Annotated in this window: 106 protein-coding genes and 3 tRNA genes (1 of these 109 running past the window's edge); 50 read left to right on the top strand and 59 right to left on the bottom strand. The window is 62.5% G+C overall.

From position 1 onward, the window contains the following. The 3 genes from ACFRJ9_RS08905 to ACFRJ9_RS08895 form a co-directional block, all read right to left on the bottom strand. Positions 1–1,388: the 5' portion of an NPCBM/NEW2 domain-containing protein gene (locus tag ACFRJ9_RS08905; RefSeq protein ID WP_377666538.1), read on the bottom strand. Its footprint begins 2,470 nt before the window's first position; only the first 1,388 of its 3,858 coding nucleotides appear in the window; it begins with the start codon at positions 1,386–1,388; its stop codon lies off the left edge, out of view. A gap of 114 nt (positions 1,389–1,502) precedes the next feature. After that, entirely contained in the window at positions 1,503–2,159 is a 657-nt protein-coding gene (locus tag ACFRJ9_RS08900; RefSeq protein WP_377666536.1) for a response regulator, read from the bottom strand. Then, a complete protein-coding gene (locus ACFRJ9_RS08895; protein ID WP_377666534.1) occupies positions 2,156–3,436 on the bottom strand; it encodes a sensor histidine kinase in 1,281 nt (426 codons plus the stop codon). Before ACFRJ9_RS08895 ends, ACFRJ9_RS08900 begins: the two co-directional genes overlap by 4 nt. Positions 3,437–3,630: 194 nt before the next feature. Between ACFRJ9_RS08895 and ACFRJ9_RS08890 the strand changes: the two genes are divergently transcribed. Both ACFRJ9_RS08890 and ACFRJ9_RS08885 read left to right on the top strand, forming a co-directional pair. After that, positions 3,631–4,710 (top strand): ABC transporter permease, encoded by a 1,080-nt coding sequence (locus ACFRJ9_RS08890; RefSeq protein ID WP_377666532.1) that lies wholly within the window; start codon positions 3,631–3,633, stop codon positions 4,708–4,710. Between the two features lie 24 nt (positions 4,711–4,734). Further along, the gene (locus ACFRJ9_RS08885; protein ID WP_377666530.1) at positions 4,735–5,436 is read left to right on the top strand and encodes an ABC transporter ATP-binding protein; all 702 of its coding nucleotides are present in this window, start codon (positions 4,735–4,737) and stop codon (positions 5,434–5,436) included. A gap of 48 nt (positions 5,437–5,484) precedes the next feature. Here the strand turns inward: ACFRJ9_RS08885 and ACFRJ9_RS08880 are convergent, their stop codons facing one another. After that, the gene (locus ACFRJ9_RS08880; RefSeq protein WP_377666528.1) at positions 5,485–5,883 is read right to left on the bottom strand and encodes a winged helix-turn-helix transcriptional regulator; all 399 of its coding nucleotides are present in this window, start codon (positions 5,881–5,883) and stop codon (positions 5,485–5,487) included. 83 nt (positions 5,884–5,966) lie between these two features. Between ACFRJ9_RS08880 and ACFRJ9_RS08875 the strand changes: the two genes are divergently transcribed. After that, a complete protein-coding gene (locus ACFRJ9_RS08875) occupies positions 5,967–6,572 on the top strand; it encodes an NAD(P)-dependent oxidoreductase (RefSeq protein WP_377666526.1) in 606 nt (201 codons plus the stop codon). Positions 6,573–6,578: 6 nt separating this feature from the next. Here the strand turns inward: ACFRJ9_RS08875 and ACFRJ9_RS08870 are convergent, their stop codons facing one another. From ACFRJ9_RS08870 to ACFRJ9_RS08850, 5 genes are all read right to left on the bottom strand, one after another. Beyond that, on the bottom strand, positions 6,579–8,024 hold the full coding sequence (locus ACFRJ9_RS08870) for a phytoene desaturase family protein (protein WP_377666524.1): 1,446 nt from the start codon (positions 8,022–8,024) through the stop codon (positions 6,579–6,581). Continuing rightward, complete coding sequence (locus ACFRJ9_RS08865) at positions 8,017–9,528, bottom strand: glycosyltransferase family 87 protein (protein WP_377666522.1); 1,512 nt, start codon at positions 9,526–9,528, stop codon at positions 8,017–8,019. The genes ACFRJ9_RS08870 and ACFRJ9_RS08865 overlap by 8 nt, the downstream gene beginning before the upstream one ends. A gap of 139 nt (positions 9,529–9,667) precedes the next feature. After that, positions 9,668–9,808 carry a hypothetical protein gene (locus tag ACFRJ9_RS08860; RefSeq protein ID WP_172323635.1) on the bottom strand — a complete coding sequence of 47 codons (141 nt, stop codon included), beginning with the start codon at positions 9,806–9,808 and terminating at the stop codon, positions 9,668–9,670. Positions 9,809–10,416: 608 nt separating this feature from the next. Further along, on the bottom strand, positions 10,417–10,998 hold the full coding sequence (locus ACFRJ9_RS08855) for a histidine phosphatase family protein (RefSeq protein WP_377666520.1): 582 nt from the start codon (positions 10,996–10,998) through the stop codon (positions 10,417–10,419). Continuing rightward, complete coding sequence (locus tag ACFRJ9_RS08850; protein WP_377666519.1) at positions 10,995–12,518, bottom strand: CCA tRNA nucleotidyltransferase; 1,524 nt, start codon at positions 12,516–12,518, stop codon at positions 10,995–10,997. Before ACFRJ9_RS08850 ends, ACFRJ9_RS08855 begins: the two co-directional genes overlap by 4 nt. A 196-nt stretch (positions 12,519–12,714) precedes the next feature. Between ACFRJ9_RS08850 and ACFRJ9_RS08845 the strand changes: the two genes are divergently transcribed. From ACFRJ9_RS08845 to trxA, 5 genes are all read left to right on the top strand, one after another. Beyond that, complete coding sequence (locus ACFRJ9_RS08845) at positions 12,715–13,218, top strand: NUDIX hydrolase (protein ID WP_090822121.1); 504 nt, start codon at positions 12,715–12,717, stop codon at positions 13,216–13,218. Between the two features lie 26 nt (positions 13,219–13,244). Further along, on the top strand, positions 13,245–15,251 hold the full coding sequence (gene murJ, locus ACFRJ9_RS08840) for a murein biosynthesis integral membrane protein MurJ (protein ID WP_377666518.1): 2,007 nt from the start codon (positions 13,245–13,247) through the stop codon (positions 15,249–15,251). A gap of 140 nt (positions 15,252–15,391) precedes the next feature. After that, entirely contained in the window at positions 15,392–16,996 is a 1,605-nt protein-coding gene (locus ACFRJ9_RS08835; protein WP_377666517.1) for an ABC transporter substrate-binding protein, read from the top strand. Positions 16,997–17,300: 304 nt separating this feature from the next. Continuing rightward, a complete protein-coding gene (gene trxB / locus ACFRJ9_RS08830) occupies positions 17,301–18,257 on the top strand; it encodes a thioredoxin-disulfide reductase (RefSeq protein ID WP_377666516.1) in 957 nt (318 codons plus the stop codon). Between the two features lie 34 nt (positions 18,258–18,291). Further along, on the top strand, positions 18,292–18,618 hold the full coding sequence (trxA, locus tag ACFRJ9_RS08825) for a thioredoxin (protein WP_021473158.1): 327 nt from the start codon (positions 18,292–18,294) through the stop codon (positions 18,616–18,618). 6,839 nt (positions 18,619–25,457) lie between these two features. Here the strand turns inward: trxA and ACFRJ9_RS08820 are convergent. The 8 genes from ACFRJ9_RS08820 to rpmH all read right to left on the bottom strand — a co-directional run bounded on the left by ACFRJ9_RS08820 (position 25,458) and on the right by rpmH (position 31,122). Continuing rightward, complete coding sequence (locus ACFRJ9_RS08820; protein ID WP_377666514.1) at positions 25,458–26,693, bottom strand: ParB/RepB/Spo0J family partition protein; 1,236 nt, start codon at positions 26,691–26,693, stop codon at positions 25,458–25,460. A 67-nt stretch (positions 26,694–26,760) separates the two neighbouring features. After that, on the bottom strand, positions 26,761–27,774 hold the full coding sequence (locus ACFRJ9_RS08815; protein ID WP_377666512.1) for a ParA family protein: 1,014 nt from the start codon (positions 27,772–27,774) through the stop codon (positions 26,761–26,763). A 129-nt stretch (positions 27,775–27,903) separates the two neighbouring features. Then, entirely contained in the window at positions 27,904–28,554 is a 651-nt protein-coding gene (rsmG, locus tag ACFRJ9_RS08810) for a 16S rRNA (guanine(527)-N(7))-methyltransferase RsmG (RefSeq protein WP_377666510.1), read from the bottom strand. Between the two features lie 6 nt (positions 28,555–28,560). Continuing rightward, positions 28,561–29,112 carry a protein jag gene (locus ACFRJ9_RS08805; RefSeq protein ID WP_377666508.1) on the bottom strand — a complete coding sequence of 184 codons (552 nt, stop codon included), beginning with the start codon at positions 29,110–29,112 and terminating at the stop codon, positions 28,561–28,563. Then, positions 29,112–30,101, bottom strand: coding sequence for a membrane protein insertase YidC (gene yidC, locus ACFRJ9_RS08800; protein WP_377666507.1), 990 nt, complete (start codon positions 30,099–30,101; stop codon positions 29,112–29,114). Before yidC ends, ACFRJ9_RS08805 begins: the two co-directional genes overlap by 1 nt. A gap of 16 nt (positions 30,102–30,117) precedes the next feature. Then, positions 30,118–30,603: a membrane protein insertion efficiency factor YidD gene (gene yidD / locus ACFRJ9_RS08795; RefSeq protein ID WP_377666505.1), complete on the bottom strand. Its 486-nt coding sequence runs from the start codon at positions 30,601–30,603 to the stop codon at positions 30,118–30,120. Then, entirely contained in the window at positions 30,533–30,943 is a 411-nt protein-coding gene (gene rnpA, locus ACFRJ9_RS08790; RefSeq protein WP_377666503.1) for a ribonuclease P protein component, read from the bottom strand. Before rnpA ends, yidD begins: the two co-directional genes overlap by 71 nt. Positions 30,944–30,984: 41 nt before the next feature. Beyond that, complete coding sequence (rpmH, locus tag ACFRJ9_RS08785) at positions 30,985–31,122, bottom strand: 50S ribosomal protein L34 (RefSeq protein WP_011776797.1); 138 nt, start codon at positions 31,120–31,122, stop codon at positions 30,985–30,987. 467 nt (positions 31,123–31,589) lie between these two features. On the opposite strand from rpmH, the gene dnaA reads away from it, so the two are divergent. The 12 genes from dnaA to ACFRJ9_RS08725 all read left to right on the top strand — a co-directional run bounded on the left by dnaA (position 31,590) and on the right by ACFRJ9_RS08725 (position 44,752). Next, complete coding sequence (dnaA, locus tag ACFRJ9_RS08780) at positions 31,590–33,008, top strand: chromosomal replication initiator protein DnaA (RefSeq protein WP_281449853.1); 1,419 nt, start codon at positions 31,590–31,592, stop codon at positions 33,006–33,008. Positions 33,009–33,572: 564 nt separating this feature from the next. Beyond that, positions 33,573–34,697 (top strand): DNA polymerase III subunit beta, encoded by a 1,125-nt coding sequence (gene dnaN / locus ACFRJ9_RS08775; RefSeq protein WP_377666501.1) that lies wholly within the window; start codon positions 33,573–33,575, stop codon positions 34,695–34,697. 56 nt (positions 34,698–34,753) lie between these two features. Next, positions 34,754–35,638: a phosphogluconate dehydrogenase (NAD(+)-dependent, decarboxylating) gene (gene gnd / locus ACFRJ9_RS08770; RefSeq protein WP_377666499.1), complete on the top strand. Its 885-nt coding sequence runs from the start codon at positions 34,754–34,756 to the stop codon at positions 35,636–35,638. A gap of 23 nt (positions 35,639–35,661) precedes the next feature. Next, on the top strand, positions 35,662–36,855 hold the full coding sequence (recF, locus tag ACFRJ9_RS08765; protein ID WP_377666497.1) for a DNA replication/repair protein RecF: 1,194 nt from the start codon (positions 35,662–35,664) through the stop codon (positions 36,853–36,855). Then, a complete protein-coding gene (locus tag ACFRJ9_RS08760) occupies positions 36,842–37,396 on the top strand; it encodes a DUF721 domain-containing protein (protein ID WP_377666495.1) in 555 nt (184 codons plus the stop codon). The genes recF and ACFRJ9_RS08760 overlap by 14 nt, the downstream gene beginning before the upstream one ends. A gap of 337 nt (positions 37,397–37,733) precedes the next feature. After that, on the top strand, positions 37,734–39,812 hold the full coding sequence (gene gyrB / locus ACFRJ9_RS08755; RefSeq protein ID WP_377666493.1) for a DNA topoisomerase (ATP-hydrolyzing) subunit B: 2,079 nt from the start codon (positions 37,734–37,736) through the stop codon (positions 39,810–39,812). A 63-nt stretch (positions 39,813–39,875) separates the two neighbouring features. Next, complete coding sequence (gene gyrA, locus ACFRJ9_RS08750) at positions 39,876–42,545, top strand: DNA gyrase subunit A (protein ID WP_377666491.1); 2,670 nt, start codon at positions 39,876–39,878, stop codon at positions 42,543–42,545. After that, complete coding sequence (locus ACFRJ9_RS08745; RefSeq protein ID WP_377666489.1) at positions 42,542–43,246, top strand: DUF3566 domain-containing protein; 705 nt, start codon at positions 42,542–42,544, stop codon at positions 43,244–43,246. The genes gyrA and ACFRJ9_RS08745 overlap by 4 nt, the downstream gene beginning before the upstream one ends. Positions 43,247–43,359: 113 nt before the next feature. Next, positions 43,360–43,433 (top strand) — tRNA-Ile (locus tag ACFRJ9_RS08740). A gap of 40 nt (positions 43,434–43,473) precedes the next feature. Next, positions 43,474–43,599, top strand: a complete 126-nt coding sequence (locus ACFRJ9_RS08735; RefSeq protein WP_377666487.1) for a DLW-39 family protein — start codon at positions 43,474–43,476, stop codon at positions 43,597–43,599. A gap of 70 nt (positions 43,600–43,669) precedes the next feature. Beyond that, positions 43,670–43,745 (top strand) — tRNA-Ala (locus ACFRJ9_RS08730). 98 nt (positions 43,746–43,843) lie between these two features. After that, positions 43,844–44,752: a DMT family transporter gene (locus ACFRJ9_RS08725; RefSeq protein WP_377666485.1), complete on the top strand. Its 909-nt coding sequence runs from the start codon at positions 43,844–43,846 to the stop codon at positions 44,750–44,752. A gap of 18 nt (positions 44,753–44,770) precedes the next feature. Here ACFRJ9_RS08725 and ACFRJ9_RS08720 read toward each other — a convergent pair whose 3' ends face one another. Further along, positions 44,771–45,646 (bottom strand): glycosyltransferase, encoded by an 876-nt coding sequence (locus ACFRJ9_RS08720; protein WP_377666483.1) that lies wholly within the window; start codon positions 45,644–45,646, stop codon positions 44,771–44,773. A 153-nt stretch (positions 45,647–45,799) separates the two neighbouring features. Next, entirely contained in the window at positions 45,800–46,732 is a 933-nt protein-coding gene (locus tag ACFRJ9_RS08715) for a hypothetical protein (protein ID WP_377666482.1), read from the bottom strand. A gap of 153 nt (positions 46,733–46,885) precedes the next feature. Between ACFRJ9_RS08715 and ACFRJ9_RS08710 the strand changes: the two genes are divergently transcribed. Next, a complete protein-coding gene (locus tag ACFRJ9_RS08710) occupies positions 46,886–47,428 on the top strand; it encodes a peptidylprolyl isomerase (protein WP_377666480.1) in 543 nt (180 codons plus the stop codon). Between the two features lie 21 nt (positions 47,429–47,449). After that, on the top strand, positions 47,450–48,301 hold the full coding sequence (locus ACFRJ9_RS08705; protein ID WP_377666478.1) for a rhomboid family intramembrane serine protease: 852 nt from the start codon (positions 47,450–47,452) through the stop codon (positions 48,299–48,301). Here the strand turns inward: ACFRJ9_RS08705 and ACFRJ9_RS08700 are convergent. The 7 genes from ACFRJ9_RS08700 to ACFRJ9_RS08670 all read right to left on the bottom strand — a co-directional run bounded on the left by ACFRJ9_RS08700 (position 48,288) and on the right by ACFRJ9_RS08670 (position 53,109). Further along, entirely contained in the window at positions 48,288–48,926 is a 639-nt protein-coding gene (locus ACFRJ9_RS08700; RefSeq protein ID WP_377666476.1) for a GyrI-like domain-containing protein, read from the bottom strand. The genes ACFRJ9_RS08705 and ACFRJ9_RS08700 overlap by 14 nt on opposite strands. A 795-nt stretch (positions 48,927–49,721) precedes the next feature. After that, positions 49,722–50,324 (bottom strand): DNA-3-methyladenine glycosylase I, encoded by a 603-nt coding sequence (locus ACFRJ9_RS08695; protein WP_377666474.1) that lies wholly within the window; start codon positions 50,322–50,324, stop codon positions 49,722–49,724. A gap of 103 nt (positions 50,325–50,427) precedes the next feature. After that, positions 50,428–51,144 carry an alpha-ketoglutarate-dependent dioxygenase AlkB family protein gene (locus tag ACFRJ9_RS08690; RefSeq protein WP_377666472.1) on the bottom strand — a complete coding sequence of 239 codons (717 nt, stop codon included), beginning with the start codon at positions 51,142–51,144 and terminating at the stop codon, positions 50,428–50,430. Then, positions 51,141–51,770, bottom strand: a complete 630-nt coding sequence (locus ACFRJ9_RS08685) for a methylated-DNA--[protein]-cysteine S-methyltransferase (protein ID WP_377666470.1) — start codon at positions 51,768–51,770, stop codon at positions 51,141–51,143. Before ACFRJ9_RS08685 ends, ACFRJ9_RS08690 begins: the two co-directional genes overlap by 4 nt. Next, complete coding sequence (locus ACFRJ9_RS08680) at positions 51,767–52,300, bottom strand: RNA polymerase sigma factor (protein WP_377666468.1); 534 nt, start codon at positions 52,298–52,300, stop codon at positions 51,767–51,769. Before ACFRJ9_RS08680 ends, ACFRJ9_RS08685 begins: the two co-directional genes overlap by 4 nt. Continuing rightward, the gene (locus ACFRJ9_RS08675; RefSeq protein ID WP_377666466.1) at positions 52,300–52,809 is read right to left on the bottom strand and encodes a methylated-DNA--[protein]-cysteine S-methyltransferase; all 510 of its coding nucleotides are present in this window, start codon (positions 52,807–52,809) and stop codon (positions 52,300–52,302) included. Before ACFRJ9_RS08675 ends, ACFRJ9_RS08680 begins: the two co-directional genes overlap by 1 nt. A gap of 45 nt (positions 52,810–52,854) precedes the next feature. Continuing rightward, entirely contained in the window at positions 52,855–53,109 is a 255-nt protein-coding gene (locus ACFRJ9_RS08670) for a cell division protein CrgA (RefSeq protein WP_377666464.1), read from the bottom strand. Between the two features lie 170 nt (positions 53,110–53,279). Here ACFRJ9_RS08670 and ACFRJ9_RS08665 point away from each other — a divergent pair, with 170 nt between their 5' ends. From ACFRJ9_RS08665 to ACFRJ9_RS08655, 3 genes are read left to right on the top strand one after another with little or no spacing between them, the layout of a single operon-like run. After that, on the top strand, positions 53,280–54,092 hold the full coding sequence (locus ACFRJ9_RS08665) for a class E sortase (RefSeq protein ID WP_377666462.1): 813 nt from the start codon (positions 53,280–53,282) through the stop codon (positions 54,090–54,092). Between the two features lie 3 nt (positions 54,093–54,095). Beyond that, positions 54,096–54,266 carry a hypothetical protein gene (locus ACFRJ9_RS08660; protein ID WP_377666460.1) on the top strand — a complete coding sequence of 57 codons (171 nt, stop codon included), beginning with the start codon at positions 54,096–54,098 and terminating at the stop codon, positions 54,264–54,266. Continuing rightward, positions 54,263–54,904, top strand: coding sequence for an aminodeoxychorismate/anthranilate synthase component II (locus ACFRJ9_RS08655; protein ID WP_377666458.1), 642 nt, complete (start codon positions 54,263–54,265; stop codon positions 54,902–54,904). Before ACFRJ9_RS08660 ends, ACFRJ9_RS08655 begins: the two co-directional genes overlap by 4 nt. A gap of 13 nt (positions 54,905–54,917) precedes the next feature. Here ACFRJ9_RS08655 and pknB read toward each other — a convergent pair whose 3' ends face one another. From pknB to ACFRJ9_RS08620, 7 genes are read right to left on the bottom strand one after another with little or no spacing between them, the layout of a single operon-like run. Beyond that, entirely contained in the window at positions 54,918–56,816 is a 1,899-nt protein-coding gene (pknB, locus tag ACFRJ9_RS08650; RefSeq protein ID WP_377666456.1) for a Stk1 family PASTA domain-containing Ser/Thr kinase, read from the bottom strand. A 10-nt stretch (positions 56,817–56,826) separates the two neighbouring features. Next, the gene (locus tag ACFRJ9_RS08645; protein ID WP_377666454.1) at positions 56,827–58,662 is read right to left on the bottom strand and encodes a protein kinase; all 1,836 of its coding nucleotides are present in this window, start codon (positions 58,660–58,662) and stop codon (positions 56,827–56,829) included. Continuing rightward, a complete protein-coding gene (locus ACFRJ9_RS08640; RefSeq protein ID WP_377666452.1) occupies positions 58,659–60,116 on the bottom strand; it encodes a penicillin-binding transpeptidase domain-containing protein in 1,458 nt (485 codons plus the stop codon). The genes ACFRJ9_RS08645 and ACFRJ9_RS08640 overlap by 4 nt, the downstream gene beginning before the upstream one ends. Further along, positions 60,113–61,543 (bottom strand): FtsW/RodA/SpoVE family cell cycle protein, encoded by a 1,431-nt coding sequence (locus tag ACFRJ9_RS08635; RefSeq protein WP_377666450.1) that lies wholly within the window; start codon positions 61,541–61,543, stop codon positions 60,113–60,115. Before ACFRJ9_RS08635 ends, ACFRJ9_RS08640 begins: the two co-directional genes overlap by 4 nt. After that, positions 61,540–63,237 carry a PP2C family protein-serine/threonine phosphatase gene (locus ACFRJ9_RS08630; RefSeq protein WP_377666448.1) on the bottom strand — a complete coding sequence of 566 codons (1,698 nt, stop codon included), beginning with the start codon at positions 63,235–63,237 and terminating at the stop codon, positions 61,540–61,542. The genes ACFRJ9_RS08635 and ACFRJ9_RS08630 overlap by 4 nt, the downstream gene beginning before the upstream one ends. Before the next feature lie 3 nt (positions 63,238–63,240). Beyond that, positions 63,241–63,720 carry an FHA domain-containing protein gene (locus ACFRJ9_RS08625; protein ID WP_377666699.1) on the bottom strand — a complete coding sequence of 160 codons (480 nt, stop codon included), beginning with the start codon at positions 63,718–63,720 and terminating at the stop codon, positions 63,241–63,243. Positions 63,721–63,725: 5 nt separating this feature from the next. Next, positions 63,726–64,475: an FhaA domain-containing protein gene (locus tag ACFRJ9_RS08620; RefSeq protein WP_377666446.1), complete on the bottom strand. Its 750-nt coding sequence runs from the start codon at positions 64,473–64,475 to the stop codon at positions 63,726–63,728. Positions 64,476–64,850: 375 nt separating this feature from the next. Between ACFRJ9_RS08620 and ACFRJ9_RS08615 the strand changes: the two genes are divergently transcribed. Beyond that, a tRNA-Leu gene (locus ACFRJ9_RS08615) sits at positions 64,851–64,933 on the top strand. A gap of 141 nt (positions 64,934–65,074) precedes the next feature. On the opposite strand, the gene ACFRJ9_RS08610 is transcribed toward ACFRJ9_RS08615, so the two are convergent. Further along, positions 65,075–65,773: a FadR/GntR family transcriptional regulator gene (locus tag ACFRJ9_RS08610; protein WP_377666444.1), complete on the bottom strand. Its 699-nt coding sequence runs from the start codon at positions 65,771–65,773 to the stop codon at positions 65,075–65,077. A 10-nt stretch (positions 65,774–65,783) separates the two neighbouring features. Next, on the bottom strand, positions 65,784–66,911 hold the full coding sequence (locus ACFRJ9_RS08605) for a mandelate racemase/muconate lactonizing enzyme family protein (protein ID WP_377666442.1): 1,128 nt from the start codon (positions 66,909–66,911) through the stop codon (positions 65,784–65,786). Positions 66,912–67,163: 252 nt separating this feature from the next. Here ACFRJ9_RS08605 and ACFRJ9_RS08600 point away from each other — a divergent pair, with 252 nt between their 5' ends. Then, the gene (locus ACFRJ9_RS08600; RefSeq protein WP_377666440.1) at positions 67,164–67,673 is read left to right on the top strand and encodes a prevent-host-death protein; all 510 of its coding nucleotides are present in this window, start codon (positions 67,164–67,166) and stop codon (positions 67,671–67,673) included. Between the two features lie 6 nt (positions 67,674–67,679). Continuing rightward, positions 67,680–68,030: a hypothetical protein gene (locus tag ACFRJ9_RS08595; RefSeq protein ID WP_377666438.1), complete on the top strand. Its 351-nt coding sequence runs from the start codon at positions 67,680–67,682 to the stop codon at positions 68,028–68,030. A gap of 27 nt (positions 68,031–68,057) precedes the next feature. Here ACFRJ9_RS08595 and ACFRJ9_RS08590 read toward each other — a convergent pair whose 3' ends face one another. After that, positions 68,058–68,765 (bottom strand): TetR/AcrR family transcriptional regulator, encoded by a 708-nt coding sequence (locus ACFRJ9_RS08590; protein ID WP_377666436.1) that lies wholly within the window; start codon positions 68,763–68,765, stop codon positions 68,058–68,060. A 106-nt stretch (positions 68,766–68,871) separates the two neighbouring features. Here ACFRJ9_RS08590 and ACFRJ9_RS08585 point away from each other — a divergent pair, with 106 nt between their 5' ends. The 3 genes from ACFRJ9_RS08585 to ACFRJ9_RS08575 all read left to right on the top strand — a co-directional run bounded on the left by ACFRJ9_RS08585 (position 68,872) and on the right by ACFRJ9_RS08575 (position 72,747). Continuing rightward, positions 68,872–70,248, top strand: a complete 1,377-nt coding sequence (locus ACFRJ9_RS08585; RefSeq protein WP_377666434.1) for a flavin monoamine oxidase family protein — start codon at positions 68,872–68,874, stop codon at positions 70,246–70,248. Positions 70,249–70,340: 92 nt separating this feature from the next. Continuing rightward, entirely contained in the window at positions 70,341–71,213 is an 873-nt protein-coding gene (locus tag ACFRJ9_RS08580; protein ID WP_377666432.1) for a universal stress protein, read from the top strand. Between the two features lie 22 nt (positions 71,214–71,235). Beyond that, positions 71,236–72,747, top strand: coding sequence for an APC family permease (locus tag ACFRJ9_RS08575; RefSeq protein ID WP_377666430.1), 1,512 nt, complete (start codon positions 71,236–71,238; stop codon positions 72,745–72,747). A gap of 58 nt (positions 72,748–72,805) precedes the next feature. Here the strand turns inward: ACFRJ9_RS08575 and ACFRJ9_RS08570 are convergent, their stop codons facing one another. Next, positions 72,806–73,369, bottom strand: a complete 564-nt coding sequence (locus ACFRJ9_RS08570; RefSeq protein WP_377666428.1) for a hypothetical protein — start codon at positions 73,367–73,369, stop codon at positions 72,806–72,808. A 331-nt stretch (positions 73,370–73,700) separates the two neighbouring features. Between ACFRJ9_RS08570 and ACFRJ9_RS08565 the strand changes: the two genes are divergently transcribed. Further along, complete coding sequence (locus ACFRJ9_RS08565) at positions 73,701–74,081, top strand: VOC family protein (protein ID WP_377666426.1); 381 nt, start codon at positions 73,701–73,703, stop codon at positions 74,079–74,081. A gap of 55 nt (positions 74,082–74,136) precedes the next feature. On the opposite strand, the gene ACFRJ9_RS08560 is transcribed toward ACFRJ9_RS08565, so the two are convergent. Further along, positions 74,137–74,586 (bottom strand): DUF5997 family protein, encoded by a 450-nt coding sequence (locus ACFRJ9_RS08560; RefSeq protein WP_377666424.1) that lies wholly within the window; start codon positions 74,584–74,586, stop codon positions 74,137–74,139. 33 nt (positions 74,587–74,619) lie between these two features. Here ACFRJ9_RS08560 and ACFRJ9_RS08555 point away from each other — a divergent pair, with 33 nt between their 5' ends. Then, a complete protein-coding gene (locus tag ACFRJ9_RS08555; protein ID WP_377666422.1) occupies positions 74,620–75,345 on the top strand; it encodes a LysR family substrate-binding domain-containing protein in 726 nt (241 codons plus the stop codon). On the opposite strand, the gene ACFRJ9_RS08550 is transcribed toward ACFRJ9_RS08555, so the two are convergent. Continuing rightward, positions 75,346–76,041 carry a GntR family transcriptional regulator gene (locus ACFRJ9_RS08550; RefSeq protein WP_377666420.1) on the bottom strand — a complete coding sequence of 232 codons (696 nt, stop codon included), beginning with the start codon at positions 76,039–76,041 and terminating at the stop codon, positions 75,346–75,348. It abuts the gene before it with no gap. A 109-nt stretch (positions 76,042–76,150) separates the two neighbouring features. On the opposite strand from ACFRJ9_RS08550, the gene ACFRJ9_RS08545 reads away from it, so the two are divergent. The 4 genes from ACFRJ9_RS08545 to ACFRJ9_RS08530 are packed head-to-tail and all read left to right on the top strand — an operon-like array spanning position 76,151 to position 81,742. After that, positions 76,151–76,909 (top strand): LamB/YcsF family protein, encoded by a 759-nt coding sequence (locus ACFRJ9_RS08545; RefSeq protein WP_377666418.1) that lies wholly within the window; start codon positions 76,151–76,153, stop codon positions 76,907–76,909. 53 nt (positions 76,910–76,962) lie between these two features. Continuing rightward, entirely contained in the window at positions 76,963–78,312 is a 1,350-nt protein-coding gene (locus ACFRJ9_RS08540) for an MFS transporter (RefSeq protein ID WP_377666416.1), read from the top strand. Positions 78,313–78,318: 6 nt separating this feature from the next. Next, a complete protein-coding gene (locus ACFRJ9_RS08535) occupies positions 78,319–79,971 on the top strand; it encodes a 5-oxoprolinase/urea amidolyase family protein (RefSeq protein ID WP_377666414.1) in 1,653 nt (550 codons plus the stop codon). A 7-nt stretch (positions 79,972–79,978) separates the two neighbouring features. After that, positions 79,979–81,742, top strand: coding sequence for an acetyl/propionyl/methylcrotonyl-CoA carboxylase subunit alpha (locus tag ACFRJ9_RS08530; RefSeq protein ID WP_377666412.1), 1,764 nt, complete (start codon positions 79,979–79,981; stop codon positions 81,740–81,742). A 13-nt stretch (positions 81,743–81,755) separates the two neighbouring features. Here ACFRJ9_RS08530 and ACFRJ9_RS08525 read toward each other — a convergent pair whose 3' ends face one another. Next, positions 81,756–82,010: a hypothetical protein gene (locus tag ACFRJ9_RS08525; RefSeq protein WP_377666410.1), complete on the bottom strand. Its 255-nt coding sequence runs from the start codon at positions 82,008–82,010 to the stop codon at positions 81,756–81,758. Here ACFRJ9_RS08525 and ACFRJ9_RS08520 point away from each other — a divergent pair. Next, positions 82,009–82,467 (top strand): copper homeostasis protein CutC, encoded by a 459-nt coding sequence (locus ACFRJ9_RS08520; RefSeq protein WP_377666408.1) that lies wholly within the window; start codon positions 82,009–82,011, stop codon positions 82,465–82,467. The two genes, ACFRJ9_RS08525 and ACFRJ9_RS08520, sit on opposite strands and share 2 nt — an antisense overlap. Before the next feature lie 61 nt (positions 82,468–82,528). Here ACFRJ9_RS08520 and ACFRJ9_RS08515 read toward each other — a convergent pair whose 3' ends face one another. Next, positions 82,529–83,779: a D-arabinono-1,4-lactone oxidase gene (locus ACFRJ9_RS08515; RefSeq protein WP_377666406.1), complete on the bottom strand. Its 1,251-nt coding sequence runs from the start codon at positions 83,777–83,779 to the stop codon at positions 82,529–82,531. Between the two features lie 127 nt (positions 83,780–83,906). On the opposite strand from ACFRJ9_RS08515, the gene ACFRJ9_RS08510 reads away from it, so the two are divergent. Then, on the top strand, positions 83,907–84,914 hold the full coding sequence (locus ACFRJ9_RS08510; RefSeq protein ID WP_377666404.1) for a LacI family DNA-binding transcriptional regulator: 1,008 nt from the start codon (positions 83,907–83,909) through the stop codon (positions 84,912–84,914). Here ACFRJ9_RS08510 and ACFRJ9_RS08505 read toward each other — a convergent pair. The 3 genes from ACFRJ9_RS08505 to ACFRJ9_RS08495 all read right to left on the bottom strand — a co-directional run bounded on the left by ACFRJ9_RS08505 (position 84,911) and on the right by ACFRJ9_RS08495 (position 88,604). Further along, on the bottom strand, positions 84,911–85,906 hold the full coding sequence (locus tag ACFRJ9_RS08505) for a bile acid:sodium symporter family protein (RefSeq protein ID WP_377666402.1): 996 nt from the start codon (positions 85,904–85,906) through the stop codon (positions 84,911–84,913). The genes ACFRJ9_RS08510 and ACFRJ9_RS08505 overlap by 4 nt on opposite strands. An 88-nt stretch (positions 85,907–85,994) precedes the next feature. Beyond that, complete coding sequence (locus ACFRJ9_RS08500) at positions 85,995–87,491, bottom strand: SulP family inorganic anion transporter (RefSeq protein ID WP_377666400.1); 1,497 nt, start codon at positions 87,489–87,491, stop codon at positions 85,995–85,997. Positions 87,492–87,497: 6 nt separating this feature from the next. After that, positions 87,498–88,604 carry a GTP pyrophosphokinase family protein gene (locus ACFRJ9_RS08495; RefSeq protein WP_377666398.1) on the bottom strand — a complete coding sequence of 369 codons (1,107 nt, stop codon included), beginning with the start codon at positions 88,602–88,604 and terminating at the stop codon, positions 87,498–87,500. A gap of 110 nt (positions 88,605–88,714) precedes the next feature. Between ACFRJ9_RS08495 and ACFRJ9_RS08490 the strand changes: the two genes are divergently transcribed. Together ACFRJ9_RS08490 and ACFRJ9_RS08485 are read left to right on the top strand one after the other, a co-directional pair. Then, positions 88,715–89,536 (top strand): alpha/beta hydrolase, encoded by an 822-nt coding sequence (locus ACFRJ9_RS08490; protein ID WP_377666396.1) that lies wholly within the window; start codon positions 88,715–88,717, stop codon positions 89,534–89,536. A gap of 39 nt (positions 89,537–89,575) precedes the next feature. Beyond that, entirely contained in the window at positions 89,576–90,511 is a 936-nt protein-coding gene (locus ACFRJ9_RS08485) for a carbohydrate kinase (RefSeq protein WP_377666394.1), read from the top strand. A gap of 26 nt (positions 90,512–90,537) precedes the next feature. Here ACFRJ9_RS08485 and ACFRJ9_RS08480 read toward each other — a convergent pair whose 3' ends face one another. Then, the gene (locus ACFRJ9_RS08480) at positions 90,538–91,596 is read right to left on the bottom strand and encodes a glutathione S-transferase family protein (RefSeq protein ID WP_377666392.1); all 1,059 of its coding nucleotides are present in this window, start codon (positions 91,594–91,596) and stop codon (positions 90,538–90,540) included. A gap of 85 nt (positions 91,597–91,681) precedes the next feature. On the opposite strand from ACFRJ9_RS08480, the gene ACFRJ9_RS08475 reads away from it, so the two are divergent. Beyond that, positions 91,682–92,491 (top strand): HAD family hydrolase, encoded by an 810-nt coding sequence (locus ACFRJ9_RS08475; RefSeq protein ID WP_377666390.1) that lies wholly within the window; start codon positions 91,682–91,684, stop codon positions 92,489–92,491. Here ACFRJ9_RS08475 and ACFRJ9_RS08470 read toward each other — a convergent pair. After that, positions 92,488–93,423, bottom strand: a complete 936-nt coding sequence (locus tag ACFRJ9_RS08470; RefSeq protein WP_377666388.1) for a methyltransferase family protein — start codon at positions 93,421–93,423, stop codon at positions 92,488–92,490. The two genes, ACFRJ9_RS08475 and ACFRJ9_RS08470, sit on opposite strands and share 4 nt — an antisense overlap. Beyond that, on the bottom strand, positions 93,420–94,286 hold the full coding sequence (locus ACFRJ9_RS08465) for an NAD-dependent epimerase/dehydratase family protein (protein ID WP_377666386.1): 867 nt from the start codon (positions 94,284–94,286) through the stop codon (positions 93,420–93,422). The genes ACFRJ9_RS08470 and ACFRJ9_RS08465 overlap by 4 nt, the downstream gene beginning before the upstream one ends. 119 nt (positions 94,287–94,405) lie before the next feature. Here ACFRJ9_RS08465 and ACFRJ9_RS08460 point away from each other — a divergent pair, with 119 nt between their 5' ends. Continuing rightward, the gene (locus ACFRJ9_RS08460) at positions 94,406–94,654 is read left to right on the top strand and encodes a hypothetical protein (protein WP_377666384.1); all 249 of its coding nucleotides are present in this window, start codon (positions 94,406–94,408) and stop codon (positions 94,652–94,654) included. Positions 94,655–94,695: 41 nt separating this feature from the next. Then, positions 94,696–95,472: a glycerophosphodiester phosphodiesterase gene (locus ACFRJ9_RS08455; RefSeq protein WP_377666697.1), complete on the top strand. Its 777-nt coding sequence runs from the start codon at positions 94,696–94,698 to the stop codon at positions 95,470–95,472. Between the two features lie 177 nt (positions 95,473–95,649). On the opposite strand, the gene ACFRJ9_RS08450 is transcribed toward ACFRJ9_RS08455, so the two are convergent. Further along, a complete protein-coding gene (locus tag ACFRJ9_RS08450; protein ID WP_377666382.1) occupies positions 95,650–96,495 on the bottom strand; it encodes an AraC family transcriptional regulator in 846 nt (281 codons plus the stop codon). 111 nt (positions 96,496–96,606) lie between these two features. Here ACFRJ9_RS08450 and ACFRJ9_RS08445 point away from each other — a divergent pair, with 111 nt between their 5' ends. Then, positions 96,607–97,458, top strand: coding sequence for a phytanoyl-CoA dioxygenase family protein (locus ACFRJ9_RS08445; protein WP_377666380.1), 852 nt, complete (start codon positions 96,607–96,609; stop codon positions 97,456–97,458). A 91-nt stretch (positions 97,459–97,549) separates the two neighbouring features. On the opposite strand, the gene ACFRJ9_RS08440 is transcribed toward ACFRJ9_RS08445, so the two are convergent. Beyond that, positions 97,550–98,794 carry an RNA polymerase sigma factor gene (locus ACFRJ9_RS08440; RefSeq protein WP_377666378.1) on the bottom strand — a complete coding sequence of 415 codons (1,245 nt, stop codon included), beginning with the start codon at positions 98,792–98,794 and terminating at the stop codon, positions 97,550–97,552. 1 nt (position 98,795) lies between these two features. After that, positions 98,796–99,149, bottom strand: coding sequence for a YciI family protein (locus tag ACFRJ9_RS08435; protein ID WP_377666376.1), 354 nt, complete (start codon positions 99,147–99,149; stop codon positions 98,796–98,798). Between the two features lie 169 nt (positions 99,150–99,318). Here ACFRJ9_RS08435 and ACFRJ9_RS08430 point away from each other — a divergent pair, with 169 nt between their 5' ends. The 3 genes from ACFRJ9_RS08430 (at position 99,319) to ACFRJ9_RS08420 (ending at position 102,945) form a co-directional block, all read left to right on the top strand. Then, a complete protein-coding gene (locus tag ACFRJ9_RS08430) occupies positions 99,319–100,281 on the top strand; it encodes a D-2-hydroxyacid dehydrogenase family protein (RefSeq protein ID WP_377666374.1) in 963 nt (320 codons plus the stop codon). A 161-nt stretch (positions 100,282–100,442) separates the two neighbouring features. Beyond that, a complete protein-coding gene (locus tag ACFRJ9_RS08425) occupies positions 100,443–101,585 on the top strand; it encodes a glycerate kinase (RefSeq protein ID WP_377666372.1) in 1,143 nt (380 codons plus the stop codon). A gap of 61 nt (positions 101,586–101,646) precedes the next feature. After that, the gene (locus ACFRJ9_RS08420; RefSeq protein WP_377666695.1) at positions 101,647–102,945 is read left to right on the top strand and encodes a GNAT family N-acetyltransferase; all 1,299 of its coding nucleotides are present in this window, start codon (positions 101,647–101,649) and stop codon (positions 102,943–102,945) included. A gap of 37 nt (positions 102,946–102,982) precedes the next feature. Here the strand turns inward: ACFRJ9_RS08420 and ACFRJ9_RS08415 are convergent, their stop codons facing one another. Further along, the gene (locus ACFRJ9_RS08415; RefSeq protein WP_377666370.1) at positions 102,983–103,222 is read right to left on the bottom strand and encodes a DUF2630 family protein; all 240 of its coding nucleotides are present in this window, start codon (positions 103,220–103,222) and stop codon (positions 102,983–102,985) included. A gap of 102 nt (positions 103,223–103,324) precedes the next feature. Between ACFRJ9_RS08415 and ACFRJ9_RS08410 the strand changes: the two genes are divergently transcribed. Then, positions 103,325–103,768, top strand: a complete 444-nt coding sequence (locus ACFRJ9_RS08410) for a YdeI/OmpD-associated family protein (RefSeq protein WP_377666368.1) — start codon at positions 103,325–103,327, stop codon at positions 103,766–103,768. Positions 103,769–103,775: 7 nt separating this feature from the next. Here the strand turns inward: ACFRJ9_RS08410 and ACFRJ9_RS08405 are convergent, their stop codons facing one another. The 4 genes from ACFRJ9_RS08405 to ACFRJ9_RS08390 all read right to left on the bottom strand — a co-directional run bounded on the left by ACFRJ9_RS08405 (position 103,776) and on the right by ACFRJ9_RS08390 (position 109,472). Further along, a complete protein-coding gene (locus ACFRJ9_RS08405) occupies positions 103,776–105,329 on the bottom strand; it encodes a PucR family transcriptional regulator (RefSeq protein WP_377666366.1) in 1,554 nt (517 codons plus the stop codon). A 102-nt stretch (positions 105,330–105,431) separates the two neighbouring features. Continuing rightward, positions 105,432–106,574 (bottom strand): DUF917 domain-containing protein, encoded by a 1,143-nt coding sequence (locus ACFRJ9_RS08400; RefSeq protein WP_377666364.1) that lies wholly within the window; start codon positions 106,572–106,574, stop codon positions 105,432–105,434. Between the two features lies 1 nt (position 106,575). Beyond that, positions 106,576–108,123: a hydantoinase/oxoprolinase N-terminal domain-containing protein gene (locus ACFRJ9_RS08395; protein WP_377666693.1), complete on the bottom strand. Its 1,548-nt coding sequence runs from the start codon at positions 108,121–108,123 to the stop codon at positions 106,576–106,578. 5 nt (positions 108,124–108,128) lie between these two features. Further along, positions 108,129–109,472: a purine-cytosine permease family protein gene (locus ACFRJ9_RS08390; protein ID WP_377666362.1), complete on the bottom strand. Its 1,344-nt coding sequence runs from the start codon at positions 109,470–109,472 to the stop codon at positions 108,129–108,131. Between the two features lie 195 nt (positions 109,473–109,667). Here ACFRJ9_RS08390 and ACFRJ9_RS08385 point away from each other — a divergent pair, with 195 nt between their 5' ends. Continuing rightward, positions 109,668–110,444, top strand: coding sequence for an MBL fold metallo-hydrolase (locus ACFRJ9_RS08385; RefSeq protein ID WP_377666360.1), 777 nt, complete (start codon positions 109,668–109,670; stop codon positions 110,442–110,444). A gap of 66 nt (positions 110,445–110,510) precedes the next feature. On the opposite strand, the gene ACFRJ9_RS08380 is transcribed toward ACFRJ9_RS08385, so the two are convergent. The 4 genes from ACFRJ9_RS08380 to ACFRJ9_RS08365 all read right to left on the bottom strand — a co-directional run bounded on the left by ACFRJ9_RS08380 (position 110,511) and on the right by ACFRJ9_RS08365 (position 113,116). Continuing rightward, on the bottom strand, positions 110,511–111,188 hold the full coding sequence (locus ACFRJ9_RS08380; RefSeq protein WP_377666358.1) for a hypothetical protein: 678 nt from the start codon (positions 111,186–111,188) through the stop codon (positions 110,511–110,513). A gap of 163 nt (positions 111,189–111,351) precedes the next feature. Next, complete coding sequence (locus ACFRJ9_RS08375) at positions 111,352–112,191, bottom strand: helix-turn-helix domain-containing protein (protein ID WP_377666691.1); 840 nt, start codon at positions 112,189–112,191, stop codon at positions 111,352–111,354. A 25-nt stretch (positions 112,192–112,216) separates the two neighbouring features. After that, positions 112,217–112,768: a dihydrofolate reductase family protein gene (locus ACFRJ9_RS08370; protein WP_377666356.1), complete on the bottom strand. Its 552-nt coding sequence runs from the start codon at positions 112,766–112,768 to the stop codon at positions 112,217–112,219. A 21-nt stretch (positions 112,769–112,789) separates the two neighbouring features. Then, positions 112,790–113,116, bottom strand: a complete 327-nt coding sequence (locus tag ACFRJ9_RS08365; protein WP_377666354.1) for a hypothetical protein — start codon at positions 113,114–113,116, stop codon at positions 112,790–112,792. Positions 113,117–113,207 lie beyond the last annotated feature (91 nt).

Below are 113,207 nucleotides of genomic sequence, written 5' to 3'. Positions count from 1 at the left end.
ATGCCGCAGCGCTGGGCGCCTGCCCATCCTTCGACCATCAGCGAGGTACCGCGCGCATTCGAGTACTGCTCGATCCCGTCGTGGGCGGCCTGGCACCCAGTGAGCGCCTGGCGGTAGCCCTGGCCCACCCACGCTACGTCGAGCTTGCGGAGCCTGACACCGGCCTCGCCCACTTCATATTCCTGGTTGGTCAGGGAGCGTTGGGTCCACAGGCCAACCTTGAGGTCGGTTTCTTCCTCGATGTTGCTCACGGTTTCCGGAAGTTGCTGGTACTCGCAGCCGTAGCCATCGTTGACCAGCATCCAGCCGGCGGGCATGTCGTTCTCAACGAACTTCCGCGCGGTCTTGATGGCATCGGGGGTTTTCTGCTTGGCGCCGTCGGGATCGCCGTAACCGGAGGAAGAGTAGCCGGGGTTGGAGCGGTTGTAGCAGTCGGCGTCGCCGTATTCCAGTGCGTAGACCGGGGGCATCATCGGCTTGCCGGTCAGAGTGGTGTACGCGCCAAGGGACTGCTTGTAATCACCCACGAAGTAGTACGCATCGAAGCGCTTTTCCTCATGTGTAGTGGTTGGCTGGCCGCCGAAGTTGTAGGAGCCGCGCGCAAATGTGTCGCGGAGGACGCCGTAGCCCTTGGAGGACATGTAATACGGCACGGCGTTGGGGTAGCCGTCGTCGTCCCAGTCGAAGTTCTTGGCGATGTTGATCAGGGCGCCGGTGTGGACGGAGCGACCATTCTGCATGCCGCCCCCGATGAACTGCTCACCGTCCTGCCGGGCCAGATGCTGCGTGGCCGAGTTGGCTCCGAACGTGATCGGGGCTGACTCTTCCAGGACCAAAGAACCGTCAGCCCTCAGCACCCGGAGCTGGGTGGTGGCTTTGTTGATCTGCACTCTGATCTTGGCGGTCTTCAGGACCAGCCAGTCGCCGTCGGTGACGGTTGGCGTGGTGCCGGGGAACTTGTCCTTGCCCACCACGATGTTGGCTGTCCTGGCGGGATCGCCTTGGTCTGTGTTGGCAGGGTCCGTGAACTTGCCGCTGGGGTCGGCTTCCAGGCGGAAGTTGCCGTCGTCCAGGAACGTGACGCGGATGGCGCCTTTTTCTGCCACGAGGTCGACGACGTTGCCGGACTGGGTAAATCCGGTCACCGCGCCGAGGGGTACTCCCGATGCGTCGACAGGTACTTCCGGGGTGACGGTCTTGATGGCGGCGGGGTCGCCGGGGGCGGCGTTGGCGGCTGCCGCGAAGGTCAGGGCGGGGATGGTTCCTGCGAGGAGCAGCGAGGCGAGACCGAGTGACGCGGCCTTCCTGGCTAAAGAATTCTGGCGTTTTCCGGGGCGTCCGGGGCTGTTGGGAGCAGCTCCGGGCAGGCCAAAGGAGGGTGCGGACATGTGGGGCCAACTTTCGACGAGTGACTTTTTGTGATCTAACTCATAACGAAACGTGCACTAATCGTCACTGCTCGCGGGCGAAAGGTCAACCGTTTCACCAAAAATGGCATCCAACTAGTGCCCGCGGATGATCCTGCGTTGCGTTGCGACGGCAATGGCAGCCGTGCGGTTATCCACGCCGAGCTTCGAGTAGATGTGCACCAAGTGCGTCTTCACCGTGGCCTCGGAAATGAAGAGTTGCTTGGCCATGGCCCGGTTGCTCATACCGGTGGCCAGGAGCTCCAGCAGCTGGACCTCTCTGCCGCTCAATGCCGGAGAAGGATTCCGGATCCTGCCCATGAGCCGCGCCGCAACCTCGGGGGCCAACGCGGTTTGACCGGCCGCGGCGGACAGGACAGCCTGCCGAATCTGTTCCGGCGGCGCGTCCTTCAGCATGTAGCCGCTGGCACCGGCCTCCACTGCGGCGAGGATGTCGGCGTCGGTGTCATAGGTCGTCAGAATCAGGACAGGCGGCGGAGGACTCCCTGCCTCACCCGCTTTGATCTTCCCGGTGGCCGTCACACCGTCCATGCCATCGCCCATTTGCAGGTCCATGAGCACAAGATCCACGGGCTCGCCGAGCGTGTGCAACTTGCTCAGCTCCACCAATGCGGCATCACCGTCGGACGCTTCCGCCACCACACTGACGCCGGGGAAGTCGGCCAGCATCGCCCGGAGCCCGGCCCTGACCACTGGATGGTCGTCCACCAACAGGACGCGAATGTCATTCATACTGCACCTTCCCCCGCAGGCAAGGGCACCCGCATCGCCACGACGGTTCCCTCGCCAGGAGCCGACTCGATCTCCAGGCTGCCATCCAGCGCGGCAAGCCGCTCACGCAAACTCATAAGCCCGACGCCGGAGCCGTCGCCGCGCGCTGTACCGGCCGCCGTCGACGACTCGAAACCGATGCCGTCGTCGAAAACGTCCAACGTCACCTCCGCGCCAAGGAAGGACAGCGTCACGACGGCGGCCCGCGCGTGGGCGTGCGCCCACACGTTCGCGAGGGATGCCTGGGCGGCCCGGAGCAGGGTGGTCTGGTACGTGTTGGGCAGCTCCACAGGCGTGCCCACCAGCTCGAAGCGGCAACGCAACGCCGTACCCCTGGCAGCGGCCTCGGTCTCGGTCTTTTCGCAGAGCCTGCGCAGCGTGTCCACCAGCCCGGACTGCTCAAGGTCAGGCGAACGCAGTCCCCGCACGAAACTGCGGGCCTCCGCCAGGTTGGCTGATGCCGTGTCCTGGACGATCCTCAGCCGCTCCTTGGCAGTTTCCGTATCGCCGCTCTCCAGCGCTTTCTCCGCGGACCTTCCCATGAGGACGATGCTGGAGAAGCCCTGGGCCAGGGTGTCGTGGATTTCGCGGGCCAGCCGTTCGCGCTCTGCCAGCGTGCCGGCGTCGTGCTGTGTTCGCGCGAGTTCAGCGCGTGTCCGGCGGAGATCGTCGGCCACTATGCGCTGGTTCTCCGCCTCCAGGAACAGCGCCCGGTACGCGAGTCCGGTGACCACGGCGAAGGCGGCGCCGAACACCGGGCCCAGCACCATTGCCAGCTGCAGGCCGCCGTCGGCCGATCCGCGGCTGTGGAACCACAGGGCACCAACCAGCAGGGCCGTGCTGGCAGCAATCGCGGGTAATGCCAGGCGGCGGGGGAGCAGGTGCAACTGTAGGAAGAACAGCGGGAAGGCGACCCAGGCGAAGTCGCCGCTGACCAGCAGGAGCAGCAACCACAGCAACATCACGGCACCGAGCCACCAGCGAGCGAAAGGCGTGGGATTGAACCGCGAAGTCTCGCCTGCGTGGCGTTTCTCGAGGATGGTTCCGGCGAGGTAGACGAGCGCCAGCAGGGCGGACAATCCCAATCCGGCCACCACCGCCACTGCTGATGGTGCCCCGGCAGTTCCAACACCGGTCAGCAAACGCACAATCGCCACCAGCAGCAATACTGCGAAGCCTACGTGCAGGCACACACGCAGCACACGGAGGATCGTGGCGGCGCCGGTGGGGGACTGCATGCCTCCCAGCGTATCCCCAGCCCCCTCCCGAACCGCCCGGTATCCGCGTCTTGGCGCGTGAATCAACCATTCGGTTGATGGCCGGTTCAACCCCTCGGAGCCCCACAATCCATCCACCTCCCGATGCCCTGGGGAACGTTCGCCGGAAGAGTTGACTATGCCGGGACCAAGCCCGCATCAACCGAAGGAATCCGATGTTTCTCGCTATCCGCGACATCCGTTTCGCCAAGGGCCGCTTTGCGCTCATGGGCAGCGTCGTCGCCCTCATCACCTTGCTGCTGGTCATGCTGTCCGGGCTGACGGCAGGCTTGGGCAACCAGTCGACGTCGGCCATCGCGGCGTTGCCCGCGCAGCAGATCGCCTTTGGCGCACCTGCCGGCGGTGAAGCGAAACTTTCGTATACGGAGTCCGAGGTTTCCACGGCCCAGCTCGAAGCGTGGCGGGAGCAACCGGGTGTCACTTCCGTTCAGGCGCTCGGCCTCAGCCAAACGCGCTTCCAATCGCTGGGTGCTGGCGAGGCTGCGAACGGTACAGCAAACGTGGCCGTCTTCGGCGGGGCTTTGGCACCGCAGTCTGTGGAGGACGGGACCGTTGTGGTGGGTGAATCCTTGGCGAAGGACCTGTCGCTGGCTACCGGCAGCCGCGTCCGAGTGGGCGGGTCGGATTTGACCGTGGCGGCAGTGGTGGAGGACCAGTGGTATTCACACACCGGCGTCGTCTGGACCACCCTGGATACCTGGCGGTCCATTGCGCACGCGGCGCCGGGCACTGCCACGGTCCTCGCCATCACGCACGACGCCGCAACCTCCATGGACCTCGACGCCGCCAACGCGGCGGCTGGAACAGTCAGCACGGATCCCGTGGGTTCCTTCCAGGCTTTGTCCTCCTACAAAAGCGAGAACGGGTCACTCATGCTCATGCAGGCATTTCTCTACGGCATCTCCGCCTTGGTGATCGTGGCATTCCTGACGGTGTGGACGGTGCAGCGCACGCGGGACATCGCCGTGCTCAAGGCCCTGGGGGCATCTTCGGGCTATGTCCTGCGGGATGCATTGGCCCAGGCTGCCTTGGTGTTGCTGGCCGGCGCGGCCGTTGGTGGTGCCATAGGCCTGGCAGGTGGAGTCCTCGCTGCGCAGGCGGCACCTTTCCTGGTCACTCCCCTGACCACGCTGCTGCCGGTAGCGGGGATCATCCTGCTTGGTCTCGGCGGCGCCGTCCTGGCTGTCCGCAAAGTCACCACGGTTGATCCACTGCTTGCCCTCGGTGGCAACTAAAAAATTCCCTGAAAGGCATATATCGTGAACACTGCATTGACCCTTGTCGGCATCTCACTCGAGTACCCAGATGGCGACTCCACTCTCAAGGCCTTGGACTCCGTAGACCTATCGATTCACAGCGGAGAGTTCCTCTCGCTGGTAGGCCCTTCCGGCTCCGGCAAATCATCCCTGCTGGCAGTTGCAGCCACGCTCGTGAGGCCCACAACCGGCCTCGTTGTGATCGACGGTCAGGACGTTTCCGCGCTCAAGGAGTCCGAGCGCACAGCCCTGCGCCGCGACAAGGTGGGCATCATCTTCCAGCAACCGAACCTGCTACCTGCACTGACCGCCGTCGAGCAGTTGCTGATCCGTGAGCATCTGCGGGGTAACCCGCTGAAGGCGGCACGCGGCAAGGCAGAGGAACTGCTTGATGTCGTCGGCCTGGCCGGCGCTGCGTATAAACGGCCACACCAGCTGTCCGGCGGGCAGCGCCAACGGGTGAACATCGCGCGGGCCCTCATGGGCAGCCCTACTGTGCTCTTGGTGGACGAGCCCACTGCCGCACTTGATCACGAACGCAGCGAGTCGATCGTCCGTCTCCTGCGCCGTGTCACCGACGAGTTCCAGACGGCCACCGTGATGGTTACCCACGACACGGAGTTCCTGCCCCTCACGGACGCAGTCGCGACCATGCGGGACGGCCGGATCAGCCGCGCGGCAGTCGCAGCCGCCCAGCCCAACTAGCTAACGGTAAACGTCGCTATGGAGCCTCAGTACTGCAGGAGCTGTCACTTAGTTGGGGGAGCCGAGGAGTGCTTCGTCCTGGGCGTCATCGTAGGCGTCACGGGCTTCCAGGATGGTAGGAACATGGCTCTCGGCCCACTCGCGCAGCATGGATAACGGCTGCAGCAACGACTCACCCACGGCCGTTAGCTCGTAATCCACGCGCGGAGGCACCTGGGCGTAGACGGTACGCGTGATCAGGCCATCCCGTTCCAATGCCCTTAGTGTCTGCGTCAGGACCTTGGGTGTCACCACGCTGACGGTCTTGCGCAGTTCCGAGAAGCGCACAGGACCGTCGCCGAGCACTTGGATCACCAGTGACGCCCACTTGTCCCCGATCCGCTGAAAGATCACGCGCGAAGGACAGTTGGGATCCAGGATGTTGGCGGGGAGATCTTTAGTATCCATGAGGTAACTAGGTTCCTTTGAAGCTATCAGTATCCGCTAGATACCGTTGTCTTATTGCAAGGATACCAACCCCAAGGAGAGCAATGAAAATCGCAGTCTACGGCGCAACGGGCATGGTCGGCAGCCAGATCGTCAATGAATCCATCAACCGCGGCCACGAAGTCACTGCCATCTCCCGCAAGGGTGCAGAAGTTGCCGGCGCCACCGCCCAGGCAGCGGATCTGGCTGACGGCCAGGTGTTCGCTGACGTAGCAAAGGACCACGACGTCGTTGTGCTGGCCACGGGTCCCAGCCGCACCGGCGGCGACCACGCGGAATGGCTCGACGCGATGGCTACCGCCTACAGCAACGCCGAAGGTGCGCGACTCCTGATTGTGGGCGGTGCAGGAACCCTCGAGATTGACGGCGTCCGCCTCCTCGACTCCCCGGACTTCCCGGAGGCCTACAAGGCTGAGGCCACTACCGCAGCCAAGGCCCTCGAAGCCGTTAAGCAGACGCCTGAGTCGATTGACTGGACCGTCCTGGCTCCGGCACCCGTCATTCAGCCCGGTGAGCGCACCGGGGAATACACCGTGGCCAAGGATTCACCGGCCGGAAACAGCATCTCCTCACAGGATTACGCTGTGGCCATGCTGGACGAAATCGAAAGCCCGTCCCACCGACGCGCGCGCTTCACTGCCGCCAACTAGCGGCAACTAGAGCCCCAGGCCCAGCCCGGGTACCTGCGCGCGGAATATGTCCTTGAGGGCATGTTTCGCCGCAAGGTATCCGGGCATTCCTGTTACCCCCGGTCCTGGCGGCGTTGACGAGGAACAGAGGTAGACGCCGTTCATCGGTGTTCGCCACGGCACGTTGGACACCACGGGCCTCTGCAGCAATCCGCGCATGTCCACGAGCCCTGCGCTGAAGTCCCCGCCCACGTAGTTTTCGTTGTACCGGGAAAGTTCTGCCGCCGTCGTGGTTTTCGAAGCCACCACAACATCGCGGAAGCCGGGCGCGTACCGCTCGATCCGGGAAGTCACCGCTTCTGCCATGTCCACGTCCGAGCCAGCGGGCACGTGGCAGTACGTCCACAGGATGTGCCGGCCTTCCGGGGCCCGTGAACCATCCACCAGCGACGGCTGGGACACCAGCACGTACGGTTCCGCCGGGTGCTTGCCCATGGCCACGAGATTCTCTGCTTCGGCGATGGAAGCGCGTGAGCCGCCCACATGTACCGTGCCGGCCTTGCCTAGCCCCGGAGCCAGCCACGGGACGGGTCCGGACAGGATGAAGTCCACTTTGCAGGCAGCATTCCCAAAGCGGAATGTTTCGAGCGCCCTGCGGTATCGGTCGGGTATTTCCGAGCCGCCCAAGCGGGCCAGGGTTGGTGGGGCAACATCCAGCAGTGTGGCTTGTGCCGGACGGACCTGGTTCAAGGAATTCACACTCTCGCCCGTATGGATGGTGCCGCCGTGAGCGGTCAGGTCGTCCGCCATGGCCGCGGCGATGGAGGCGGAACCGCCCACTGGGATCACCCACCCTCCAGCGTGAGCCAACACGCCCAGCAGCAGACCGGCCCCGGTGGCACTCAGCGATGGCAGGGCAGAGACCGCATGCGCCATGACACCGGTCAACAGTGCCGGGGCAGCCTCTTCACGGAAGCGACGTCCCCACAACGGCGTTCCTTGGTCCAAGGTCGCGAGACCAAACCTCACGGCGGCGATGGGATCCCTGGGAACGCGCAGCAGCTGATTGGCCGTAAAGTCCACTACGCCCCCCAAGCGGTCAAGGAGCGGGGCCATGAGCCTCTTGTACGCGTTCCCGTCCGCGCCAAGGCCCATTGCAGTGCGTCCCAAGGATTGGTAGGCCAACGCGGCCCCGCCAATGTCCAAGGGGGTTCCGTGCTGGACTTCAGGGACGCGCAGTTCCACCCGCCGCTCAAGTTCGAAGGCGCGGAAGAACGGCGACGCCAGGGCCATCGGGTGCACGGCGGAACAAACGTCGTGCCGATACCCGGGCTCGATCAATTCAGTGGTGCGTGTACCCCCGCCAATGGTCGCCGCGGCTTCATACAAGTGAACGTCCAGGCCGGCGCGGGCCATCACCACGGCAGCGGCGAGCCCGTTGGGACCAGAGCCGACGACGGCGACGTCAGCCATCGCTGTTGACCTCCGCCTTCCGGGGTTCTTTGGGCGCCCTGGGGGCTGGGTTGGATTGCCACGGCAACACCGACTGCGCCGGCCGCAGAACATCGATCCTCAGCCAATCCGGGGCACGGTCGAACGGTCCGCCGTGCGGATCATCGTCGCCGTTGGAGCGCAGCGGATCCTGGGCCGGATCCCAGATGTCGATGACAACCCGCGCCATCAGATAGGCCGTCACCACCATGTGAAGGACCACAGCCAGAACGTAGTAGGACATGTCGATGTTGTGCTGGACCGAGCCGCCGCTGGTCGCTTGGCCCAGGTACATCCAAATGGCCGCCCAATGCAGTCCTTCAGCGGCTTGCCAGATCAGGAAGTCCCGCCAGCGAGGCCGGGCCAGGGCCAGGAGCGGAATGAGCCAGATGACGAACTGGGGCGAGTAGACCTTGTTGGTGAGGATGAAGGCGGCAACGATCAAGAAGGCCAGTTGGGCAATACGGGGTCGCCGTGGTGCGCACAGGGCCAATGCCCCGATAAGGGCACAGGCAAGGATGAACAGGTACAGCGCCAGCGAGTTGATGGTTGTCGCGTTCATCTGCACCCACTGAAGCCGGTCGGCCACCAGGTTGTACGCGAACCATGGTGAGCTGTATCCGGCGGGGCGGTCTTGCGTGAATTCGAAGAAGTAGCGCCACCCGGAGGGGTTCATCGCGGCGATGGGCAGGTTTACGGCCAGCCAGGCCACCAAAGCGGCACCGGCAGTGACGAAGAAGGTTCTCAGTTTCCCGGTACGCAAGGCCAACACCAGCACGGCGCCGAGTATCAGCACGGGGTAGAGCTTGGTGGCCGTACCGAGACCGATGCAAAGGCCAGCCAGGATCAGCTTGTCCCGGGAGAAGAAGTACATCCCCAGGGCGAGCAACCCCACGGCCCACATATCCCAGTTGATGAATCCGGCCAGGATGATTCCTGGCGCTACTGCCACCATGGCGGCATCCCAGGGGCGGCGCTTGTTCATGCGCGCGGTGAGAAGGACCGTGACGATCCACACGGCAACGATCAGGGCCGCGTTGATGTCGAAGTAGCCCAGGATGCGCTCGTTTCCCACGCCCTGGCCAGGTACCAGAAGCGCAGTGACGCCTGCGATGATCCCCATGAGCACCGGGTATTCGAAGAGGCTGCCCTGCGTGAAGAAGGGGAAGACGCCGTCGCCCAAGCCCCGGTTTCGGAAGAGTTCCGGGAAGTCGGAATAGCACGTGGCGTAGAACTGGCCGGGGGTTTCCCAGCCGTTGACCCGGCAGTAGTCCTTCGCGAGGATGGCCAGCAGCGCCGCGATCACAGTGAGGATGATGAGGACCCGTTCAACCGTGAACGGTCCGGAGGATATCTTCCCAGGAGACGAGTGCCGGCCCATGGGCCCTCCCACGAGCTCCGTGAAGTTGCGAAGCAGGGAGTCGCTGCGGCTGGGGACCACAAAGCGGGCACGTTTTCGTTGCCGGTGCGGCTTCGTCTCCTGCATGGATCGAGCTTACCTTCAGGCTGCGGTGCCAGCACCACGGCCTCTTAAAAGGCAGGAGCCCACGCGTAGCCGCGTGGGCTCCTTGAGGTTCAGCATGGATGTGTTGCACCTGAAACTCCTTCGGAATGGCTGAAGGGAATCAGCGGATGAGTCCCATCTGGTGCAGGACAACATAGACGTCTTCACGGCGCTGGTCGAGCAGTTGGCCGTTGAACAGTGTGCGGTCCTTGGGAGCATCGCTGCTCTTGTAGAAGCGCAGGTCTTCGGGGCGTTTTCGCATGGTTCACCTCCTTTCCTGGTAGAAATTGCCGGAATTTGGGCACAACAAATAGAGCCAATGGAATTCATAGGAATTCAAGGCAAAAGAAGGCATAAATAGCCGACACTAATAAGGGGATTAAGCGGACCGGATCAGAAAACCCGAATCACCGTGCACAATTGCGCGTGCTTCCTGCAGTGGACCCCAACAAGAAGCTGGTTCCGAACTTTGGGGAAACTGCGCACCCGCGGCATGCTGCGTGGGTCCGCGCCTACAACTGATTACTCAGAACGCCACCCTGGAAAGGGTGGGCATGACATCCGCCGGCGGCAGGGCCGGTCCGGTAGGTCAGGAGTGGATCAGCGAGTCCAAAAACGGCGCGAATTATCAGCAGAGGCCGGGGCAGCAGTGACGGTCAACTTCCGTCCGCTAGTCAAAGTAATCATTTTCCCAACCTCCTTTTCTGGCTGACATGCAGCCTGCTGTGGCATTGTCACGGCTGACTGACCGTTGAATGCGCGCCTGGTTCCCGGCGGGTCGCTCTGGGAACAAGATATAAGCTACCCCATCAACATGGAGTTTGACCAGCGAATTCGCCGATTTGCTGAAAAGTTTTCTAAATTAGTTTCTTAGAGACCCCACCGGACAATTGCCGGGGTCCGTTTGTCCCAACCAAGCGTGCAGACTTTGGCTGTTCCCAGAATGAAGTGCCGGCCTTCTTTGGCATCCATTTCCAGCCAACGTGCCGTTAGGATTCGGGAGAAATGCCCGTGCGCAACTACAAGGACGTTGTCCATTCCGGACTCGAGGACGCGGCCAATGATCTTGTCGGCCCTGGCAGCCACCTCGTCCAGGGTTTCGCCATTGGGCACACCGTCGGTCCAGATGAGGTAGTCAGGGTTGTCCTTGCGGATGAGGTCGGAACTGATGCCCTCGTAGTCACCGTAGTTCCACTCAACGGCCAACGGCTCGTGCACGGCTTCCGGGTATCCGGCCAGCTCGGCAGTGCGTCGGGCGCGGCGCAGCGGCGAGGTCAGCACGAGGTCAAAGTCGATGCCTTCCAGGACCTTGCGCGCCTCAACGGCCTGCTGCTCACCTTCAACGGTGAGGGGAAGATCAGTCAGTCCCGTGTACTGGCCGCTCTTTGACCATTCCGTCTCGCCGTGGCGGAGGATCCAAAGTTGCGGACGCGGGGAAGTCGCAGCGGTCATGAGGGCTCCTCGGTTTCTCCGCGCGCCGGGGCGGTCGCGGACGGTGGCTCGGCGGGCGTGGATTCAGTTTCGGTCAGAGGCTCGACGACGGCGGACTCGGGTTGCGTTTCCCACCATGCCAAGAGCCTCCCCTCGGCTTCCTCCGGGGACAGCGGACCGTGTTCCATCCGCTCCTCCAGAAGGAACTTGTAGGCCTTGCCCACCACGGGGCCTGGCTTGAGTCCTAGGAGGGCCATGATCCGGGCACCGTCGAGGTCCGGCCTGACAGCTGCCAGCGATTCCTGTTCCAAGAGCGCCGTGATCCGGTGCTCAAGGTCATCGTAGGCGAAGGACAGGCGGTCGGCCTTGCGCTGGTTACGCGTGGTGACATCTGAACGGGTGAGCCGGTGCAGGCGGTCCAGCAGGGGACCGGCGTCCGTGACATAACGGCGTACCGCCGAATCGGTCCAGCCTGCATCGCCGTAACCGTAGAAGCGCATGTGCAGTTCAACCAGGCGTGAGACCGCCTTGATCGAGTCGTTGTCGAAGCGCAGCGCTTTCATCCTCTTGGCGGTGAGCTTCGCGCCGACAACGTCGTGGTGCCGGAAGCTCACCGCGCCGCCCGGTTCGAAACGGCGCGTAGCCGGCTTGCCGACGTCGTGCATCAACGCAGCGAAACGCAGCACGAAGTCGGGGCCGGGCACGGCACCGTCAGGACCCGTTTCCAGGGCGGCAGCCTGCTCCAGGACCTGGAGGGAGTGCTGGTAGACATCCTTGTGGCGGTGGTGCTCGTCGGCTTCCAGGCGCAGGGCGGAGACTTCGGGGAGGACGAACTCGGCCAGGCCGGTATCCACCAGGAGGTCGATGCCGACGCGCGGGTGGGCGCCGTTGATGAGCTTGACCAGTTCGTCGCGGACACGCTCGGCGGAAATGATCTTGATGCGGTCAGCCATTTGGGACATGGCGAGCCGGACGTCGTCGTGAACCGACACGCCGAGCTGCGACGCGAAACGGGCCGCGCGCATCATGCGCAGCGGATCGTCCGAGAATGATGCCTCGGGTGCACCGGGCGTGGCGAGCTCCGACGCGTGGAGGTCGCGCACGCCGCCGAACGGATCCACCAGCTCCAGGCCGGGCAGGCGCAGTGCCATGGCATTGATGGTGAAGTCGCGGCGGAGCAGGTCGTCGGTCAAAGAGTTACCGAATGCCACCACGGGCTTACGCGAATCGGGGTCGTAGGCCTCGGCGCGGTAGGTGGTGATTTCGATCTGGAAGCCATTCTTCTTCATCCCGATCGTGCCGAAGGCGCGTCCGATTTCCCAGAAGTTGTCGGCCCATTTCTTGATGACGGCGATTGTCTGGTCCGGCGTGGCGTCCGTGGTGAAGTCGAGGTCCGGGGATGTCCTTCCCAGGAAGAGGTCGCGCACGGGTCCACCCACCAAGGACAGCTCGAATCCTGCGTCGACAAAGCGCTGCCCGAGGTCGAGCACCACCGGATCGATGGTGAAGTTAACAGAAGAGCTGTCCAATACGTGCGCCATAGTCCCTTAAGCTTGGCAGATTTTTGCGCAGCGGTGGGCCACTGTTCCATGCGAAATCAGGCATGCGTCCGCGGAGCGTCTCCCGCAGTCCATCTTGTGGCCATGTCCCGGTCATCACTCCGGGGCAAGAGTCGTTAGAGTGGACCTCATGGCCAACCCGATCCCGAGCGCTCCTGGCAGGAGGACGAACGCACCGTTGCCGTCGGCAATCGGCGCACACGTCGCGCCTGCCCCGCAGCACCCGGTCCAGGCCTCGCTTCCCACTGTGGAGGAAGTGTCAGCGGGCGGCGTCGTAGTGGACACGTCCGACGGCGAACTCCGGGTTGCGATTATCGCCCGCCTTAATAGGGGTGGCCGGCTTGAGTGGTGCCTGCCGAAGGGCCATCCGGAAGGCCGCGAAAACAACGAGGAAGCAGCTGTCCGCGAGATCGCCGAGGAAACCGGCATCGAAGGCAGCATCCTGGCCCCGCTGGGCAGCATCGATTACTGGTTCACCGTGAGCGGCCACCGCGTCCACAAAACCGTGCACCACTTCCTGCTCCAGGCAACAGGCGGCGAGCTCACTATCGAGAACGATCCCGACCAGGAAGCCGTCGACGCCGCATGGGTTCCCATCCAGGAACTCGCCCGCAAACTGTCCTTCCCGAACGAACGCCGCATCGCCGATTTGGCACGGGAAGTGCTGCCCGAACACCTCTGACCCGGGTACATGGGACGATAAAGGCGATGTCTGAAGCCAAAACCACCGAGTCCGTTCAATCCGGAGAAGCACGTTCCAGCGCCATCATGGCCGCAGGAACGCTCGTTTCCCGGTTCCTTGGCTTCGCCAAAACGTGGATGCTCGGTGCCGCGCTAGGCCTTGGCTCCACGGTCAATGACACGTTCATTAACGCCAACAACCTGCCAAACCTGATTTTCCTGCTGGTGGCCGGCGGCGTCTTCAATGCCGTCCTTGTCCCGCAGATCATCAAGGCCAGCAAGGCCCCTGACCGCGGCGCTGACTACATCAGCCGGCTGCTGACCCTGGCGGTGATTGTCCTGCTCGCGTTGACCACGCTGGTGACCCTCGCGGCACCGTTGGTCATCGACCTCACCACGCAGGGGTACTCCGAACAACAAAAAGCCTTGGCCGTGACGTTTGCGTTGTGGTGCCTGCCTCAGATCTTCTTCTACGGGCTCTACGCCATGCTCACCCAGGTCCTGAACGCCCACGGCGCATTCGGCCCGGCCATGTGGGCGCCCATCCTGAACAACCTCGTGGCCATTGCAGGCCTGGGTATGTTCATCTGGATCCTCGGTTCAAACGCCACCAACCCGCACACTGTGGACAACTGGGGGCCCACCCAGACTTTCCTGATCGCGGGGTTCTCCACCCTTGGCGTGATCGCCCAAACGGCCATCTTGCTGATACCCGTCTTCCGGCTGCGCCTTGGCCTGCGTCCCCGCTTCGGGTGGCGCGGTGTTGGACTGGGGCGGGCCGCCAAGTTGAGCGTCTGGACTTTGGCGACTGCCGCCGTCGGGCAGTTGGCGTTCTTGTACGTCATGAGGATCGCCACCATTCCCGGTGCCGAGAGGCTCCGCCTGAACAACGCCGGGGACACAGCTGCTGCCGCTGTTCTGCCCGGCAACGCAGTCCTGGAAGTAGCGAGCCAGCTATACCTGTTGCCCCACTCGATCATCGCCTTGTCCCTGGCAACCGTCCTCTTTAACCGCATGACCAGGGCTTCGCAGGACGGCAACAAAGCCGAGCTGCGGGACGCCCTGTCCCACGGCCTTCGGACCATGGCTGTTGCTACGGTTTTCGGCGCCCTTGCACTCTTCGCCCTGGCCGGTCCGCTGGGTATGTTCTTCTCCGGTGGCGAAAAGCAGGACGGCGTCATGCTGGCCCAGACGCTGACCATCCTGGCGCTCAGCACCCCGTTCCTCAGCGCGAACTTCATGATGTCCCGCGTGTTCTACGCCAACGAGGACGCCCGCACTCCCTTGTACGTCCAGTTGCTGCTGGCACTGATCTATGTGGTGGGCGCTTTCTTCATCCAGTTCCTCCCCGCCGGCCAGATCATCTACGCCATCGCAGTCCTCTACACACTGGGCAACATTCTTTCCGTGGTCATCAGCGTCGTGTTCCTGCGCCGGTTGCTGGGCCACCTCGATGGCCCCCGGATCGCCAACTCGTATATCCGCATGGGTTACGCCGGGTTGGGTTCCGCACTCGCTGGCGCCCTCGCCTTGTGGCTTCTGGGAAGCTACCGGGCCGACGGTTTCGCGTGGAGCAGCCGCCCGGCCGCCTTGGTGACTGTCGTCGTCGTCGGGCCTGTGATGCTGCTGGCTTATCTGGTCTTGCTTCGCGTCTTCCACGTGACGGAACTCCGTGACCTCCTCCGCCCGCTGATGAGCCGCTTGGGTCGCGGCGCACCCGCGCCTGTTGACGCCGCAGCAGAGCCCACGACGGCGGCACGCGCCACGGTCTCGGACGATACCGGTTTGATTCCACGCATCTCGGGCGAGTTCGACGCCACCTCGTTCAGGGCCGGTCCGGCAGTCGAACCCCGGAGGGCCGCCCCGACGCCAACCCCCGACGCTCCAAAGTCCTACCTTCCCGAGGAGAACGAGCCCAGCACGGCCCGGGGCGGTAAGTTCCGTCCACAGGTCCCGTTGCCGGGCCGGCGCACCTACCAGGGCGACCCGGGACGCAATCCGCACTTCCCCACACATGGAAACCGCAGGAAGTGATCCGGTGCCGTCAACATGGGCGGCGGGCAGCCATCAGCTAGGCTAGAAACGAATATAGGTAGTTGCAAAAGCGGTTCAACCGGCTCGCCGGGCCACCCGCGTGCAGGACCCGCAGCTCCCGGACAGCCTAGGAGGAACACGTGTCCCACCCGATCGACGTCGGATCAGTGCTTGGCGGCCGCTATAAGGTCACGGCCACCGTATTGACCTCGCATGACCAAGATCAGGTGCTCGACGGCGTGGACCAGGTCCTCAACCGTCCCGTGAGCATCCTTGTTGCCGGTCCCGGAAACGCCGAGCAGGTTGCCCAGAGTGCCCGCGAAGTTGCCACGGGGGAGCGCCCCGGCCATGTCCAGATCCTGGACCTCGGCATCAGCGACAACACCACGTATCTCATCACCAACCACAGCACCGCGCCGGATTTGCTGGACCTGGTGGTCGCCACCAACCCGCCGTATATCGAGCCGTTCTTCACGGAAACGCTCGGCAGCGAGATCTTCGGACAAGCGCGTACCTACGAGCCCGAAACCTATGACGGCCTGTACGAGGACGACGAACATGAGGCCGCTTACATCCAGTACGACGAAAACGGCTACCCCATCCCGTCTGAGTCCGAGGGTGAAGCGGAGCCTGAAACGCCTCCCACCCGGGCCGGGAACGTTCCTCCCATGCCCGCCGCCAGTCCGTCGTCCTCCAAGAGCGGCATTGCCGGAAAATTGGCTGCCGCTGCCGCCGGCGCAAGTGCGGCGGGAGTCGCCGCTCTGAGGAACGCTGGTTCCAAGAACAACGACGCCGATGCTGCCGCGAATTCGCCCGCCGCGTCGGCGCCGCCGCCTACCCAAGCTGTCACGTCCCAGCCCGCCCCTACCCGTGATCCGGCCCCTGCCCCTGAGCCGGCCCAATCCAAGGTTTCCTTGTGGTCCGAGCAGGATTACGACTTTGCCGACGGCGGTGCCTCCTCGGGTGGGGGAGCTGCCGCGGGGGCTGCTGGCAGCGGCGCCGAGGCAGGCTATGACCGGGCCGCGAGCAGCTTCCCGGCATCATCGGCGGTCACCGACGATTACGCCGACGAGGAAGTCTACGAGGATGAAGCCCCCGAGCGTGAACCCCGTTCACTGCGCTGGCTTGTGGGTGGTCTGCTCGCTGCAGTCCTGATCGTGGGACTCGTTCTCGCGGTGACCAACTTGGGCAGCCTCTTTCCCAGTGGCGCACCTGCAGCAACCCAGAGCACGTCCAAGCCGCAAACTTCCGACACCGCCACCGATGAACCGACGCCCACAGAAACTGCCGCCCCCGCGACTCCACCGGCAATTGACAGCATTACGCGTCTGGGGACGTTCGACTTCGCTGCCACGTTCGACAAGGACCTTGTAAAAGCCTTTGACGGCAACGCCGCCAGCTACTGGTCGGACATGGAATTCGCATCGGCCGACTGGGGCGGACTGTCCGAGGAAATGCCTCTTGTGGTCAAGCTGAAGAACCCTGCGGAGGTCAAGTCCGTAGTCCTGAACCAGCTGGGCGGCTCCGGTGGAAGTATCAGCGTGTACACCAACGACCGTCCTGCCATGGACGGAGCCAAGCTGGTAGGCACCAACAGCTTCACCTCACCGGAGCTCACAATGCCCTTGGCAGCACCGACGCAAACCCAGTACGTCATTGTGGTCATCAAGACCCTGCCCAAGCTGGCCGCACCAAAGACCCGTTTCGGATTCGGCCTGCGCCTGGCTGAGGTCACCATTCAGTAGCCGGTCCCAGCTCGGCTTCCGCAGTCCAAGTAGCAGCAGGTGCCCTTTTGGAACCCTTAAAACGGCACCTGCTGCTACTTTCTTTTGCCACACCGTTTGCCCCGCAGCAGCTCGACTTGTGACTACTGATGCACCCGGTCATCCGACGTTGCCGCTTCGGTCCAGTGTCCTCCCAGACGGTACCCTGAATGATGGTGGCTTTTAGGGTCCCCAAAGCCAACGGAATATTTGGGGCGAAACAGGGGTTGAGTCAGGTGGCTGCCCCGAAAGCCGCAGCATCGACTAAGGAAGAGGTTCACGCCACGTGAGCATTGCAGAAAACAGCGCATCGCAGGTGCGTGACGTCATCATCGTAGGTTCAGGCCCTGCCGGCTACACAGCCGCCGTTTACACCGCCCGCGCCAACATGAAACCTCTGCTCATTGCCGGTTCAGTCACTGCTGGTGGCGAACTGATGAACACCACGGACGTTGAAAACTACCCGGGATTCCCCGAGGGAATCATGGGTCCCGACCTCATGGAGAACTTCGAGAAGCAGGCTGCCCGTTTCGGCACTGAGATCCAGTTCGAGGATGTCACCGAGCTGGATCTCGAAGGCGACATCAAGACCGTGACAATCGGCACTGGGGAGACTTTCCAGGCGAAGGCCATCATCCTGTCCACGGGTTCCGCCTACCGCGAGCTCGGCTTGGCGAATGAAAAGCGACTTTCAGGCCACGGTGTTAGCTGGTGTGCAACCTGCGACGGTTTCTTCTTCAAAGACCAGGATATTGCTGTCATCGGTGGCGGCGACTCGGCCATGGAAGAAGCGCTCTTCCTCACCAAGTTCGCCAAGTCCGTAACTGTTGTCCACCGCCGAGATACCCTCAAGGCTTCCAAGATCATGGGCGACCGCGCCCAGGCCAACGAGAAGATCAACTTCGTCTGGAACACGGCCGTTGAAGATGTCCTTGGCGGTGACAAGGTCACCGGCCTCAAGTTGAAGAACCTGGTTGACGGCACAGAATCTGAACTCGCAGTCACCGGCGTTTTCGTGGCCATCGGCAACGATCCGCGCACAGATCTCGTCAAGGGCAAGGTTGATCTGACGCCCGAGGGAACCATCGCGGTGGAGGGTCGGAGCTCCCGAACCAACATCAAGGGCGTGTTCGCTGCAGGCGACGTCATCGATCCCACCTACCGCCAGGCCATCACGGCTTCCGGTTCCGGTTGCGTGGCCGCACTCGACGTCGAACACTACCTCGCGGACCTGACCTCCTAAGCTGCATCCAAGCAACCACACGAAGGGAAAAGTTATGAGCAACGCTAAAGACGTAACAGACGCAAGCTTCAGCACGGACGTCCTGGCTTCCGAGAAGCCGGTCATCGTGGACTTCTGGGCGGAGTGGTGCGGCCCCTGCCGTAAGCTCGGCCCCATCCTCGACGAGATCTCCGTTGAGTACGGCGACAAGGTTGACGTCGTGAAACTCAACGTCGATGACAACCCTGCCATTGCCGCGGAGTACGGCATCACCTCTATCCCGGCTGTGTACTTGTTCAGCGGGGGAGAAGTGAAGAGCACTGTCATCGGAGCCAAGCCGAAGCAGTTCTTCGAAAAGGAATTCGCGGACGTCCTGTCCTAGTTCCTCACAGTTTGCCGAAAACCGGCAGTTGCCGCTCCCAAAACGAGCGGGAGCTGCCGGTTTTTCTTTGTTCTGGATGAGATATACCGATTTTGGTTACCTTTCGTCATATCTTCCACGGAGTGCCCTTCTGCTGGCTCATTTGCTGGAACTTCACTTGTCCCTACCTGGGGTAGGGACAACTTTCGTCCTTCCCGCCTCTCTGGAGCTTCCAAATCGATACTCCGGAAATGCCTTCCTGCCGCGAGGCGTTGTTGTCCCTTGGACCAACTGGTGGGCTATCCGGGCGTCCATGCGACCGGCAGTCGTGAGACACGCAGTCGTGAGACCCGCAGTAGTGAAATGCTCAGTGGTGAAAAGACTAGTCGGGTAATCACGAATGTCAGTGGAGCCCCTGCCTCGAGCAGAGTCTCTGGTAGCCGGGTTCCCGAGCTTTGGGGTAGCTGGGCAAACGGGTCCGGGACTGAAGTAGGTGTAGGTGTAAGGGATCTTAGGGGAGGTGGTGTCTGGACAGCACTGATTCGTCGGTCCCAGCACTCATTCGCCATGATTCCTGTTCGGATGACGCGGCTCTCGGGATTGTGCTCCACGTCGACTCAAGACGCGACGTTCTTGAGCCTCGGTCACTCAGTTCTTCAACGCAGTGATGTTCCAGACCTCCTCGGCCGTGTTTCACGTGAAACACGAGCTTCCCAGTGCGTTGTACCGGATCAGGCATCCGGATAGCAGCTGGATGCGGGCTTTGTGGGTGTTTCGCACGAAAAAGGAATCCGCCCGTGCTTTGATGCCGAGTGAAGTCCGCATAGTTCTTGCCTGCAGACAACACGGATGTTTCACGTGAAACCCGGCAAAGTATTTCGGCCTTTGGAACCGTGTCACCCGCGCATAACGTCCTCGCTAGCCTGATGCCCGCTGCTCGAAGCATGCAGCCCGTAGCCCGTAGCCCCTGGCTCTTAGCCCGTCGCCCGTCGCCTAGGGCGGAAGGACTGGGGTAACAGTGTCAGGAGCCTGAGCGTCCCCCTGGCCAATTGTTAGCTGCTGAATTCGGAGAAGCCACCCACGAAGGAAGTACCCAAGTAACGGAGACCGGATCAACTCCTCGTGAACTTCAATTTCGGCCTTCCCAGTCCAGTGTTCCTACCTATATGGCTTTCAGTCGTCCTGACCGTGCCCACGTCCCCGCCAGCGCGGCTTTCAGTCGTCCCTACTGAGGCTTACAGTTGTTCAAACCGTCCCATCGCAGTCCTTCCCGCCGTGCTCACAGTAGGACCAGAGGAGCCAACGCGAAGCACGCCTCGACGGCGTTTCAAGTATTTAGATCCGCCAAACCTCACTCGGAGGCATGCGAGTGACGGTTCGTTTTCGCAAACGCGGCGTTTCCGAGCGCTGCCAGGATCGCATTTCGTGCGGACTCCTTATGCAAGCCCCACACGGGCTACATCGCCACCAACACAGCACTCAGCACTACATGCGTTGGTGACAGGCGGATTGTTGGGTGACTCTTCCGGATTCGACGTCTAAGTGGGCATATGAGCAACTGGCGAAGGGGTGGTGGCCTCTTGGTGGCGGATACCAAGGCAGTGCGTAGGCAATCGCTTTGAGTTCCCAAGCCTCGTGGTGGCCAACTGAGCCGTCTGATTTCGAAGCACCACAGGGGTTCGGCGGGTACTCCTGTGATGCCATTGCGGCACCTTGTGGCCCATTGACCGACTTACCGTCAACCTCGTCAGCATGCGTCAGACCACGGCTCATCTGGCGGCAAAATACCACTGCCTATCTTGTCCATACTAGTCGATAGCTAGCATCCTCCGCCTGAATCTGCAGAAGTCTTGTGTCGATAGCCTGGTAGAGCCCACTAACGCCGTTGATTCGTCTGCGCTAAGCGTGCCCACGTCTGTGTTTCACGTGAAACAACCCGTTGATCACTTCCTACGTATCGCGCCGGCTGGTGGGCATGCACCAGTGATAGACCGTTCCAGCAGAAACCCGCGGCATCTACCATGGTCCAAATACACTGAATGGGTAGAGAACTAGGTTTCCTTCCCAGGCAGGAGGCACAAAATGGTAGGTCTACCTTCCTTCGAGGTATGGCCGAGGAGTCGACCCCGGGCAGCGAGTGCATACGCCGCCCCGAGTGACCCCGCCGGAAACCAAAGACAGACAGGACCCAGAATCCGACCTAGTGCCGGGGGGCCGACCGCGCTGGCACCAAGACAACTGCTGAATTTCATGCACCACGATGCCATCACCCTACAGGCTGCCGTAACCCACGGTCAGAATTGCAGCAAACCAATGGCCGATACTGGCGACCCGGCAACTTGGCGAAGACGGAGGACACAACGCCCGGAAAGGGAACTATTCAGCATGCACTTAGTCAGTGACGTATCCGCCGTCCCGAGATGGCTGCTCCTACGGCCCGCTGACCGAAGCCTGTCACACGATGAGATGGGACCCATGGACATCCGGCCGGCCCGCTCGTCGGACGGCCATCAGCGGTCCCTCAGGCAGGCCTTCTGGACGTCGGACCCTCCGCTGTCTGAACTGGAATTCGGGACGCGTTCGCGGTGTCACACGAGGACAACTCATCTTACGAGCAAACACAAACAGTCATTGCTCGGCCCGTCAGGTGGACCGTAGCCAGAAGGGAATTGCAGACTGCTTACGGAGGCACGGCAGGCCCTGGAGCCCGATACTCTGGAAGACTCGCCGCTGATCGCCTGAGCGTGCTGCACGACGAGGTGGGGGCACACCCACTAACCCGACTAGCGGGAGAGCGCACGCCCTCGAACCCGCAATCACGACAACGAGTCAGCAATGTTTCACGTGAAACTGAGGCCAACATCCTAGTGGCGATCCCTTTTGCGCACCTGGAGTATTCCGTTGGTGAGACCAGTGCGCCTTCGATCCAAAGCCGGTTCTCCTCCGCGTTGAACGGCTGGGCCAAGACTTTCCCCTTCAGCCGGTGCGATGAAGCGGACCTCCAGGAACAAGGTCAGCAATTGCTGCGCGACCAGCCGTTGCTGCTTGGCAAGAGACGACAGTTGTCAGTCCCGCTTCGCATCCAGTCCAAGGGTTGGCAAAGACCTCAGAGACACTATTGAACGCACCTACCCAAGCTGCCACTTTGATCCCCGAATGCCACACGAGCATCCCCATGCCCCGCAAGGAATCCTGGAGAATATTGACCCAAGCTGTGTAGTCGTCGTTGGAACCACCCGGTCAGTAAGGCGAAAGTGTGATCTAAGACATCCGATCTATTGAACGGCCTAACCCGAAACTATGACTGTCCTGGAGATGCTGGCCCGGGCTCGGACTCAGCCCGCTCCACAATGACCAACGCTTTTCGCCGACCCCAAGACAACAGCTATGCCAGGACCTACGGCATAGCTAAGCGAATAGGCTCCTGTCGGGACTTTGCCGTGCAGAGCATTGGCAAGCCAGGCATGCGACGACCGTAGGTTAGGGACGCTCGACTGGCTGATCCAAGAGGATTGGCCCACAACTTATGCACAGTGTTATCCACAGGCTTATCCACCGGTCATGATCTTACCCACAGCACGGCCCGTTATGTCGATATTCGACCACTCGGACGCTCGCGCTTGCCGGCCCCGCTGTGACGAAGCGTATAGTCGCCCCTGACCTCACCTGCGTCTCACGTAAGGCTTGAAAAGCAATGCAAATACGCGAATTTCCGGGCTACTGTGTGCTTAATCTCGTACGAGGCTTCCGATTGACCAGGACACGAAGAAAGCTAGTTCTCAAGTCAACTATCGGCGAGAAGCGTGCTCGCCCCGAGGTCGTCCAATGACGCGGGAGAGGCGTCCTATCCACAGTGATATCCCCAAAGTTATCCACAGCCTTATCCACTGGTGAATCTGACACCCATGTGGGTTCTCTCGACGCTGAGCAAGGCCCGTGCAGAGCATCCGCACCGGCTCTGTTTCACGTGAAACATTACCGAAGGAGTTCGAGGCCTGGCTCCAAACAAGCCTACCTTTGGTTCGCATCCGGACAGCAACACAGTGACGACAAAACACACTGACGATTACCCGATCCACTGTCCAGGGAGCCGGCCGGAACCTGCATCCACAACATCAGATCATTCTCTTGCGACAAGGCCAGCACGGACCGGTCATTGGTCAGGCGCCGGGCATCTGTTCTGGCTCCAAGTCGGTAACCCTGGCCATCCGCTTCCTAACACGAGAGCCGTACGCCAACGCTTGCTGCCTTCCTCCACGCAATAGGCCATGCGCCCACGGGGGAGTGCTGACATCAGAACCACAGCCTGCCCCAAAGAGTACTCACGACAGTGGCATCGGTCGCCGGTCTGCCAAGGACGATGGACGTGCAGCATCATCACCGCTTCGTGAAGGGTCAACGCGTAGTGGAGACATGCAGCTAGAGGCTTCGCGATTCCTACCAGACCTGCCCTCGTGTTGGGCCGAGCGAACCGACGGGACGTGCCAACCCATCTATCCGACGGGTACTCACTCAGCCAGCTCTAGTCCACAAAGACCAAAGCCTTCACGGCTCTGAAGCTTCGTTGCGCCGAGACCCGCGGCAATCCGACATTGGCGCCAGCAGCTTCGGCGTTCCTCTGTGCATACCCATTACCCACTGCAAGGTGAGGCTGGCTCCGATGCAGCATTCGGCCTTGGAACACCACGAACGCCAAGTACGCAAACATTCAGGAACTTTACGTGTACTGCGCCTTCGTCTTCATTGGGACATCAAGGTCATTCTTCGGATCCCGTTGCCGTCATCGGGGTTGACGCTGCCGTCATCCGGGTTGACGCTGCAACGATGCCTTTCATCGTGAAGCTGAAGCGCGCTCTAGACCACGTTTCAGGAATGACACCGCACTGAGCGGGCTGACATTCAACGGCATTTTCCAGCGGGAAGATCGCCTGCGAGAACGAGGCAGGACTGACTAGTGCCGTCGCGGTCTACGTTTCCCCTTCAATCCTTTGCTGGTGTTCCTCAGCAGCATCGGCGGGCCCAAATCGCTTTCGGCGTCCGCGTAGACGCTGGCCAAATCCCACAACTGCGCCTTCTCACCGAGGAAACGCTCGCCGACACCAGGAAGTGAACGCTGACGTCGTAGACACGTCGATCGCGTTTCCGACGTTCCACTAGCAATTGTCTAGGGAAGAGCAGTACAGCCCGCGATCACGGTCAGCCTGGTTGTTACCCTACCCGGCGGCTTCCCACACTCCATGCTGACTGCAAACCAAGGGTGGCTCTTCTGCTCGCATAGGAGGCTACCGGCTGACAGACTTGCCAGTGGCCTGCCCCCTTCAAGCATGCAGCTCGCTAAGGACACGATCCTGCACGACGAAGGTTCATGCTGTTCGTTGAATCCTCGGCGGAGATAGCAACCGCAGTCGTTTCAATCCAGACTGGAGAAACGACCGTGATTCAATCCAGGCTGCATGGACGACGTTGTTTCACGTGAAACAGGGGACCGATACGTCTTCCGTGGGGATAGGAGGAAACTTGTTCGAGAGAATGATCATATGTCCATAACTCCAAATGGTCCCGCCAGAATCTAGATGCGCCAAGACCCCAGAAGTCACCGTCACCGTCAGCGTCACCGTCACCGTCACCGTCACCGTCACCGTCAGGCGAACTGTACGGCGATGACTGAAGTGTTCGCTGTTTCACGTGAAACAAGGAGCCGTCGTCAGCCGCCACGTTCCTTATGCCTGGCATTGCCATGGACTCAACAACTGCCGGCAGAGACCCATGCGCCCAGCGGTTCGATGTGAAAGTGGAGGCTAGTCCGGGGTTTCCCCAGCATACGGGCCAAATGTACTCTGATGGACTGCCGAAGCGCAGCAGTCGGACTAAGAATAGGACGCAACCGTGCCTACCGTACGCACGGAGCTCCAAAATTCAGTGTATCGCTGACTGGCAGTTGCCTCGGGAAGCTGTGTCGACGCGCTAGCGTCGGCCACAAAGGAACGCGAATGCCAGCAAATGAGTTCAGTCCTAAGTCAGGGACGGGTACCGCGCATGTTTCACGTGAAACAAGGACAAACCGAGCAAGGCAGGTCAATGCAAACAGGCGATAAGTGTCCATCAAACGCTCTATAAGTTCCGTTGGTTCGTGTTGAGCAGTGAATGTGCACTTGCCCCACCGAGATCGACTGTGGCGACCCTTTGCCGCCCATCGGAGCAATCACCTTCGAACAAGACCTATTTTGGCCAGGTTCTCAGAAAGAGTTCGCTCGGCCTTGGGAAGACTTGGGAAGTAGGGATAGGACCTGGCGGCGTCAGATGCCGCAAAGAGTGTGCTTTCTAGGCACAAACACCTCCTAGAAGCCCCAGAACGGCGCCAGACGCTCCCAAATCGTCCTAGATGCATCTCTAGCAGCCATTCGCTGTGAAATCTTGTCGCGCGGCCCCACAGGCCTATTGTTGTCCAAGTCCCATCTGACTCAAAGTTCCCACTAACACCCGAGACAGGCAGCCCCCAGTCTCACCCATCCTCAAGTCACGGACACCCAGACCGACTGCCAGAAATACGAAAAGCGAACGACAAGTAGTGTCTACAGCTACACGCGAGTACCGGCACAAGCGCCGCACCCAGACCTTCGAGCTGCCCACGACCTCAAACCTGACAAGACACCCAGCGCCCACTAAAACAAGCCAACCTACAGCCCCCTCGCACCTCCCCATGGCGCCGCTCACTATGTTTCACGTGAAACCATGTCGCAAAGCTCAAACGGTCCAATGAACGTGCAACCAGGTGAGACTGTCAGGCACAAAGCCAACGACTCTCGAAGACAGAAATGGGGCCTGCTCCAAGAGCAAACCCCATTCAGTTGGTAAAAAATCTAGTCTTCAGACCCCGGACCCAAAACATCCATGATTCGGTTGAGATCCTCTACACTCGCGAATTCAATGCTCACACGGCCTTTTCGTGCCCCAAGGGTAATCTTCACGTTAGTGTCCAAACGATCCGAGAGGGAGGATGCCAGGTAATCGAGGCGTTCATGGCGTGCGTTCGGCTTGGGAATGCTGTTCTTAGCCGGCGTAGTGGGATCTTGGTAGAGAGCCACAGCCTCTTCAGTTGCCCTGACGGACATCCCCTCGGCCACAATCTTCTGCGCGAGGCGTTCCATGGCAGCAGCATCCGGAAGGGCAAGCAAGGCACGTGCATGACCAGCGGACAAAACGCTTGCTGCCACACGACGCTGAACCAGCGGAGGAAGCTTGAGCAAGCGGAGAGTGTTCGACACCTGCGGCCGGGATCGGCCGATGCGGTCGGCCAGCTGCTCATGAGTGGTTCCGAAATCCTCAAGGAGTTGCTGGTAGGCAGCAGCTTCTTCAAGGGGGTTCAGCTGGCTGCGGTGCAGGTTCTCAAGAAGAGCGTCACGGAGAAGGTCGTCGTCAGTTGTGTCCCTGACAATCGCTGGGATCGTTTCGAGTCCTGCGGCCTGGACTGCACGCCAACGACGTTCACCCATGACCAGCTCATACGGTTCTCCACCCTTTTCGGTTGAAGTACGTACAACAATTGGCTGGAGGACGCCGATTTCCTTGACCGAGTGCACCAGCTCAGCCATGTCATCTTCATCGAAGACCGAGCGAGGCTGTTTGCGGTTGGGATGAATGTCCGTTACTGCGATCTCGGCAAACCGGGCTCCGGGAACCTCCACCAGGTCAACCTCCGGAGCGGGAGGTATGGCAGCAGTCCGTGCCTCTGCGTCGCCGATGGTCACATCATCGGAGCCGGAAGCGCGCTTGGTGCCAGCATCGGAAGCCGCATTCTTAGCGGGCGAAGCTTTGGTTGCACGCGGTGGCTTGCTGGCGGCCGGTTTCGAGGGCCCCTTCGCGGGAGCAGCCGTCCTGGCAGGAGCGGAAGACTTAGCCCCTGCTGGCTTCGAGGCAGTCGTTTCAGCAACCGATTCCTCGTTCGGAACTTCAACCGAGGGCTCGGCTGTCTTCCGGGCTTCCGGGAAAAACAGATCCACGGGACGGGACGGCGCAGTGCCATTACCCTGGGCCGCGGCCGAGCTAGGAATGAGAGCCCCAAGACCCCTGCCGAGGCCCCTTCGCTTTTCGCTCATTGATTCATCCCTCCGATGGAATAGCCGAGCACGGACCGGCTCAAGCTGTTGCAGTGTTTCAAGAATTCTAGCGTTCAGCGATTTCGGCAGCGGCTTCCATGTAGGACAGCGCGCCGCTGGAGGAAGGATCGTACGTCATGACCGTCTGCTGGTAGCTCGGTGCCTCGGAGATCCGTACCGAACGCGGAACAACGGCACTCAAAACCTGCTGGGGGAAGTGCTGCCGGACCTCGGAAGCCACCTGCGCCGCAAGGTTCGTCCGGCCGTCATACATAGTCAAGAGGATCGTAGAAACAACCAGGTCTGCATTGAGGTGCTTCTGGATCATCTCGATGTTCTTGAGGAGCTGGCTGAGACCCTCCAGCGCGTAGTATTCGCACTGGATGGGGATGAGGACCTCACTGGCAGCGCAGAAGGCGTTGACGGTCAGCAGGCCCAGGCTCGGCGGGCAGTCGATGAAGATGAAGTCCAGCCGGCCTTCGCCGTTCTTCTCGCGTTCCTTGGCGTAGACATCGATGGCGCGGCGGAGTCGCTGTTCGCGGGCAACCAGTGAAACCAGCTCGATTTCGGCACCAGCCAAGTGAATGGTCGCAGGAGCGCAGATCAGGTTTGGAATGTCCGGGCATGGAGCTACGACTTCCTTCAACGGAAGGTCGTTGATCAGGACATCATAGATGCTGTCTACATCGGCGTGGTGCTCAATGCCCAGGGCGGTGGAAGCGTTGCCTTGGGGGTCGATGTCAATCACCAGCACATTGAGACCCGCGGAAGCCAATGCTGCAGCGATGTTCACTGTGGTGGTGGTCTTGCCGACGCCACCTTTTTGGTTGGAGACAGTGAAGATCCGTGTGCCGTCCGGCTTTGGCAGCTCGCGGCCGATCAGCCGCTCGCGACGACGGGTCTCGTTGGCCAGCTGACGCGCGATGGGGCTGGAATCGTCAATGGAATCCATGAGGTTCGGCACTCCATCTGGGACGGTTTCACGTGAAACGGCAGCATTATCAACCGAATTAGTGCGCACGATCGCTGACTGAAGAGACGCAGAGGGTGTGGCCATGGCCCGCGCGGACCCCAAAGACATAAACGGGGGGATTCGTTGCGTGGAGGTTTCACTACTGCCCACTGGTCACACTCTCACTCTCATTCGGCGCTTGCTGCCGTTCTCTAGCCTAACCGCTCAGCCGCCGACACGCGGGAAACCGAGCGGGACCTAGGCCGTCTTTCCGGGCTTGTTGACGATGATCCTCACCACGGTGGTGGGTTCCTCCAAAAGCTCCTGTCCACAAACCACAACGGACGTTTCCACGCCGCCGAGTTTGCGGATGACCTTCTTGGCTTTCTCAATCTCTTCTTCGGCGCTTCTACCCTTGATGGCCACCACTTCGCCGCGACCGTTCAAAAGGGGAATGGTCAGGCCAGCCAGATTGCTCAGCGCCGACACCGCACGAGCGGTAACAACGTCTGCATCCACCATGCCGACCGCGAGCTCAGCCCGTGTCCTCATGATGGTCACGTTCTCAAGGCCAAGGTCATCGACGACTTCCTGGAGCCAGATGACACGACGTTCCAACGGTTCGATCAGCGTCAATTCGAGATCCGGGCGGGCAATCGCAAGGCAGAGGCCCGGCAGGCCGGCGCCGGATCCGACGTCGGCAACATGGCTGTCCATGGCAATGGCGGACTCGATCACTGCACAGTTCAGTACGTGTCGACTCCATAGCCGCGGAATCTCACGGGGACCAATCAGTCCGCGTTCGGTTCCTGACGTAGCCAGGTGCTCCACATAGCGCTTGGCAAGATCCAAGCGCTCCCCGAAGATCTTCTCTGCTGCTTGCAGTTCCGCTGAGGTTATTTCAACCATGAGCCGTTAGTCAGCCGAAACTACGATGTGACGGCCGGCGCCTTCGCCCTCAGACTCGGAGACGAATCCGAGGTCGGCAACGGCGTCGTGGACAATCTTGCGCTCGTAGGCGCTCATGGGTTCAAGGGCTACGGTTCCACCGGATTCCTTGACCTTGGCTACGGCGTCTTCGGCGATCTGCTGCAGAACACCCGCGCGCTCCTTGCGGTACCCGTTGATATCCAGAACCAGGCGCGAACGGTTTTCCGTAGCGGAAAGAACCGAGAGACGAGCCAATTCCTGCAAGGCTTCGAGGACCTCTCCGTCACGGCCCACGAGGCTGTCCAGTGCAGCGGATTCTTCATCCGCGCCGATGGAAATGTACGTACGGCCGTTACGGACCTCGATGTCGATATCGCCGTCGATATCAGCAATATCAAGAAGTTCCTCGAGGTAATCGGCGGCAATGTCGCCTTCCTCTTCCAGACGGCTGGCCGTCTTGGAGGGCGTCTCTTCCTGGGTCTCTTCCTGGTCTTCAGTCACAGCAGCAATAACTTCTTCAGTGCTCTCAGCAGACATTACTTCTTCTTCCTGTTCTTACGTTGTGGCTGGACGCGCTGGGCCCGGAGCTCGGCAGCAGCAGCGGCCGCCGCTTCGGCTTCGGCGGCTGCGTCCGCAGCGGCGTTCGCGTTCTTCTTGCCTCCCAGCAACGGCGGCAGACCCTTCGCCGCGCGGCGCTCCTCCAGTGCCTTGGCGGCAGGGGAACCCGGGGTGGGCATACGGCGGATGACGAAGAACTGCTGGCCCATGGTCCAGAGGTTGGTGGTGGTCCAGTAGATGAGGACACCGATCGGGAAGTTGATGCCACCGATGCCGAACACGAGCGGCAGGATGTAGAGCATCATCTTCTGCTGGCGCATGAAGGGGCTGGCCATGGCCTCTTCGGACATGTTCTTGGCCATGATCTGCTTCTGCGTGATGAACTGCGAAGCAGTCATGGCGAGGATCATGATGATCGACAGAGTCCAGACGGCCACTTCGGTGCCCGGAACACCACCGTGCAGCAGCGATGCCGACAGGGGTGCGCCAAAGATGCTCGACTGGTCGAACTGCACAACCTGCTCATGGCTCAGGGCACCAATGCCCTCACCGGCGTTCTTCGCTGTCGATATACCGGACAGCACCTGGAACAGCGCAAAGAAGAACGGCATCTGGATCAGCATGGGCAAACAGGCCGAGAACGGATTGGTGCCGTGCTTCTTGTAGAGCGCCATCTGCTCCTGCGCCATGGCCTGGCGGGAGAGCTGGTCAGTCTTGCCCTTGTACTTGGTCTGCAGCTTTTTCAGGTCCGGCTGCAGCAACTGCATTCCGCGCTGGGCCTTGATCTGCTTGACGAAAACGGGAATCAGGGCGGCACGGATCACCAGCACGAGGCCGATGATAGACAACGTCCATGTCCAGCCGTTGGCGGCAGGCAGGCCGATGAAGCTCAGTCCGTCGTGGAAGCCAACCATGATGATTGACACCAACCACTTGAACGGAAACATGATTGTTCCAAAGAAGTCCATACGATATCCCTATTCGTTAGGCCGCAGAGCGGCCTTCTTCATCAGCCTGAGCAGCCAGAAACTGGTCCGGGTTGTTCAGTACAACAATTGTGGGCGTCAGGCCATCAGGCCAGTGACGATGGCCGGCGGGGACGTGATCCACTCCACCGGCATTCCAGGGGTGACATTTGGCGAGCCTTTTGGCTGCGAGCCAGGTCCCCTTCACGGCGCCGTGCACCGTCACTGCTTCCAAGGCATAGGCCGAGCAGGAGGGGAAGAAACGGCAAACCTGGCCGTACAGGGGCGAGACCACCTTGCGGTACGCCTTCAGCAAAAGAATGAGGATATTGCGGGGCAGGTCCCAAAGGAACGTGCCAACCACCGCCGGCAGATTCCTTCGCGGAACCTTGCCGGAGGGGTCGCTTGAGGAAGGAACGACGGCGGTGCTGATGTCATGCACGCGGTGTCCCTTCCGTAGTGGTGCCGTTGTGTTTCGGCGAGGCCATGAGTGGAGCTGAGCCACTCAGTCGCTTCGTCGTCACTGCCAATGCGGCGTTGTAGTCCGACAGCAGTTGCTCCCAGCTGGCAGATGCAGCTGCGGGCAATGCCCGGACTACGACCGCCAGGCCTGTTCCATGCGTGTGCAAGGAAAGTGCGCCTGCTTCTCTCAGTCTCCTCTTAACGAGGTTCCTGGTCACGGCGTTCCCGACGGCTTTGGAGACAATGAAGCCGATTCGACTCGGCTCCCCGGCTCCGATAGGAGCCGTATATAACACTAAGTTCCGGCGTCCATTGCGGACGCCGGAACGTACAGTTGTTGAAAAGTCGGTAGACGTCCGCAGACGGTTAGGGGTGGCTAGCACCGTCGAACCCGCAAAAAGACCCTGACCGACAAGTCAGTTATTTACGCCGACAGTTCGACGCGGCCCTTGCCGCGACGGGCAGCCAGGATGGCGCGGCCGGCACGGGTGCGCATACGAAGGCGGAAGCCGTGCTTCTTGGCCCGACGGCGGTTATTCGGCTGAAAAGTCCGCTTGCTCACGTTAGTTACTCCAGTGGATCAAAGGTGCGCCCACCCGATCAAAAAAGGGGAAGAACTGGCCGACGCTAAGTTTTGTATGTGCCTGCCGCCGTTGCCTTCCGCACGGTGAACGTACGGAGTTACAACTGATCTCAAAAGCGGACACAAAGGACTTCACAACGTTAGGGCAAAAAGGCACCCTCAGTCAAACTGGGAGCTTGCCGCGGGGCTATCCACAGCTGTGCCCAACCAGTGTTCCCAGCCTGTGGATGAAGTGGCTCACAGGCCGCAATCGGGAACAACAACGGTGTAATTATCCACAGGCAACTTCCCAGCTATCTTCTAGCGATTCGATCCCCTAGAGTGGCTCAGTAGCCCATTGTCCACCCGCTGTGTATAACTCTGTGGATTACCGCCCAGAACAGCGCCGCCGGAGAGTGACTCTGGCTGCCAGCAACGCCGGCAAGCAAGTATTTAGGAACTGATTGATGACAGTAGACGAAGCCAACCACGCCAACACTGTCGGAAGTTCCTGGCGCAGGGTGCTGAGCCTTCTGGAGCAGGACGACCGGGTTACACCCCGCCAGCGCGGTTTCGTCATCCTCGCCCAAGCACAGGGCCTCATCGGTTCAACACTGTTGGTAGCTGTTCCCAACGAACTCACCCGCGAAGTCCTGCAGACCCAGGTCAAGGACGCTCTCGACGATGCCCTCCGGAACGTCTTCTCGGATGACATCCGGTGCGCGATCGACGTCGACACCGATCTGGTGCCCGTCCATGCAGAGCCCGAACCCGCCGTCGAACTTTCCGCGGTACCAGACTTTGCCGAGCCGAAGCCGCAGCCCACACCGCCGAGCACATCGCATGAGTTCGGCCGCCTGAACCCGAAGTACATTTTCGACACCTTCGTGATCGGCTCCTCCAACCGCTTCGCTCACGCAGCCGCAGTGGCGGTGGCCGAAGCTCCGGCCAAGGCGTACAACCCGCTGTTCATCTACGGCGACTCAGGGCTGGGCAAGACGCACCTGTTGCACGCGATCGGGCACTACGCCCGCCGGCTCTACAGCGGTATCCGCGTCCGCTACGTCAACTCCGAAGAGTTCACGAACGATTTCATCAACTCGATCCGGGACGATGAAGGCACCAGCTTCAAGACGACGTACCGCAACGTTGATGTCCTGCTGATCGACGACATCCAGTTCCTGGCAGGCAAGGACCGTACGCAGGAAGAGTTCTTCCACACCTTCAACGCCCTGCACAATGCCAACAAGCAGGTTGTCATTACGTCCGACCAGCCGCCCAAGATGCTGGCAGGCTTCGAGGACCGCATGACTTCACGCTTCGAGTGGGGCCTGCTGACGGACATCCAGCCGCCCGAACTTGAAACCCGCATCGCGATCCTCCGCAAGAAGGGCCTTAGCGAAGGGCTCTCCGCCCCGGACGACGCGCTGGAGTACATCGCGTCCAAGATCTCCAGCAACATCCGTGAGCTCGAGGGCGCGCTGATCCGTGTCACGGCGTTCGCAAGCCTCAACCGCCAGCCCGTGGATGTGGCCCTTGCGGAGATGGTCCTGAAGGACCTCATCACTGACGACGGCGCCCAGGAGATCACGGCGAAGCAGATCCTGGACCAGACCGCTGACTACTTCAAGCTCAGCATGGAAGAGCTTTGCAGCAAGTCCCGCACCCGCACGCTGGTGACCGCCCGGCAGATCGCCATGTACCTCTGCCGCGAGCTGACGGACATGTCGCTGCCCAAGATCGGCCAGGAGCTCGGAGGCCGGGACCACACCACGGTCATTCACGCAGACCGAAAGATCCGCGAGCTGATGGCAGAGCGTCGTGTGATTTACAACCAGGTCACTGAGCTGACCAACCGCATCAAGCAGCAGCAACGCGACTCCTGAAATCCACATCCCGCCCGCCACTACATACCTTATTAACAGGTGCATGTGGATAACCCTGTGGATACTTAAGGGGACAAGCGTGGTTAATGGGCTTAAAACCCTTAAGCCGTCTGTGGATCGTTAAAAACGGCCCTGGGAGTTGTCCCCATCCACACCCTGTTTAAAACCCAGTTAACGCACAATCCGTGAACAGGGCTTAACCGCGGAACTCCGCGGCGAGATCGAGTTATCCACAGTTTCCACAGCAGTTATTAACACTACGAATCCCAAAAAATTGAAATCCCTCAAATAACAATCTCTTTCTGCCACCCACCGAGCTGCGGCCAAGGCCTGGCCCGAGGCCAGCCTGCGGCTGTCCACATAGGAGGGGCCGGGCCGCTGGGGATGGGTTAATCGCGGATCTTCCGGCTAAGCTGTCAGCAGCGCTCCCATCCCTGGGTCTGTTTTGTAGTTCGTTGAGTGCGAACCATGCAGGTTCCGATGCTGGATCGTGCAGATTTGGTGGATTCCAAGCTGGAATCCGCAGCTATACATGGCAGCAGCAATGAAAGGCGGCACCCTTCCGTGAAGTTCAGAGTCGACCGCGACGTCCTGGCAGAAGCCGTTACGTGGACCGCGCGGTCGTTGTCTCCGCGGCCGCCCGTACCGGTACTTTCCGGTCTCCTCCTCAAGGCCGAGGCAGGAACCGTCAGCCTCTCGAGCTTTGACTACGAGACCTCGGCACGCTTGGAAATCCCGGCGGATATTGCCACTGAGGGAACCATCCTGGTCTCCGGCCGCCTCCTTGCTGATATTTGCCGCAGCCTTCCCTCGGCTCCTGTGGAGGTGGAGACCGATGGCAGCAAAGTCACACTCACGTGCCGTCGAAGCAGCTTCCACCTGGCAACCATGCCTGAGGGCGAGTACCCGGCACTTCCCGCACTTCCGGCCATCAGTGGAACGTTGCCGGGTGACGCCTTCGCCCAAGCTGTGTCCCAGGTGATCATCGCGGCCAGCAAGGACGACACCTTGCCGATCCTCACCGGTGTCCGCATGGAGATCGAGGATGACCTGATCACCCTCCTGGCCACGGACCGGTACCGCCTCGCCATGCGCGAAGTACCGTGGAAACCGGTCACTCCCGGCATTTCCACCAGCGCACTGGTGAAGTCCAAGACCCTGAACGAAGTTGCCAAGACTCTGGGTGGCAGCGGCGACATCAACCTCGCCCTCGCCGACGATGACAGCCGCCTCATAGGCTTCGAAAGTGGCGGCCGCACCACCACTTCGCTGCTGGTGGACGGCGATTACCCCAAGATCCGATCACTTTTCCCGGATTCCACGCCCATCCATGCAACGGTTCAGACGCAGGAACTTGTGGAAGCCGTGCGCCGTGTCTCCCTCGTCGCAGAACGAAATACACCCGTCCGCCTGGCCTTCACGCAAGGCTTGCTGAACCTGGACGCCGGCACCGGCGAAGACGCCCAGGCATCCGAAGAACTCGAGGCGCAACTCTCGGGTGAAGACATCACTGTGGCCTTCAACCCGCACTATCTCGTTGAAGGCTTGAGTGTTATCGAGACCAAGTACGTTCGGTTCTCCTTCACCACTGCGCCCAAGCCGGCCATGATCACGGCCCAGGCGGAAGCAGACGGCGACGACCAGGACGACTACCGCTACCTCGTGATGCCGGTCCGCCTGCCCAACTAGCCGGCAGCTGCGCCGCCCACAACCTCCATACGCTTTCGCAGAAAAGAGTTCATGCTGTGCACATCGGACTGATCGGCCTTGGGAAAATGGGTTTCAACATGCGGGAACGCATGCGGAACGGAGGCATCCAGGTTACGGGCTTCGATCGCAACCCGGACATCACTGACGTTGCCTCTGTGGACGAGCTGATCGCTGCCCTGCCCACTCCGCGGCTCGTCTGGGTCATGGTTCCGTCGGGCGCCATCACGGACGCTGTGGTGACGGAACTCGGTGAAAAACTCAGTGCCGGAGACCTTGTGATCGACGGTGGAAACTCGCGTTTCACGGAGGACCAGAAGCACGCTGCGGCGTTGACCGAAATGGGCATCCGCTTTGCCGACTGTGGCGTTTCCGGCGGTGTTTGGGGCCTGGAGAACGGCTATGGCCTCATGGCCGGCGGCGCAGACGAAGACATCGAACTGGCCATGCCGGTCTTCGATGCCCTGCGTCCCGAAGGCGATCGCGCCGACAGCTTTGTCCACGTTGGCGGCGTTGGCGCAGGTCACTACGCCAAAATGGTACACAACGGCATCGAGTACGGCCTCATGCAGGCATACGCAGAGGGATACGAGCTCCTGGCTGCCAAGGACATCGTGAAAGATCTTCCTGGCACTTTCCGTGCCTGGCAAAAGGGAACTGTTGTCCGCTCCTGGCTCCTGGACCTCATGGTCAAGGCACTCGACGAAGATCCAGGCCTGGCCTCGATCGACGATTATGTGGAGGATTCCGGTGAGGGCCGCTGGACTGTGGAGGAGGCAATCGCCAATGCCGTGCCGGCACCGGCGATTACTGCTGCCCTCTTTGCCCGGTTTGCCTCACGTGAAGACAACTCGCCCGCCATGAAGATGGTTTCCGCATTGCGTCACCAGTTCGGCGGTCACGCCACCCGTCCGGCCAACTAGGCCGCAGGAGTCCAGCAAACGGCGTGTACCTCGAACATCTCTCCCTGACGGATTTCCGCAGCTATGCCCAGGTGGACCTCAAACTAGGGCCCGGAGTCACGGTCCTGGTGGGTTCCAACGGCATCGGCAAGACCAACCTCATGGAAGCAATCGGGTACCTGGCCACGCTGAGTTCCCATCGGGTCAGCACGGATGCGCCATTGCTGCGGTTCGGCACGGAACGCGCCATGATCCGTGCCAAATTGGTGCGCGGTGAGCAGTCCACCGTCATTGAGTTGGAAATCAACGCGGGACGGGCCAACCGTGGACGCATCAACCGTGGCAATCCGGTCCGCGCCAGGGACATCCTGGGCATTTGCCAGACTGTCCTTTTTGCCCCTGAAGACCTGGCCTTGGTCAAGGGGGATCCTTCAAACCGCCGGCGGTTCCTCGACGAACTCCTGGTGAGCCTGATTCCGCGCCACGCGGCCACCCGAAGCGACTATGACCGCGTCTTGAAGCAGCGCAACGCCTTGCTGAAATCCGCCCGGTCCGGCAAATTCACTTCCGGCCACGAAGCAACCCTTGATGTGTGGGATCAGCACATGGCCCGGGCCGGTGCCGAACTGTTGCATGCACGGCTGGAACTCGTGGACCGCTTGAATCCACACCTCAACAGTGCGTACGCGCAACTCACAGATGGTTCCAAGGATGCGGGCGCTGTTTACCGATCAACCATTCAGGGAGTACTCGACGACGACGGCGGCCCGCAAGATGGCGGAACGGAAGCAACGCCGTCGGTTGAGGACCTCCGTCTGCTGTCCGTGGATGAACTCACCGACCGCTATGTCCAGGCTTTTGCAGCGTCACGGAAAAAGGAGCTGGAACGGGGTATTTCCTTGGTTGGCCCGCACCGCGACGAACTGGAGTTGGTGCTCGGGCAAGCACCCGCGAAAGGCTATGCCTCCCATGGCGAAACGTGGTCCATGTGCTTGTCCCTGCGGTTGGCCTCGTACTACGTCATGCTGGATGATGCCCGCACCGGAGGTACCGCGCCGATCCTGATCCTGGACGACGTTTTCGCTGAACTCGATGTCCAGCGGCGGCGTAAACTGGCTGCAATAGTGGCCGGTGCCGAGCAGGTGCTGGTGACTGCCGCCGTCGTTGCCGACATCCCTGAGGAGCTGGCCGGACGGCGCGTAACCGTTGTTCCGGGAGGCATCGATGGCGAAGGATAGCCGCGAGGGACTTCAACCTGGCCGGGATCCGGACGAAATTGATGCTGCCCAAGCGGCACTGAACCGTATGCGCGAGGCAGCAGCTGCCCGCGGCGAAGTACGACAACGTGCACCCCGCCCCGGAACAGCCCCGAAGCGCAAGGGCCTGCGGGATACCAGGGGCTTCACGCAGTTTCACGGCAGCGGCCGGGACCCTCTTGGCCTCGGCAAAGTTGTTGGACGCCTGGTGGCTGAGCGTGGATGGACCTCGCCTGTGGCGGTTGGATCAGTCATGGCGGAATGGGAAACCTTGGTCGGTCCGGACATTTCTGCCCACTGCACGCCGGAGAGTTTCACTGACACCACGTTGCATGTGCGCTGCGACTCAACAGCGTGGGCCACTCAGTTGAGGTTGTTGAGCACAAGCCTCCTGGAGATGTTCCGCAACGAACTGGGCGAAGGCGTGGTGACCAGCATTCAGGTACTTGGCCCGTCGGCACCGAGCTGGCGCAAAGGTGGCCGCAGCGTGAACGGTCGCGGTCCGAGGGACACGTACGGCTAAACGGCGTGCAGGGCGATTCAACGCCCCTGAGTCGTATGGACCCCCATCGGGACCACCGCAGGGCCATTGCAGATAGGGCCAGCGGCCTCCCACGGGTATATTCAGCTCTCGGCTGCCCCTGTATTTGCAAGGATTCGCGCGTATCCACGATAGAATTGGTGTAGATCACTGAGCGCCGGTGAAACGTCGTCCAGGTCCTGAATCCACTCGCGTGGCATCGGTGGCCCCTTCGTCGGAGTAATCGGCGCAATCAGTCACGTGCCCGTTGGCGGCCGCGGTTCGCCGCGGACAGCACCGGGAACGGCCGACATCGAGTACAGAGGAGTCGAAAGCGCCTGTGGCTAACGACAATGCAGAGACCTTGGCAGTAGAGCCCGCAGAGGAGACTGTTCCCAAGCCTGACACGCCTTCCGAGGCGCCCAGGGAGTACGGTGCCAGCGATATCACCGTGCTGGAGGGCCTCGAAGCCGTGCGCAAACGCCCCGGCATGTACATCGGTTCCACCGGTCCCCGCGGTTTGCACCACCTGGTCTATGAAGTGGTGGACAACTCTGTTGACGAGGCCCTGGCCGGCTACTGCAGTCACATCGAAGTCACGCTGCGTGCCGATGGCGGTGTCCGGGTTGTTGACGATGGCCGTGGCATTCCCGTGGACATCCACCCGACCGAAGGCAAGCCCACGGTCGAAGTGGTCATGACCATCCTGCACGCTGGCGGCAAGTTCGGCGGCGGCGGTTACGCGGTCTCCGGCGGCCTGCACGGTGTGGGTATCTCCGTGGTCAACGCTTTGTCCCGACGCGTGGACACGGAAGTTCGGCGCCAGGGTCACGTTTGGCGTATGACATTCGCCGACGGCGGCAAGCCCCAGGGCGAACTGGTCCAGGGCGAGGCCACTGACGTTACCGGGACGTCCCAGACGTTCTACCCGGACGGAACCATCTTCGAGTCCACCGAATTCGATTTCGAGACGCTCCGCGCGCGATTCCAGCAGATGGCCTTCCTCAACAAGGGCCTGCGGATCACGTTGACCGATGAACGTCCCGCTGCGCGGGACGGCGAGGAAGATCTTGACCTGGATGCCGTGGCCACCGAAGGTGAGGTCGCTGCGGAGCACCGCACGGTCGTCTACCAGTACGACGACGGTTTGCTGGACTACGTCAAGCACTTGAACTCGAGCAAGAAGGTTGAGATCGTCCATGAGGACGTCATCGCTTTCGAAACCGAGGACACCGAGCGGCACATCGCCGTCGAGGTCGCCATGCAGTGGACTACCGCCTATTCGGAAAGCGTTCACACTTACGCGAACACCATCAACACCCACGAGGGCGGAACCCACGAAGAGGGCTTCCGCGCCGCGATGACCTCGCTGATCAACCGCTATGCGCGCGAGAAGACCATCATCAAGGAAAAGGAAGACAACCTCACTGGTGATGACATCCGTGAGGGCTTGACGGCGGTTATTTCCGTCAAGCTTGCCGAGCCGCAGTTTGAAGGCCAGACCAAGACCAAACTGGGCAACTCCGAGGTCAAGGGCTTCGTCCAGCGCGTCGTTACCGATCAGCTCGGAGACTGGCTGGAACGCAACCCCGGCCCCGCCCGCGACGTCATCCGCAAGGCTATTTCAGCTGCCCAGGCGCGTATGGCAGCCCGGAAGGCGCGCGACAATGCCCGCCGGAAGAGCCCGCTCGAGTCCTTCGGCATGCCAGGCAAGCTGTCCGACTGCTCATCCAAGGATCCTTCGCGTTGCGAGGTCTACCTCGTGGAGGGTGACTCGGCAGGCGGTTCGGCCAAGCGCGGCCGCAACCCGGAAACCCAGGCCATCCTGCCTCTGCGAGGCAAGATCCTGAATGTGGAGCGTGCCCGCCTGGATAAGGCCCTCGGCAACACCGAAGTCCAGTCCATGATCACGGCCTTCGGTACTGGCATTGGCGAGGACTTCGACATTTCAAAGCTCCGTTATCACAAGATCGTGCTGATGGCCGATGCCGACGTTGATGGCCAGCACATCACCACCCTGCTGATGACCCTGCTGTTCCGCTACATGCGCCCGCTCATCGAGAACGGCTACGTTTACCTGGCGCAGCCGCCGCTGTACCGGATCAAGTGGTCCAACGCCGCGCACGATTACGTGTACAGCGACCGCGAACGCGATGAAACCATCCGTAAGGGTGCCGCCATGAACAAGCGCCTGCCCAAGGACAACGGCATCCAGCGCTACAAGGGCCTCGGCGAGATGGATTACACCGAGCTGTGGGACACCACCATGGACCCGGACCGCCGCACGCTGTTGCAGGTCACCATGGATGACGCACTGGCCGCCGACCAGACTTTCTCCGTGTTGATGGGAGAAGACGTCGAATCCCGCCGAAACTTCATTCAGCAGAACGCCAAGGACGTCAGGTTCCTCGATATCTAGGGGCCCAACAGGGCAACTGAATATTCTTGAACTGACATATACCTGAAACGGAAATCTTAGATTATGAGTGACGAAACTCCTGAAGTCCCGGCGGAATCGAACGCCGACGACGTCGTCCTTGAGGGCGATGTGCTGACCGACCGCGTGGAGCAAGTAGACCTGCAGACGGAAATGCAGCGGTCCTACTTGGATTACGCCATGGCCGTCATTGTTGGCCGTGCCCTTCCGGATGTCCGTGACGGTCTCAAGCCGGTCCACCGCCGCGTTTTGTACGCAATGTTCGACGGCGGCTACCGCCCCGATCGCTCCTTCAACAAGTGCGCCCGCGTTGTGGGCGACGTCATGGGTACCTATCACCCGCACGGCGACATGGCCATCTACGATGCCCTGGTTCGCCTGATCCAGGACTGGACCATGCGTTACCCGCTGGCACTGGGCCAGGGCAACTTCGGTTCGCCGGGCAACGACGGCGCTGCTGCACCGCGTTACACCGAAACCAAGATGGCGCAGCTGGCCATGGAAATGGTCCGGGACATCGACGAAGAAACCGTCGACTTCCAGGACAACTACGACGGCAAGAACCAGGAACCCACCATCCTGCCGGCGCGTTTCCCCAACCTGCTGGTCAACGGATCCTCGGGTATCGCCGTCGGCATGGCCACCAACATTCCGCCGCACAACCTTCGCGAGGTGGCTGAGGGCGTTCAGTGGGCGCTCGACAACCCCACGGCCACGCGCGAGGAACTGCTTGAGGCATTGCTGCTGCGCATCAAGGGACCCGATTTCCCCACAGGCGCCACCATCCTGGGCCACAAGGGCATCGAAGACGCTTACCGCACGGGCCGTGGTTCCATCACCATGCGGGCCGTGGTCAACGTTGAGGAACTCCAGGGCCGTACCTGCCTGGTGGTCACCGAGCTCCCGTACCAGGCAAACCCGGATAACCTGGCCATCAAGATCGCCGAACTGGTCAAGGACGGCAAGATCCAGGGCATCGCCGACCTCCGCGATGAGACTTCCGGCCGTACTGGCCAGCGCCTGGTCATCGTGCTCAAGCGCGATGCCGTGGCCAAGGTGGTCCTGAACAACCTCTACAAACACACGCAGCTGCAGGACAACTTCTCGGCGAACATGCTGGCAATTGTCGACGGCGTTCCCCGCACCTTGAGCCTGGACGCCTTCATCCGCCACTGGGTGACGCACCAGATGGACGTCATTGCACGCCGGACCCGCTACCGCCTGCGCAAGGCTGAGGAAGAAGCGCACATCCTGCGTGCGCTCCTTAAGGCTTTGGACATGCTGGACGAGGTTATCGCCCTCATCCGTGCGTCCAACACCACCGAAGCTGCCCGCGAAGGCCTCATGGAACTCCTGGAGATCGATGAACTCCAGGCCCGGGCCATCCTGGACATGCAGTTGCGCCGCCTGGCTGCCCTGGAACGCCAGAAGATCCAGGACCGCCATTCCGAGCTCGAGGCCATGATCCAGGAGTTCAACGCGATCCTGGCTTCCGAGGAACGCCAACGCCAGATCATCAGCGAGGAATTGGCCGAGATCGTGGCCAAGCACGGCGATGACCGCCGGACCCACATCCTCATGGGCTTCGACGGCGACATGTCGATGGAAGACCTGATTCCCGAAGAAGAAATGGTGGTCACGATCACCCGCGGCGGATACGTCAAGCGGACCCGGAGTGACAACTACCGCTCGCAGCAGCGCGGCGGCAAGGGCATCAAGGGTGCCCAGCTGCGCGGCGACGACGTTGTGGAGCACTTCTTTGTAACCACCACGCACCACTGGTTGTTGTTCTTCACCAACCTGGGCCGCGTGTACCGTGCCAAGGCCTACGAACTGGCCGAAGCCGGACGCGATGCCAAGGGCCAGCACGTTGCCAACCTCCTGGCATTCCAGCCCGATGAACACATCGCCCAGGTCCTGGACCTGCGGGATTACCAGCAGGCCCCCTACTTGGTATTGGCCACCAAGAACGGTCTGGTCAAGAAGACGCGGTTGGAGGACTACGACACCAACCGCACCGCCGGCGTGATCGCCATCAACCTGCGTGACGAGGATGAGCTTGTCTCGGCCCAGCTGGTGAGCGAAACCGATGATCTCCTTCTGGTTTCACGCAAGGGCCAGTCCATCCGCTTCACGGCCACCGATGATGCCTTGCGTCCCATGGGCCGTGCTACGTCCGGCGTGACCGGTATGAAGTTCCGTGAAGACGACGAACTGCTGGCCGCCGACGTGGTCCAGGACGGCTCGTTCGTCTTCGTGGTGACCGAAGGCGGCTATGCCAAGCGGACCGCGGTGGACGAATACCGCCTGCAAGGACGTGGTGGCCTGGGTATCAAGGTAGCCAAGCTCGCAGAAGACCGCGGGGACCTCGTGGGCGCCTTGATCGTGCAGGAAGAGGACGAAGTCCTGGTAGTCATGGAAGGCGGCAAGGTGGTCCGGTCCGCCGTCGCCGGCGTTCCTGCCAAGGGCCGCGACACCATGGGAGTCATCTTCGCCAAGCCGGACAAGAATGACCGCATTATCGAGGTTGCGCGCAACAGCGAACGCGGTCTGGAAGCCGAAGAATCCGAGGACGGCCTCGACGATGACGTAACGTTGGCTGCAAACGATGGCGCCGTTGAGGCGGCCGTGGCGGCCGAAACGGAAAACGACGCAGACCCGGAAAACGAAACGGGCGCGGAGCTGAACGAAGACAACACCGGAGGTAACGAGTGAGTAATTCCGACTCATATCCCAAGCCGAGCACAGGTGTCCCCGGCGGACTCCGGCAGCCCTCGGGCAGCACGCAGGCAGGCACGCCTGCACGGCCCCAACAGCGTCCTGGAGCCGGTTCCGCCGGTGCCGGTGCGCCAGGAGCCCGTCCGGCGACCGGCACGAATTCCGCGCAGCGACCCGCTGGCGCTCCAGGCCAGCGTCCTGCCCCAGCAGGCCAGCGTCCCGCAGGAGCGCCCGGACAGCGACCGGCGCAGCCCGGCCAGCGTCCCAACGGCGCACCCGCCCAGCGACCCGCCCAGGGCGGCCCCGGCCTGGTGAAGCCGGCACCCAAGGCCAAGGTGCGCCGCGCGCGACTTCTCGTCAGCAAGGTGGACCCGTGGTCGGTGCTGAAGATGGCGTTCCTGCTGTCTGTCGCGCTGGGCATCGTCACGGTGGTTGCGGCGATCGTGCTGTGGACCGTACTGGACCTCACAGGCATCTTCAACCAGGTGGATAGCCTCCTGGGCACCCTGGCGGGATCCGAGGGCGGTGGATTCGAGCTGAAGAAGATTGCTTCGCTTGGCCAGGTCGCCTCCTTCGCCACCATCATCGCCGTGGTGAACGTGGTCCTGCTGACTGCCTTGTCCATGCTCTCTGCCGTCCTTTATAACATTTCCGCAACGTTGGTTGGCGGCATCGGCGTGACATTGACGGACGACTAACAAAAAACCGCGGAAATTCGCCGAAATAGGCGGAAATCCTTGGTGAAAATGCCTCGATTTGAGATCGGGCCGGGATGTGCTGTACAGTCATATCTCGGCCCGATGAGGCATCGGGGCGTATAGCTCAGGCGGTTAGAGCGCTTCGCTGATAACGAAGAGGTCCCAGGTTCAAGTCCTGGTACGCCCACGGAACCTACAAGGTTCAGGTAACACTGAATCAGAATGAGGTGCTTGTGAAGAAGTTGCTTGTAGTTGTAGCAGCGGCAGTCGCAGGTGTCCTGGTCTATAAAAAGGCCCAGGAATCCGAAGCCCGGAAAGCAGTTTGGAGCGAGTCAACCGACAAGGTCGATTAGCTACAAAGCCCGGTGCGAATTGGTAATTACCAGTCCGGACATGGGGTATGATTGACGGGTTGCTTCTTATGGGGGCATGGCGCAATTGGTAGCGCACCTGCTTTGCAAGCAGGGGGTTCGGGGTTCGAGTCCCCGTGCCTCCACCATAAGAAAAGTCCCGGTCAGAAATGACCGGGACTTTTGCTTTTAACGCTTCCGCTCAGCCTGCTTAGCTGGGCCTGGCCCACCACACTAAGGTTGTTCCGTGAACCTTCTCGTTGCCGCCCTTGGTGTCCTGGGCGTTGCCTCTTCCGGCCCGCTGATAGCCGGCACGCTCGGAGCGACGTCGGTGACGGCGCTGGCTATCGCATTCTGGCGCAACGCGATTGGGGCCGTGGTGATGGCCGTCCCCGTTGCCATTCGGGCGCCGAAGCAGTTTGGGAGGATCACGCGGCGCGAATTCGGCTGGTCCGCTGTAGCCGCAGTAGCGCTGGCTTTCCACTTCGCCTGTTTCATCACAGCCCTGCAACTCACGTCCGTGGCTGCTGCCACGGCCTTGGTATGCCTGCAGTCCGGGTGGATAGCGGTATTCCAGTTGTTCAGGGGTACGCGGCACCGCTGGCCGGTTCTGCTGGGCCTGGGAATCGCCTTCGGCGGCGTTGTGGCCATCACCGGGTTCAACATGGGCACTTCCCCCCAATCGCTCCTGGGTGACCTCCTGGCCCTTGCTGGCGGGGCCCTGGCCGGGCTGTACACCCTCGCTGGCGGCAAGGCCCGCCAAACGATGGGAACAGGAACCTACACCACTCTTTGCTACGGCATGTGTGCAGGGATCGTGGCCGTGATGGCTTTGTTCAGTGGCCAGCCCCTGACAGGGTTCGACGCCGGAGGCTGGCTTGGCATCATTGCCATCACCGTTTGCGCGCAACTGGTTGGGCACACGGCCTTCAACCACCTGCTCGCAACGATGAGCCCGTTGCTGGTGTCGATGATTATCTTGTTGGAGATCCCGGGTGCCGCTCTGCTGGCTGCCGTATTCCTGAACGAAACGCTGCCGGCCGGCACTTATGCGGGACTGGCGCTGATTCTGGCCGGGCTGGCAGTTGTGGTTTCCGGGCAACGGAGGGGCCGCACTGAAGCAGACCGGCGCGAAGTGGAGCTGGGCACCGACTGACGTTCCGGCGTCGCGCGGTTAGAGCCCGCCTCGGCGGACGCCCTGGGCCGAATTGGCTGTGTGGATGGCTCGCAGCAGCTTGGCCGGGAAGTAGACCGAGAAGAACACCACCATGGGTGCCTTAAGCGCCATCTTCTTGACGTTGTGCGCCTTGTAGGTCCGGTCAAAGCGCTGGACGTAGTAGCGATAGTCGCGCGGTGAGTCCTCAAGGCGGCGGGCCGACATCCCGGAGACCATCTGGGGCAGGTACTGGACTTTGAGGTCGTGCTCGAAGAGGTGCAGCGAGAGATCGATATCCTCGTGCATCTCGTCCTTCTCGTCCAAGCAGGTTTCATCGCGGATGGCCTCCCAGGCGGTCCGGCGAAGGGCCATGTTGGAGCCGAAGAGGAAGTGGTACTGGTGTTTGGCCAGGCGGAGCATGAGTTGGCGCATCTTGTCGTCCGCTTTGAGCCCAAAGCGCCGCATGGGCATGTCGTAATAAACCACGGGGCCGGTGGCGGCCTCGACGGAGGCATCCATGAACGCCTTTTGGACCTGTTCAACCCAATCCGGTTCCAGGACCGAGTCCGCGTCGATGCGGCCCAGCACGTCTCCGGTGGCGTGGTTAAGCCCGAAGTTACGGGTGGGGATCAGGCCTTGGGCGGCGTCCTGCCGCAAAAGAATGATGGGACTTTCCGGGTATTCCTGCTGCATCTGCCGCACGATTTTGGCCGTGCGATCGGTGGACAGGTTATCCACCACGATGATTTCCTCAGCGGGCACGGACTGGTAAATGGCGGCAATGAGGCACTGGCGAATGACGCTTTCCTCGTTGTACGCCGGGATGACGATGGAAACGCCCGGAGGTTCCGGACCGTCCTTGAGGGCACCCGCAAAGGGTCTATCGGCTGACATCACCTCAAATCTAACACCCGGGGCCTCGCCCCCGACGGAGGCTCTGGTTACAAGCCGGCAAACACTGAAGGGACCCCGGCAATGCCGGGATCCCTTCAGTTGATGCTTGCTTCACCGTGCTGTTGAAGCCCGGTGTCGCGTGAGTCAGTTCTGCTAACCCTTGGAACCGGGCTCCGAACCTTCGGTGTCCTTATGCAGGCTGGCAGCGATGTTCTTGACTGCCGTCTTTGCGTCGGTTGCCACCTTGGTGGTGGATTCCTCAACGTCCTTCAGCGCGTCCTTGGTTGCCTGCTCGGCTTCGGCCACGGCCTCATCGGGAGTGCTGGATTCCGTTGCGGCCGCGGTGGCCGACGATGCAGCGTCCGCGGGAGCGGGAGCCGGCGTGGGTGCCGGGGTAACCGGCGCGGGAGTCTTCCAAGGATCCTCAACGGGCCTGGACGCCTTCCAAGCTGCAACACCCGCAGCAGCGGCGGCGGCGATGACCGTAACGATCAGCCAGCCGCGCTTCTTGGGCTTCGGTTCCTTGCCCAGCTTGGTGGAGACAGCCTTGGTGGCTTCGTCGGCGACTGCCTTGATCTGCTTGCCAGTGGCCTGTGCCTGCTCCTGGACGCTGTGCACCACGCCTGAATCAACAAGCTTCTGGGCTACGGCATCAACCTGGGCCGGGGCGTTTTCAAGGACGTGGTGGACAACTTCGGAAGCCTGGCCCAGTTGGTCGGACAGCTTGGGCAGGTATTCATCCACCACTTTGTCCCGTGCGTGGCCGAGGGCCGGGGTGGCCTTGTTCAGCGCTTCCTGGATCTTGGGGGTTGCGTCCTCTACGGCGTCGTGGATCTTCGGCGCAAGATGCGCCAGACCATCCTGAATCCGCGGCGTAACAACTGCAACGCCGTCGGCGAGGTTGTGCGCAGCCGACTTCAGCCCCTCCTGGATCTTCGGGGAAGCGGTGTCAATGCCGTGCTGGATACGCGGAACAGCCCAATTGACGGCTGCTTCCACACGGGGCGCAGCCCAGTCGCGGGCGTTATCCACACCGACCGCAACGGATTGTTCAAGGTCGCGGGCAATACGGTCTGATTTCTTCACAACTACCTCCCGATACACATGCTCGTTTGTTGCTAGCCTACGTCGCTTAGGGAACACCGGCTATTCATCCGCCGTATTCACCCCGGATTTCACCGAGCGCGGAACCGGCTATACAGCAGCACCGGCGTTGACCCTGCATGAAAGAATGGGCCCATGACCATCGCAACCGCAAAAGCAACGATCCACACGACCCTCGGCGACATCAAGGTTGACCTCTTTGGCAACCATGCGCCCAAGACGGTCGCCAACTTCATTGGCTTGGCCACGGGCGAAAAGTCCTGGAACCACCCGGAAACCGGCGAAGACAAGACTGGGACGCCCCTCTACAACGGCACCATCTTCCACCGGATCATCAAAGATTTCATGATCCAGGGCGGCGATCCCCTGGGCCGTGGCGTTGGCGGACCGGGCTACCAGTTCGACGACGAAATCCACCCGGAACTGACTTTCAACGCTCCTTACAAGCTGGCAATGGCGAACGCCGGCGTCCAGATGGGCAAGGGCACCAACGGGTCACAGTTCTTCATCACCACCGTGAACACGGATTGGCTGTTCGGCAAGCACAGCATCTTCGGTGAAGTCACGGACGAGGAATCCCGCAAGGTTGTTGACGCGATCGAGGCCGTACGAACCGGCATGGGCGACCGTCCGGTTGAGGACGTCGCCATCAAGAGCATCGACATCGAACAGCTCTAGTCACGCGCTGATCCTGATCCCATGAGTTACGGAATTCCGTCGGCCGAGCCGTCCGCTGATATTCCGGTGTGCCCGAGGCACCCGGATAGGCCCTCCTATGTGCGGTGCCAGCGCTGTGGGCGCCCTGCGTGCCCCGAGTGCCAGCGGGCGGCCGCCGTCGGGTTCCAGTGCGTTGACTGCGTCAACGAACAAAAAAGTACGACGCCGGTTTACCGCTCCCCGTATGGCGGTGCCTTGGCAACGGGCCGGCCGGTAGTGACGTTCACGATCATCGGTCTGTGCGTACTGGTTTATGTCCTTGAGTGGGTGCTGCCCCGAGGTGTCGTATTTCAGAATTTCGCATTTGCCACGGCCGCCGTTGACGAGCCGTGGCGTATGGTTACGGCCGCTTTTCTTCATTCCCAGGATTTTCTGCTCCACATTGTCCTGAACATGTACACGTTGTGGATCTTCGGACAAGCCCTTGAGCCCTTGCTCGGGCGGATTCGATTCCTTGCCGTGTACCTGATCTCAGCCATTGGCGGGTCGGTGGGCTACCTCCTTCTGACGCCCATGGATTCAACCGTTGGTGTGGTGGGAGCCTCGGGAGCAATTTTTGGACTCTTCGGCGCCATGCTCGTGGTGCAGCGCCATCGAGGCGGCGAAACCAAGCAACTATGGGTCCTGATCGCCATCAATGGTGCAATCGGCTTCTTCGTACCGAGCATCGCCTGGCAGGCCCATCTGGGCGGTTTGATCACCGGTGGCCTCGCTGCTGCGGTCATCGCCTATGCTCCTCGGGGCAAGAACCAGGCCCTCCTCCAGGCGGGCGGGCTCGTCCTGGTGTTGGGCCTGTTGGCAGTAGTGACCTGGTTCCGCGTTACTGCTGGCTAGTCGCGGAATCAACAACGACCACAACGGGTTGCCGCAGAATCGTCTTGAGTTTTTCCGGCGCTGTCCGGCGCGGATCACTGAGATAGATCTCATGATGTTTTCCCGTCATCCTGAGTGATTGCGCCGGGATGAAGTTGTTGTGCAGTTCCTCCAGCACAGGCCCCTCATCGTCGTAGGGGCCCACATGGAGTGTTTGCACACTCAGTCCTTCATTGAGCGGTTCCAGGCGGAGGGCTTCAAGGGCCGGCGCGCCGCCCTTCCTGGCGATTGATTGCCGTGCCGTCTCCAAGTGTTCCTGGGTGATCCACTCGGGGATCATGTTCATTAACGTCCAGTCCCAGCGTGATTTGTCCCTGGTACTGGTGAACGACTCCATGTCAGAGGACCACCACAGGGCTTCAAGGGGCATCACCGCATAATCGCGCTCAAGTTCGTTTTTGCTGATGAACTTCAGGGCGTACGCCACGGGATACAGGGTGGTGAGGGCGTCTTTGTACTCCCGGGCCGTATTCGGGTCACCATGGCCGTCGATCATCAGATATTGCAGGGCAGGAACCGTCACGACATGGAACACGCCGCGCTTGGCCCTGTATGTTTCGAGCTGCTTCTTGAAGTCGACTTTCATGCCACTCCCCCTGCGTTGTGGATTAGGCCCACTGGATCTTGGTAGGTCGAACCCACCGCTTCCTATGTTATCCACAACCGTTATCCACACTGTGCGTAACTTACACGGGTGTAGTTAGCCAGTTGTGCCGTCCCAGTACTCGTGAGAGCGGTAGATATCCCCCGAAAGGCATGAATTTGTCCACATCTGTGGATAACTTTGTCCCCGCCCCCTGTTGTTTTGTGGACAAGTGGGGTCGTTTGCGAGGTTATGTGGACAAGCCTGTTAATGATGCTGTGGATGGCGCCCTATCAACAGGCTTATCAACAGTGTTAATAACTTACAAGCGTGTAGTTCAGGGCCACGGAAAGGCGTCTAGCGCCCGCCATTACAGGGATCCACGGTTTGAAACCCACACGTTTTCCCCAACTGTGGATAACTTGTGGGTAGGGGGTTGTTGTTAAGTGGGTAACTGTAGCGTGGGTCCGAAGACGTGAGACGGACATTTCGAGCGCTCGGAGGTCACGCTGGAGTGTCGCGGCCGCCCAGGATTTCGTCAGTGCGGAAACCCGGCAATCCCTGAACGTTGAACATTGAGTGAAGCTTGGAACACTATCCACAGCTCCGTGCACAGTGGGTATAAGTGTCCCCAACCACGTTTGTCAGCGGAGATGTGCGCCAGCGCGCCGATTTTCAGACCAACTACGTGGATGTCCACAGAAGTTATCCACGCCTGTGGATAAAGTTACGCACTTCTGTGGACAAGATCTGTGGACTATCAGCGGATCTTCGCTCGGTGAGCGGCCCTCCGAGCCCCTAGGTCCAGATACCTGACGTCCCGCGCCGGTGGCTGTCCAGCAGGTGGGTATCGATGATCCCTATGGCTTCCATGAGCGCATACATGGTGGTGGGGCCGACGAAAGCAAAGCCCTTCTTCCGGAGTGCCTTGGATAAGGCGATGGATTCATCGGACGTGGTGGGGATGTCGGCCAAGCTGCGTGGCGCGGGGGTAGATTCCGGTTTGAACGACCAGACGAAGTCCACCAGCCCGCCTTCCTCACGCAAGGCGATGGTGGCTTTGGCATTGGTGATGGCGGCAAGGATCTTGAGCCGGTTGCGCACAATCCCGGCATCCAACATGAGTCGTTCGACGTCGGACTCGGTGAAGGCCGCAACGCTTTCCGGGTGGAAGTCCAAGAACGCGCTCCGGAAGGCTTCGCGCTTTCGAAGGATGGTGGCCCAGGAGAGACCCGCTTGGAACGCCTCCAAACTGATGCGCTCGTACAGGCCCTGTTCATCGCGGACGGGCATACCCCACTCGTGATCGTAGTAGCCCTGCATGAGCGGGTCCGAGGCAGCCCACGAAGGACGGGCCAGGCCGTCCTCGCCAATGATGGTGCCGTTCTCTGCCGGGGTCATGCACGCTCCTCCGAGGCCGCGCCACCAGGGACACAGGCCATTAGTTGCCTTCTGTGGATATTCTGCCCGGTACCAGTGACATTCAAGCACCGGGCACCCGGCCTCACGACAATCCAGTGACACGCATGGTGATGTTGATCCGTCCGTGGGACAAGCCGCATCCCTCCGGCGCCGTTCCCGCGAGGACCTTGGGGATGCCGTGATAGGCGAAGCGGGACGGCCCGCCGAAAACGAAGAGGTCTCCTGAGCGCAATTCAACATCCGTGTACGGTTTGGTGCGCGTCCGGGTGTTTCCGAAGCGGAAGATGCACGTTTCGCCAATACTGAGGGAGACTACGGGCGCGTTGGAGCGTTCGTCCTTGTCCTGATGCATTCCCATGGCGGCGCCGTCATCGTAGAAATTCACCAAGGCGGCGTCGGGCGTGTAATCGTGGGCGCTGTCGGGCCCCGGGCCACCGCCCTCCCCGCCGGACGAGTAGACGGCTGCAACTGCCTTCCGCCCGAGCCGCACCATCCAGTCGGGAAAGTCGAGAACGGGGCGGCCGTTGACGTCAGTGGCCTCCCGTGTGTACTTGTAGGGCTGCCAGTGCCAGCCCAGGCACACGGTGCGCACGGACATCTGGTGGCCACCTGGAAGCGTGGCCGCACGCAGGGGAACAGGACCGTGGGTCCATTCGCCAAAGCGCCGCACTATCCAGCGTTGCTGCTCTTCGGTGAGCCAGCCAGGCACATGGACGGCGCCCGGGGAAATCAGGCGTGGTCCGGAGTCGTGGGTTTCGGGTTGGACCAGCTCCAGAGGGAACAGGCCGTCCTCGGTCACGCCACCGTCTCCAGTTCGAGCAAGGTCCGTTTGGCATCGGCGCCGCCAAGGTAGCCCCCGAAGCTGCCGTCGGACTTGACCACGCGGTGGCAGGGCACGATGACGGGCAGCGGGTTGGTGGCGCACGCGGTGCCCACAGCGCGCACGGCATTGGGACTGCCAGCCGCTTGGGCTACTTGCGCATAGCTTTCGGTGTGGCCGTAGGCGATCCGGGGCAGGTGGCGCAGGACGTTCAACCGGAACCCGCGGGACAAACGGAGATCCAAGAGGAGGTCGAACTCCCTCCTGGTGCCGGCAAAGTACTCATCCAATTCACGGGCGGCGTCGTCGAGTCGTGCCGGTGCCTGAAGGATGCGTGGGCTGACGGTGTCCGCAAGGCGCTGCAGGACCTGGCCGTGGTCCTCGAGTTCGAAGGCGACACGAAGGATTCCGCGATCCGAGGCGGCCAACAGGAGCTTCCCCACTGGCGAGTCCACCACCCTGTAGGCAATGTCCATGGCATGGGTCAGCTGTGCGTCGCGGGCCAACCGGGCGTGGAGGCTGGCAAGGGCGGGCTCCATGCCGGCGTCGAGGGGATGCAGGAGCAAGGCGACCTCGGCGTGGTCGGGGCTGAGTTCAAGGGTCATCGGATTTCTCCTTTCGAAGCTGAATGAACCAGCGTTGGAAGCTCGGCCAGCGCAATGCGGAGGGCCTTCACGCCGTCCGCTCCGGCGCGCCGGGCGGCTTCGGGAGTGCCGCCCAGCAGGGCTGCTACATCCTTGTACGGAAGCCCTGCGATGTAGTGGTACGCCACGGCTTGGCGCTGTTTCGGCGGGAGGTGCCCGACGGCGTCGAACAGTTCGGCGTGCCCGTCGCCCGGAATGCCAAGGCGGGAAGGCTGCTCAGGCGGCTGTTCGACGGGCAGCGCGCGACGGTTTCCTGCACGCAGATGGTCGATGCATTTGCGGTGGGCGATGGTGACGAGCCACGCTTCGACATTGGCTCCGATGGGGAGCTCGGGATAGGCCTGAAGCGCTGCCAGGAAGGTTTCGGACCAAGCGTCGTCGGCCTCGTGCACGCCAAGGACAGCGCGGCACACACGAAGAACAGTAGCCCCCTGTTCCTGGACCACGGTCTCGAAGGGTTTCTTGGGCTCTGGCGGCTGCCTGGGCTCCATCAGAAGAGTTTGCCCTCTCTAACAGTTGCGGGTTCCTCGAGATCCAGGAGGAAACGCTTGTTTCGGAGGCCGCCAGCGTAGCCGGTGAGTTGCCCTTTGCTCCCCACTACGCGGTGGCACGGGATGATGATGCTCAAGGGGTTGCGTCCAACCGCGGATCCAACAGCTTGGGCCAGATGGGGATCGCCAAGCTCCGAGGCCAGCTCCCCGTAGGTGATGGTTTCTCCGAAGGGAATGTGCTGGAGCCGCTCCCAGACCTTTTCCTGGAAGGCGTTTCCGCGTGCCTCGAACGGAACCTCGAAGACTGTTCTTGTGCCGTCGAGGTATTCATCCAATTCATGACGGGTCATTGAGAAGACCGGATCCTCGATTTCCACGGGGACACCGAAGTAATCGGCCGGAGGCATATGCCAGTGGCCCTCATAGAAGATGCCCGTCAAAAACTCCCCGCGCGCAGTCAACGTCAACTGCCCCAACGGGGACTCCAAGGTGGTGTGCCTGGTGTTCATATCCTGTAGACGTCCACGGCCACGGAAATGTGAGGTGCGGAATTCCTAGGAGCGCCAGCGGGTAGTCATGAGGAAACCGACAATCGCAATGCCGAAGCCGGCCACGATGTTCCACGAAGCCCAATCCTGGACGGGGAAGCGGCCCTCGGTGATGTAGAACGTGATGATCCAGACCAGGCCCACAATCATCAGGCCGAACATGACTGCCTTGTACCAGACCGGGTTCGGCTTGTACTGCTGTGCTGCGGAAGTCTGCTGGGCCTGACGGGCAGGCCGCTTGCGGGGCTTGGACTCGGGCACGGATCCTCCTGGCTGTTCGGTTGATACCCGTTCCTGTCAGCCTTGATATCCTGCAGGAAGAAATTTCCAGCGGTTAACGGCCACGCGACGTTCCGGGTTGGTTCTAGCTGTCAAGTCTAGCCGTAACCCGGGGTCAGCCTGTGCCGCCCGCGTCCGATACGAGGAGACCTGTGGCGCACCAGCAGACGACGGCCGCCACTGCCGTGCCGTCCGCCCGCCAAGGGCAGCAGAAGCGCCCCCGCAAGCGGCTCCGGGCCTCGGACATCATCCGCAAAATCAGCCAGATCCTTGGTGAACTCCTCATCACCGCAGGAATCGTCCTGCTCTTGTTTGTTGGCTGGGAACTCTGGTGGACCAATGTCGAAGCCGATGCCAAGCAAACAGAAGCCGTGCAGAGCTTCGCCCAGGAATTTACGGGCCCCGTCACTCCCGCTGCGCCCGCCGGCCCCGCTGACTACGGCCAACCCGCGGTAGGGACAGCCCCGGGCAACGGCGGCATGATCGGGATCATGTACATCCCCCGGTTCGGGTCCGACTACACCCGACCCATCATTGAGGGCACCGGCTCGGACGTCCTGGACACCCTTGGCCTGGGCCATTACGGGAGCACCAGCATGCCGGGGGCGACCGGAAACTTCGCCGTGGCGGGCCACAGGCAAACACACGGCGCCGTCCTGGATAGCATCCACACGCTGGTCCCGGGTGACAAGATCTACGTCCAGACGGCGGATGGCTATTACACCTACGTGTTCCGGAACAACCAGATTGTCCTTCCGGACCGCACCGACGTTTTGCTGCCTGTTCCCACCCAACCGGGAGCCAGTCCCAAGGAAAGCATCCTCACCATGACCAGCTGCAACCCACGTTTCGGGTCACAGGAACGCATCATTGCCTACTCGATCCTGGAGAGTTGGCAACCTGCCTCCGCTGGACCGCCGTCGGAAATTGCCACCCAAGTAGCCCAAGCCCGGGGAAAGGGGTAAAGGATGTACGCATGGATCTTCCGTAGCTTGCCCGGCCCGCTCTGGGTGCGGATCCTGACCGCCCTGGTCCTTGTGGGAGTGGTGCTTGTCCTGATGGTGCAGTTCCTCTTCCCCTGGTTTTCCCAATTCACCACTTTGACCGACTCAACGATTGGTTCAGTGCAGCAACCATGAGCACAACAAAAATTCTTGTAGTGGATAACTACGACAGCTTCGTCTACACGCTGGTGGGATACCTGCAGGAACTTGGCGCCGAGACAACCGTGGTCCGCAACGACGACGTGACGCTCGCCGAAGCCACCGAACTCGCAGCAACCCGCGACGGCGTCCTGGTCTCACCTGGTCCAGGTACCCCGGCGGAGGCCGGTGTCTGCATCGAGCTCATCAAATGGTGTGGAGAGAACTCCAAGCCAATGTTCGGCGTCTGCCTGGGACACCAGGCCCTTGCCGAGGCCTATGGCGGCGTAGTGACCCACGCACCGGAACTCATGCACGGCAAGACCTCCCCGGTCCAGCACGACGGCAAGAGCGTCTTTGCGGGCCTCCCCTCGCCTGTCACGGCAACCCGGTACCACTCACTCGCGGCGGTCCGGGACTCCATCCCGGACGTCCTGGAGATCACGGCCGAGACCACCAACGGCGTGGTGATGGGCCTGCAGCACCGGACCGCGCCCCTTTGCGGCGTCCAGTTCCATCCGGAGTCAGTCCTCACCGAAGGTGGGTACCAGATGCTCGGAAACTGGTTGGAGTCCCTCGGAATGACCGGGGCTGCAGAACGTGCGTCCAAGCTGAGCCCGTTGATCAAGCACTAGCCTGCGTCGGCCGCTACTTCTTGGGGGTAGTGGGCTTGGTGCTGGGAGTCTCTGATGACGTGGGAGTAGGCGTGGGCGTGGGGACCACGGGAGCCTTGGCTACTGTCACCGTGACTGCCTTGCCCTGATCCAATTCGGCGTTGACGGCCTCGCTCTGGGCCGTGACCTTGCCGGGCGCCACCTGGGAGTTTTCCTGCTCTACGACAACCATGGTGAGGCCGTTCGTCTTCAGGAGTGCTTCGGCCTCGCTCTGCGCCAGTCCGATCAGCTGCGGCATGAGTACCTTGCCCGAGGAGACCTGCAACTCCACCTTGGTGCTGGTGGCGATGGGTCCACCCGGCGCCGGGCCCGTGTTGATGACCAAACCGATGGGAACGGTGGGGTTGTGGGTCCGGGTAGTGACGATGTCCCCAGTGATCCCCAAGCGGCGCAGGACATCGCGGGCGTCCGCTTCCGTCCGGCCCACGATGTCCGCAGGAATGGTCACGGAGCTGGGACCGCTGGAGATATTCAGGACAACTTCGGTGTCTTGCTCAAGCATTGAGCCCGCGCTCGGAGAGGTACCGATTGCCATGTCCTTGGCAATGGTGTCGTTGGGAGCCCGCACCGTCTTGGGCACCAGCTTCGCCGAATACAGTTCCTGGATGGCCTGGGATTCGGACATGTTGGACACCGTGGGCACGGCGATCTTCTCGGGTGGCGGCGGCTGCATGTTCATGAGGCTGTAGAGCCAGAAGCCACCGCCTGCGAGCACCAGCAGCGTGAAGATGACCAGCGTTGCGGCCCAAGCACGACGCCGGGAGTTCTGCCCCGCTGTCCGCTCGCGTTCCGGTGGGAGGTCCAGCGGAAGAGGCTCTTCCGGGTGGTCGTCGTACGGCTCGTCCTTGAATTGCCCGGCGTCCAGGAGTCCCACGGCCGTAGAGCTCAAGAGCTGCGTTGCCGGGTCCTCGGACTCCACGAGGTCGTTGGGATCGGTGGGGGCCTCGCTGGAAGGCAGTGCAGGCACGGGAATGCCGTTGCTGGCTGCCCGGAGTGCCCGGCGGAAGGCCGCAGCGTCCTGGAAGCGGTCCGTTCGGCTCTTCTGCAGTGCCTTGGCCAAGACAGTATCCAAGGCCTCTGAAACGGCCGGGTTGTGGGCGCTGGGAAGGTCCGGGGTTTCACGGACATGCTGGTAGGCAACCGACACGGGGCTGTCTCCCACGAACGGGGGCCGGCTGGTCAGAAGCTCGTACAGGAGGCAACCGGCAGAGTAGAGGTCGCTGCGCGCATCCACTGTTTCGCCTCGGGCCTGCTCAGGTGAAAGGTACTGCGCGGTGCCCACCACGGCCTGCGTTTGCGTCATGGTGGCAGCGGAATCGGCCATGGCACGTGCTATGCCAAAGTCCATGACCTTGACGTCCCCGGTGTCGGCGCAGACCATGACGTTGGCCGGCTTGATGTCCCGGTGGACGATGCCGGCGCGGTGGCTGTACTCAAGGGCGGCCAGGACACCGAGGGTGTAACCGATGGAATCTTCAACGCCAAGCTCATTGGCCTTGATCATGTCCCGAAGGGTCCGTCCTGCCACAAACTCCATGACGATGTACGGGACCCGCACGTCCTCGCCCGGACCACCGGGCACGGAATATTCGCCGGTATCGAAGATGGCCACAATGGACGGGTGGTTCAAGGCTGCCACCGCTTGGGCTTCGCGCTTGAAACGCGCCTGGAACTGGGGATCGCGGGCAAGGTCCGCGCGCAGCACCTTGACGGCGACGGTCCGGCCCAGGAGGGTGTCCGTTCCGCGGTAGACGTCTGCCATGCCGCCGCGGCCGATCAACTCACCGAGTTCGTAACGAGCATTGAGGATGCGCTGTGAAGACACAGGTGTGCTCTCCTCTCGATGCGCGGGACCGGGCCGTGGCGTGGACATGGTTTCTTACTTAGTTGTTCGGGCTGCCAGTGCCGCTGGGGCTGGAGCTCGGCGATCCGGGGTTGGTGGGAACAACGGCCCTGGACAGGTGGTAAGTGACTACGGAGCCGGCTTCAACCTTGGTTCCTGCGGCTGGCTCGGACCTGACGAACGTACCCGCGGGCTGGCTCACGCTGCCGTTCACGGGATCCCCCGCCACCCAGCGAAGACCGGCAGCTTCGATGAGGCCGCGGACCTGGTCTTCGGGAAGACCGACTCCGATGCTGGGCACAGCAACCATCTCAGGGCCCTTGGAGTATTGGACCGTGATCAGCTGGCCGGGATCGACGGCACCGGTCGGGTCGAGGTTTGTCACTGTTCCCACCGGCGAGGAATCGAATACCTGCTCACCGCTGACGCCCAGACCCATGCCGGTCAACGCAGCGCGGACAGTCTCAAACTGCTGTCCGAGATACTGCTCCGGAATGAGGTTGATCTTCTGCGGAGTCGACTGAGTGGGAGACGGTGCCTCGGAAGTAGGCGTCGGTGTTGGAGTAGGCGCCGAGGAAGTAGGGCTGGCCGTCCGGCTGGGACTGGCGGAGGTGGACTGGCTCGGGCTGGGACTCGGAGAGAAGAATCCCGACTGCGATATCAGGAAACCAACCAACGCGAACAGGACCAGAAGGATCAAGGCAACCAGCGGCCAGGTCCACGGGCTGCGCTTCTTGCGTTCCGGTTCCGGGTCGTCGAAGTTTTCGTCGTCGCCGTAGGCCACTTCTTCGTCGTCGTTCAGTTGCCGTTCGGCCTCGAGGGCGTTGGCGCGCGTCAGGGGGTTGTCAGCGGAAGCCGCAGCAGCCCCTGCAGCAGCCCCGACCGCACCGGCACCAAGCACCGGGAGCGCGGAGGTCGCCGTCGTCGACTGTTCCTTGCCGAAAGGCGAGGTAACGACGCCGGTGGGCGCCGTTGCCGTGTTGACCGGCGCCGTGATGGGTCCGGTGGTGCCCTCGAACAGCAGCATTCCGGGTACGGCAGCGTGTGCCGTGGCGATGTCGCCGTTGCGGATGGCCTCGGCGGCTTCAGCCAGTTTGATGGCGTTGGCCGGACGGTTCTTGGGATCCTTGGCCAACATGGACATCAGCAGCGCACGAACGGGCGTGGGCAGCGTTTCCGGCAGCGGCGGCGGAGCATCATTGACCTGGGCGAGGGCAATCGCGATTTGCGATTCGCCCGAGAACGGACGGTGTCCCGTGAGGCACTCATAGCCGATGACGCCCAAGGAGTAGATGTCAGAGGAACCCGTGGCAGTCTGGCCAGTAGCTTGCTCAGGAGCCAGGTATTGGGCCGTACCCATGACCTGGCCGGTCTGGGTCAGCGGAACCTGGTCAGCGAGGCGGGCAATACCGAAGTCCGTGACCTTGACGCGGTTGTCCGGCGTGATCAGCAGGTTGCCCGGCTTGATGTCGCGGTGGACAAGGCCCTGGGCGTGGGCAACGGCAAGGGCGCGGGCCGTTTGGGCGATGATGGACAGTGTCATGTCCGGAGACAGGACCTGCTCGCGCTCAAGGATCCCGCTCAGCGGATGACCCGGCACAAGTTCCATGACCAAGTAGGCCGAGCCGGCTTCCTCGCCGTAATCGAAGACATTGGCGATGCCGACGTGGTTGAGCAGGGCAGTGTGCCTGGCCTCGGCACGGAAGCGCTGAAGGAAACCGGGGTCCCCCGTGTATTCCTCCTTGAGCACCTTGATGGCTACGATCCGGCCCAGGATTTGGTCCTTGGCCTTCCAGACCTCGCCCATGCCGCCAATCGCAATGCGACTGGTCAGCTGGAACCTGCCGCCGAGTGTGATTCCTGAAGTAGGCCTCACTTATTCAACACCGCCTCAAAAATCTTCTTTGCGTTCGGACTGGTTAGCTTGGCGCCGGTGGTCACGTCCACACCTTCCATGACGATGGTGACGGCCACTTGCGGGTCGTTCGCCGGGGCGAACCCGGTAAACCATGAGTTGTTCAAACCTGAATCGCCGAGTTCGGCGGTGCCGGTCTTTCCGGCCACCTTCACGCCCGGAACTGCAGCGCCGTTGGCAATGCCGTTATCGACAGCGCTGGTCATCCATTCGGTGATCTGGCTGGCGATGGGCTGCGTGGTGCTGGTGCGGAGTGCCTCGGACTTGAATTCGCTGATGACGCGGAGGTCGGGTGCCCGAACCGCCTTGACCAGGTTCGGCTTCATCTGCACGCCCCCGTTGGCGATGGCCGCCGTCATGAGGTTGATCTGCAGCGGGGTGGCCTTGACGTCGCGCTGGCCAACAGCGGACTGGGCCAACTGGGCTTGGTCGAGATCCTCCGGGAAGACGCTGATGGCCTGCTGGAGCTTGAGCTGATCGCCGAAGGTGTCGCCGAAGCCAAACTTTTCGGCCTGTTGCCGAATGGCGTCCTGGCCCAGGTCAAGGGCAATGCTCGCGAAGGGGGTATTACAGGACTGTTCCAATGCAAAGACGAACGTGGCCGTTTCGCGCACGTTGCAGTTACCGCCGGCATAGTTCGGCAGGCTCGCACTGGATCCGGGCAACGGCAGGCTGCTGGGGTTCGGCAGCTCGCTGTCCTTGTTGTACTTGCCGGAGTTCAAGGCAGCCGCAGTGTCGATCAACTTGAAAACAGACCCCGGGGACAGCAGGTTGCCAGTGGGGCCGCTGACGTTCTGGTTCAGGTTGATGCCCGGGACCTGGTTCAGCGCCGCGTAGTTTGCCTGCGCGGCGGCGGTGTCATGCGTGGCGATCAGGTTGGGATCGTAGGACGGCTTGGACACCATAGCCAGGACGGCGCCCGTCCTCGGGTTGGTCACGACGATGGAGCCGCGCTGGCCGTCCGGGATGAGATCGAAGGCCAACTGCTGGATGGCGGGATCCAAGGTCAGTTCCACTGACGCACCCTTGGGCTCGTTGCCCAGGAACATCTGGCTTACTCGATCAAGGAACAGCTGGTCCGAGTTGCCCGCGAGGGTATCGCCCATTGACTGTTCCAAGCCGGTTGAACCGAAACCCTTTGAGAAATAGCCGGTAATGCCGGCATAGAGCTCCGGCTGGTTGTACTTGCGCTGGAAGGCACATGACTCGGTTCCCGGCACGGATTCCGCCACCGGCTTGCCGCCAACAACAATCGGTCCGCGGTCGTTGCAGAACGAGGCCAGGATGGCGCGCTGGTTCCACGGGTTGTCATTGAGGTCGTCAGCGCCAATGACCTGGACATAGCTGATGGCGCCGAAGATCAACGCAAACATGGCGACGGCAGCCATCCAGGAACTGCGAATAGCCTGGTTCATTGTTGCTTCACCGCCTCTGTTGGTGCGCTGGGTGTTTGTCCTGTGGCCGGTTTACGGTTTCCGGGCGTGCTGCTGCTCGCAGGGGGTTTGTTGACCATGGGAGTGGTGTCAACCGGTCCGCGGGCGGTATTGGAGATCATGAGCAGCAGGCCGACGATTATCCAGTTGGCCAAGAGCGATGAACCACCGGCTGCCAAGAACGGCGTTGTCAGGCCGGTCAAGGGGATGAGCCTGGTGACGCCACCGATGACTACGAAGCACTGCAGGGCAATCGCGAAGGACAATCCGCAAGCCAGTAGCTTGCCGAACGCATCACGGGTTCCCAGGGCTGCCCGGAAACCTCGGGTGAAGAGCAGCAAGTAGAGCATCACTACGGCAAACAGGCCAATCAGGCCCAGCTCTTCACCGATAAGCGCCACGATCATGTCGCTGTTGGCGAAGGGCACCAGGTCCGGACGGCCTTGGCCCAGTCCTGTGCCAACCAACCCGCCGTCAGCCATGCCGAACAAACCCTGCACGATCTGCCCGCTGCCGCCGGGGGAACGGCCGAAAACCTCCGGGGTGAAGGCGTTGATCCAGCTGTCGATTCGGAAAGCGACGTGAGAGAAGATCTTGGATGCGATGAAACCGCCGCCCAGGATCAATGCCACACCAATGACAACCCAGGAAATACGGCTGGTAGCCACGTAGATCATCACGATGAACAGGCCGAAGAAGAGGATCGAGGAGCCAAGGTCGCGCTGGAAGACCAGGACGCCGATGCTGACCAACCACGCGGTGATCATTGGCCCGAGGTCCTTGAACCGCGGGAACTGCATGGGGCCGATCTTCCTTCCTGCGAGCAGGATGAGGTCCCGGTTGGAGGAAAGATACCCGGCGAAGAATATGGCCAGCGTGATCTTGGCGATCTCGCCTGGCTGGAACGTCATGGGACCCACGCGGATCCACACGCGCGCTCCCAGGATCTCGCCGGCAGAAATGCCGGGGATCAAGGGAAGAAGCAACAGGAAGGCACTTGCAGCCAAGGAAATATAGGTGAACCGGCGCAGGATTCGGTGGTCCTTGAGGAACCAGATCACAGCAATGGACACGGCCATGGCGATGACCGTCCAGCGGAGCTGGTTGTTGCCCGTATCGTCCCCAGGGCCGTCCATCCTGTGGATCAGCGCGAGCCCGAGTCCGTTCAAGGCAACGACAATAGGAAGTATTACCGGATCGGCATACTTTGCGCGGAGCCTGAGGACCATATGGAACGCGAACGCGGCCAAGGCGAGCAGGCTCGACTGGAACCAGAAGTCACTGTCCAGTCCGACGTCGGAGTTAATGCTCACCAGGGCACTTGCGCCGATGCCTACGGCGAGGGCAAGCACGATGAGCAGCAGCTCAACGTTGCGGCGGGGCTTGGGAACAAGCTCAGTCTGGATCATTTGGCCGCCTCACAGGGAGTCGGGACGGGCGAAGGGCTGGGGGTGGCAATGGCCGCCGTGCTCGGTACGGCCGCGCTGGTCGTCGCAGACGGCGTCGGCGTGGGCTTGGCGGACGTGCTGGGGCAGTTGGCCGAGGCGCTGCCGGTGTTCTTCAGGTTCTCAACAATGCGCTGGGCGTCGTCGAGGTCGCCGGCCGGGACGGTCTGGCGAACACTCTGCTGGCCGTATTCCGGCAATGAGTCCACCCTGACGTCGGTCACGGCTTCGAGCCGGGAAAGCTGAATGGGGCCAAGCCTCTGTGAGATGCCGTTGAAGATGGCGACCCTCTGGTCGTACTCGCCCACGTAGTAACGGGTTTGCGTCCAGGCGTAGCCAAGCCACAGACCTACGACGACGCCGAGGACCACTACCGCTGCCACGGCAGGCATGAGCCAACGGACGCGGCGCCTTGCCGGTTCCTCGATTTCCACACGGTCTTGTTCCGCTTTGTGGGTGAGCACCGTAGCGGCCCGGCGTGCCACCGTGCGGCCGGCAACGGTGGGAATGGAACCGGTCTCAGCTGCGGTGGCTGCGGCGCCAACAAGTTCATGCGGGCGGCTGGCCAGCTCCTCTCGCAGGACTTCTGCCGAAAGATGCTCGCCAAGGTGCGGGTCCGTGGTTGCGGGAGGTTCATGGGACCCCGTGGCAGAACCGGGCGTCTCCGCGGGCGCGTCTTCTCCGCCAGTGGGATCACCGGTGCTGAACGAAGAGCCCGCGTCGGCCAGCCGTGCAGCCTTAGCCGTAGCTTCGGATTGGGCGTTCTCTGCCGATTTTGGTGTGGAAGGTGCGTCAGGGGACTTGGTGGCTGTGACGGCGTCGGACTCACCAACCGCATCAAGCGCCGCGGCCGGAACGACGTCGACGGCGGCCGTGTTGACGTCGTCGCCCGTTTCCTCGGTAATCTCCAGCATCACGACCGTGACATTGTCCGGGGCGCCGGCTTCCAGCGTCAGGTCCACCAGGATCTCCACGCACTCGCGAAGGTCCTTGGTTTCACGGACCGTGCGCTCCACGACGTGGCCCGCTACGTAGTTGAGGCCATCCGAGCACAGCAGCCAGCGTTCGCCGGGCTCCACTGCAAGGACGTCCAAGTCCAACTCAGGGCTGGCATCGACGTCGCCGAGGACCCGCATCAGGACATTCTTGTGGGGATGTGTTTCGGCTTCTTCGGGCCGTAGGCGGCCCTCGTCGATGAGCCGCTGGACGAAAGTGTGGTCAATGCTGACCTGCTCGAACGTCTTGTTCCGCAGGCGGTACGCACGGGAGTCGCCAATGTGGGCGAAGTGCAGTTTCCGGCCCTCGAGGAGCAGCGCGGTAACCGTGGTTCCCATGCCGGAAAGCTTTGGATTCTGGTGCACAAGTTCGGAAAGCAGCGAATTGGCGGTCTGGATCTCGTCAGCGAGGACCGTTTCAGCGCCCTCCGGGTAGTCGTCATGGTCCAGATGGATCATGTCCAGGACCGTTGAAGCGGAGGCGACATCGCCGCCCGCGTGACCACCCATGCCATCGGCCACGACCGCTAGATGGCGGCCCACGTACGCGGAGTCGTCATTCTTGGAGCGGATCCGGCCGACGTCGGAACGTGCAGCGTAGCGCATGATGAGCGGGCGCTCCGCGGTAGTTTCCTTGCGTTCGGGGGTCTCGGAAGAGGCCATGGACTACGGCCTCAATTCAATGACCGTCTTGCCGATTCTCACGGGGACGCCAAGCTCAACCGGCAATGCACGGGTGAGCTGTTGATCGGCCAAATAAGTGCCGTTGGTGGAGCCGAGGTCCTCAATGAACCAGCGGCTTCCCTGCGGGAACAGGCGCGCGTGACGACCGGAGGCATAGTCGTCTTCCAAGACCAACGTGGCTTCCTGGGCGCGTCCCATCAGGATGGGGCTCGCGGCCAGGGGCACTGTGGTGCCCTTGAGTGGGCCCTCGGTGACCACCAGGGTGCGTGCATGCTGGATGGCGGGCGGGGGCGAAGCGGCCAGTTCCGGGTGCTTGCGGACTTCGCGTGCCGTGGGAGTGCCGGTGACTGCCTTGCGGCCGATCTGGAGATCGCGGCGCATGGTGGACACGATGCTGAAGATCAGTACCCATAGCAACAGGAGGAACCCGAAGCGAAGAGCAGTGATGGTCAGTTCGCTGATGTCGTTCACGCGTGGCCACCCGGTGTTTGGGGGAGGAGGCGGAAAATGATCTTGGTACGTCCCATCGTGATGGTTGAGCCGTCGGTGAGCTCCACGCTGCCGTCTACCTTGTGTCCGTTCACATAGCTGCCGTTGGTGGAACCAAGGTCCACGGCCCAGGTGCTGCCGTGTTGGGTTCGGATCTCAAGGTGCTTACGGGAGACCCCGGTGTCATCCACCAGGATGTCCGCTTCCGAGGATCGGCCCAGCACCACGGACTGGGCGTTGAGGGAATAGCGTTGGCCTCCGATGTCCAGGACGGGCTGGAGGCGGGTGGGCTGCCGTGCCGGGGCTGCCGGAACGTGGGCCCGGGGAGCCTGCGGGGCGGGAGCGGCGTCGTCGGACGATTTTTCGGTACGGGAAGCGATTTCGAAGTGGCCGGCCCGTTCTTCGTCATTTCGACGGAACGAGATGCGGACGGAACCCTGGAGCGTGTAGCCCTGGCTGCGGACGTGCTGGATGACGACATCGCACAATTCCTCGGCCAGGGGAGTGCCCCATTCCTGGGCCCTGGCGAAATCCTCATCGCTGAGCAGGACATCAAAAACGTTGGGAGCGAGCGTCCGCCCGGCGGCGATGGTGATCGCCTTGTTGTCCAATTCCCGACGCAGGCGACTGGCAATCTCCACCGGCTCAACACGTGCCCGCGACCCCGTGGAGAAGACATTGCGGACGGCCTTTTCAATGCCGCGCTCGACTTTGTCCAGCAAACCCATGATCCTTCTCCTTTCCTTGCCGCGGCACCCGCTGTGCCTGGTCCGATAGTCCATCCGATGGTCCGTCTGCGCACACAGCGAAGTACGCGCCGAACGGCCCTTCCACTTCCCGATACTACTGGGACTGACTGGGAATGGCCTTAATCCACAACGCCCTGCGACCCGGAAAAGTTCGTTCGCGGCCCTTGCTGGCGCGGGAGCCGGGGTACGAAATTCTCATGGCGTTCAGCCGTTGTTCGGAGGGGTTGGGAGTCCTCGCAGGGTCGCTCCGCCACACGATTGGTGTTTTGCCGGGGGTGTCCGTTATGCTTGATCTCGCTGCTTTTGAAGGAAACGAAACCGGGAGACTGGTGGAAGTCCTGAAAAAGAAGTTGCGCGCGAGTGGCGGAACGGCAGACGCGCTGGCTTCAGGTGCCAGTATCCGAAAGGGTGTGGGGGTTCAAATCCCCCCTCGCGCACGCAATCGAAAGAGCCCCGATCTTAGGATCGGGGCTCTTTTGTTTTTCCTGAGCGGGCTCCCGACCCCCGCCCTGCTCCGGATTCCTCGCCATTGTGCAGCGGGGAATTCGTACAAGCCCGGGTTCGGACAACAGGGACTGTCAGCCGCGCGCGGCAGCCGTGAACCGGCGTCGTGAGTTGCTCAAGTGCAGGCGCATCGCTGCTGCGGCAGCCGCTTGGTCGCCGTCGGCGATGGCCTGGTAGATCGAGGAGTGTTCGTGGACCACTTGTTCGAAGCGTTCGCGGGAATCTTGTTCGTCGCCGGTGATGAGGCGTTGGCGGGGCATGGTGATCATGGTCTGGCCCAGGGCGGCGATGCAATCGGTAAAAAAGGGATTGCCTGACGCCGCTGCGACGGCGCGGTGGAATTCGAAATCGGACTTCATGGCGTGGGCGGGGTGGCCGGAGTTGGCCGTGAACTGCTCCAAAGCGCCCTGAACGGCCTTAAGCTGCCGTTCCGTGTGGTTTCGCGCGGCCAAGGATGCGGCCTCGGTCTCAACTCCAATGCGGAAGTCGAGCATGTGCAGGCGGTCCTCCATGCTGACAACCGGCCGCGATCCAGGGACCGGAGTGGGACCGTCCGCGGGCGGGGTCAGTGCGAAACTGCCCCGCCCGCGTTCGGTTTCAACCAAACCCTCCGCCTGCAAATGCGTCAGGGCGGAGCGGACTACAGTCCGGCTTACCCCGAACTCGCTGATGAGGGTGTTTTCGCTGGGGAGCTTCTCACCTGGTTGGATGACGCCGTCGACGATGCGGTTGCGAAGGTCGGCGGCGAGGTCCGCAGTCAGGTTTCGGCTCATGGCTTCAAGATTACGCGCCGAACTCCACGGACTCCGTGGTCCAGGCGCGGGCCTGCTCGCTCAGTGTGACGCCTAGTCCGGGACGGTCGGGAACGATCATGCGGCCGTTCTTGGTCTCAAGCCTTTCCTCGAACAACGGGTCCAGCCAGTCGAAGTGCTCTACCCACGGCTCGCGCGGGTACGCGGCGGCCAGGTGGAGGTGGATTTCCATGGCGAAGTGCGGCGCGAGGCCCAGTCCACGCTCATCCGCCAACGCCGCGAGGCGCAGGAACTGGGTGATGCCGCCGACGCGGGGGGCGTCCGGCTGGATGACGTCGCAGCTGTTGGCGTTGATGAGGCCTTTATGTTCTGCGACGGAGGCGAGCATTTCACCCGTGGCGATGGGTGTGTCCAGGACCTGGGCGAGGTGCGCGTGGCCCTCGAAGTCGTAGGCATCCAGAGGTTCTTCGATCCAGATGAGGTTGAATTCCTCGAGCTGGCGGCCCATACGCAGTGCGGTGGCGCGGTCCCATTGCTGGTTGGCGTCCACCATGAGCGGCACGTCCCAGCCGATGTGCTCACGGACTCCGGCCACACGGCGCAGGTCCTCCTTGGAATCGGGCAGGCCCACCTTGATCTTGATGCCGCCGATGCCTTCTTCGATGGACTGGGTGGCGCGTGCTTTGACCTCTTCCAGGGTGGCATTGAGGAAGCCGCCAGAGGTGTTGTAGGTCTGGACGGAGTCGCGGTAGGAACCGAGCAGCTTGGCCAGGGGGAGTCCGGCCCGTTTGGCTTTGAGGTCGTAGAGCGCGATGTCGATGGCGGCCAGCGCCTGCGTTGCCACGCCGGATCGTCCCACCGAGGCTCCGGCCCAGAGCAGCTTGGTGTAGATCTTGCCGATGTCGTTGGGGTCCTCGCCGATGATGCCCTCGGCGACCTCCTTGGCGTGCGCATACTGTGCGGGGCCGCCGGCGCGCTTGGAGTAGCTGAAGCCGATGCCGCTATGGCCCTGTTCCGTGGTGATCTCGGCGAACAGGAACACCACTTCGGTCATCGGCTTCTGGCGCCCGGTGAAGACTTTGGCGTCGCTGATGGGCACGGTCAGCGGCAAACGTGCCGTGGACAGCTTGACGTGACGGATGAGATCTACGGGGCTCATGGTTCTCCTGGTGGGGGCTGGGCATCATTGCCTGCCACTTATGATACAAGTTTTGAACTTGTACTACAAGAGTTTGCGACTGGTCACGTTGTCGGTCGCCGCCCAGTTAATCGACGACGGCGGCAAGCCCGCCTTGGCGGAGTGCGCATGAGGGAGTCGGCACGGGCGAGAGTTGTCTGCGTGGTCAGCCGATCCCACACGGGGATGTTCCAGCCATGGAATTCAGAATACGTTCTGAATTAGTGTGGATACATGAATGCGGCAACAAGACCACTGAAGGCTTCTCGGTCCACGAAATCTCCCAGCTCATTCGAATCCGGCAGGGCTCGGACGTCCTTCCAGTCTTCTGAACTGAGCCGTTCCTCTTCTGAAGTTTTCGCGGCAGCGGCAGATCACCCCGTTCAGGTCACGCGCCGTGACGGAGAATCCCTCGTTTTGATGTCCGCGAGTGCAGATGCGGCCCGTAGTTCTTTGCTGGAACTGGCCGCGCAACTCGTTGCCGTATCAACAAGTACCGAGGGAACGCTTGCAGCCCGGATGGGTGATCGGTTCCCTTGGATGCTTGCCTTGAACCCGGCCGACCAAGAGGCCTGCGCGAACGAAATACTGGCGGCAGCTAGGGCATCCTTCGCCACACATGAACCCCACCTGGCGATTGCAGAGCTCACCTCATGGCGTGAGACGGCCACGGCAATCGCTGCCGGCCTCGGTCGGGAAAGCGTGGAGTGGCTTGATCACTCGGACGCCGTAGTGCGCCCTTAAGGCGTGGTGAAGAAAGAGAAGGGCGAGAAGGTTGAGCGGCCAACCAAGAGAGGTGAGTACGAACTTCGCTTTGCCTCGACCCAGGCGCAGCGAGGCTGGATGAACCTGAATGCGACGATCCGAAACCCATTGGCGGATGCTTGGGACTTTCTAACCCGGACGCCTGAGCAGATAACGCCGTCTAACTACCGGCTACGCGGAGAGCTGGGTCTTGTAAATCGTGATGGAGCTACTCATGAGCGGTGGCAGCATAAGCCCACCCTCAAGGGCGATGCCCGCATCTGGTTCTATGTCGAGGGTCGCGTCGTCTTTCTTGAGCAGGTCCATACGAGTCATCCGAACGAGACAAAGAGTTGAACGCTCGCACGACCGACCTCATCAGACTTACCCCCGCAGCGCCCCGAACCCCGTAATCAGTGCCTCAAGCCCCAAGCTGAAAGCAATGTCAGTCGGGCGCGGGTGATTCTCCAGAGCCAGCCGGTCCACGGCGGCCGTGAAGTTGGGGACCTGTTCGGCGAGGCTGCCGGCGTCGAAAATGTCTGCAGGCGCGGTGACGTCGTAAGCGGCACCGAACACAAACGCTTCCAAAGCGACGATCGCCGAGATGATTTTCTCTTCCGGGAACCCGGCATCGCGGAAGCCGGCGGTGACGGCCTCGTACATGGCCAGGGTCTTGGGCGCATTTGCCACTGGAAGTACTGCAATGACGGGGATCAGCGGCGTATGCTCCGAGAATACGTCCCGGTAGGACCAGGCCCAGCGGCGTACGGCAACATCCCACGGCTCCGCTCCGAAGGCGGAGACGTCCACCATCGCCGCCAAGTGGTCCTCCACCAGCAGCAACACGTCATCCTTGGAGGCCACGTGGTTGTACAGGGCAGAGGGCGCAACGCCCAGGGAGCGGGCCAGCGCCGCCATGGTGAGTCCGTCGTAACCCTTGCTGCTGATCAACTCAAGTGCCGCCGTCGTGATCCCGTCTTGGTCCAGGATCGCCGCTGTCGGTCGTCCGGCGCGGCGGCGCGCGGGGAGCGCGGAAGGAGCGGGAGTCGGTGCGGGCATCGGAGGCCTTTCTGCTGCCTGTGTCCCCAGCATTATTCCACCGGGCCTTCACAGCTGCGGACTACAGCGCTACTATGGACATAAATGAACGCCATTCATTTACTGGTCAGCCACCACGGACGGCCACGGAGAGGACAACATGCAGAATCTTGATCGCGACGTTGTGATCGTCGGTGCCGGACCGTCAGGGTTGACGGCGGCACGCGAATTGAAAAAGGCCGGACTCAGCGTCGCAGTGCTCGAAGCACGCGACCGCGTGGGTGGCCGTACGTGGACCGACACCATTGACGGCGCCATGCTGGAGATCGGCGGCCAGTGGGTTTCCCCGGACCAGACAGCCCTCATGGAGCTGCTGGACGAGCTCGGCCTCAAAATGTACTCGCGCTACCGCGAAGGCGAGTCCGTCTACATCGGTGCAGACGGCAAGCGCACGCAGTACACCGGTGACACCTTCCCGGTGAACGAGACCACCAAAGCCGAGATGGACAAGCTCGTGGCCATCCTGGATGAGCTTGCTGCCGAGATCGGCCCCACCGAGCCCTGGGCACACCCCAAGGCTCGCGAGCTGGACACCATCTCCTTCCATCACTGGCTCCGCGAGAACTCCACTGACGAGGAAGCCTGCAACAACATCGGCCTCTTCATCGCCGGTGGCATGCTCACCAAGCCCGCGCACGCCTTCTCCGCACTGCAGGCAGTCCTCATGGCCGCTTCAGCTGGGTCCTTTAGCCACCTGACGGACGAAGACTTCATCCTGGACAAGCGCGTCATCGGCGGCATGCAGCAGGTTTCGCTGCTGCAGGCGGCCGAGTTGGGCACCGACGTCGTACTTAACAGCCCCGTTCGCACCATCAAATGGGACGACAACGGCGTGACCGTTGTCTCCGAGCAGGCAACCGTGAACGCCCGCTTCGTGATCATGGCCGTGCCGCCGAACCTGTACTCGCGCGTTTCGTTTGACCCGCCGCTGCCGCGCCGCCAGCACCAGATGCACCAGCACCAGTCGCTGGGCCTGGTCATCAAGGTCCACGCCGTTTATGACACGCCGTTCTGGCGCGAAGACGGACTTTCCGGCACGGGCTTCAGCGCTGGCGCGCTGGTCCAAGAGGTCTACGACAACACGAACCACGGCGATTCCCGCGGCACCCTGGTGGGCTTCGTGTCCGACGAAAAGGCTGACGCCGTGTTCGAGCTCAGCGCCGAAGACCGCAAGAAGGCCATCCTGGAGTCGATCGCTGGCTTCCTGGGCGACAAGGCCCTCACCCCCGAGGTCTACTACGAATCCGACTGGGGCTCCGAAGAATGGACCCGAGGCGCGTACGCCTCCAGCTACGACCTCGGCGGACTCCACCGCTACGGCAAGGACCAGCACGCAAACGTTGGACCAATCTTCTGGTCCTCGTCCGACCTTGCTGCCGAGGGTTACCAGCACGTTGACGGCGCGGTCCGCATGGGCCAGGCAACCGCCGCCCGCATTGTCGAGGCAAACAAGCTGAGTGCCTTGCCCGTCGCGTAGAGCACTTTTGCACCACAACCGGCAGGCCGGGGGAGCAGCATCCCCGGCCTGCCGGCTCCACTGTTTAAGCAGCACAACAGGAAAGGACCACCATGCGCTACGTAGTGGGCTATACCGCCAACGCGAGGGGGCACGACGCCGTCCACCTTGCCGTCGCGCTGGCCCGGAACCACGATGTCAGCCTGGACCTGGTCCTAGTGATCCCCGAAGACTCCCCGTTCAACGCCGTGTACCCGCCCGAGGCCGGTTACAACGACATCCTCAACGAGCAGGCACAGCGTTGGCTGGACGAAGGCGTCGCCTTGGTGCCGGACGACGTCAAGGCCCGCGCCCACATCCGACGCGGTGATTCCGAAGCCCAGACCCTGATCGATGCCGCCGTTGAATTTGACGCCGCGGCACTGGTCATCGGTGCCACCAACAGCGGCCTGTTCAAGCGGTTCACCATCGGATCCGTTGCGAGTTCACTGCTGCACTCCTCGCCTGTTCCGGTCGCGTTGGCGCCCCACGGTTACCACCGCACCGAGCCGATCACGCGTTTGAGCTGCGGCTTCGGGACACGTCCTGGCGCTGATGAACTGCTCGACGTCGCTGTCGAGTCCGCGCGCGACCGTGGCCTTCCGCTGCGGCTGGTTTCCCTGTTGGCGCTCGACGGCGGTAACTCGCCTGGGTTGGCCGACGCCGCCTGGGTGCATGCCGCCGACCGGCTTGCCGCCGTCGGGGGTTCCGGAGAGGCGACCGGCTCACTTCAAGGTGAACCCGAGATCGTCGTCGCGCAGGGCCGCACCATCGAGGAAGCCGTAGACCGCCTTGAATGGGAAGACGGCGAAATCCTGCTGATCGGTTCCAGCCGCCTGGCCCAACACCGCGCCACGTTCCTCGGCAGCACCGCGAACCGGATCCTGCGCGCCCTCCCTGTTCCCATGATCGTGGTCCCCCGGGACTACACGCGACAGATCTCCTAGCAACCGCCTGAGAGGCAAAAACATGTCAACTGCACCAAAGACGGTCCAGTCGAAAGAATCGTCCCTCAGTGAAAAGGGACTGAAAGCCGGATCGGTGGGCCTGATCGGCGCCGTCGTGATCGGCGTTTCCTGTATCGCACCCGCCTATACCCTCACCGCGGCCCTGGGCCCCACCGTGTCCGAGGTAGGCGTGCACCTTCCCGCCATCTTCCTGGTGGGCTTCATCCCCATGTTGCTGGTGGCGCTCGGCTACCGCGAACTGAACAACGCAATGCCCGACGCCGGCACCTCTTTCACGTGGGCGACCCGCGCCTTCGGTCCGTGGATCGGTTGGATGGGCGGCTGGGGCCTGATCGCGGCTACCATCATCGTGCTGTCCAACCTGGCGGCCGTGGCGGTGGACTTCTTCTACCTGATGCTCGGCCAGATCTTCAGTAACCCGGAATTGGCTGACCTAAGCAAGATCCTGCCCTTGAACATCGCCACAACGCTCGTGTTCATCGCGTTGGCTTGTTGGATCTCCTACCGCGGCATGGAAACCACCAAAGGCGTCCAATACGTGCTGGTGGCTTTCCAATTGCTGGTGCTGGGCTGGTTCGCCGTTTCTGCGTTCATCCACGTCGGGAATGGCACGGCTTTCGATGCCACGGCCATTTCCCCTGACTGGTTCAACCCGTTCGCTGTGGACTCGTTCTCCACGTTCGCGGCGGGTGTTTCGTTGTCGATCTTCATTTACTGGGGCTGGGACGTCACGCTCACCATGAACGAGGAAACCAAGAACCCCGAGAAAACGCCCGGCCGCGCCGCAACGGTGACCGTGCTGGTCATCGTGATCATCTACATGACCGTTGCCCTGGCAACGCTGTCCTTTGCCGGTGTTGGCGAAACCGGACTGGGTGTGGGCAATCCGGAGAACCAGTCCAGCATCTTCGCTGTCCTGGCCGGCCCGGTAATGGGGCCGTTCGCGATCCTGATGTCCCTGGCCATCCTGAGCAGCTCGGCGGCGTCGTTGCAGTCGACGTTCGTTTCGCCGGCCCGCACCCTGCTGGCCATGGGCCACTATCAGGCCATTTCGCCCAGGTTCGGCAAGATCAGCCCCACGTTCAAGTCGCCCAGCTTTGCCACCATTGCCGCTGCCATCGCGGCGGCGGGCTTCTACGTGATCACGCGGACGGTGTCGGAGAATGCCCTGTGGGACACCATCACCGCCCTGGGCATGATGATCTGCTTCTACTACGGCATCACTGCGTTGGCGTGCGTCTGGTTCTTCCGCGCCGAGGCGTTCAAGGGTGCGCGCTCGTTCTTCTTCAAGTTCCTGGCGCCGCTGGTGGGTGGGGTGATCCTCCTGGTCATGTTCGTGAAGACAGCGCTCGACTCCATGGACCCCGAATACGGTTCAGGTTCGTCTGTTGGCGGGGTGGGGCTGGTGTTCATCCTCGGCATGGGCGTGATCCTGCTGGGCGTAGTGGTCATGCTGGTGATGTACCGGCTGCGGCCCGAGTTCTTCAAGGGCAAGGTGCTGACCCGGGCCTAGCCCCTGCGCCGAGATGGCATTTGATGACAATGTTGCTCGCCGGGATTGGCATTAAGTGTCATCTCGGCGAGGGTAGGGCGGCGGTTGGAACACCGGCTGCCTTCTCGGCTGCCACTAGTGCTTCGGCGAGGCGCTCGACGGCGGCGCGATAGTCGGTGCCCGCTGTCACCTTGCAGAACTCGGCCTCGTGCATGGCGCGGGTCAGCGCGGCCGTTTCGGCAGTTCGGACGTCCGTCATCGCCGGGTACGCGATGGTCCGGGCAGGGTCCAATTCATAACTGCGCCAGTGCTCCAGAATGTCCGCATGTCGGGCTGAGTCCTCTGAAAAACCCGCACGACGTCGGGGCTCGGCGGCGTGCAAACGCGCAACCCTGCGGATGGCGGCCAAGGTGGCTGCCGCGGTTGCGGCAGCGGCGAGGATCATGATGAGTCCGGCCGGCGGCCATTGCACGGCTGGTACCAGGATGGCGGGAACAATCACCACCAAGCCCCCGAACAAGTCCCAAAAAACACCGTCCGGCTCCGGACCGCGGCCGTATGTCAGCTTCCTGTGCAGGACATACGTGGTTGCTGCGGTTGCGAGCACCAGAGCTACGCCCCACAGAAGCATCATGGCGGGCATCGGACCACCTCCAGGCGACATCACGCTGCTTTGAATTCAGTATGCGCCTGAGTCCCGGCGGGCGCGAGGGGTCGCCTGCGTGCCCTATGAATCAGGTAGTGAACTCTCGGTAGGCTCGATGCCAGCAGGCAAAAGCCTGCCGCATCGTTAGCAAACGAAAGACCTGAGGGCAATCGGATCTGCTGGTCAATGTCTCGCGTCTTGCGTGGGAGATTGTCCGCTCGTCCTGGCATATCGAACCCTAGCGGGTTGGCGACGGTCGCGGGTCCCTTGCCCGCGGCCGTCGTCGCGGGCATCTCCTCTGTCGCACCCCGGGCGTAGCCTAGGCACCATGAGACTGAAAATGTGCAGCATCCACGTCAAGGACCCCGCCGCGGCCCACGCCTTTTACACGGGGACGTTGGGCTTCGAAACCCTGATGGCCATGCCGGAGTACAACCTCTTCATCATCAAGGATCCGGGCGCGGGCGCGGGATCGACGGGACTACTGCTGGAACCCAGCGACAACCCGATCGGCGCGAACTACATGAACGCCGTCTACGACGCCGGGATGCCGGCCGTTGTCCTCGGCGTTCCTGACGTGCAGGCCGAGTACGAGCGATTGCTTGCCGCGGGAGTGAAGTTCAAGGGCGAGCCTGCCGAGGACCCGTCAGGCATCAGTGCCGTTTTCGACGACGGCTGCGGCAACTTCGTCCAGCTCCATCAGGACTAGCGCGCCTTAAACAACTGTGGCCAGGACACAGGTCCCGGCCACAGTCAGCTCAAAGCTATGCGTGGTCCCGCTTGGAAGTCTTGGGGGCGTCGCGCTTGGCTGCCGCGTTGTCCTTGGCTTCCTTGGTGGCAGCCTTCTTGGCGGCTTCGTCCTTGACGCGCTGGGCTTCGGTGCGCACAGCGGCGTGCGTGGCGCGCTCGGTGACCAGCCACTGCGGCGGAGCTTGCAGCAGTTCGGTGATTTCCGCCGTCGTGAGTGCTTCCTCAACGCCGCCACGTGCCAGGCCGCTGATGGAGACGTTCAGCTTCTGGGCCACCACAGGGCGGGGGTGCGGGCCGTTGCGGCGCAGTTCGCCGAGCCACTCCGGCGGGTTGGCCTGGAGTTCGGCGAAATCGTCGCGGGAGATGGACGAATCCTGGAACTCCTGGGGTGTCGCGGGCAGGTAGATGCCGAGTTTCTTGGCAACTGTTGCCGGCTTCATGGACTGGGAGTTGGAGGACGTCATGCTTCAAGGGTATCTGGCCGGTACTGTGAGTGTGTGCCAGCCGCTGAAGAATCCACCGAAACAACTGAACCCCTACCCGGCCTCCGCTTCGCCTTTGTTGCGGGTGTGACTCCTGGGAAATGGATCCGGCGGTGGGAAGAGCGGATGCCGGACTTTCCGCTCCACTCGTTCATGGCCGACGACGACGCGCAGGTTGCGGTCCTGCATGACGGTTCCGCCGACCTCAGCTTTGTTCGGTTGCCTGTAGACCGTGACGGCTTGAACGTCATCCCCTTGTACGAAGAGCAGCCCGTGGTGGTTGCGCCCAAGGGCCACGAGATCTCGGTGTTTGAGGAAGTCGCCGTCGAGGATTTGTCCGACGAGAATTTCCTGGATATTGATGAGATGGGCGGGCCGGACATGGCCCTGCAGGTGGTGGCGTCGGGTGCTGGGTTGGCTATCTTGCCTATGTCCGTTGCGCGGCATCTGAACGTCAAGGACACCGTCATGCGGCGCCTGACCGGAGCCCCCACCACCCAGATTGGCCTGGCCTGGCTCGTGGGAACGGACAGCCCGGTGATCGAGGAATTCATCGGGATCGTTCGTGGCCGGACAGCTCAGAGCTCGCGTCAACCGTCGGCCCAACAGGAGAAGCCCAAGAAGGCTCCCAAGCCGGATCGCCGGGGTGGCGGCCCCAAGAAGCCTGCGGTCGCGCAGCGCTACGCCCCGAATCCGGACAAGGGCCGCGGCAAGGGTTCGCGCAAGAAGGGCAAACGCTAGCTACGCGCCGTGAATCGCGGTTTGCTGCTGTTCTGAACGGTTCAGGTAGGCCAGCAGCAAGTCCCCTGCGCGTTCAAGCTCGCCGGCCTCCAGCGCTGAGCAGATCTGCTCGTTTTCTGTGAGCCAGTCGCTGTAGAAGTGCGCGTCCACGGTGGCTTTGTGGAAGTACAGCCGCATCTCGGCCAGGATTTGGGCCATGATCGTGGTCAGCCTGTTGCTCTCGGCCAAGTCCACGATCGCCCCGTGGAAGTGTTGGTTGGCGCTGCCCAGTCCTTCGTTGTCGTTTGCGGCCGCTGCGAGCTTGCCTTCCTCGACGGCTGCCCGTACTGCGGCAATTCGCTCCGGCGAACCACCTGTCCTGATTGAGCTGACCTCAATGGCCCGGCGAACTGTGTAGACGTCGTGGATGTCGCCGGCTTCCAGGGTGGCCACGAACACGCCCTTGTTGGGCTGACGGGTGAGCAGCCGTTCGCCGGCCAACTCGGCGAACGCTTCGCGGACGGTGTTCCGGGAGACCCCCAGGTCTTCGGCAATGGTGGCCTCGGTGAGCTTCGCGCCCGGAACCAGGAAACCCTCGGCCAGTTGGTAGCGCAGCTCCTCGGCGACCCGCTCGGCAACGGAGGGAACCCGGACGCGCATGCGGGCACGCGCGCTGGACTCGGGGTGCTCGCTGAATACCTGATCTGCGCTGGCCATGAATCCAAAATTACACGATTGCCGAAAATCCGTATCGCTGGATTGTTGAACAATCCAGCAGATTGGTGCATGCTGGATGTAACGCACATCACGAGGCAGGGATCACACCATGGCAATCATCGATCTGAACAGCGACGTCGGCGAGTCCTTCGGGCGCTGGTCCCTCGGCGATGACGCTGCGATGTTCCAGTCCGTTTCCAGTGCCAATGTTGCGTGCGGATTCCACGCTGGCGACCCCAGCGTCATCCGCAGCACCTGCGAAAAGGCGGCTCAGGCCGGCGTCGTTATTGGCGCCCATGTTGGCTACCGCGATCTCGCGGGATTCGGCCGCCGCTTCATGGACATCGATCCTGTGGAACTGGCGGACGACGTCGTGTACCAAATCGGTGCGCTGCAGGCCCTGGCGGCCACCGCCGGCGCAACAGTCCAGTACGTCAAGCCCCACGGCGGCCTCTACAACGCGATCGTCAAGCACACCGCCCAGGCGCGTGCCGTCGTCGACGCCGTGAAATCGGTTGACCCCAGCCTTCCGATCCTCGGCCTTCCAGGTTCCGAAGTCCTGCGCCTGGCGGAAGAAGCCGGCCTCCGGGGCGTCTCCGAAGCTTTCGCGGACCGTGCCTACAACCCCGATGGGACGCTCGTCTCGCGTTCGCAACCGGGCGCTGTCCTTCACGATCCCGCCGAAGTGGCCGAGCATGTCCTGCGGATGGCCACCGAGCAATCCGTCAGGGCGATTGACGGTTCCATACTGAAGATCCGCGCAGAAAGCATCTGCGTGCATGGTGACTCACCGGGGGCCGTCGCAATGGCCACTGCCGTGAAGTCCGCTCTCGGCGACGCCGATGTCAACATCGGCTCGTTCGTCTAAATCTGCTTGAACTTAGGCTCCGCACTAACTCCCTCATCCCCCCGGAGGAAACCATGACCAGTACCAACAAGGCAGCCAAGGCCGTGACAAGGAAGCCACCGGCCGGCGCTCTCAAGGCATACGTCGCCAGCCTTACCGGCACCTCGCTGGAGTACTACGACTTCGCCATCTACTCGGTGGCCTCGGCCCTCGTGTTCCCCAAGATCTTCTTCCCGGGCAATGACGAGTTCGTAGCGCTGCTGCTCTCCTTCTCAGCGTTTGCTGTTGGCTACCTGGCCCGTCCCATCGGTGGCGTGATCTTCGGACGTCTCGGCGACAAGATCGGCCGTAAGTACGTTCTCGTCTTCACGCTGGTCCTCATCGGCGTAGCCACAGTCCTCATCGGTGCGCTGCCGGACTACTCGGTGATCGGCATCGCCGCCCCCATTATTCTCGTGATGTTGCGCCTGGCCCAAGGCATCGGCGTTGGCGGCGAATGGGGCGGCGCGGTCCTGTTGTCCAGCGAATTCGGTGACCCCAACAAGCGCGGCTTCTGGTCCTCCGCAGCCCAGATCGGCCCTCCTGCCGGCAACCTCATGGCCAACGGCGTCCTCGCCATCCTGGCCGCTTCACTCAGTGACGAAGCTTTCCTCTCATGGGGTTGGCGTGTAGCCTTCCTGGCCTCCGCCTTCCTTGTGGCCTTCGGCCTGATCATCCGCCTCAAGCTGGAGGAAACGCCGGTATTCAAGGCCATCCAAGCCAAGGGCGATCGTCCCAAGGCACCCATCAAGGAAGTCTTCACCACTGAGCCCAAGGCCTTGGTTGCCGCAGCGCTCTCCCGCGTGTGCCCTGACGTTCTCTACGCACTGTTCACCGTGTTCGTGGCCGTATACGCCACCAAGCAACTGGGCATGACCACTGGCAACGTTCTTTCTGCCATCTTGATCGGTTCAGCGTTCCAGCTCTTCCTGATCCCGCTGGCCGGCGCTCTCACCGACCGCATCAACCGTCGCCTTGTCTACGGCATCGCTGCCGCCGCAACCGCCGCCTACATCCCGATCTTCTTCCTGATGATCCAGGGCAAATCCGTGACGATGCTGACCATCGGCACCGTGATCGGCCTGGCGCTCCACGCCTTCATGTACGGCCCGCAGGCAGCCTTCATCACCGAGCAGTTCCCGGCCCGCCTCCGCTATGCCGGAAGCTCGCTGGCCTACACCCTGGCTGGCGTGATTGGTGGCGCCGTGGCGCCCATCATCTTCACCGCACTCTACGGCGCAGCGTCCGGCGGCTGGTACCTGATTGCCGCCTACTTGCTCCTCACAGCCATCATTACCATTGTGGGCATGGCCATTGGCCGTGACCCCAAGCCTGAGGAAGACGTTCGCCTGCTTCAGGGGACGCACGCTCAGCCGGCGGCGTAACCGAAGATGGATACCGTGATCCAGACGACCACCGCGAAAAGGGTCCGCTCCGTAAGGCCCGTTGGCACCCGTGCCGTCCTCGCCGAGTTGGACGGGCTGCAGGAAGTACTCGCCCTGCAGGACATGCTTAACAAGTCGCCCCTGCCTGGCCAAGTGGACGTGCTGGCAGCTGCGGAAACGGTGATGGTGGTGGGCGAGTCGGCAGCAGCCACCCGCGCCATCGGCGCCCGCCTGCTGGAACTGGAACTTGCCGCAACGGAGGTTACCGACTCCGGGTTGGTTGTCATCGACACCGTGTACGACGGCGACGACCTCGCCGACGTCGCGGAGCTCACCGGACTGAGTGCGGACGGCGTTGTTGCCGCACATACGGGCCAGATTTGGACGGTGGCCTTTGCAGGCTTCGCACCCGGTTTTGGCTACATGGTGGGCGAAAACGAAGTACTCACGGTTCCTCGCCGTTCCTCGCCGCGGACAGCAGTTCCCGCGGGATCCGTGGCCCTCGGTGGCCAGTACTCGGCTGTTTATCCCCGGCGTTCCCCGGGTGGATGGCAGTTGATCGGCCGCACCGGGGCACGGATGTGGGACCTCGACCGGTCCCAGCCAGCCTTGGTGCGCCCGGGCGACAGGGTGCAATACCGGGCAGTCCGTGAGGTTGTTACAGCTGCTTCATCGTCGTCGCACGAACCCGACTCGGAGCATCACGCGGGCCCTGGTTTGCGGATCCTCAACCCTGGCGCGCAGAGCCTTATCCAAGACCTCGGCCGCCGTGGCTTTGGTCCGTTGGGCGTTTCTGCTGCTGGTGCCCTTGACCGGGCGTCGCTGCGACGAGCCAATCGTTTGGTGGGCAATGACTCTTCGGCCGCCGCCATCGAAACCGTCAATGGCGGGCTGACAATTGAAGCCGCCGGCGATCAGGTGATTGCCGTGACCGGCGCGCCGACCACGCTGACCGTCCAATCGCCGTCGTGGGTTGACTCAGGCGAAGACGACGCCGGAGACCAGCCAGGCGGGCAGCGGACCGTCCCGATGGCCTCGCCATTCGCATTGCTCGACGGCGAAGTGCTGACTCTGGGCGCTCCCGAGTCCGGATTCCGCAACTATGTGGCGATCCGCGGCGGAGTAGACGTCCCCCAAGTGTTGGGCAGCCGATCGGCGGACACGATGTCAGGGATCGGTCCGGCGCCGCTGGCCATCGGCCAGGAGCTCCCGATCGGTGAGGCCACGGTTTCCACCGCGGTTGGCAGCCCCGAATTGCAGCCTGATTTTCCGGGTGCGGGCGTAACAGTGCTGGACGTTGTGCCCGGGCCGCGCGCCGACTGGTTCGACCAAGCCGCGATCGATTCGCTCTGCAGCCAGGAATGGTTGGTCACACCGCAGTCAAACCGGGTTGGCATGCGCTTGGACGGCACCCCGCTCCAACGCACCCGCGAAGGCGAGCTCCCCAGCGAAGGCACCATGGCGGGTGCACTTCAGATCCCGCCCGCCGGATTGCCCGTCCTGTTTCTGGCAGATCACCCGATTACCGGTGGCTATCCAGTGATCGGCGTAGTCCGTGACGAACACTTGGACATCGCCGCGCAGGTACCAATCGGCGGCCGGATCCGATTCCGCCTGGTGAACGATTCCCCAGACTTCACCAAGACCCCAAAGAAGTGAGTATCTGATGCGCAAGGTCCTGATCGCGAACCGTGGCGAAATCGCCGTCCGCGTCGCCCGAGCCTGCGATGACGCCGGCATCTCGTCGGTGGCCGTCTACGCAGACATCGACGCCGACGCAATGCACGTTGGAGCAGCCGACGAAGCGTACAGCTTGGGCGGAAACACCCCCGCTGACACCTACCTGAACATCGAAAAGCTGCTCGGCATCGCGGTGCTTTCCGGTGCGGACGCCGTCCACCCCGGCTATGGCTTCCTCTCCGAGAATGCGGACTTTGCGCAAGCAGTGCTCGACGCCGGACTCGAGTGGATCGGTCCCTCGCCGGAGTCGATTCGCCAGTTGGGCAACAAGATCACCGCCCGCGAGATCGCCGTCCGTGCTGGCGCTCCTTTGGTGGCCGGCAGCGACGGACCGGTGTCCTCTGCCGCCGAAGCTCGGGCTTTCGCCGAAGAGCACGGACTTCCCTTGGCCATCAAGGCTGCTTTCGGTGGAGGCGGGCGTGGACTCAAGGTGGTCCGCGAGCTCGCTGAAGTGGAGGAAGCCTTTGACTCCGCAGTCCGTGAAGCCGTGGCTGCTTTCGGTCGTGGCGAGTGCTTCGTAGAGCAATACCTGGACCGGCCGCGGCATGTGGAAGCCCAGATCATCGCGGACAAGCTCGGCAACGTCATTGTGGTGGGTACCCGCGACTGCTCACTCCAACGTCGCCACCAGAAACTTGTGGAAGAAGCTCCCGCACCATTCTTGAGCGACTCGCAGCGGCAACAGATCTACGACGGCGCCAAGGCCATTGTCAGTGAGGCCGGCTATTTTGGGGCCGGAACCGTGGAGTTCCTGGTCTCAGCCGATGGAGCGGTGGCATTCCTTGAGGTCAACACCAGGCTTCAGGTGGAGCATCCCATTACCGAGGAAACCGCCGGAATCGACCTCGTCCAGGAGCAGTTCCGTATCGCCGCAGGCCTGCCCCTGAGCATTTCGGAGGACCCTGCAGCTCGCGGGCACTCCTTCGAGTTCCGCCTCAACGCCGAGGACGTGGGACGCGGATTCCTTCCCTCCCCGGGCACGGTTGCTTCCTTCGAAGGGCCGACGGGTCCGGGCATTCGACTGGACACAGGAGTGCGTTCCGGCTCAACCGTGCCGCCTCAATTCGATTCCTTGCTGGCCAAGCTGATCGTCACTGGGGCTGACCGGCAGCAAGCCCTTCGCCGCGCACGCAGGGCCCTCGCCGAAATCAAGATCACGGGCCTCGCCACCGTCCTGCCCTTCCACCGTGCGGTCCTCGAATCAGACGATTTCACCTCCGTGGCCGGCCTCAGGGTGCACACTCGGTGGATCGAAACCGACTTCGCAGACCAGATCCCGGTAGACGCCGAGTACAGCGTTGCCGCCCCGAACGGTGAACGGCGCACCATCACAGTGGACGTGGACGGCAAGAGGCTCGCCGTGGGACTCCCGGCCGATCTGTTGGACGGTTGGGCGCGCTCCGGGCAGGGACTTCCGGCCGCTGCGGATGTCACGGGTTTGCCGGGTTCCGTCACCGGTTCCGGTGACTCGCCAGCCGAATCCGCCCTCGTATCCAGCATGGCCGGCACGGTGGTGAAATGGCTGGTGGAGCCCGGCGCTGAGGTAGCCGCTGGGGACCCGTTGGTGGTCCTTGAGGCCATGAAGATGGAAACGCAGGTCCCGGCTCATCGCGCGGGCACACTGTCCGAAGTTCTCTCGGCACCCGGGGGAGTGGTGATGGCCGGCGCTGTGCTGGCGCACATCGAGTAGCCGCGCACAGCTGCTACGAGGCCGAGCCGGCCGGATTCAGCACCACGGCGTTGTGCAAGGCCATGCCGGCTGCTCCAATGGCGCCCTCCGCCTCCGTCCAGTCCCGCACCGTGATGTTCAGCGGGTGATGGAACCGGAGCACGGTCTCTTGGAGCCCTTCTTCGAAGCCGGGCCGGAGGTGTTCCCACAGTGCCGTCGTCTCGCCCGTGACGATGATTGTGGAGATGCCGAGCAGGTTGACGGTGCCGCCGAGGGATCGGCCCAGCATGCGGCAACTGACCCACGGGATCGGATTCAGGCGTGAAGGGGATGACGTTGGACGCGAGGATCTGCCCGTCCAGCAGCACTGTCACTGCGGCCACGCTGCGCGGCGTGATTCCCAGCCCGATGACGACGGCCTGACGCCGTCCATGGGCACCGTGCAGCTGGCCGTCGACGCGGCCCCGGCGGGCTACGTGCACGTACTGGTGCGGAACCGCGGCGGCGGTTACGTCTATTCCGACGACGACGTCCGCACCATGTGCGCGGACATCGCCGCCCTCCGGGGTACTGGAGTGGGTGGCGTGGTCCCCGCGCTTGCTGCGGCAGGCGTTGCGGCCGTGCACCTCTCGGCGCGCACAAACTATGTGGACCCATACCCTGCAGGCCCTGGTGGTGGCGCGCAGGAGCTTGACGCTACCGATCCCGTGATCGTGGCTGCGGCACGGGTGGCTGTTCCGGCGTAGTTCCGTTGCCAGCCCGCTGTTCCGTTGCTGCCCGGCGACGGAACAGCGGGCTGCCGACGAGCTAGGACGCGACGGCGACGCCCAACACGCTGTCCAGCAGGCCGTTGCGGAACTTGCCCGCGGGGTCGTTGGTCTGGACCAAGGCCCGGAAGTCCTCGAACCGCGGGTACAGCGCGCCGAAGTCGTACTGGCCGGGGGTGAAAAGCTTGCCCCAGTGCGGGCGTGCGCCGAACGGCCGGAGGGCTTCCTCGAGTTCGGGGAGGATGGCCTCCACCTCGGTCTGCAGCGGCTTCCATGTGAAGTGCAGGGCAACACTTTGCTGCCGGTAGAAGGGGCTGAGCCAGTATTCGTCAGCGGCTATGGTCCGGACTTCGGAGATGAACAGCAGCGGTGCCAGCTTTTCCGCCAGACCGCGGACGGCCTGCAGCGCGGCCGGTGCGTGGTGCAGCGGCAGCAGGAATTCGCTCTGGAGTTCCTCGCCGTTGCTGGGCGTGAATTCGTGCCGGAAGTGCGGCAAACGGTCCAGCCACTTGCCGGCGATGTCCAACTGCTCCGTGCAGTTCTCGGCGGACATATCAGGAAGAGGGTGGAGCGCGGTTGTCGCCGGGGTTGCCCCGAAGAGGTCCGGCAGGGCTGGCTCGGAATCCAGCGCCTTGAGCCACACCTGGGGTATGGCGTCGCCGGTGTAATCCGTGAAGAAGCTGACGCTGTAGGCGCTCGACGCGATGTCCTGGAAGTTCGCCAGCGCGCGGTCCCACGGCAGGCCGGTGAGGACTCGTTGGCGCATTTGGAAGCTCGGGCGGACTGCCAGCTCGAGGCCGGTCACGATGCCCAGTGCACCAATTCCCACCACACTGGCGAGGAACTCGTCGTCGTCGGCGGCGGTCAGCGTCACCTGCTCGCCGTTGGCGCGCACCAGATCAATGCCTACGACGGCGCCAGCCAGGGAGGGATTGTTCACTCCACTGCCGTGCGTGCCGGTTTGGATGGCGCCCGCGACGGAGATGTGGGGGAGCGAAGCGAGGTTGTGGATGGCGTAGCCGTGTTCTTCCACTGCCCGGCACAAGGCTCCGTAACTGATGCCACCACTGACCTTGACGGTGCTCTTTTCCTTGTTGAGGACCACTTCCTGTGGAAGAGCGTCCAAGAGGATGTGCGTGCCGTCCGTGTCTGCCACCTTGTTGAAAGAGTGGCGCGAACCGAGTGCCTTGACCTTCGGCGCCTTAGCCACGAGCTCCCTCAGCTGGTTGACCGAGGTAGGCCGTTGGATTTCCGCGGACGAGTACTCAAGGTTTCCTGCCCAGTTCTTCATTGAATAATCTTCCCATCGTGCGTTTTCGGTCTCCGTAAATTGTGAGCGTTCACAAATCTGTGCGTCAAGGGGAGTCCAGCTGGTTGCAGATAGGGTTCAAGAAACCGCCGTCTATCAGGAGCAACACGTGAGCAAAGGATCCAAGCCCACCATCCGGGATGTAGCGACGGCTGCCAACGTTTCGCTGACCACCGTCTCCTACGTTCTCTCCGGACGGCACGGCGGCACCACCCGGATCAGCCAGCCCACGCAGGACCGGGTTCTCGCTGCGGTCAAGGAGCTTGGCTACGTGCCCAACCAGGCGGCCCGGGGCATGCGCCGAGGCAGGACTGATGTTGTTGCCGTGGCCATCGGAAACCTTGAGTGGCCGTGGGACCGGGCCCTTGCCACTGCCGCCGCACGCATCCTCCCCCAACACGGTTACCAGCCAGTGATTCTGTTGGGCGACGACTGGCGGAAGTTCATGATGTCCGGAGGCGCGGACGGCGTCATCATCGGGTACTTTCCGGAGACCACTGCCGAAGACGAAACCGTCACCGAGCTTGCCCGCCGGGGAGTAGCCCAAGTGGTGATCTCAGGAACCATGAAACCGGCAGGATTCGATGTCCTGGCGCCTGAGTCTGATGCCGGGCTTGAAGAATGCATGGCGTTCCTTGCCGAGAAGCACCGCCGAATTGCCTGCATCCGGCGCGCTGAACCCGCCGGAAGGCCCAAGAGCCGGTTCGCTGCTTATGCCGCCGGCCTCGAGAAGGCTGGCATCGCGCTGGATGAGTCGCTCGTCCGGACGTCGCATCACCGTCCGGCCACCGCGTATCAGTCGGCCCTGGAACTGTTCCAGCTCCCTGACCGCCCCACGGCCGTTCTCTGCACGGACGACATGGAAGCGCTCCAGGCCATCCGCGCCGCCTACCGGCTAGGCCTCCGCGTGCCTGAGGACATTCAGATAGTGGGTGTGGGTAACTCCACCGAGGGCCAGGAGTACGACCCCGCGCTCACCACGGTGGGGCCGGATCCGATCTTTGAACAAGTGGTCATGATGCTGCTGGATCGCTTGGCGGGGGCCACTGCCGCTGAGGGCGTCCGGGTAGCGTCGCCGTGGAAGCTGCACCGACGCGGCACCACCGTGGGTAGTTAGTCCTTCAGCGGGCGGCGAGCCAGCCAGGCCGCAACGATGGCGCCAGAGATGTTGTGCCACAGCGAGAACACGGCCGACGGCAGAGCTGCCAGCGGGGTGAAGTGTGCAGTGGCCAGCGTCGCGGCCAGGCCCGAGTTCTGCATGCCAACCTCGAACGCCAGTGCGCGGCGGGCCTTGTCATCCAGGCGGCCGAGCTTGCCGGCCAGGTAGCCGAGGCCCAGGCCGAAGCCGTTGTGCAGCACAACTGCCAGGAACACGATGCCGCCAGCGGCAACAATTTTGCTTGCACTGCCTGCCACGACAATCGCAACGATCAGTGAAATCACGACGGCGGACGCCCACGGAAGTGCGGGCAGAACCTTCGCGACCAGCTTCGAGAGGAAGAGCCGGGCCAGCAGGCCGGCGATGACCGGCAGCAGCACAGTCTTCACGATGTCCATCACCATGGCGCCGGCGTCGATGTGCAGGAACGAACCGGCCAGGAAGAGTGTCAGCGCCGGAGTCACGATGGGTGCGATCAGCGTGGAAACCGAGGCGACGGCGACGGACAGGGCGACGTCGCCCTTGGCCAGGAACGCCATGACGTTGGAGGCTGTGCCGGAGGGCGCGCAACCGACCAGGATGAGGCCGACGGCCAGCTCGGGAGGCAGCTGCAACAGCACGGCGATGAGCCAGCCGGCGCCGGGCATGATCACGTAGTGAGCCACGATGCCCAGCGCTACGGCCCACGGTCGACGGGCCACTGAGGCAAAGTCCGGCGGGGTCAGCGTGAGGCCCATGCAGAACATGATGACGCCCAGCAGGTACGGGACCGAGACGCCCATGGGTTTGAACAGGTCCGGAATGAGGAAACCAAGGATGCCGGCCACCACCACAAGAAGCGGGAACACCGTGACGGCAACTCGCGCAATCCTGGCCTCAGCGGCAAGGGCGGCGTTGACGGGCGCAGCGGGTTCTTCGGTTTTCGGTGGGGTATTGGTTGCCTCAAGCATTTATCCATGCTCACACCCGCCCGGTAGTGAGAACGAATTCTTTACTTGCAGGGAGGCGTATATGTCAGATGTCCGGCATCCCTCCCGGTCAGGAGCTGAGTTTTCCGGCCAGCCGCTCGCGCATGCGGACGCTGGCCTCGTTGAGCCCGATGAACTCCACCTCGCGACCATGGTTGCGGTACTTCTCGGTGACCGAATCCAGCACAGCCACAGTGGAGGCATCCCAGATATGGGAGCCGTGGAGATCGATGACCACTCGATCTATGCCGTCTGAGGAATCTTTTGCATAGTCGAATTGCGTGTAGAGATCGTTCGACGAAGCAAAGAAGAGTTCGCCGTCTACGGTGTACGTCGCCACCCTGTCACCGTTGAGGTCCAGTTCCGTCCGCTCAACAGTCGCGAAGTGGGCCACCCTCCGGGCGAACAGCACCATCGCCGTCAAGACCCCGACGCCGACACCCACCGCAAGATTGTGCGTCGCCACCACGGCGGCAACAGTAACCAGCATGACCGCCGTCTCCGACTTGGGCAGGCGCTTGAGCGTGGAAGGCCGGATCGAATGCCAGTCGAAGGTGATCAGTGAAACGAAGATCATCACCGCCACCAACGCAGCCATCGGAATCATGCCTACAACGTCGCCCAGGACCACCACCAGGATCAGCAGGAAGACGCCGGCCAGGAACGTTGAGAGCCGGCTGCGCGCGCCTGAGCCCTTCACGTTGATCATGGTCTGCCCAATCACCGCGCAACCACCAAGCCCGCCCAGGAACCCGGTCACGATATTGGCCGTACCTTGGCCCCAGGAAACGCGGGTCTTGTTGGACCGGGTATCGGTGATGTCGTCCACGAGCTTGGCGGTCATCAGCGATTCCAGCAAACCGACCAAAGCCATGGACAAGGCAAACGGCGCAATGATCTGGAAGGTCTCCAACGTCAGGGGAACATTGGGCACGAAGAACCCGGGCAGGCTATCCGGGAGTTCGCCCTTGTCGCTGACGGTGCGAACGTCGATGTGCCCCAGCGCTGTGACCAAGGTGATGGCCACGATTGCCACCAACGGTGCGGGAATGGCAGTGGTCAGCCGCGGCAGCCCGAACACGATCACCAAACCAACAATGACAATGGGGTAGACCATCCACGGCACATTGAAGAGTTCGGGCATCTGGGACATGAACACCAGAATGGCCAATGCGTTCACAAAGCCGATCATCACGGACCGTGGAATGAAGCGCATGAGCTTGGTGACTCCAAGGATGGCCAGAATAATCTGGAAGACGCCCGCAAGGATGATGGTGGCAATCAGGTAATCAAGCCCGTGCTCCTTCATCACCGGAGCAATCACCAACGCCACAGCGCCCGTAGCCGCAGAAATCATGGCGGGCCTGCCACCCACGAGGGCGGTCACGACGCCCATGGTGAAGGACGCGAACAAGCCAATACGCGGATCCACGCCCGCAATCACGGAGAACGCGATGGCCTCCGGGATCAGGGCCAAAGCCACCACCAGCCCCGCAAGGGACTCCGTCAACAGGCGGCGGGGCGAACGGAACGTCGCCCGCAGTGACATGAGTTGCTCGGGAGTCATGGGTCCTTACAGTGCAGTTTGCCGGTAGCGCTCAATCTGCTTAAGACGCCGCTGGAGGCTGTCGCGCCGCGGGTGCGGGACGACGTCGGGCGCCTCAGCGGTGAGATCAATGTGTTCGGTTCCGTACTGCCACAAAAGGAGGTCATCCAGGAGGCGGTCGGGGCCGGGGGAGTAGCGGTGGTCCAAGGCCTTGCGGACCTCGGTGATCCGGTTGGCGCTGAGCAATCCCGCAAGCTCCACGGTCTTGGTGAGTCCGTGGTCCGCCAGGAGTTCGGCAGCCCATCCCCAGTCGTCATCAACTTTACGGTCAACGTGCGGCAAGAGCGTACGCCATACGTCACGAACGCGGTTGGGCGTCAGTGGCATGCCGCCCTCGCCCTCCAGATCCCAGTAGCCACGAACTTCTTCGTAGCGCTCGTGAAGATCTGCGAACGCGCTCTCCACTGTTTCCAGCATGGCCGCCGTGGCCGTGAACTGACGATCGAAATGCGGTGTCCAGGCGCGGGGGTCCTCAGCCTTGAAGCGGATGTCGTGCTCGATCTCGCTCCACGCGTGCGCGAACACCGTGCGGATCTGGCACTCAAAGAAATAGCTGCCATTCGCCGGGAGATCCGGATTGAAGACGTGCTGGTACTCCTTGACGGCCTCGTTCTGGATAGTGCGCAGAATGAGGTGGCGGCTGGAGTACCCGTAGGTGCCGGACTCGATGGAGCCGATGTCCTTCTCGCGGTCGCCACGGCAATCGAAGAGCTGGCGCTGGCGTTTGATGATGTTGGCAACCGCCGCGTTCTCGGCCGGCAGTTTGGTGATGACACGGATGCCCACCATGTCGTTCAGGGTGCGGAACGGGTCCGGGAACTTCAGGACCCGCGGACCGCCCGGCTCCAGGGGATCATCCGTGCGGGAGATCTTTTCGCGGAACGATTCCACGGTTTTGGTGCGGCCCGTGACGAAAAGCGGAGTGACCTCGGCGTCGTTGAGCATGTCCCTGAGGGTCAATAAAACATCGCGCGTGACCCGCTTGAGGGCAGGGCGAACACGCTCATAGAGAGCCACGTTCGCATCCACTGCATCGCGTTGATCCTGGTCCAGGCTGTCCCAATTGCTTGCCATGCCCCCAGCTTACGGTGCGGGTCCGACAGCGAACCGGGCCACCCGCCGTCGGGGTGCCTCTTCCCAAACTTCCGAAACCTCACGATAGGCTCGGTACAAAGGAGGGCGCAATGTTGCGGCACAAGTACAGCTACGGCGATCACCCCAGTCAGTGGGGCGAACTCTTCATTCCTGAACCGAGCAACGGAAACCATCGCGGCGCATCGGCTGTCGCGGGTGGAATCGCAGTTGTGATCCACGGCGGTTATTGGCGTTCACAGTACGGTGCCGAGCTCGGCGAGCCCTTGGCGCGCGACCTCGCAGCGCACGGCATCACCGCCTGGAACCTCGAGTACCGGCGTGCCGGAAACGGTGGTGGATGGCCCCATACTTTCGAGGACATCCTGGCCGGGATCGACCATTTGTCCGCAATTGCCGGCGAGCACGATCTCCAGCTCGGCAAAGTGGTGGCCCTTGGCCACTCGGCCGGCGGACATCTGGCCGTGTGGGCGGCCGGCCGGGAGCGGCTCTCCGCCATCGGAACGCCCGACGCCGACCGCCAACTCCAGCGCAGCCCTGAGGATAACGCTGTGCACCTGACGGGCGTCGTCAGTCAGTCGGGCCTCCTGAATCTCGCTGCAGCGGAAAAACTGAACCTCAGCAACGGGGCCGTCTGCAACCTCATGGGCGGAGACTCCGGTAGATACCCCAAACGGCATAAATACGCCGACCCCATGACTTCGCTGCCAATCGACGTCCCCGTTTATGCCGTGCACGCCACGGATGACGAGGACGTTCCCGTGAGCCAGTCGGAGGCGTACGTCGCGGCGGCCACGGCTGCCGGAAGTGCTGCCCAGTTGCTGCGGGTGCCCGGCGACCACTTTGACCTCATAGACCCCAAGGCCGTGGCGTATAAGAAGTGCCGCGAACTGGTCCAAAGGCTGCTCTCCTAGTCTCTGGCTCCAGCTTCGGTCCTCTGGCAGAGTGGTCCCATGCTGACTGTGATTGGCGAGGCCTTGGTTGACGTTGTTCAACGCTCCAGCGGAATCGAGGCGCACGTAGGCGGGAGCCCGCTCAACGTCGCGGTCGGTTTGGCGCGGTTGGACCACCCGGTGCAGTTCATCGGGCGCTTCGGGCAGGACGCGTACGGCGATTCCGTTGCGGCCCACTTGCGTGCGAGTTCGGTCATGGTGCCACTGCCGCCGGACAGCAAACCAACCAGCGTGGCCACCGCGCAGATCGACGACGACGGCGCCGCCACCTACATGTTCGACCTCGCCTGGGAGCTCCCCGGGCTTGCCGGGCGGTTGCCGCTGATGCTGCAGGGCGCCACCTTGCTGCACACAGGTTCAATAGCCACCGCCTTGGAGCCCGGCGCCGCCGAGGTGCTTGCCGCCGTTGAGCATGCCCACCCGAGCAGCACCATCAGCTTCGACCCCAACTGCCGTCCCAGCATCATCACGGACCGGGAGTACGCGCGGACGCAAGCCGAACGCTTCGTGGTGCTGTCCGACGTCGTGAAGGCCTCAGACGAAGACCTTGAATGGCTCTATCCCGGCGTCGATCCGGCGGAATCAGCGCGGCGGTGGCTGTCCTTGGGCGGAACGGAGGGGCCGGCGCTAGTGGTGGTGACGCGAGGTTCGCGTGGCCCGTGGGGCATCACTGCGGCGGGCGAAACCCAGGTTCCGGCGCCGTCCGTGAACGTCGTGGACACCGTAGGTGCAGGAGACTCGTTCATGGCAGGACTGCTGTCCGCCATAGTGGACCATGGGCTGGATGGTGCGCAGAACCGCGATGCTTTGCGGGCCATGCCCTCCGAAACGCTGGCCGCCATCATGGACCACGCAGCGCGCGCGGCCGCGGTCACGGTGTCCCGGGCCGGCGCCAACCCGCCCACCCGGGCTGAAATCAACCACGGGACTGTGTGAGTACAGGACAGCGTGAGTACGGCCGCTTAGGCTCCGTGCCCGGCGCTTACTTCCTCGCCGGCCTTCACCGGCCCAGGGGGAGTGCCTTCCCCGAACGGGCTGCCACCGAGGGATTCCCGTCCGTGAGCGGTGAGCCACCCGGATAGATCCGGGCCTGCCGGGACGATCTGAGTGGGATTAATGTCCTCGTGCACGATGTAGTAGTGCTGCTTGATCTGCACGAAGTCGATAGTGTCCCCGAAGCCCGGCGTCTGGAACAGGTCCCGCGCATAGGCCCACAACGCCGGCATCTCACTGAGTTTGTTGCGGTTGCACTTGAAGTGTCCGTGATAGACGGCATCGAAGCGGGCCAGGGTGGTGAAGAGCCGGACGTCAGCCTCTGTGATGGAGTCACCTACGAGGTATCGCTGGCCCGTTAGCCGTTCCTCCAGCCAGTCCAAAGCGTTCCAGAGCCGGGTGTAGGCGGCATCGTAGGCTTCCTGTGACCCCGCGAAACCGCATCTGTAGACGCCGTTGTTGACCTCTGTGAAGACGCGCCTGTTGACCTGGTCGATTTCCTCGCGGAGGTGCTCCGGATACAGCCGGGGAGCGCCGGGGCGGTGGAACTCAGTCCACTCCGTGGAGAAGTCCAGAGTGATCTGGGGGTAATTGTTGGTGACAACCGCGCCGCTTTCGACGTCCACCAACGCCGGAACGGTGATGCCGCGCGGGTAGTCCGGAAAGCGACGGAAAAACGCTTCCTGCAGGCGTTCGATACCCAGCACCGGATCCTTGCCGTCCGCGTCCAGGTCGAAGGTCCAGGAACGGGCATCGTGGGTGGGGCCGGGCTGGCCAAGACTGATGACCTCCTCGAGCCCCAGCAGCCTGCGGACAATGACAGTGCGGTTTGCCCACGGACAGGCCCTCGCCGCAATCAGCCGGTACCGCCCCGGCTCCACTGGCCAACCCGGTTCGCCGTTTGGGCCCGTTTTACCGTCGCGAGTGATGCGGTCTTCGATGTAGTTGGTGTCGCGGGTGAACTCGCCGCCTGTGACGTATGCTCCCCGGGTGCTGTGTTCTTCGACTGCGCTGGTCTTCTCACTCATTGCCCCAGCCTATGCTCTTGGTTTTGGGAATGTGGGCGGCTATCCGGGGCGCAGGCGCCTGTTCGTACCCACGTAGACTGGCGTAATGCGGCTCGTAGCAAGCGATATTGACGGCACCATCCTCGGTCACGACGGAAAAATCAGTGATCGGACCATCAAGGCATTCCAAGCATGCCGCGACGCAGGGGTGGAACTCGTCTTCGTTACGGGCCGTCCGCCGCGCTGGTTGTACCCGCTCCAGGAGCAGTTGGGGCACAGCGGAATCGTCATCTGTTCCAACGGCGCCGTGGTGTGGGACCTGGAAAGCGAGAAGCCTCTTTCCTCTACTGCCTTGGACGTCGAGTCCGTCTTCGAGGCCCGTCGCATCATCAAATCCCTCCGGCCGGATGCCCTGTTCGGCGCGGAGACGCTGACCGGATTCCACCTTGAGCCGGGCTTCATCGAGAACGAAACCAGCGAGTTGCTCGCCGAGTTCAGCCCCGCACCGTTGGCCGACACGCTCACCGCGGATGACGCCGTCGTAAAATTCCTGGCGATCACCCGCCAAGGCACCCCGGATGAATTCCTTGCCGAGGTGCAGCCGGCCGTCGCCCACCTGGTGACCACCACGCACTCAGCCCCGCGCACGGCCTTGCTGGAGATGTCCGTTCCGGGCATCAACAAAGCCGTCACGCTTGCGGAGTACGCGGAGTCCCTCGGGATCGGGGCAGCTGACGTTGTGGCGTTCGGGGACATGCCCAACGACATCGAGATGCTCCGCTGGGCCGGGCACGGCTACGCCATGGCGAGCGGGCATCCCGAGGCCATTAGCGCTGCAGGCCAGCAGGCGCCGCACTTCGACGACGACGGCGTGGCGCAGATCCTCGAAGCGAAGTTGGCGGAACAGCGGGTCTAGCTACGCCGCCCGAAGCGAGGGATCCAGCAGCGCACCGAATCGCGGTATTGCCGGAACTCGGTTCCAAACCGTTTTTCCAGGTCTGCTTCTTCAAGCGGCCGGACGGCATAATTCCACAGCAGCGAACCGATCATCGCGTACGCGACCACGAGCCATGACCCCAGCATGAGGCCCACTCCTGCGCCTTGGGTGATGCCCGAGACTGCCATCGGATTGCGGACCCAGCGATACGGGCCGGCGACGACCAACCGGTTGGGCATGGCGGATGGCAGAGGCGTGCCACGGCCCCGGGACGCCATAGTCACAGCCGAAGCGACCCCAAGGACGCTCGCCAGCACCAGGAGAACGGCGCCTGCCGTGGCAGCGAACTGCGGGACAGGCAATGACACCAGCCATCGAATTCCCAGCCACGATATGAGCAGGGGGACCACGACGAGGAAGAAACCCCAGAAGAGGATCATTTGCCCGATGGTCGCACTGACGTGCACCGCTGCCCGACGGCCCGAAGCAGCGGGATTGAACGCAAAGGGGCCGCGGATGAGCCATTCCGTGGGAACCCGACCCAGCAGGACGAAGCAGAGCGCCAAGCCTGAGCAGGCGGTTGCGGCAATCATCATCAGGACGCCCCAGCCCGCTTCGGTAGTGATCGTGGCGTAGAGGGCCAGCGCGGCGGCGACCAAGGCCGTCCATCCGGTAGCCACCGCAGCAGCGGCCTTCACACCAAGGGCCGCCATGGCCGAACCCAGCACGAACAGCGGAACGTCGAGGGCGGCCACAGCGAGGGGGTCGAGGCTGCCAAGAGTGGCTGTGCGCACCGAGGGTGAAAGGAAAACCAGCGTCCACCACGCCAGCCCGGCAATTGCCTGTGTTGCGAAGTAGGCCCGTCCCCAGCGTTGCAAATGAGCCCCGACTGCCTGGGACGCCCGCGTCACGGGTGCCGCACCCCCTGCCCCGCCAGAACCGCCCGGTAACCCTCTCTGAAAGTGGGGAACTGAGGCTCGAATCCTGTGGCCCGCAAGCGCTTGTTTGAGCAGCGTTTGTCGCCGGGGCCGGCGTCGGACGCGCCGCCAGGTGCCGCCGTCGGGGGTTCCGGGCATCCCATCTCAGAGGCGAGGAATCGCATGACGTCGCCCATTTCGGCAGCGTGATCGTCGACGCCGATGTACACGGAGTCCGGGTCCTGGGCCATGGTGGTGAGGTGCACGATCATTGCCGCGGCGTCGTCCCTGTGGACGCGGTTCGTGTGGCGGGGGTGGGGCGGGATGACGGCTTGGCCGGTCCTGACCTGGTCGATCAAACGGGTCCGTCCCGGACCATAGATGCCGCCCAGTCGGAGCGAAATCGGCAAGGTGGCAGTGCCACGTGTCCGGGCGAACAACAACTCCTCCGCGTCCCTCAAGACTTTTCCGCTGAAGCGCGTGGGTTCGGTGGGCGTCGACTCGTCCACAACAGCCCCGCCCGAGTCCCTGTACACAGCTGTGGAGGAGACGAAAACTATCCTGGCCGGAGTAATCGCCTGCCGTTCCAGCGCGCCCAGGACGTTCGTGAGCCCGTCCAAATACGCCGCGCGGTAGGCCTCTTCGGTGGACGCATCCGCTGCAACAGCCACCACAACGATGTCGATGTCCGCGGGAAGTTCCGGCACGCTGACGGCGAGGTCCGCGTGCATGCCGCTGATTTCGGCAGGCAGCTTTTCGGGCGAGCGACGCAGCCCCACCACCTGATGGCCGGCCTTTGCGAATCGCAGTCCTGCTTCGGTTCCGAGGTCGCCGCACCCGGCAATCAACACAGTCATGTCCCCAGTTTCGCAGGCGGCAGTGTCACCGACTTCCCAGCCTCCATACAACCGGCGTTCATTTTGCGCCCGTAGGCTTCCAGCCACGGACCCGTTTGCTCGTTGAATGTAGGGGAATCATGGCCAAGCGCAAGATCAGTGACTTCAATACCGCCCCGCTCCGGCGTGTCGAGCCGGATCATCACTGGCGCTCGCTCCGCCAGGGCGACCGTGTCAGCGTTACTTTGACGCCGGGGTATGAATCCGCGGGCGTGGTGGACGCCGTTACCGGCGATGCCACCGCGGTGTGGGTAGAGCTCGACGGCGGTCGCGGCCGGACGCTGGTGCACGTCAGCGACGGCGTGGCGATAGTTCCGCAAGACTCCTAGCGGCGTTTGCGGGCGCATTGCTGGGCTACGCTACGGGTGTGATGCTGCCCTATTTCCTCCGCAAGGACGGTACAGCGGGCCCTTTGGCCTTTGCCCACCGAGGTTTCTCCCTGGACGGCTTGGAGAATTCGATGGCAGCGTTTCGGGCTGCCGTCGAGCTTGGAACGGTGCACCTTGAAACTGATGTGCACACCACTTCGGACGGTGTGCTGCTCGTTTTCCATGACTCTTCCCTGGACCGGGTGACTGATTCCGTTGGCAGGATTGCAGAGCTCTCCGCTGCGCAAGTTGCCAAGGCGCGGATCGGCGGGCTTGAGCCGGTTCCGGTTTTTAGCGAGTTGGTTTCTTCGCTGCCGGACGCCCGCCTGAATCTTGACGTCAAGGATTGGAACTCCGTGGGACCGGTAGCCGCAGCCATTGAGAAGTACGGAATTCATCAGCGGGTTCTGGTCACGAGCTTCTCGGACAGGAGGCGCCGAGCCGTCCTGAAGCGCCTGAGCCGCCGTGTGGCCTCGTCGGCCGGCAGCTCCCTCACTGCGTTGTTTGCGCTCTTGGGCCCGGTTCTTCCGGGTCCGTTGGCACGCAAGCTGCTTGCCGACGTCGACGTCTTTCAGGTCCCTGTCCGTTACGGCCGGTTTCCTGTTGTCACTCCGGGGTTTGTCCGGCGCGCCCATGGCCTGGGTTTGCAGGTGCACGTGTGGACCATCAACGATCCTGCCGAGATGGAGCGCCTCCTAGAGCTCGGTGTGGACGGGATTGTGTCCGACCGGCTCGACCTGCTTAAGGAAGTAATGGTCCGCCGAGGCGAGTGGGTCTAGAGGGAGCAGAGAGAGCGCTTCGGAGAACCGGCCGTTTCCTGAGAGAGCGTTGCAGAGAACCGGCCGTTTCCTGAGGGAGCGTCGGCAGGTTCGGACGCTCTCTCACATCTCGTCGTGTTTTGCCGGTCGCTCTCTCACCTTCCGTCGGGTTATTCGGGTCGCTCTCTCACCTGGCCGTTAGCCGGGGTCGAATCGGTGATGTTCTTGCCGGAAGTGGCTCGGCGAGAACCCGGTTTTCTTGGTGAACAGGCGGCTGAAATAGGCAGGGTCGTCATAACCGACCAGCGTGGAAATTCGTTGAATGGGCAGGCCAGTGTCTGCCAGGAGCGACTGTGCCCGGGAAATTCGGAACTGCAACATGAATTCCTTGGGCCCAACCCCGGTGGCGGCTTGAACGGCACGACGCAGATCGGGGACGGATACCTTCATCGACCCGGCGATTTCGTTCAGGCTCAAAGGCAGATGAGCGCTGTCGCGAAGTCCGGCCAGGAAGCGCTCGTGGGGCTCCCGCTGCCGCCGGATGCCAGCGGCGCGGTGTTGGCCAGCCTCCAGGAGCACTCGTTGGCAGAGCACGGATGCTTCCAGATCTCCGCGTTGGCCGCCAGTTGAGAGGGCGCCGCGAATATCCGAAAAAAGTCCAAGAGCCTCCGTCAGGCCGGTCGAAGACGAGCCTTTCAGCTGTACCACCGGGTGCTCGCGGTTGAAGCATCCCAGTTCTTCCATGGCTCTTGCCGTGGGGCCGGTGAAGAGCAGCCAGTGTTCCCTCCACCCCGTGGGGCCTGGACCGTAGCCGTGGCTCACGCTGGGGAAGAGCCAGATGATCGCAGGCGCGGTAATCTCGATCCTGCTCCCGGAAACGCTGAAGCGTCCGGATCCCTCTGAAACGATCACCATTGCGTGGCTGCTAAGGGTCCTCCCAGTGAAGGAGGGCAGGCGCCCGCTTTGCTCACCGGCTCCAATGCAGGCCAGGCCGAGATCCCGAAGAAGCGGTGCGGGGTGCCGGTAGACCGACCAGTCGTCCATGGACTCCAATCCTGCCGCTGGCCAGCTCCGGAGGCAAGCCGAACAAAAGTCCAAGTAAGGCGAAACAGCAGTCCATTCACTTAGCCCGAATCATCCGCCACTCTGGACACTATGTTGACTTCGAATGGCTATGTCTTGGACGAATCAGCCTCCCGCCTGGCCGAGCTGGAACCGGTGCCCGCATCCGAGCGGCAGGACCGTGCGGCACTATGGGCACGGCTTCGCCGGGACGGATACCTGTACTTGAAGGGTCAGTTGAAGCCCGGTCAGCTGCTGGACTTCAGGGAGTTCTACTTTCGGTCCCTGCGGGAGGCCAACGTCTACGATGCCGGCACCGACCCCCGCTCCGGCATCGCCGCGACAGGCGATGTTGACCGTGCTGCATTGCGTCGTGGCCTGTTCGACGTGATCGTCCCAGGTCCGGAGTACCAGGCGTTGTGCACTGCCGAGGGAATCGCGGACTGGTTCGCCTGGTTTCTGGCCGACGATGTCCATCTGCATCGTCGGAAGATCATCCGGCATACCAAACCAGGGGAGGCCGGCATTGGTACTGCCACGCAGGCGCACTACGATCTTGTGTACTTGCGCGAAGGCAGCGACCGGGTCCTTTCCATGTGGATTCCGTTGGGTGACTGCCCCCGGGAGCGCGGAGGGCTGGCCTATTTGGAGGGCAGCCATCATTGGGTGATGGCCGAAGAGCGGGAGGGAACGCTCAAGCTGCCCGCTGCCTCCATCACCGCCGACCTCCCGGGCCTCGCCGAAGAACGCGACTCGAGGTGGCTGGTCACTGACTATCAAGTGGGCGACGTTGTGGTCCACTCTGCACACATCGTCCATGCGGCGCTGGACAACACGGACCGCGAAGGCACCATGCGCCTGTCCACTGACATCCGCTACCAGCGCTTGAGCGAGCCGATTGATTGGCGCTGGCAAGAGCACTGGAACTACAACGATGGGCTCTGAGCCCCCGCGAGATGACAATAGATGACAATCGCGCGGCCGGACATTGTCATTAAATGCCGTCTCGCGCGAGGGACCGGGGGGCGCGAGGGAGCTAGGCCAGCGAACTGAGCCGCCGATCCAGGAACTCCTGTTCTGCGGCATTCTCCGTCAGCTCAAGCGCAGCAGCATAGGCCAAGCGCGCGTCGTCCACACGGCCAAGGCGTCGCAGCAAATCAGCCCGTACGGCGTGGAACAAGTAGTACGAACCCAAGGGAAGCTGATCAACCACGGCCAGTGCCGCCGTCGGGCCCTCCACTTCGGCAACCGCGACGGCACGGTTCAGAACCACAACCGGCGACGACTGAAACACCAGCAGTTGGTCGTAGAGGGCCAGGATCTGCAGCCAGTCGGTGAGCCGGGAGTCGGGGGCGTCGCTATGGACCGCTTGGATGGCGGCCTGGATTTGGTAGGGGCCGGGCATTCCGCGGCGCAGGCAACGGCGAACAATGTCCTGGGCTTCGTGGACCAGAACAACGTCCCAGCGGGACCGGTCCTGTTCGGCCAACACAACCAACTGCCCGGAAGCCGAGGTCCGGGCCGGCCTGCGGGACTCGCTGAAGAGCATGAGCGCCAGGAGCCCGTAGGCTTCCGCTTCGTCAGGCATGAGTTCGACCAGGAGCCTGCCCAGCCTGATGGCTTCGGTGCATAGCTCCGGGCGCACCAACGCCGATCCGGACGACGCCGTGTGGCCTTCGTTGAAGATCAGGTAGACGACGGCGAGAACACCTCCCAGCCGATCGCTGAGTTCGGCGCCGCTCGGCACGCGGTAAGGGATGCGCGCGTTGCGGATCTTGGACTTGGCCCGGACGATCCTCTGGGCCATGGTGCTCTCCGGAACCAGGAACGCCTTGGCGATTTCCGGCGTCGTCAGTCCTCCCAGCAGGCGAAGCGTGAGGGCCACACGGGCTTCCATGGAGAGCGCGGGATGGCAGCACGTGAAGATGAGTTTGAGGCGGTCGTCCTCCACAGCGTCCTCCTCGACGTCCGCCAAAGCCTGCTCCGGCACCCCTTCCTGCTGCGCGCTATGAAGTATGGCCGATTCGGTATGTTTCGCTCGGCCAACCTCATCGCGCCGCAACCGGTCGATCGCCCTGTTGCGCGCGGTGGTGATGATCCACCCTGCAGGGCTGGGGGGAATGCCCTGCGCAGGCCACAGCTCGACAGCGGTCAGGAACGCTTCCTGAACCGCGTCCTCGGCGGCATCGATGCTTCCCAGCACGCGGACCAGGACAGCGAGGGAACGTCCATACTCTCTGCGGAATATGTCCTCGATCGTCGTTGTCCCGGTCCCTTCCACCTCAGGAGCCTTGGAAATGGTCCAACGGGCGAACTTCAATGGGAAGTGTGGTGGCCGCGGAGGCCTTCCTGCCCCAGTCCAGTGCGGCATCAAGGTCTTCTGCTTGAATCACCCAGAAACCGCCGATGTGCTCCTTGCCCTCAACAAACGGACCGTCTGTTGTGAGGAACGCGCCATTCTCCTGCCGCACCACAGTGGAGTCGCTTGCGGGGTGCATTCCGCCAGTGAAGACCCAAGCACCTGCGGACTGGATCTCGGTGTTGAGGTTCCCGACGTCGGCCATGATCTTGTCCAGTTGCTCCGTGGGCGGAACGGTGCCGTCGGGCTGGTAGATGTTCAGCATGTAGTAGGTCATTTGAGTGCCTCCGTGTCTGCGGGCAGGTCCTGTGCCTTGCCTTCACCCTTCATACGAACGGCGCCTCCGGAATTCGACAGCCGGACGTGAGAAAGTTTGAGTACCACTAGCTTTGTACCAAAGCCGTACGACTCCTACTAGGTTTTGGTGCCGCCGCGAGGAGATTGACGTGACCAGGTTCCGTTTGGCCATCCTTGATGACTACCAGCAGGTCTCTGGGGACTACGCCCCGTGGGATTCACTGCCCGACGACGGCGTGAAGGTCAGCGTTTTCACGGCACCTTTCGTTTCGGACGAGCAAGCAGTGGCAGCGTTGGCGCCATTCGACATCATTGTGGCGATGCGTGAACGCACCCGTTTCCCGCAGCGTGTCCTGGAGTCGCTGCCGAACCTGAAGCTCTTGGTGACTACGGGGATGGCGAACGCCGCGATCGATCTTGAAGCAGCCTCCGAACGCGGAATCGTGGTGTCCGGGACGGGTGGTTCGCCGGCCGCGGCGCCCGAGCTGACGTGGGCGTTGCTGCTCGCCTTTGCCCGCAACCTGGTGGCGGAGGAGAACTCGCTGCGGGCAGGCGACTGGCAGTCCGGCGTCGGGTTTGAACTGGAAGGCAAGACGCTGGGCATTGTTGGCCTTGGCAAGATCGGGACGCGGATCGCCGGCTATGCCAAGGCGTTCGGCATGGACGTGCTCGCTTGGAGCCAGAACCTCACCCCGGAGGCGGCTGCGGCTGCCGGTGCTCGCAAAGTGAGCAAGGAAGAGCTGTTCAGGGAGTCGGACGTGGTGACCCTGCACCTCCGGCTCTCCGATCGGACCGAAGGCATTGTGGGCTCGCAGGAGCTGCGGCTCCTTGGACCGGAGGGCCTGCTGGTCAATACCTCGCGGGGGCCCTTGGTGGACGAGGCGGCGCTGGTCCGTGCATTGGAGGAGGGATGGATCCGTGGTGCCGCGTTGGATGTGTTCGATCAGGAGCCCCTCCCGGCCGGCCATCCGTTGCTGCATTCTCCGCGGACGGTGCTCTCCCCGCACATCGGATACGTGACTCATGAGAGCTACCGGCAGTTTTATGGAGGAGCGTTCGAGGACGTGAAAGCGTGGCTCGATGGAAACCCGGTGCGGGTCCTCAACGGTTAGCGCACCACTTGTTCGCCTGAGCCGCGCCCCTTCGCGCCATTCGCTCCTGAGGGTACGGGTGCGAACGGCGACAACGTCAGCGGGAACGAACCACCCCGCCCCAGAGCGTCAGGAATCGTCACGGGCAAGCGCTTTCCGAGCAAAGCTGGCAAGATGGTTCCATGCGTATCCTCATCGCCCCGGACAAGTTCAAGGGATCCCTGACCGCCGCCGAGGCCGCGTCAGCCATGGCTGAAGGCGCCCTCCGTGTTTACCCGGATGCCGTGACCACCCAGTTCCCGGTTGCCGACGGCGGCGAAGGCACCCTGGACGCCGCCATTGCCGCGGGCTACGAGGAGCGAAACAACGCCGTCGTGGGCCCGATCCTCAAGCCTGTCGGCGCATCGTGGGCGATCCGGAAGAACGCCTTCGGAGGTGCGACGGCCGTGATCGAGACAGCGCAAGCTTCCGGTCTGGAGCACATGGAGCCGACCCCCGAGAACTCCCTACGTGCGCATAGCTACGGTTGCGGCCAGCTCGTCGCCGCTGCGATTGACGCCGGAGCCACCGAGATTGTGCTCGGCCTCGGTGGCTCGGCAATGTCCGACGGCGGCAGCGGAGCCCTGCGTGCGCTGGGGCTCAAACCCGTTGATTCGGCCGGGAACGTGGTTCCCCTCGGTGGAGGTTCCCTGGCCGACGTCGTTGCCTTGGACGTCTCCGAGCTGGATCCGCGCCTGCAGGGCGTGAAGTTCCGCATCGCCGTCGACGTCCAAAACCCGCTGTTCGGGTCCGAGGGCGCGGCGCATGTTTTCGGTCCGCAGAAGGGTGCCGATGAGGACGCGGTCGAGAAGCTCGACGCCGGACTCCGCAACTGGGCATCGCTCCTTCGGGAAGCTACGGGCCGCGATGTGAACGTTCCGGGAGCCGGGGCGGCAGGCGGGTTCCCGGCGTCGTTCCTGGCTTTCACTGACGCCGCGCTGGAGGGCGGCTTCGCGTTGGTCGCGGGCCTTACCGGGCTGGCAGAGCACTTGGGCGAGGCCGATCTGGTGATCACCGGTGAGGGTTCCATGGATGAGCAGTCGCTCACCGGCAAAGCACCTATCGCGTTGGCCGATGCAGCGAGCGTGCACGGAATTCCCGTGATTGCCGTGGCTGGCCGTATCACCGTGACGCCCGAGGACTTGGCGAAGCACGGCATTGTGGCCGCCGCGCAGTTGTTGGACGTCGCGCAGCGCAAGGATGGCGTTCCGGACGTGGCCGACGCCGTTGCCAATGCTGCCAAGTACGTCGCGTGGGCAACGAGCCAGGTGCTTGAAGGGGCATAGCCCGGCTCTGTGGCCATAGCGCGACCGGCGGCTATTGGCTAGGCTCGAGAGCGTGTCAAAGATGAGTGGGGACTACCAAATCCGTCGGTTCGAGCCGGCTGTCAAGAATGAACCTGACTACGATGCGGCCGTTGCGTGGTCGCGTGCGGTCGCCTTCGGGTTCCACGAGGAGCGGAAAAGCGAGAAGAGGATTGATCGGGGCTTGGCCATGAGCCGGGCCGACCGCAGTGTGTTTACCGGGGTGTACCAGACCGGTGAACCTGCACCGCATTCCCTCGGGGAGGACGTGCCCGTAGCTACGTTCGCCACCTGGCGGAAGACCCTAAACGTTGGTTTCGGAACGTTGCTGGACACGCACCTGATCTCGTCCGTGACGGTCCGTACCTCGCACCGCCGCCGTGGCCTGCTGCGGCAGATGATGAGCGAAGACCTCGCTTTGGCCAAAGAAGACGGTGTCGCGATTGCCGCCCTGACTGCCTCCGAGGCGTCCATCTACGGGCGGTTCGGTTTCGGCGTCGCGACCTCGGAACAGTCCATCACAGTGGACACGACTTCCCGCTTCAGGCTCAACCATGTGCCCGTAGGAACCGTGGAAGTCGCCGACCCGAAGGTCCTTTTGGAGCTGGCCCCGCAGGTATTTGAGCAGCAACACAGGCTGATGCCCGGATCCATTGACCGGCAGGAGTCCTACCGCCAGTTCGTTGCAGGATTGGTGGGCCGGGGTGGCGCTGATGGCGACGGCGGCCCCGATGCCAAAGTCAAGACAGCTCTCCACTACTCGTCCGACGGAGCCGTTGACGGTTACGTGTCCTACAAGTTCAGCGGGTGGGAAACGGAACCCGCCGCCATGGAGATTATGGACTTGGTGGCAGCCAACTCAGCCGCCTACTTGGAACTGTGGCAGTACTTGGGTGCGATCGACCTCGTGGAGCGTGTTAAGTGGGGCACCGCACCAGTGGACAACCCCCTTATCTGGGCCCTTGAGGACCCGCGCTGCGTCAAGGGCTCCGAGCCGCGGGACATGCTGTGGCTTCGAATCCTGGATGTCCGGAAGGCCTTGGAAGCGCGTCAATTCGCCACCGACGGCACTGTGGTCCTGAAGGTCCACGATTCACTTGGCCTGACCCCGGGCACGTTCTCGCTCGATGTCCGCAACGGCCAGGCGACAGTGACCGCGTCCGATGCGACTCCTGACCTGGAACTGGATATCTCCGCGTTGTCCTCCATCTACCTCGGAGCCGTGCACCCGGCATCCTTGGTGGCGGCCGGCCGGATACAGGAGAAACAGCAGGGTGCCGCGTTCCTGGCGGCGCGGATGTTCGCGGTGGAGCGGCCAGCGTTTTGCCCGACGCACTTCTGACCAGCATCATTCCTGATCGTCGGTACGCAGTGGAGGGCTACTGCCGGTAGCCTTCCACTTCGCTGACAGGCCGTGGCATGGCCTCGTCGGGGTTTTCGCCGGCGTCCTTCTTGGCCCGGCGTTGGCGCAGCAGGTCCCAACATTGGTCGAGTTGAGCTTCGAGTCGGGCAAGACGCGCCTTGCCGTCGTCCTCGCCGGGAGTGCCCGCAGTGTCTCGCAGGCGGTGTTCCTCTTCGACCAGCGATTGAATCCGCTCCAGAAGGTCTTCGTTATCCATTGCCCTGTCTCCTTGGCCAACTATGGGGAAATTGCGCGGTCATACCGAACGTAGTCCTGCCGCCGGGGTGCGTCTACTGGAGGCCGACGGCATACTGGGGTCATGAAATTCACCACGACCATCGTCGGCGATGGCAACAAGGCAGGCATCGAAGTTCCGGACGAGATCGTTGAAGGCCTGGGGGCAGGCAAGCGGCCGCCTGTAGTGGTCACCATCAATGGCCAAAGCTACCGCAGCAGCATCGCGGTGATGGGCGGCAAATACATGGTGGGAGTCAGCTCGGCGAACCGCGAGCTGACGGGCGCTGCGGCCGGGGACACAGTTGAGGTTGGCTTGGAAGTGGACGCGGAGCCCCGCGTCATTGAGGTGCCGGAGGACTTGGCCGCAGCCCTCGAGGCGGAGCCCGAAGCGAAGGCTTTCTACGGGACCCTGAACTACAGCAGCCAACGGCGCTATGTTGAGCCGATCGGGGACGCCAAGACCGAGGAAACACGCGCGCGACGGATCGCGAAGGTGGTTTCGGATCTGAAGGCGGGAAAGAAGTAGCTCGGCCCTACTCCGGCTTGTCCATCAGCAAACTCCGGCACGCCAGTTGCAGGGCGAGCCGGGCCTCCGGGTCCTCCAAATTGATGGCGATGAGCGATTGAATCCTCCTGATGCGATCACTGACAGTGTTGCGGTGGACGTTCAGGATTGCTGCAGTTTCGGTCAGGGAAGACTCGCAATCCAAGAATGTGGTGAGCGTTTGCAGGAGCTCCGGACCGGCTTTGAGAAGCGGGGCCAGGAGCTCTCTGGCGGCGGGCCGGAAAGTGTCAGTGCGGGTCCAGATGAGCAGCAACTGCGCCATATCCAGCCGATCAACATGGACAAAATAGCCTGAGTTTTCCCGTGCACCGGCGATGCGAGCGGCATCATTGGCTTCCTCAAGCGAACGGACGATTCCTTCAGGCTGGGCTTGCATGCGACCAACGCCGAATTGGGTGGAGACGCTGGCGGCGAGCTCCCGCTGCGCCCGGCGAAGGGCACTGCTGACGCGGCTGACCTCTGCCGGTCCCGGTTTGGAGGGGAAGGAGATCCAACCTGTCCAGCCGTCCGATTGCTCAACGGTGGCGGCTTGGATCTTTTCGCGCTGCAGAGCGTGGTCCAGGTCCGGTTTCCGGGCCACCAGGTCCACTGGTTCACGGGTGATCACGCGGAAAGCCATGTGATATCCGTCCAGGGTCCAGCCCAGTTCCAACGCTTTGGCCCGGAATGAAGGACTGACGTCGCCGGCGTGGTCGATCAGCTGTCCCAGGAGGGCAATCCGGTGCCGGGCATCGCGTTCGCGCTCCAACCTTTGCCGTGAAAGCAGTTCTGAAACCGCGATCGCGGCTACCTCCAGGGCTGCGCGAATGGCCGCCTGTTCCCTGTCCAGGGCAGGACCCAGGACTACCCGGAGCCGCGGACTGTTTTCCTGCTCCCTGTGCACCGACGCCAGGACTTCCGTCATCGCGGCCTTTGTGTCATTCGGCGGTGTGGCGGGCTCCAGGTCCGATGATTCAGCAGAAATCAGCTGGCCGGACGGGTCCACCAGCGTCACGGGGTGCCCGAGTGCGACGCCTAGCCGCTGCAGCAGATGGCCCAGGGACCCATACGGGTTTCGGCACTCCGCAGCGACACGGGAGATCAACAAGCCCTGACGATGGGCGGCGCCGGACAGCAAGTCCTGCGCCGCGGTGCCGAATTGCCAGGTGCTGTGGACGGCCAGCACAGCCAGCCCCAGGCGCTCGGCGAGCCTTTTCACGTTAGGCGGCAACGCGCCGTCGTCGTTCGGCAGCTTTACCGCGAGGGCCACGACGCCGGCCGCGGACGCCAGCGCCAACAGCGCCTCGACGTCCCATGACACACCTGACGGAAGGGGTTCCAGCGGGAGCAGAATACTGTCCTGGAGGTTCAGCGGATCGCCGTCAAGGGTGTGCCGCTCGCGGAGCTGGCGGTTGACGTCAGCCAGGGAGCCGGTCAGGGCAGCCAGCGAGGACACCGTCTTTTCGCCCGCTTCGCCGACGCTCTCCATCACGCCCGCCGGGACGTGATTGGTGATGGCCCACAGTGGAATCGGAGGAATCATTTGTGCTGCTCCGGTTCTCCTCGACGGCTACCCTCCCATGATGCCACCGCCGCGCCGCCAACATTGGTTGGAGGCGCGGCGGCGGTAAATGTTCGACGGCGGTCAGCTGCGGTAACGCTCGATGGACTCGGTATGATCTTCAGGCGTCCCGTCCCATCTGTGTGAAGGGACGCCGTAACCGAAGTACTCCGGGCCGGCCAGCGCCAGGCCCTCCGTTGTGTGCCAGCGAGGGTCACTGGGCGCAGTCAGGATGCACAGGCGTTGCCCGTAGCGCAGGTTCTCCGTTGTCACCGGTTCGGCGGATTCGGCGTCCACCACGATGATGAGGTCCGGCGTCGTTGTCACCACGGTGCCGTCCTTGGTGGCGAGGAGGTGCTCGTTCTGGAAATGCAGCGAAAGCACGGAGCCGGCGTCGGGACCCATACCCTCGATCAGGGCCTGGCCTTTGGCGAAGCCACCGGTGGTTTGGCGCTGCAAATCAGTTACCTTGCCGAGGTGAACCACCCGGCCGCTCAGCGTCTCGGCGAGAACGTCGCAGGGGTTCAGGTTGTGGTGCTGGGCGTTGGCTACGGCGTCGCCGATGGTGATGGCGAAGGACATGGAGCCTGCAACGAAGCATTCACGGGCCTGGGCGCCGGTCATGGCATAGGTGCTGTTGAAGGCGTTGCATCCCATTTCGATTGAAGCCTGCCGGGCAAAGCGCTCGGCCCAGAAAGAGTCGATGGCCTCGATGACCAGCGTGTTGCCCTTCTCGTCGGCCAGGGCCATGGGCGTTGCCTGAATTCCGTACAACGGCGCCATGCCCATCTGGATTTCCGGGAACGCCCGTCCGATCAGGTCCCCGTCGATCAGCGGGATCCCCAGCTGGGCAGCGGCAACGATGGGCAGCATCGAGTTTGAACCGCCGATTTCCAGGCAGGCAGTGTGCGTGGCTGTGCGGTTCAAGGATGCCGCGAGCTTCTCGATGGTCAGGTACAGGTTCTCCACGGTGTCGAGCTTCTCCACGGAGACGGTGGGCGCGCCGATCGCTGCAACAGGGACGATGAACGCGTCGTCCGCCAGCTCTACAACAGAGACGAGCTCCACGGGACCGAATTCCTCGATTGCCTGTTTCGCCAGGAGGGCGCCTATATAGGGATCGCCACCGCCGCCCGTTCCCAGGATGGCGGCACCGCGGGCCAGGGAATCAATGTCTTCCACCGTGATTCTCTTCAACTGGCGGCCGTATGTCACTTCCAGGGTCATTTCACTTTCCTAACGTGAGGTTGCCGGCTGCCTTGACCCGAACGCGCATCGCGTTGCCGGGAAGGTAGGGGATGGGGATGGCTTCCTGCTCGACGATCGAGACGGTGTCCGGGCTGGCGCCGGCAGCAACTGCGCGGTCGACGGCCTCCTGCTTCGCGGATTCCAAGGCCCGCTTTTGATCGCCGTCGGGGATGTAGGACACGCGATCCACCTCGCCGCTGATCTGGGCAATGGCGGCGCCATAGGCGTTGGCGACGTCGAAGTTCTCGGGTCGGTGAATGGTGCCGAGGCCGTCGAGTTTCTCTGCCAGCAGGATCGATCCACCGCCGACGGCGACAACCGGCAAGGGTGCGGATGAGGTCCGGATCCGGTCTGCAATGTCGGCGATGGTCCGGTCGATCTGTTCCAGGGCGGACCGGACCACGGCGTCACTGATGTGGTTCACCAAAGATGCGTCTCCGACGTCGGCCCTTCCGCTGCGGACGGCGATGTCCGTAGCCGTCAGGACAGACCCGCCGAAGACGAGCGACTCGTCGGTCAAGCGGTAGCCTACGGAGTCGGGGCCCACTGTTCCTTGGTCGGTCCGCACCCGGGACCCACCGCCGAGGCCTGCGGAGAGGACGTCCGGCATCCGGAAGTTGGTGCGGAGTCCCGCAAGCCGGACGTGGGTGCTGGACTCGCGGGGGAAGCCGTTCACCAGGACGCCGACGTCTGTGGTGGTGCCACCGATGTCCACGATGAGGCAGTCGGAGAACCCGGAGAGCGCCGCTGCTCCTCGCATGGAGTTGGTGGGGCCCGAGGCGAACGTGGCAACGGGGTAGCGCCGGGTGTATTCGATGTCCATGAGCGTGCCGTCGTTCTGGCTGACATACAGCGGAGCCGTGATGCCCTGCTCAAGGACAGCCTTGGCGAGCCCATCGACAATCCGGTTCGCCATCTCGGCGAGGGACGCGTTGACGATGGTTGCGTTCTCGCGCTCGAGGAGACCCACCCTGCCGATTTCGTGCGACAAGGAGACGGGGAATTCGGGGCCAAGCTCCTCGCGGAGGATGGACAGGGTTCGCTGCTCGAATTCATCGTTGACGGGTGAGAACACGCTGGACACCGCCACCGATCGGATGCCGTGGGCGGCAATATCGGCAGCGTGGCGCCGGATCTCGTCGGGGTCGAAGGGGCTGATGGCGCGGCCGTCGAACTCGTGGCCGCCGTGGGCCATGTAAGCGCGTCCCTTCACGGCGGTGGTGAGTGCCTGGGGCCAATCCGTGAAGGGAGGGAGGGACGCCGTGGCCGGCAGTCCCAGCCGGATTGCCGCTGTGGGGCTGAGGTCCCGTGCCTCGATGAGGGCGTTGATGAAATGCGTGGTTCCGATCATCACGCCCCGGATGTGGTCCGGGCTGAAACCGTTCAGTTCCTTCAGCGCCGTGAGCACCTGGGTGATGCCGCTGGTGACGTCCCTGGTGGTGGGGACTTTGGTGGAGGCAAGCACCTGCCCGCCGTCCAGCAGTACGGCGTCTGTGTTGGTTCCGCCGACGTCAATGCCGATTCTCAGGCTACTCATGGTGCGGTTACCGATTCTTCCTTTGTAGTGGATTCGTTGGTTGGTTGGTTGTCGCCGTAGGACCGAAGGAGGTTCAGCTTGCCGGCGATGATGTAGAGGATGAACGCCGCGGCGAGGGAGGTGAAAGCCGGGAGCCCGAAGGTGACGAAGTAGCCCAGCGCCGCCGAGATCGCCCAAATGACGAACGTGGAGGGGATCCAGTTGGGTGATTGAGCTGGCGGGAGCCCCGAATCACGGCTTGCTTCCAGGAGGGGCCGCCACTTCTTGATGACGAAGTATTCGGCCATGATGATGCCGGCCACCGGTGGGAACACGACGCCCAGCACCATGAGGATGTCGATGAACCTGTCCAGGATGCCGATGGCCGCCAGCACTGATCCCACGACGCCCAGAAGCAGCGTGACGTGCCCCCGGTTCAGGCGTTTGTTCATGGCGCTGTTGAAGAAGGAGACGACGCCGAGTCCGGCGCTGTAGAGGTTCCAGTCGTTGATCTTGGACGTGCCCAGAACGATGATCAGGATGCCCACCCAGCCCACGGAGGAGAAGATGATCTGGGTGACGTCCGCCGTTTTGACCGCGTGGGCCAGCAGTACCCCGATCATGCCGATGCTGTAGTTGCCCAGCGTCATTCCGACGACGGTCTGCTTGACGACGTCGCCGGCGCTCCGGTTGTAGCGGGTCATGTCGGGCGTAATGACTGCCCCGAGAACGGCGCTTCCAGCAACGATGGTGGTAGCGGTGACGAAATCCAATTGCGGGCCCGGAGGGGCGTCGTTGATGAGTTGGCTGATGGAGTGGTTGCTCAGTTCAGCCCATGCCGCCCAAGCGATCAGGATCATGAACAGCGGCACAGTGATGTTGGCCAGCCACTGCATGGATTCAAAGCCGCGGACCACGATCAGCGTGACCACCAGGCCGAAGACCAGGGACCAGGCCCAGGTGGGAACTTCTGGCACGATCTGGTTCAGTCCAGCGCCGGAAATCCCTGACTGGATACCGAACCAGCCAATGAGGCTAATGCAGATAGCGAGGCCCAGGACCGACGCGCCGCCGCGGCCAAAGCCTGTCCAGCGGGCGAGCATGGATGTTGTGAGGCCTTGGCGCATGCCGGCGATGCCGACAAAAATCATGAGGGCTTCGACGATCAAAGCGCCGACCGTGAACGCCCAGAAAGCGTCCCAGAACGTCATTCCGAAGCCAAAGGTTGCCCCGAGAAGAAATTGGCTCAGGTCGGAAGTCTGACCAAAGCGTTGGACTGCGATGCCGAACCAGTGCTTCCGCTTCGTTGCGGGAACCCTGGTGATGGGGTAGTCATCGTGCCCTGTGTCGGAGGTGGACATGACATACATTCCTTTCGAGTGATTCACTTCACAGTATCTGTGGGCGACTCGAAGGTCATTGGGCAATATGCAGTGCTGGGCGGGCATGAGTATGCGAAGTGCACATGTTGAGTGGTTGGCGTCGTCGGTTAGCGTTCTTTCACTACCGGACGCGCAGTAAACACCGCGGCACATCATTGAAGGAGCTGCTGTCCCATGAAATGGAATCTTGACGTCGCCCCAAGCTGGTTCCGTACCCAACGGATTACGGACACGATTACCCGTATTGACGAACCACATGTCGACGCACTTCTGCAAGCAAATATCTGGCATGTTCGTGGGCTCGACCGGGACCTCGTGGTTGACTCGGGGTTGGGGGTAGCCTCACTGCGCCAAGCGCTCCCGGAGCTCTTCACCAACAACCCGATCCTGGTGGTGACTCACGCCCATCTTGACCATGCCGGCTCCGCCTATGAGTTCGATGACAGGCGGGCGCACCCGAATGAAGCCTTGGAGGGACCCATCGCGGGATCGCTTCGGGGACCGGTACTGGCGGGTCAGCTGGGGATGAACTGGCCAGGGATCGCCCAATATCTCCTCCACGCGCTGCCCACAGCGGAGTACGACCCCGATCAATACGCTGTGAGGTCCGCACCGAGCACTGCTCCGCTCCTGGAGGGAGAAATCATCGATCTCGGCGACCGCTGCTTCAGGGTCCTTCACCTGCCTGGCCACACGCCCGGAAGCATATGCCTCTTCGAAGAGAGCACCGGAATCCTGTTCAGCGGTGATGTCCTCTATGACGACATCCTCTTGGATGAGATCCATGGGGCCGACATCCGGGACTACGTCAGCAGCATGATCCGCCTCGATGCCCTGCCCGTCAGTACCGTGTATCCAGGACATGGAGAGAGTTTCGATGCACCAAGAATGCGCGAGCTCGTCAATGCCTATCTTCAAAGCAGGGCGCCCCACCTCAGAGTTGGAGCCTAGTCGGCCTTAGCCGCTGACCCAGCCACCCGCCGTCGCGCGCTGAATGTCGAAGAACTGGACCGCCGGTTAGTCCGACGGACGGCAATCGACTATGAACTCCATGAGAGGCGTCGCATTGGCATCCAGAAAGAGCGTGATCAGGTGCTGGTTGAACTCCAGTCGGCGGCTGAAGGGAATGGAGATTGCGTCGTATCCGGCGCTCAGCAAGATCCCGTTCATCATGAGCCGCGACGTTCGCTTGTTACCGTCGAAGTAGAACTGGCGGCGCGTGCCGAAGCAGAAGTATGCAACGGCCCGCTCCGTAGGGTCTGCGATACCCGCCAGATGGGCAAGGCCCAAGTCGTGTTCGGTCCGGAGTGTTTCTCCGGCGTCATCGCAACCGGTCGCCTTGAATGTGCCGTATTCACCCAGATTTACAGTGCCGCCCCCGCGGACAAGGCCTTCGCCGCGGAAGTGCCCGGCCTCGATGGCTTCGTGCGGCGCTACCAGCCCATGTATCCGGTCGGACACACTCTTAGCGGGTTGGAAGGTTCCATTTCGGACCAGATCATGGAGCAAGCGGGTCGATTCGGCCAAAGCAATCACTTGCTTCTCGTCGTCTAATCTATGGCCGCCAACGGTGACGCCTTCGAGCAGCGTGCGAACCTCGGGAAGCGTGTATGGGTTTCCTTCCAGCGCCGCCGCATCCCAGACATGGCCGGCGAGCTGACCTTGGAATCGAGCCAGCGCCCTCGACACTTCCATCGCCGGCACCTCTGACCAACGGACCGCGGTGGAATCCCAGGTGAAACCCAGGTCTGCCAGTCGACGTGCGGACGAAGCATCAAGGTCATGTGCGGGCGGCTCCGGCAACCGAGGAGTCCCTGGCCGCTTTCTGTAGCGACTGGATTCGATATTCCAGCTGGCCTCAGTCATCTGTTTCCTCCCAGTCGCGCGTCAGCTCGTCGGCTTGCTCCCGCGTGTCAGGTATGCCGTAACAGTCGAGAATGATCTGGAGAGGGTCCGCCCACACGACGTTTTCATCGTTCCAGGCGCCAGCCTGGCTGGTTTCGTCCAATGGCAGCAGGATCACATCCCGTGCACCAGGTTGGGGCTTGTTGATAATGTGCCTGATCCGCTCTGGTTCCTCCACGTAAAGGATGATTGGCCCCGTCGATTCGTGTGCTCCAATGCGTGCCGCGGCTGGAGCTCCACTCACCGCCCAGCGCTTGCGAGTCGCAGCCACCGCTGAACAAATCCGCAGAAAGCTCCACTCTGATGTTGCTAAGAGGGCGCCCGGTCTGCGCGTTGGCGGCGCCGCGATGCCCGCCTCCCTGGCTAGTGACCGTGGCTGCGGTGAGCCGTCCCGGCTGGCCCAGCGCTTGAGGGCCGAGAACATGGCAGCGTTGGCGCCTGGAGTAAACGTGTCGTCGAGTACCGCCCTGGCTGCCCCGATGGCATCGGGAATACAGAGCGGTTCCAGTCGAGGTATGAACTGAAGCCCCGTCGCAGCCAAAATCCTGGTTGCCATACCCAGCGTCGGGTCTACGGTCCCCTTCTCGATCCGGGTGATCGTGGACGCGGAAACCCCGGCTCTCCGGGCCAGTTCAGCGCGGCCGAACATCGACCCGCGAATGGCGCTCTGAACCACTTTTTGCATATAAGCAATCTTAGGACTAGGTGAGCATATATGCAACGAAAATGGACTAAACGCATATATGCATAGAGCCGCGCCCCGTCGCCGACGAAGCCAAGCGGGCTGACCCAACAAGCCGGGTCCCGCCGTCGAGCGTTTAGTCCTTCCGCAGGCTGTACGTGCTCACCACGTTGCCCTTGCTGGTCGCGTACTGGTCCTGCAGCGCGAGCCGGTGCAGCGGGTCGCCGTCCTCAAAGAGTCGCCGCCCGCTGCCGGCGACTACTGGGTGGGTCATGAGGGTCAGCTCGTCGAGAACGCCCGCGAACAGCAGTTGGCGAACCAGGGAGATGCTGCCGCAGACGGCGATCTCGCCACCGTCGCGGTTCTTGAGGTCGGTGACAAACTGCTCCACGTCACCCTCGATCAGATGCGAGTTCTCCCATTCGAGAGGCTCGGAGAGGGTCCGGGAAGCGACAAACTTCTCCACGGGATTGATGAAGGCCGCGAAGTCCTCGTCCCGGGAAGCGTTCGGCCAGTAGCCTGCCCACTCCTGGTAGCTGACGCGGCCAAGGACCACAGTGTCAACCGTGGTGATCATCTTGGTCAGCCCCTTGCCGAGATCCTCATCGAAGCTGTCGAACTGGAACTTGAACGGGTCCTGAACCACTCCGTCCACGGAGTGGAACAGGCCGGCGGTGACTTTACGCAAGGGGTCCTCCTGTTGTCCGGCTTATGCGGCGCGGCTGGTCGACTGAAGTTCACGGGACGGCAGTGCCGTCACATTTCCGGGTTCGGCAGGAAGGCGGAGGGGCAATTCGTGGAGCTCGGCGAACACCTGGAGCTGCTGCACCGCATCCGCATCAACTGTCGCTTCCGTCAGGTCCAGCTCGACCCCGAGACCGCCGCCCAGGCTCCTGGTGCGTTGAACCACCGGGTAGAGCCCCTGGATGCTCAGGGTGGTCACGCGACCGGTGGCGGCGATCTGGATCTGTTCGCCGTCCACGTCGACGCGAACAACTACGGAGAGCTTGTCGCTGGACAATGTGTTGCCTTTCATCGGGGTGCTGCGACGCTGCAGCGCCCCCCAGCGTAGACGCCGAGTGTGACGTGCGCAACATTGCGACGGCGGGGCTGGCTCGGGTTCCTGT

Source organism: Paenarthrobacter sp. NPDC056912, from assembly GCF_042786555.1.
In the GTDB taxonomy this organism is placed as follows: Bacteria; Actinomycetota; Actinomycetes; order Actinomycetales; family Micrococcaceae; genus Arthrobacter.
This window is presented reverse-complemented; position numbering and strand designations above follow the sequence as displayed.

Bases quoted from the DNA above. Each gene is read 5' to 3' on its own strand.
- ACFRJ9_RS08400 (WP_377666364.1), bottom strand. From the start codon at position 106,574: ATGACCCTGGAAGTGACATACGGCCGCCAGTTGAAGAGAATCACGGTG.
- ACFRJ9_RS08855 (WP_377666520.1), bottom strand. From the start codon at position 10,998: ATGACCGCTGCGACTTCCCCGCGTCCGCAACTTTGGATCCTCCGCCAC.
- ACFRJ9_RS08505 (WP_377666402.1), bottom strand. From the start codon at position 85,906: ATGCTTGAGGCAACCAATACCCCACCGAAAACCGAAGAACCCGCTGCG.
- ACFRJ9_RS08575 (WP_377666430.1), top strand. From the start codon at position 71,236: ATGTCAACTGCACCAAAGACGGTCCAGTCGAAAGAATCGTCCCTCAGT.
- ACFRJ9_RS08860 (WP_172323635.1), bottom strand. From the start codon at position 9,808: ATGCGAAAACGCCCCGAAGACCTGCGCTTCTACAAGAGCAGCGATGCT.
- ACFRJ9_RS08530 (WP_377666412.1), top strand. From the start codon at position 79,979: ATGCGCAAGGTCCTGATCGCGAACCGTGGCGAAATCGCCGTCCGCGTC.
- ACFRJ9_RS08700 (WP_377666476.1), bottom strand. From the start codon at position 48,926: ATGAAAGTCGACTTCAAGAAGCAGCTCGAAACATACAGGGCCAAGCGC.
- ACFRJ9_RS08535 (WP_377666414.1), top strand. From the start codon at position 78,319: ATGGATACCGTGATCCAGACGACCACCGCGAAAAGGGTCCGCTCCGTA.
- ACFRJ9_RS08495 (WP_377666398.1), bottom strand. From the start codon at position 88,604: ATGGCAAGCAATTGGGACAGCCTGGACCAGGATCAACGCGATGCAGTG.
- ACFRJ9_RS08815 (WP_377666512.1), bottom strand. From the start codon at position 27,774: ATGTCTTTGGGGTCCGCGCGGGCCATGGCCACACCCTCTGCGTCTCTT.
- ACFRJ9_RS08870 (WP_377666524.1), bottom strand. From the start codon at position 8,024: ATGGCTGACGTCGCCGTCGTCGGCTCTGGTCCCAACGGGCTCGCCGCT.
- gyrA (WP_377666491.1), top strand. From the start codon at position 39,876: ATGAGTGACGAAACTCCTGAAGTCCCGGCGGAATCGAACGCCGACGAC.
- dnaA (WP_281449853.1), top strand. From the start codon at position 31,590: ATGACAGTAGACGAAGCCAACCACGCCAACACTGTCGGAAGTTCCTGG.
- ACFRJ9_RS08630 (WP_377666448.1), bottom strand. From the start codon at position 63,237: ATGGCCTCTTCCGAGACCCCCGAACGCAAGGAAACTACCGCGGAGCGC.
- ACFRJ9_RS08820 (WP_377666514.1), bottom strand. From the start codon at position 26,693: ATGAGCGAAAAGCGAAGGGGCCTCGGCAGGGGTCTTGGGGCTCTCATT.
- ACFRJ9_RS08720 (WP_377666483.1), bottom strand. From the start codon at position 45,646: ATGTCAGCCGATAGACCCTTTGCGGGTGCCCTCAAGGACGGTCCGGAA.
- ACFRJ9_RS08895 (WP_377666534.1), bottom strand. From the start codon at position 3,436: ATGCAGTCCCCCACCGGCGCCGCCACGATCCTCCGTGTGCTGCGTGTG.
- ACFRJ9_RS08435 (WP_377666376.1), bottom strand. From the start codon at position 99,149: ATGACCTACTACATGCTGAACATCTACCAGCCCGACGGCACCGTTCCG.
- ACFRJ9_RS08580 (WP_377666432.1), top strand. From the start codon at position 70,341: ATGCGCTACGTAGTGGGCTATACCGCCAACGCGAGGGGGCACGACGCC.
- ACFRJ9_RS08565 (WP_377666426.1), top strand. From the start codon at position 73,701: ATGAGACTGAAAATGTGCAGCATCCACGTCAAGGACCCCGCCGCGGCC.
- ACFRJ9_RS08890 (WP_377666532.1), top strand. From the start codon at position 3,631: ATGTTTCTCGCTATCCGCGACATCCGTTTCGCCAAGGGCCGCTTTGCG.
- ACFRJ9_RS08425 (WP_377666372.1), top strand. From the start codon at position 100,443: ATGCGTATCCTCATCGCCCCGGACAAGTTCAAGGGATCCCTGACCGCC.
- ACFRJ9_RS08410 (WP_377666368.1), top strand. From the start codon at position 103,325: ATGAAATTCACCACGACCATCGTCGGCGATGGCAACAAGGCAGGCATC.
- rsmG (WP_377666510.1), bottom strand. From the start codon at position 28,554: ATGGTTGAAATAACCTCAGCGGAACTGCAAGCAGCAGAGAAGATCTTC.
- ACFRJ9_RS08605 (WP_377666442.1), bottom strand. From the start codon at position 66,911: ATGAGCCCCGTAGATCTCATCCGTCACGTCAAGCTGTCCACGGCACGT.
- ACFRJ9_RS08485 (WP_377666394.1), top strand. From the start codon at position 89,576: ATGCTGACTGTGATTGGCGAGGCCTTGGTTGACGTTGTTCAACGCTCC.
- ACFRJ9_RS08635 (WP_377666450.1), bottom strand. From the start codon at position 61,543: ATGATCCAGACTGAGCTTGTTCCCAAGCCCCGCCGCAACGTTGAGCTG.
- ACFRJ9_RS08520 (WP_377666408.1), top strand. From the start codon at position 82,009: ATGCGGCAACTGACCCACGGGATCGGATTCAGGCGTGAAGGGGATGAC.
- ACFRJ9_RS08515 (WP_377666406.1), bottom strand. From the start codon at position 83,779: ATGAAGAACTGGGCAGGAAACCTTGAGTACTCGTCCGCGGAAATCCAA.
- ACFRJ9_RS08380 (WP_377666358.1), bottom strand. From the start codon at position 111,188: ATGGAAGTGTCGAGGGCGCTGGCTCGATTCCAAGGTCAGCTCGCCGGC.
- ACFRJ9_RS08390 (WP_377666362.1), bottom strand. From the start codon at position 109,472: ATGTCCACCTCCGACACAGGGCACGATGACTACCCCATCACCAGGGTT.
- trxA (WP_021473158.1), top strand. From the start codon at position 18,292: ATGAGCAACGCTAAAGACGTAACAGACGCAAGCTTCAGCACGGACGTC.
- ACFRJ9_RS08480 (WP_377666392.1), bottom strand. From the start codon at position 91,596: ATGAGTGAGAAGACCAGCGCAGTCGAAGAACACAGCACCCGGGGAGCA.
- ACFRJ9_RS08560 (WP_377666424.1), bottom strand. From the start codon at position 74,586: ATGACGTCCTCCAACTCCCAGTCCATGAAGCCGGCAACAGTTGCCAAG.
- ACFRJ9_RS08475 (WP_377666390.1), top strand. From the start codon at position 91,682: ATGCGGCTCGTAGCAAGCGATATTGACGGCACCATCCTCGGTCACGAC.
- ACFRJ9_RS08500 (WP_377666400.1), bottom strand. From the start codon at position 87,491: ATGACTCCCGAGCAACTCATGTCACTGCGGGCGACGTTCCGTTCGCCC.
- pknB (WP_377666456.1), bottom strand. From the start codon at position 56,816: ATGTCCACGCCACGGCCCGGTCCCGCGCATCGAGAGGAGAGCACACCT.
- ACFRJ9_RS08695 (WP_377666474.1), bottom strand. From the start codon at position 50,324: ATGACCCCGGCAGAGAACGGCACCATCATTGGCGAGGACGGCCTGGCC.
- ACFRJ9_RS08685 (WP_377666470.1), bottom strand. From the start codon at position 51,770: ATGACCCTTGAACTCAGCCCCGACCACGCCGAGGTCGCCTTGCTCCTG.
- ACFRJ9_RS08585 (WP_377666434.1), top strand. From the start codon at position 68,872: ATGCAGAATCTTGATCGCGACGTTGTGATCGTCGGTGCCGGACCGTCA.
- ACFRJ9_RS08490 (WP_377666396.1), top strand. From the start codon at position 88,715: ATGTTGCGGCACAAGTACAGCTACGGCGATCACCCCAGTCAGTGGGGC.
- ACFRJ9_RS08640 (WP_377666452.1), bottom strand. From the start codon at position 60,116: ATGAACCAGGCTATTCGCAGTTCCTGGATGGCTGCCGTCGCCATGTTT.
- ACFRJ9_RS08760 (WP_377666495.1), top strand. From the start codon at position 36,842: ATGGCGAAGGATAGCCGCGAGGGACTTCAACCTGGCCGGGATCCGGAC.
- ACFRJ9_RS08405 (WP_377666366.1), bottom strand. From the start codon at position 105,329: ATGATTCCTCCGATTCCACTGTGGGCCATCACCAATCACGTCCCGGCG.
- ACFRJ9_RS08710 (WP_377666480.1), top strand. From the start codon at position 46,886: ATGACCATCGCAACCGCAAAAGCAACGATCCACACGACCCTCGGCGAC.
- murJ (WP_377666518.1), top strand. From the start codon at position 13,245: ATGTCTGAAGCCAAAACCACCGAGTCCGTTCAATCCGGAGAAGCACGT.
- ACFRJ9_RS08540 (WP_377666416.1), top strand. From the start codon at position 76,963: ATGACCAGTACCAACAAGGCAGCCAAGGCCGTGACAAGGAAGCCACCG.
- ACFRJ9_RS08545 (WP_377666418.1), top strand. From the start codon at position 76,151: ATGGCAATCATCGATCTGAACAGCGACGTCGGCGAGTCCTTCGGGCGC.
- ACFRJ9_RS08610 (WP_377666444.1), bottom strand. From the start codon at position 65,773: ATGAGCCGAAACCTGACTGCGGACCTCGCCGCCGACCTTCGCAACCGC.
- ACFRJ9_RS08705 (WP_377666478.1), top strand. From the start codon at position 47,450: ATGAGTTACGGAATTCCGTCGGCCGAGCCGTCCGCTGATATTCCGGTG.
- ACFRJ9_RS08875 (WP_377666526.1), top strand. From the start codon at position 5,967: ATGAAAATCGCAGTCTACGGCGCAACGGGCATGGTCGGCAGCCAGATC.
- yidC (WP_377666507.1), bottom strand. From the start codon at position 30,101: ATGGACTTCTTTGGAACAATCATGTTTCCGTTCAAGTGGTTGGTGTCA.
- ACFRJ9_RS08850 (WP_377666519.1), bottom strand. From the start codon at position 12,518: ATGGCGCACGTATTGGACAGCTCTTCTGTTAACTTCACCATCGATCCG.
- ACFRJ9_RS08450 (WP_377666382.1), bottom strand. From the start codon at position 96,495: ATGGACGACTGGTCGGTCTACCGGCACCCCGCACCGCTTCTTCGGGAT.
- ACFRJ9_RS08620 (WP_377666446.1), bottom strand. From the start codon at position 64,475: ATGGGTTTGCTGGACAAAGTCGAGCGCGGCATTGAAAAGGCCGTCCGC.
- ACFRJ9_RS08415 (WP_377666370.1), bottom strand. From the start codon at position 103,222: ATGGATAACGAAGACCTTCTGGAGCGGATTCAATCGCTGGTCGAAGAG.
- ACFRJ9_RS08805 (WP_377666508.1), bottom strand. From the start codon at position 29,112: ATGTCTGCTGAGAGCACTGAAGAAGTTATTGCTGCTGTGACTGAAGAC.
- ACFRJ9_RS08865 (WP_377666522.1), bottom strand. From the start codon at position 9,528: ATGCAGGAGACGAAGCCGCACCGGCAACGAAAACGTGCCCGCTTTGTG.
- ACFRJ9_RS08465 (WP_377666386.1), bottom strand. From the start codon at position 94,286: ATGACTGTGTTGATTGCCGGGTGCGGCGACCTCGGAACCGAAGCAGGA.
- ACFRJ9_RS08455 (WP_377666697.1), top strand. From the start codon at position 94,696: ATGCTGCCCTATTTCCTCCGCAAGGACGGTACAGCGGGCCCTTTGGCC.
- ACFRJ9_RS08675 (WP_377666466.1), bottom strand. From the start codon at position 52,809: ATGAACACCAGGCACACCACCTTGGAGTCCCCGTTGGGGCAGTTGACG.
- ACFRJ9_RS08570 (WP_377666428.1), bottom strand. From the start codon at position 73,369: ATGCCCGCCATGATGCTTCTGTGGGGCGTAGCTCTGGTGCTCGCAACC.
- ACFRJ9_RS08365 (WP_377666354.1), bottom strand. From the start codon at position 113,116: ATGAAAGGCAACACATTGTCCAGCGACAAGCTCTCCGTAGTTGTTCGC.
- ACFRJ9_RS08660 (WP_377666460.1), top strand. From the start codon at position 54,096: ATGTACGCATGGATCTTCCGTAGCTTGCCCGGCCCGCTCTGGGTGCGG.
- ACFRJ9_RS08525 (WP_377666410.1), bottom strand. From the start codon at position 82,010: ATGCTGGGCCGATCCCTCGGCGGCACCGTCAACCTGCTCGGCATCTCC.
- ACFRJ9_RS08445 (WP_377666380.1), top strand. From the start codon at position 96,607: ATGTTGACTTCGAATGGCTATGTCTTGGACGAATCAGCCTCCCGCCTG.
- ACFRJ9_RS08600 (WP_377666440.1), top strand. From the start codon at position 67,164: ATGAATGCGGCAACAAGACCACTGAAGGCTTCTCGGTCCACGAAATCT.
- ACFRJ9_RS08460 (WP_377666384.1), top strand. From the start codon at position 94,406: ATGGCCAAGCGCAAGATCAGTGACTTCAATACCGCCCCGCTCCGGCGT.
- ACFRJ9_RS08880 (WP_377666528.1), bottom strand. From the start codon at position 5,883: ATGGATACTAAAGATCTCCCCGCCAACATCCTGGATCCCAACTGTCCT.
- ACFRJ9_RS08550 (WP_377666420.1), bottom strand. From the start codon at position 76,041: ATGGCCAGCGCAGATCAGGTATTCAGCGAGCACCCCGAGTCCAGCGCG.
- ACFRJ9_RS08900 (WP_377666536.1), bottom strand. From the start codon at position 2,159: ATGAATGACATTCGCGTCCTGTTGGTGGACGACCATCCAGTGGTCAGG.
- ACFRJ9_RS08655 (WP_377666458.1), top strand. From the start codon at position 54,263: ATGAGCACAACAAAAATTCTTGTAGTGGATAACTACGACAGCTTCGTC.
- ACFRJ9_RS08420 (WP_377666695.1), top strand. From the start codon at position 101,647: ATGAGTGGGGACTACCAAATCCGTCGGTTCGAGCCGGCTGTCAAGAAT.
- ACFRJ9_RS08680 (WP_377666468.1), bottom strand. From the start codon at position 52,300: ATGGAGCCCAGGCAGCCGCCAGAGCCCAAGAAACCCTTCGAGACCGTG.
- ACFRJ9_RS08385 (WP_377666360.1), top strand. From the start codon at position 109,668: ATGAAATGGAATCTTGACGTCGCCCCAAGCTGGTTCCGTACCCAACGG.
- ACFRJ9_RS08590 (WP_377666436.1), bottom strand. From the start codon at position 68,765: ATGCTGGGGACACAGGCAGCAGAAAGGCCTCCGATGCCCGCACCGACT.